This is a genomic window from Komagataeibacter oboediens, from assembly GCF_018491655.1.
GTDB classification, from domain to species: Bacteria; Pseudomonadota; Alphaproteobacteria; order Acetobacterales; family Acetobacteraceae; genus Komagataeibacter; species Komagataeibacter oboediens.
The window spans coordinates 1-113,604 of the sequence record NZ_JABLUU010000005.1; the positions used below are offsets into that span (position 1 = coordinate 1).

General features: G+C 63.5%; 110 protein-coding genes and 3 tRNA genes (1 of these 113 only partly in view). 49 read left to right on the forward strand and 64 right to left on the reverse strand.

Features of this window, described 5'->3' with window-relative positions:
• Positions 1-32: 32 nt before the first annotated feature.
• From HNO79_RS05855 to HNO79_RS05865, 3 genes are all read right to left on the reverse strand, one after another.
• The gene (locus tag HNO79_RS05855) at positions 33-968 is read right to left on the reverse strand and encodes a polyprenyl synthetase family protein (protein WP_408885688.1); all 936 of its coding nucleotides are present in this window, start codon (positions 966-968) and stop codon (positions 33-35) included.
• A gap of 8 nt (positions 969-976) precedes the next feature.
• Complete coding sequence (locus tag HNO79_RS05860; protein WP_039736411.1) at positions 977-1,207, reverse strand: exodeoxyribonuclease VII small subunit; 231 nt, start codon at positions 1,205-1,207, stop codon at positions 977-979.
• Positions 1,208-1,308: 101 nt separating this feature from the next.
• The gene (locus HNO79_RS05865; RefSeq protein ID WP_010513550.1) at positions 1,309-1,575 is read right to left on the reverse strand and encodes a sulfurtransferase TusA family protein; all 267 of its coding nucleotides are present in this window, start codon (positions 1,573-1,575) and stop codon (positions 1,309-1,311) included.
• A 123-nt stretch (positions 1,576-1,698) separates the two neighbouring features.
• Between HNO79_RS05865 and HNO79_RS05870 the strand changes: the two genes are divergently transcribed.
• Complete coding sequence (locus HNO79_RS05870; RefSeq protein ID WP_010513549.1) at positions 1,699-2,607, forward strand: ROK family protein; 909 nt, start codon at positions 1,699-1,701, stop codon at positions 2,605-2,607.
• 28 nt (positions 2,608-2,635) lie between these two features.
• Here HNO79_RS05870 and HNO79_RS05875 read toward each other — a convergent pair whose 3' ends face one another.
• Positions 2,636-3,400, reverse strand: a complete 765-nt coding sequence (locus HNO79_RS05875; RefSeq protein ID WP_010513548.1) for an RlmE family RNA methyltransferase — start codon at positions 3,398-3,400, stop codon at positions 2,636-2,638.
• A 12-nt stretch (positions 3,401-3,412) separates the two neighbouring features.
• A complete protein-coding gene (locus HNO79_RS05880; RefSeq protein ID WP_214164959.1) occupies positions 3,413-4,543 on the reverse strand; it encodes a Ppx/GppA phosphatase family protein in 1,131 nt (376 codons plus the stop codon).
• A gap of 166 nt (positions 4,544-4,709) precedes the next feature.
• Between HNO79_RS05880 and HNO79_RS05885 the strand changes: the two genes are divergently transcribed.
• Together HNO79_RS05885 and HNO79_RS05890 are read left to right on the forward strand one after the other, a co-directional pair.
• Positions 4,710-4,783: transfer RNA gene (locus HNO79_RS05885), tRNA-Gln, on the forward strand.
• Between the two features lie 456 nt (positions 4,784-5,239).
• A complete protein-coding gene (locus HNO79_RS05890) occupies positions 5,240-5,407 on the forward strand; it encodes a hypothetical protein (protein WP_214164958.1) in 168 nt (55 codons plus the stop codon).
• Between the two features lie 15 nt (positions 5,408-5,422).
• On the opposite strand, the gene HNO79_RS05895 is transcribed toward HNO79_RS05890, so the two are convergent.
• Positions 5,423-6,409, reverse strand: a complete 987-nt coding sequence (locus HNO79_RS05895; RefSeq protein WP_010513545.1) for an AAA family ATPase — start codon at positions 6,407-6,409, stop codon at positions 5,423-5,425.
• 172 nt (positions 6,410-6,581) lie between these two features.
• Complete coding sequence (locus HNO79_RS05900; protein WP_214164957.1) at positions 6,582-7,310, reverse strand: SDR family NAD(P)-dependent oxidoreductase; 729 nt, start codon at positions 7,308-7,310, stop codon at positions 6,582-6,584.
• Positions 7,311-7,536: 226 nt separating this feature from the next.
• On the opposite strand from HNO79_RS05900, the gene rpmI reads away from it, so the two are divergent.
• The 6 genes from rpmI to lpxB all read left to right on the forward strand — a co-directional run bounded on the left by rpmI (position 7,537) and on the right by lpxB (position 14,294).
• Positions 7,537-7,740: a 50S ribosomal protein L35 gene (rpmI, locus tag HNO79_RS05905; protein WP_007400447.1), complete on the forward strand. Its 204-nt coding sequence runs from the start codon at positions 7,537-7,539 to the stop codon at positions 7,738-7,740.
• A 14-nt stretch (positions 7,741-7,754) separates the two neighbouring features.
• Positions 7,755-8,111 (forward strand): 50S ribosomal protein L20, encoded by a 357-nt coding sequence (gene rplT, locus HNO79_RS05910; protein ID WP_010513542.1) that lies wholly within the window; start codon positions 7,755-7,757, stop codon positions 8,109-8,111.
• Between the two features lie 188 nt (positions 8,112-8,299).
• Positions 8,300-9,370, forward strand: coding sequence for a phenylalanine--tRNA ligase subunit alpha (pheS, locus tag HNO79_RS05915; protein WP_214164956.1), 1,071 nt, complete (start codon positions 8,300-8,302; stop codon positions 9,368-9,370).
• A gap of 3 nt (positions 9,371-9,373) precedes the next feature.
• Positions 9,374-11,836 carry a phenylalanine--tRNA ligase subunit beta gene (pheT, locus tag HNO79_RS05920; RefSeq protein WP_214164955.1) on the forward strand — a complete coding sequence of 821 codons (2,463 nt, stop codon included), beginning with the start codon at positions 9,374-9,376 and terminating at the stop codon, positions 11,834-11,836.
• Entirely contained in the window at positions 11,817-12,860 is a 1,044-nt protein-coding gene (gene pstS, locus HNO79_RS05925; RefSeq protein ID WP_214164954.1) for a phosphate ABC transporter substrate-binding protein PstS, read from the forward strand. Before pheT ends, pstS begins: the two co-directional genes overlap by 20 nt.
• Before the next feature lie 204 nt (positions 12,861-13,064).
• Complete coding sequence (gene lpxB / locus HNO79_RS05930) at positions 13,065-14,294, forward strand: lipid-A-disaccharide synthase (RefSeq protein WP_214164953.1); 1,230 nt, start codon at positions 13,065-13,067, stop codon at positions 14,292-14,294.
• On the opposite strand, the gene HNO79_RS05935 is transcribed toward lpxB, so the two are convergent.
• From HNO79_RS05935 to ygfZ, 3 genes are read right to left on the reverse strand one after another with little or no spacing between them, the layout of a single operon-like run.
• Positions 14,233-14,475, reverse strand: coding sequence for a hypothetical protein (locus tag HNO79_RS05935; RefSeq protein ID WP_214164952.1), 243 nt, complete (start codon positions 14,473-14,475; stop codon positions 14,233-14,235). The two genes, lpxB and HNO79_RS05935, sit on opposite strands and share 62 nt — an antisense overlap.
• Complete coding sequence (gene hisI, locus HNO79_RS05940) at positions 14,462-14,878, reverse strand: phosphoribosyl-AMP cyclohydrolase (RefSeq protein ID WP_010513534.1); 417 nt, start codon at positions 14,876-14,878, stop codon at positions 14,462-14,464. Before hisI ends, HNO79_RS05935 begins: the two co-directional genes overlap by 14 nt.
• Before the next feature lie 49 nt (positions 14,879-14,927).
• Positions 14,928-15,758, reverse strand: a complete 831-nt coding sequence (gene ygfZ / locus HNO79_RS05945; RefSeq protein WP_029329316.1) for a CAF17-like 4Fe-4S cluster assembly/insertion protein YgfZ — start codon at positions 15,756-15,758, stop codon at positions 14,928-14,930.
• An 85-nt stretch (positions 15,759-15,843) separates the two neighbouring features.
• Between ygfZ and HNO79_RS05950 the strand changes: the two genes are divergently transcribed.
• The 5 genes from HNO79_RS05950 (at position 15,844) to HNO79_RS05970 (ending at position 21,225) form a co-directional block, all read left to right on the forward strand.
• Positions 15,844-16,758, forward strand: a complete 915-nt coding sequence (locus HNO79_RS05950; protein WP_214164951.1) for a glycosyltransferase family 9 protein — start codon at positions 15,844-15,846, stop codon at positions 16,756-16,758.
• A 213-nt stretch (positions 16,759-16,971) separates the two neighbouring features.
• Positions 16,972-17,667 carry a hypothetical protein gene (locus HNO79_RS05955; RefSeq protein ID WP_214164950.1) on the forward strand — a complete coding sequence of 232 codons (696 nt, stop codon included), beginning with the start codon at positions 16,972-16,974 and terminating at the stop codon, positions 17,665-17,667.
• Between the two features lie 40 nt (positions 17,668-17,707).
• The gene (locus tag HNO79_RS05960) at positions 17,708-19,081 is read left to right on the forward strand and encodes a PQQ-binding-like beta-propeller repeat protein (protein ID WP_048856803.1); all 1,374 of its coding nucleotides are present in this window, start codon (positions 17,708-17,710) and stop codon (positions 19,079-19,081) included.
• Positions 19,082-19,097: 16 nt separating this feature from the next.
• Positions 19,098-20,519 (forward strand): ribosome biogenesis GTPase Der, encoded by a 1,422-nt coding sequence (gene der, locus HNO79_RS05965; RefSeq protein WP_010513528.1) that lies wholly within the window; start codon positions 19,098-19,100, stop codon positions 20,517-20,519.
• A gap of 106 nt (positions 20,520-20,625) precedes the next feature.
• Positions 20,626-21,225 (forward strand): nicotinamidase, encoded by a 600-nt coding sequence (locus HNO79_RS05970; protein WP_214164949.1) that lies wholly within the window; start codon positions 20,626-20,628, stop codon positions 21,223-21,225.
• A 98-nt stretch (positions 21,226-21,323) separates the two neighbouring features.
• On the opposite strand, the gene HNO79_RS05975 is transcribed toward HNO79_RS05970, so the two are convergent.
• Positions 21,324-22,667, reverse strand: coding sequence for a GntT/GntP/DsdX family permease (locus tag HNO79_RS05975; RefSeq protein ID WP_048856809.1), 1,344 nt, complete (start codon positions 22,665-22,667; stop codon positions 21,324-21,326).
• Between the two features lie 207 nt (positions 22,668-22,874).
• On the opposite strand from HNO79_RS05975, the gene HNO79_RS05980 reads away from it, so the two are divergent.
• Positions 22,875-23,624: a dienelactone hydrolase family protein gene (locus HNO79_RS05980; protein ID WP_214164948.1), complete on the forward strand. Its 750-nt coding sequence runs from the start codon at positions 22,875-22,877 to the stop codon at positions 23,622-23,624.
• Here HNO79_RS05980 and ubiA read toward each other — a convergent pair.
• On the reverse strand, positions 23,614-24,531 hold the full coding sequence (ubiA, locus tag HNO79_RS05985; RefSeq protein WP_214164947.1) for a 4-hydroxybenzoate octaprenyltransferase: 918 nt from the start codon (positions 24,529-24,531) through the stop codon (positions 23,614-23,616). The two genes, HNO79_RS05980 and ubiA, sit on opposite strands and share 11 nt — an antisense overlap.
• Before the next feature lie 168 nt (positions 24,532-24,699).
• Between ubiA and HNO79_RS05990 the strand changes: the two genes are divergently transcribed.
• The 4 genes from HNO79_RS05990 to HNO79_RS06005 all read left to right on the forward strand — a co-directional run bounded on the left by HNO79_RS05990 (position 24,700) and on the right by HNO79_RS06005 (position 28,749).
• Complete coding sequence (locus HNO79_RS05990; protein WP_214164946.1) at positions 24,700-25,425, forward strand: 16S rRNA (uracil(1498)-N(3))-methyltransferase; 726 nt, start codon at positions 24,700-24,702, stop codon at positions 25,423-25,425.
• A gap of 93 nt (positions 25,426-25,518) precedes the next feature.
• A complete protein-coding gene (locus HNO79_RS05995) occupies positions 25,519-26,931 on the forward strand; it encodes a glutamate--cysteine ligase (protein WP_214164945.1) in 1,413 nt (470 codons plus the stop codon).
• Between the two features lie 142 nt (positions 26,932-27,073).
• On the forward strand, positions 27,074-28,030 hold the full coding sequence (mbfA, locus tag HNO79_RS06000) for an iron exporter MbfA (RefSeq protein ID WP_048856808.1): 957 nt from the start codon (positions 27,074-27,076) through the stop codon (positions 28,028-28,030).
• 74 nt (positions 28,031-28,104) lie between these two features.
• Positions 28,105-28,749: a LolA family protein gene (locus HNO79_RS06005; protein WP_029329313.1), complete on the forward strand. Its 645-nt coding sequence runs from the start codon at positions 28,105-28,107 to the stop codon at positions 28,747-28,749.
• A 9-nt stretch (positions 28,750-28,758) separates the two neighbouring features.
• Here HNO79_RS06005 and rsmI read toward each other — a convergent pair whose 3' ends face one another.
• Positions 28,759-29,754 (reverse strand): 16S rRNA (cytidine(1402)-2'-O)-methyltransferase, encoded by a 996-nt coding sequence (gene rsmI, locus HNO79_RS06010; protein ID WP_029329321.1) that lies wholly within the window; start codon positions 29,752-29,754, stop codon positions 28,759-28,761.
• A gap of 11 nt (positions 29,755-29,765) precedes the next feature.
• Here rsmI and HNO79_RS06015 point away from each other — a divergent pair, with 11 nt between their 5' ends.
• Positions 29,766-31,103 (forward strand): penicillin-binding protein activator, encoded by a 1,338-nt coding sequence (locus HNO79_RS06015; protein ID WP_214164944.1) that lies wholly within the window; start codon positions 29,766-29,768, stop codon positions 31,101-31,103.
• Positions 31,104-31,141: 38 nt separating this feature from the next.
• On the opposite strand, the gene HNO79_RS06020 is transcribed toward HNO79_RS06015, so the two are convergent.
• The 12 genes from HNO79_RS06020 to pdxH all read right to left on the reverse strand — a co-directional run bounded on the left by HNO79_RS06020 (position 31,142) and on the right by pdxH (position 42,828).
• A complete protein-coding gene (locus tag HNO79_RS06020; RefSeq protein ID WP_010513516.1) occupies positions 31,142-31,486 on the reverse strand; it encodes a hypothetical protein in 345 nt (114 codons plus the stop codon).
• Between the two features lie 160 nt (positions 31,487-31,646).
• Positions 31,647-32,579 carry an LpxL/LpxP family acyltransferase gene (locus tag HNO79_RS06025; RefSeq protein ID WP_110507137.1) on the reverse strand — a complete coding sequence of 311 codons (933 nt, stop codon included), beginning with the start codon at positions 32,577-32,579 and terminating at the stop codon, positions 31,647-31,649.
• Entirely contained in the window at positions 32,576-33,562 is a 987-nt protein-coding gene (lpxK, locus tag HNO79_RS06030) for a tetraacyldisaccharide 4'-kinase (RefSeq protein ID WP_408885690.1), read from the reverse strand. Before lpxK ends, HNO79_RS06025 begins: the two co-directional genes overlap by 4 nt.
• Complete coding sequence (locus HNO79_RS06035) at positions 33,562-34,848, reverse strand: 3-deoxy-D-manno-octulosonic acid transferase (RefSeq protein ID WP_244987440.1); 1,287 nt, start codon at positions 34,846-34,848, stop codon at positions 33,562-33,564. The genes lpxK and HNO79_RS06035 overlap by 1 nt, the downstream gene beginning before the upstream one ends.
• A 114-nt stretch (positions 34,849-34,962) precedes the next feature.
• Positions 34,963-35,454, reverse strand: a complete 492-nt coding sequence (locus HNO79_RS06040; protein WP_214164941.1) for a DUF934 domain-containing protein — start codon at positions 35,452-35,454, stop codon at positions 34,963-34,965.
• Positions 35,441-37,129, reverse strand: coding sequence for a nitrite/sulfite reductase (locus HNO79_RS06045; protein ID WP_200409406.1), 1,689 nt, complete (start codon positions 37,127-37,129; stop codon positions 35,441-35,443). Before HNO79_RS06045 ends, HNO79_RS06040 begins: the two co-directional genes overlap by 14 nt.
• On the reverse strand, positions 37,119-37,448 hold the full coding sequence (locus HNO79_RS06050) for a DUF2849 domain-containing protein (protein WP_010513507.1): 330 nt from the start codon (positions 37,446-37,448) through the stop codon (positions 37,119-37,121). The genes HNO79_RS06045 and HNO79_RS06050 overlap by 11 nt, the downstream gene beginning before the upstream one ends.
• Positions 37,449-37,595: 147 nt before the next feature.
• Positions 37,596-39,482 carry an adenylyl-sulfate kinase gene (gene cysC, locus HNO79_RS06055; protein WP_214164940.1) on the reverse strand — a complete coding sequence of 629 codons (1,887 nt, stop codon included), beginning with the start codon at positions 39,480-39,482 and terminating at the stop codon, positions 37,596-37,598.
• A 25-nt stretch (positions 39,483-39,507) separates the two neighbouring features.
• A complete protein-coding gene (gene cysD, locus HNO79_RS06060; RefSeq protein ID WP_010513505.1) occupies positions 39,508-40,302 on the reverse strand; it encodes a sulfate adenylyltransferase subunit CysD in 795 nt (264 codons plus the stop codon).
• Between the two features lie 80 nt (positions 40,303-40,382).
• Complete coding sequence (locus HNO79_RS06065) at positions 40,383-41,075, reverse strand: phosphoadenylyl-sulfate reductase (protein WP_048856377.1); 693 nt, start codon at positions 41,073-41,075, stop codon at positions 40,383-40,385.
• 167 nt (positions 41,076-41,242) lie between these two features.
• Complete coding sequence (locus tag HNO79_RS06070) at positions 41,243-42,088, reverse strand: universal stress protein (RefSeq protein WP_010513503.1); 846 nt, start codon at positions 42,086-42,088, stop codon at positions 41,243-41,245.
• 134 nt (positions 42,089-42,222) lie between these two features.
• Positions 42,223-42,828, reverse strand: a complete 606-nt coding sequence (gene pdxH / locus HNO79_RS06075) for a pyridoxamine 5'-phosphate oxidase (RefSeq protein WP_010513502.1) — start codon at positions 42,826-42,828, stop codon at positions 42,223-42,225.
• Between the two features lie 210 nt (positions 42,829-43,038).
• Here pdxH and fabI point away from each other — a divergent pair, with 210 nt between their 5' ends.
• Positions 43,039-43,878: an enoyl-ACP reductase FabI gene (gene fabI, locus HNO79_RS06080; RefSeq protein ID WP_010513501.1), complete on the forward strand. Its 840-nt coding sequence runs from the start codon at positions 43,039-43,041 to the stop codon at positions 43,876-43,878.
• A gap of 19 nt (positions 43,879-43,897) precedes the next feature.
• Complete coding sequence (gene aroC, locus HNO79_RS06085; protein WP_214164939.1) at positions 43,898-44,989, forward strand: chorismate synthase; 1,092 nt, start codon at positions 43,898-43,900, stop codon at positions 44,987-44,989.
• Positions 44,990-45,234: 245 nt separating this feature from the next.
• On the opposite strand, the gene HNO79_RS06090 is transcribed toward aroC, so the two are convergent.
• Positions 45,235-45,666 carry an OsmC family peroxiredoxin gene (locus tag HNO79_RS06090; RefSeq protein WP_214164938.1) on the reverse strand — a complete coding sequence of 144 codons (432 nt, stop codon included), beginning with the start codon at positions 45,664-45,666 and terminating at the stop codon, positions 45,235-45,237.
• Between the two features lie 278 nt (positions 45,667-45,944).
• Between HNO79_RS06090 and rpsB the strand changes: the two genes are divergently transcribed.
• From rpsB to parC, 4 genes are all read left to right on the forward strand, one after another.
• Complete coding sequence (gene rpsB / locus HNO79_RS06095) at positions 45,945-46,730, forward strand: 30S ribosomal protein S2 (protein ID WP_010513497.1); 786 nt, start codon at positions 45,945-45,947, stop codon at positions 46,728-46,730.
• 108 nt (positions 46,731-46,838) lie between these two features.
• Complete coding sequence (gene tsf / locus HNO79_RS06100; protein ID WP_010513496.1) at positions 46,839-47,744, forward strand: translation elongation factor Ts; 906 nt, start codon at positions 46,839-46,841, stop codon at positions 47,742-47,744.
• A gap of 49 nt (positions 47,745-47,793) precedes the next feature.
• Positions 47,794-48,585 carry a DNA repair protein RecO gene (gene recO, locus HNO79_RS06105; RefSeq protein ID WP_214164937.1) on the forward strand — a complete coding sequence of 264 codons (792 nt, stop codon included), beginning with the start codon at positions 47,794-47,796 and terminating at the stop codon, positions 48,583-48,585.
• A gap of 61 nt (positions 48,586-48,646) precedes the next feature.
• Entirely contained in the window at positions 48,647-50,863 is a 2,217-nt protein-coding gene (gene parC / locus HNO79_RS06110; RefSeq protein ID WP_214164936.1) for a DNA topoisomerase IV subunit A, read from the forward strand.
• An 11-nt stretch (positions 50,864-50,874) separates the two neighbouring features.
• On the opposite strand, the gene HNO79_RS06115 is transcribed toward parC, so the two are convergent.
• From HNO79_RS06115 to HNO79_RS06125, 3 genes are all read right to left on the reverse strand, one after another.
• Positions 50,875-51,657 carry an arginyltransferase gene (locus HNO79_RS06115; RefSeq protein WP_214164935.1) on the reverse strand — a complete coding sequence of 261 codons (783 nt, stop codon included), beginning with the start codon at positions 51,655-51,657 and terminating at the stop codon, positions 50,875-50,877.
• Between the two features lie 139 nt (positions 51,658-51,796).
• Positions 51,797-52,789 (reverse strand): porphobilinogen synthase, encoded by a 993-nt coding sequence (gene hemB, locus HNO79_RS06120; protein ID WP_010513491.1) that lies wholly within the window; start codon positions 52,787-52,789, stop codon positions 51,797-51,799.
• 85 nt (positions 52,790-52,874) lie between these two features.
• Positions 52,875-54,344: an amino acid permease gene (locus HNO79_RS06125; RefSeq protein ID WP_010513489.1), complete on the reverse strand. Its 1,470-nt coding sequence runs from the start codon at positions 54,342-54,344 to the stop codon at positions 52,875-52,877.
• Between the two features lie 201 nt (positions 54,345-54,545).
• Here HNO79_RS06125 and glyA point away from each other — a divergent pair, with 201 nt between their 5' ends.
• Positions 54,546-55,835 (forward strand): serine hydroxymethyltransferase, encoded by a 1,290-nt coding sequence (glyA, locus tag HNO79_RS06130; RefSeq protein ID WP_244987449.1) that lies wholly within the window; start codon positions 54,546-54,548, stop codon positions 55,833-55,835.
• Positions 55,836-55,860: 25 nt separating this feature from the next.
• On the opposite strand, the gene HNO79_RS06135 is transcribed toward glyA, so the two are convergent.
• Together HNO79_RS06135 and HNO79_RS06140 are read right to left on the reverse strand one after the other, a co-directional pair.
• Positions 55,861-56,895: a M14 family metallopeptidase gene (locus HNO79_RS06135; RefSeq protein ID WP_010513486.1), complete on the reverse strand. Its 1,035-nt coding sequence runs from the start codon at positions 56,893-56,895 to the stop codon at positions 55,861-55,863.
• 160 nt (positions 56,896-57,055) lie between these two features.
• A complete protein-coding gene (locus HNO79_RS06140; RefSeq protein ID WP_214164969.1) occupies positions 57,056-58,159 on the reverse strand; it encodes a DEAD/DEAH box helicase in 1,104 nt (367 codons plus the stop codon).
• Between the two features lie 111 nt (positions 58,160-58,270).
• Between HNO79_RS06140 and HNO79_RS06145 the strand changes: the two genes are divergently transcribed.
• The 3 genes from HNO79_RS06145 (at position 58,271) to HNO79_RS06155 (ending at position 61,681) form a co-directional block, all read left to right on the forward strand.
• Positions 58,271-59,236 carry a mitochondrial fission ELM1 family protein gene (locus HNO79_RS06145; protein ID WP_214164934.1) on the forward strand — a complete coding sequence of 322 codons (966 nt, stop codon included), beginning with the start codon at positions 58,271-58,273 and terminating at the stop codon, positions 59,234-59,236.
• Between the two features lie 38 nt (positions 59,237-59,274).
• Positions 59,275-61,164, forward strand: a complete 1,890-nt coding sequence (locus HNO79_RS06150; RefSeq protein WP_214164933.1) for a hypothetical protein — start codon at positions 59,275-59,277, stop codon at positions 61,162-61,164.
• Between the two features lie 133 nt (positions 61,165-61,297).
• Positions 61,298-61,681 (forward strand): hypothetical protein, encoded by a 384-nt coding sequence (locus HNO79_RS06155; protein WP_010513482.1) that lies wholly within the window; start codon positions 61,298-61,300, stop codon positions 61,679-61,681.
• 324 nt (positions 61,682-62,005) lie between these two features.
• On the opposite strand, the gene HNO79_RS06160 is transcribed toward HNO79_RS06155, so the two are convergent.
• From HNO79_RS06160 to HNO79_RS06175, 4 genes are all read right to left on the reverse strand, one after another.
• Positions 62,006-62,080: transfer RNA gene (locus HNO79_RS06160), tRNA-Val, on the reverse strand.
• A 69-nt stretch (positions 62,081-62,149) separates the two neighbouring features.
• Positions 62,150-63,661, reverse strand: coding sequence for a YifB family Mg chelatase-like AAA ATPase (locus HNO79_RS06165; protein WP_214164932.1), 1,512 nt, complete (start codon positions 63,659-63,661; stop codon positions 62,150-62,152).
• A gap of 359 nt (positions 63,662-64,020) precedes the next feature.
• Complete coding sequence (locus tag HNO79_RS06170; RefSeq protein WP_010513480.1) at positions 64,021-65,538, reverse strand: replicative DNA helicase; 1,518 nt, start codon at positions 65,536-65,538, stop codon at positions 64,021-64,023.
• Positions 65,539-65,594: 56 nt separating this feature from the next.
• Positions 65,595-66,695 (reverse strand): glycosyltransferase family 4 protein, encoded by a 1,101-nt coding sequence (locus tag HNO79_RS06175; RefSeq protein ID WP_214164931.1) that lies wholly within the window; start codon positions 66,693-66,695, stop codon positions 65,595-65,597.
• Between the two features lie 261 nt (positions 66,696-66,956).
• Here HNO79_RS06175 and HNO79_RS06180 point away from each other — a divergent pair, with 261 nt between their 5' ends.
• The 5 genes from HNO79_RS06180 (at position 66,957) to HNO79_RS06200 (ending at position 75,484) form a co-directional block, all read left to right on the forward strand.
• A complete protein-coding gene (locus HNO79_RS06180) occupies positions 66,957-68,438 on the forward strand; it encodes a mannitol dehydrogenase family protein (RefSeq protein WP_214164930.1) in 1,482 nt (493 codons plus the stop codon).
• Positions 68,439-68,576: 138 nt separating this feature from the next.
• Positions 68,577-70,964, forward strand: coding sequence for a glucose/quinate/shikimate family membrane-bound PQQ-dependent dehydrogenase (locus tag HNO79_RS06185; protein WP_010513476.1), 2,388 nt, complete (start codon positions 68,577-68,579; stop codon positions 70,962-70,964).
• 382 nt (positions 70,965-71,346) lie between these two features.
• A complete protein-coding gene (locus HNO79_RS06190) occupies positions 71,347-72,675 on the forward strand; it encodes a cytochrome c (protein WP_214164929.1) in 1,329 nt (442 codons plus the stop codon).
• 21 nt (positions 72,676-72,696) lie between these two features.
• A complete protein-coding gene (locus tag HNO79_RS06195) occupies positions 72,697-73,170 on the forward strand; it encodes a (2Fe-2S)-binding protein (RefSeq protein ID WP_010513474.1) in 474 nt (157 codons plus the stop codon).
• A complete protein-coding gene (locus tag HNO79_RS06200) occupies positions 73,163-75,484 on the forward strand; it encodes a xanthine dehydrogenase family protein molybdopterin-binding subunit (RefSeq protein WP_048856363.1) in 2,322 nt (773 codons plus the stop codon). The genes HNO79_RS06195 and HNO79_RS06200 overlap by 8 nt, the downstream gene beginning before the upstream one ends.
• A 158-nt stretch (positions 75,485-75,642) precedes the next feature.
• On the opposite strand, the gene HNO79_RS06205 is transcribed toward HNO79_RS06200, so the two are convergent.
• Positions 75,643-76,125 carry a DUF3429 domain-containing protein gene (locus HNO79_RS06205; protein ID WP_010513472.1) on the reverse strand — a complete coding sequence of 161 codons (483 nt, stop codon included), beginning with the start codon at positions 76,123-76,125 and terminating at the stop codon, positions 75,643-75,645.
• Between the two features lie 136 nt (positions 76,126-76,261).
• Here HNO79_RS06205 and eno point away from each other — a divergent pair, with 136 nt between their 5' ends.
• Positions 76,262-77,542 carry a phosphopyruvate hydratase gene (eno, locus tag HNO79_RS06210; RefSeq protein WP_048856387.1) on the forward strand — a complete coding sequence of 427 codons (1,281 nt, stop codon included), beginning with the start codon at positions 76,262-76,264 and terminating at the stop codon, positions 77,540-77,542.
• Between the two features lie 61 nt (positions 77,543-77,603).
• Positions 77,604-77,933, forward strand: coding sequence for an FtsB family cell division protein (locus HNO79_RS06215; RefSeq protein WP_010513470.1), 330 nt, complete (start codon positions 77,604-77,606; stop codon positions 77,931-77,933).
• 71 nt (positions 77,934-78,004) lie between these two features.
• Here HNO79_RS06215 and rpmG read toward each other — a convergent pair whose 3' ends face one another.
• On the reverse strand, positions 78,005-78,172 hold the full coding sequence (gene rpmG / locus HNO79_RS06220; protein ID WP_003620129.1) for a 50S ribosomal protein L33: 168 nt from the start codon (positions 78,170-78,172) through the stop codon (positions 78,005-78,007).
• Positions 78,173-78,330: 158 nt separating this feature from the next.
• On the opposite strand from rpmG, the gene HNO79_RS06225 reads away from it, so the two are divergent.
• Together HNO79_RS06225 and lexA are read left to right on the forward strand one after the other, a co-directional pair.
• Positions 78,331-79,539 carry a molybdopterin molybdotransferase MoeA gene (locus HNO79_RS06225; protein WP_214164928.1) on the forward strand — a complete coding sequence of 403 codons (1,209 nt, stop codon included), beginning with the start codon at positions 78,331-78,333 and terminating at the stop codon, positions 79,537-79,539.
• 118 nt (positions 79,540-79,657) lie between these two features.
• A complete protein-coding gene (gene lexA / locus HNO79_RS06230) occupies positions 79,658-80,335 on the forward strand; it encodes a transcriptional repressor LexA (protein WP_214164927.1) in 678 nt (225 codons plus the stop codon).
• On the opposite strand, the gene bioD is transcribed toward lexA, so the two are convergent.
• Genes bioD through HNO79_RS06245 form a run of 3 tightly spaced genes read right to left on the reverse strand, consistent with a single transcriptional unit; the run spans position 80,332 to position 83,596 of the window.
• Positions 80,332-81,738, reverse strand: coding sequence for a dethiobiotin synthase (gene bioD / locus HNO79_RS06235; protein ID WP_214164968.1), 1,407 nt, complete (start codon positions 81,736-81,738; stop codon positions 80,332-80,334). The two genes, lexA and bioD, sit on opposite strands and share 4 nt — an antisense overlap.
• Entirely contained in the window at positions 81,738-82,400 is a 663-nt protein-coding gene (locus HNO79_RS06240) for an alpha/beta fold hydrolase (RefSeq protein ID WP_214164967.1), read from the reverse strand. The genes bioD and HNO79_RS06240 overlap by 1 nt, the downstream gene beginning before the upstream one ends.
• Before the next feature lie 2 nt (positions 82,401-82,402).
• The gene (locus HNO79_RS06245) at positions 82,403-83,596 is read right to left on the reverse strand and encodes an aminotransferase class I/II-fold pyridoxal phosphate-dependent enzyme (protein ID WP_214164966.1); all 1,194 of its coding nucleotides are present in this window, start codon (positions 83,594-83,596) and stop codon (positions 82,403-82,405) included.
• A gap of 61 nt (positions 83,597-83,657) precedes the next feature.
• Here HNO79_RS06245 and HNO79_RS06250 point away from each other — a divergent pair, with 61 nt between their 5' ends.
• A complete protein-coding gene (locus tag HNO79_RS06250; RefSeq protein WP_214164926.1) occupies positions 83,658-84,923 on the forward strand; it encodes an adenosylmethionine--8-amino-7-oxononanoate transaminase in 1,266 nt (421 codons plus the stop codon).
• A 54-nt stretch (positions 84,924-84,977) separates the two neighbouring features.
• The gene (locus HNO79_RS06255) at positions 84,978-85,241 is read left to right on the forward strand and encodes a hypothetical protein (RefSeq protein WP_010513463.1); all 264 of its coding nucleotides are present in this window, start codon (positions 84,978-84,980) and stop codon (positions 85,239-85,241) included.
• Between the two features lie 43 nt (positions 85,242-85,284).
• Here the strand turns inward: HNO79_RS06255 and HNO79_RS06260 are convergent, their stop codons facing one another.
• Positions 85,285-85,842, reverse strand: coding sequence for a DUF4167 domain-containing protein (locus HNO79_RS06260; RefSeq protein ID WP_048856357.1), 558 nt, complete (start codon positions 85,840-85,842; stop codon positions 85,285-85,287).
• Between the two features lie 267 nt (positions 85,843-86,109).
• The gene (gene prmC, locus HNO79_RS06265; protein WP_214164925.1) at positions 86,110-86,973 is read right to left on the reverse strand and encodes a peptide chain release factor N(5)-glutamine methyltransferase; all 864 of its coding nucleotides are present in this window, start codon (positions 86,971-86,973) and stop codon (positions 86,110-86,112) included.
• Positions 86,974-87,003: 30 nt separating this feature from the next.
• Here prmC and HNO79_RS06270 point away from each other — a divergent pair, with 30 nt between their 5' ends.
• Positions 87,004-87,468, forward strand: a complete 465-nt coding sequence (locus HNO79_RS06270; RefSeq protein ID WP_214164924.1) for a hypothetical protein — start codon at positions 87,004-87,006, stop codon at positions 87,466-87,468.
• 6 nt (positions 87,469-87,474) lie between these two features.
• Here the strand turns inward: HNO79_RS06270 and prfA are convergent, their stop codons facing one another.
• The 6 genes from prfA to HNO79_RS06300 form a co-directional block, all read right to left on the reverse strand.
• Positions 87,475-88,536 (reverse strand): peptide chain release factor 1, encoded by a 1,062-nt coding sequence (gene prfA, locus HNO79_RS06275; protein ID WP_214164923.1) that lies wholly within the window; start codon positions 88,534-88,536, stop codon positions 87,475-87,477.
• Positions 88,537-88,538: 2 nt separating this feature from the next.
• On the reverse strand, positions 88,539-89,795 hold the full coding sequence (gene hisS, locus HNO79_RS06280; protein WP_048856353.1) for a histidine--tRNA ligase: 1,257 nt from the start codon (positions 89,793-89,795) through the stop codon (positions 88,539-88,541).
• An 88-nt stretch (positions 89,796-89,883) separates the two neighbouring features.
• Complete coding sequence (ispG, locus tag HNO79_RS06285; RefSeq protein WP_010513457.1) at positions 89,884-91,044, reverse strand: flavodoxin-dependent (E)-4-hydroxy-3-methylbut-2-enyl-diphosphate synthase; 1,161 nt, start codon at positions 91,042-91,044, stop codon at positions 89,884-89,886.
• 133 nt (positions 91,045-91,177) lie between these two features.
• Positions 91,178-92,332, reverse strand: coding sequence for a helix-turn-helix domain-containing protein (locus tag HNO79_RS06290; protein WP_214164922.1), 1,155 nt, complete (start codon positions 92,330-92,332; stop codon positions 91,178-91,180).
• Positions 92,329-93,408, reverse strand: a complete 1,080-nt coding sequence (locus tag HNO79_RS06295; RefSeq protein WP_010513454.1) for an NAD(P)H-dependent flavin oxidoreductase — start codon at positions 93,406-93,408, stop codon at positions 92,329-92,331. Before HNO79_RS06295 ends, HNO79_RS06290 begins: the two co-directional genes overlap by 4 nt.
• An 11-nt stretch (positions 93,409-93,419) precedes the next feature.
• On the reverse strand, positions 93,420-94,673 hold the full coding sequence (locus HNO79_RS06300; RefSeq protein WP_029329302.1) for an aspartate kinase: 1,254 nt from the start codon (positions 94,671-94,673) through the stop codon (positions 93,420-93,422).
• Positions 94,674-94,830: 157 nt separating this feature from the next.
• On the opposite strand from HNO79_RS06300, the gene ubiG reads away from it, so the two are divergent.
• Positions 94,831-95,580, forward strand: coding sequence for a bifunctional 2-polyprenyl-6-hydroxyphenol methylase/3-demethylubiquinol 3-O-methyltransferase UbiG (gene ubiG, locus HNO79_RS06305; protein WP_200409429.1), 750 nt, complete (start codon positions 94,831-94,833; stop codon positions 95,578-95,580).
• A 32-nt stretch (positions 95,581-95,612) separates the two neighbouring features.
• Here ubiG and HNO79_RS06310 read toward each other — a convergent pair whose 3' ends face one another.
• The 5 genes from HNO79_RS06310 to HNO79_RS06330 all read right to left on the reverse strand — a co-directional run bounded on the left by HNO79_RS06310 (position 95,613) and on the right by HNO79_RS06330 (position 99,056).
• Positions 95,613-96,842 carry a lactonase family protein gene (locus HNO79_RS06310; RefSeq protein ID WP_048856350.1) on the reverse strand — a complete coding sequence of 410 codons (1,230 nt, stop codon included), beginning with the start codon at positions 96,840-96,842 and terminating at the stop codon, positions 95,613-95,615.
• Positions 96,843-96,888: 46 nt separating this feature from the next.
• A complete protein-coding gene (locus HNO79_RS06315; protein ID WP_029329300.1) occupies positions 96,889-97,413 on the reverse strand; it encodes a DUF2147 domain-containing protein in 525 nt (174 codons plus the stop codon).
• A 64-nt stretch (positions 97,414-97,477) separates the two neighbouring features.
• A complete protein-coding gene (locus HNO79_RS06320; protein ID WP_010513449.1) occupies positions 97,478-97,936 on the reverse strand; it encodes a DUF1178 family protein in 459 nt (152 codons plus the stop codon).
• Between the two features lie 25 nt (positions 97,937-97,961).
• Positions 97,962-98,222, reverse strand: coding sequence for a glutaredoxin 3 (gene grxC, locus HNO79_RS06325; protein ID WP_010513448.1), 261 nt, complete (start codon positions 98,220-98,222; stop codon positions 97,962-97,964).
• A 69-nt stretch (positions 98,223-98,291) separates the two neighbouring features.
• A complete protein-coding gene (locus tag HNO79_RS06330) occupies positions 98,292-99,056 on the reverse strand; it encodes a ComF family protein (protein ID WP_214164921.1) in 765 nt (254 codons plus the stop codon).
• Between the two features lie 55 nt (positions 99,057-99,111).
• On the opposite strand from HNO79_RS06330, the gene HNO79_RS06335 reads away from it, so the two are divergent.
• Positions 99,112-99,969, forward strand: coding sequence for a methyltransferase domain-containing protein (locus HNO79_RS06335; RefSeq protein ID WP_214164920.1), 858 nt, complete (start codon positions 99,112-99,114; stop codon positions 99,967-99,969).
• Positions 99,970-99,983: 14 nt separating this feature from the next.
• Here HNO79_RS06335 and moaA read toward each other — a convergent pair whose 3' ends face one another.
• The 5 genes from moaA to HNO79_RS06360 all read right to left on the reverse strand — a co-directional run bounded on the left by moaA (position 99,984) and on the right by HNO79_RS06360 (position 104,159).
• Positions 99,984-101,015 carry a GTP 3',8-cyclase MoaA gene (gene moaA, locus HNO79_RS06340; protein WP_214164919.1) on the reverse strand — a complete coding sequence of 344 codons (1,032 nt, stop codon included), beginning with the start codon at positions 101,013-101,015 and terminating at the stop codon, positions 99,984-99,986.
• Between the two features lie 11 nt (positions 101,016-101,026).
• Positions 101,027-101,248, reverse strand: coding sequence for a DUF3553 domain-containing protein (locus HNO79_RS06345; RefSeq protein ID WP_010513444.1), 222 nt, complete (start codon positions 101,246-101,248; stop codon positions 101,027-101,029).
• 106 nt (positions 101,249-101,354) lie between these two features.
• Positions 101,355-102,764, reverse strand: a complete 1,410-nt coding sequence (gene pgmG, locus HNO79_RS06350; protein ID WP_214164918.1) for a phosphoglucomutase/phosphomannomutase PgmG — start codon at positions 102,762-102,764, stop codon at positions 101,355-101,357.
• Positions 102,761-103,630: a UTP--glucose-1-phosphate uridylyltransferase GalU gene (galU, locus tag HNO79_RS06355; RefSeq protein ID WP_048856344.1), complete on the reverse strand. Its 870-nt coding sequence runs from the start codon at positions 103,628-103,630 to the stop codon at positions 102,761-102,763. Before galU ends, pgmG begins: the two co-directional genes overlap by 4 nt.
• A 443-nt stretch (positions 103,631-104,073) precedes the next feature.
• Positions 104,074-104,159, reverse strand: a tRNA-Leu gene (locus HNO79_RS06360).
• A gap of 60 nt (positions 104,160-104,219) precedes the next feature.
• Here HNO79_RS06360 and lipB point away from each other — a divergent pair.
• A complete protein-coding gene (gene lipB / locus HNO79_RS06365; protein WP_214164917.1) occupies positions 104,220-104,930 on the forward strand; it encodes a lipoyl(octanoyl) transferase LipB in 711 nt (236 codons plus the stop codon).
• 3 nt (positions 104,931-104,933) lie between these two features.
• Here the strand turns inward: lipB and HNO79_RS06370 are convergent, their stop codons facing one another.
• Complete coding sequence (locus tag HNO79_RS06370; RefSeq protein WP_010513440.1) at positions 104,934-105,560, reverse strand: LolA family protein; 627 nt, start codon at positions 105,558-105,560, stop codon at positions 104,934-104,936.
• A complete protein-coding gene (locus HNO79_RS06375) occupies positions 105,557-105,871 on the reverse strand; it encodes a BolA family protein (protein ID WP_029329296.1) in 315 nt (104 codons plus the stop codon). Before HNO79_RS06375 ends, HNO79_RS06370 begins: the two co-directional genes overlap by 4 nt.
• Positions 105,872-105,950: 79 nt before the next feature.
• Between HNO79_RS06375 and HNO79_RS06380 the strand changes: the two genes are divergently transcribed.
• The 3 genes from HNO79_RS06380 (at position 105,951) to HNO79_RS06390 (ending at position 109,650) form a co-directional block, all read left to right on the forward strand.
• A complete protein-coding gene (locus tag HNO79_RS06380; RefSeq protein WP_214164916.1) occupies positions 105,951-106,580 on the forward strand; it encodes a J domain-containing protein in 630 nt (209 codons plus the stop codon).
• 130 nt (positions 106,581-106,710) lie between these two features.
• Positions 106,711-107,736 (forward strand): cobaltochelatase subunit CobS, encoded by a 1,026-nt coding sequence (cobS, locus tag HNO79_RS06385; RefSeq protein WP_010513437.1) that lies wholly within the window; start codon positions 106,711-106,713, stop codon positions 107,734-107,736.
• 18 nt (positions 107,737-107,754) lie between these two features.
• On the forward strand, positions 107,755-109,650 hold the full coding sequence (locus HNO79_RS06390) for a cobaltochelatase CobT-related protein (RefSeq protein ID WP_110507127.1): 1,896 nt from the start codon (positions 107,755-107,757) through the stop codon (positions 109,648-109,650).
• Between the two features lie 158 nt (positions 109,651-109,808).
• Here HNO79_RS06390 and HNO79_RS06395 read toward each other — a convergent pair whose 3' ends face one another.
• From HNO79_RS06395 to HNO79_RS17480, 3 genes are all read right to left on the reverse strand, one after another.
• Positions 109,809-111,242 (reverse strand): pyridoxal phosphate-dependent decarboxylase family protein, encoded by a 1,434-nt coding sequence (locus HNO79_RS06395; RefSeq protein WP_200409378.1) that lies wholly within the window; start codon positions 111,240-111,242, stop codon positions 109,809-109,811.
• Positions 111,243-111,342: 100 nt separating this feature from the next.
• Entirely contained in the window at positions 111,343-112,299 is a 957-nt protein-coding gene (locus tag HNO79_RS06400; RefSeq protein ID WP_214164915.1) for a bile acid:sodium symporter family protein, read from the reverse strand.
• Positions 112,300-112,397: 98 nt separating this feature from the next.
• On the reverse strand, positions 112,398-112,679 hold the full coding sequence (locus HNO79_RS17480) for a hypothetical protein (RefSeq protein ID WP_408885687.1): 282 nt from the start codon (positions 112,677-112,679) through the stop codon (positions 112,398-112,400).
• A 297-nt stretch (positions 112,680-112,976) separates the two neighbouring features.
• On the opposite strand from HNO79_RS17480, the gene HNO79_RS17485 reads away from it, so the two are divergent.
• Positions 112,977-113,321: a hypothetical protein gene (locus HNO79_RS17485; protein ID WP_373636458.1), complete on the forward strand. Its 345-nt coding sequence runs from the start codon at positions 112,977-112,979 to the stop codon at positions 113,319-113,321.
• A gap of 159 nt (positions 113,322-113,480) precedes the next feature.
• Here HNO79_RS17485 and HNO79_RS06410 read toward each other — a convergent pair whose 3' ends face one another.
• Positions 113,481-113,604, reverse strand: the 3' portion of a protein-coding gene (locus HNO79_RS06410) for an alpha/beta fold hydrolase (protein ID WP_214164914.1). Its footprint extends 770 nt past the window's final position; the window shows 124 of its 894 coding nt (coding positions 771-894); the start codon falls outside the window, past its right edge; the stop codon is at positions 113,481-113,483.

Consider the following 113,604-nt stretch of genomic DNA (forward strand, 5'->3'; position numbering starts at 1 on the left):
GTCGGCTGGCGTCTTGCTGTCGGTCATGTCTCTCAGTTCCTGCGCTCGACCACGTAGTGGACCAGATCGCGCAGGCGATCAGCCTCGGGGCCAAAGATGTCGATATGGGATAGGGCCTGTTCCGCCACGCGGCGGGCTTCCTTGGCCGCGCCATCCACGCCCAGAAGGGCGACATAGGTGGACTTGCCGGCCGCTTCGTCCTTGCCTGCGGTCTTGCCCAGCTCCTCGGCGCTGGCGGTGGCGTCCAGCACGTCATCGGCAATCTGGAAAGCTGCGCCAAGGTCACGGCCATAGGCGGAAACGCGCTTGCGCACGTCATCGCTGGCCTGCCCCAGAATCGCCCCGGCTTCAGCCGAGTAGCGGATCAGGCAACCGGTTTTGAGCGCATGCAGGCGGGCGACTTCGTCCAGGGACAGCGCACGGCCTTCGCCTTCCATGTCGATCATCTGGCCACCGACCATGCCGGCAGCGCCCGTGGCGTCGGCCAGCGCACGGACGAGGTTGATGCGCACGTCCGCGCTGGCATGCGTCAGCGGGTTGGCAAGGATGTCGAACGACATGGTCTGCAGCGCGTCACCGGCCAGGATGGCCGTCGCTTCATCGAACTTGCGGTGGGTGGAAGGCTGGCCACGGCGCAGGTCGTCGTCGTCCATGGCGGGCAGGTCGTCATGCACCAGCGAATAGGCATGCAGCATCTCGACCGATGCCGCGACACGATCCGCACCTTCCGGTGCCACGCCGAACAGGCTGGCCACTTCGGCGACCATGTAACCGCGCAGGCGCTTGCCACCACCCAGCGTGGCATAGCGCATGGCGTCGATCAGCCGGGCCTCGCCCCCTTCAACGCGGGGCAGCAGGCGGTCGATCATGCCCTCGATCGCCTTGGCGCGCGCGGACATTGATGCACGCAGACGGACCATGCGATCCGTACCGTCTGTTTGGGACGAGGTTGCTGTTGTTTGGCTCATCTGATGCATCAATCCATCGGTTTTGCATCCAGCGTACCATCGGCACGCTGGACAATCGCCTGAACGCGGGCCTCGGCCTCGTCCAGTTTTTTCTGGCAGTACTGTCGCAGGGCGGCACCACGCTCATAGGCCGTAATCGCGTCTTCCAGCCTGAGCTGGCCTACCTCGAGCTGCCGCACGATGGCTTCAAGTTCGGCCAGTGCGTCCTCGAAGGAAAGGTTGGTCAGGTCTTCGGTCATCGGCGCGTGGTGCTTCCTGAAAATAACTTGGCTGGCGCAGGCATTACATCCTTGGGGGGCATCCTGCCAAGGGGACAACTGGTTTTACGGCATTTTGACGCTTATGCCGTGTGCGGCGCGTCAGCGGGAGTCGCATCGGGATCGGGCCGGCGGCGGATGACGAAGGACAGCGTGCCGCCTTCTTCCCCGAATGCGATCAGGGCATGGCCCGTTTCACGGCAGAATGCCTGAAAATCCGCGACGGATGCCCGGTCGGTCGCGATCACGCGCAGCCGTGCGCCGGGCGGCAGGCCACGCAGCATGCGGTTGGCCTTGAGCACGGGCAGGGGACAGGTCAGGCCGCGTGCGTCTAGCAGGATCTCACTCATGGGTGGCCGTGTCTCCTTGGTGGTGGGCAGCTATGCTTGCGCATCAGGGTTTGAAGTTGCGTGCAGGTACGACCATAAAAGAAAACGCGCCACTGATAAAACATGATGAAAGAAAGACTCCGGATGGCCACCTATCGTATTGGAATTGATTTTGGCGGCACCAAGATTGAAATTGCAGCATTGGCAAAGGACGGTACGGAACGTGTGCGTCGGCGCATTTCCAACCCCGGCAACTATCCCGCCGCCATCGGGGCCATGTGTGAACTGATCCACGGGGTGGACAAGGAGCTTGGCGGCACGGGCACCGTGGGAATCGGCATTCCTGGTTCCATCAGCCCCGATACGGGCGTCATCAAGAACGCGAATGCGACGTGGCTGAACAACCAGCCACTGGTCCGTGACATGTCGGCCGCCCTGGGCCGTGATGTGCGGGTCGAGAACGATGCGAACTGTTTTGCCCTGTCCGAGGCGATCGACGGGGCGGGTGCAGGCCATCACTGCGTGTTTGGCGTCATTATCGGCACCGGCATGGGGGCCGGGATCGTGATCGACCAGAAGCTGCTGATCGGGCGCAACCATATTGCGGGGGAATGGGGGCATACGCCGCTACCGTGGCCGCGGCTGGAAGAATTTCCCATGCCCAAGTGTTTCTGCGGTAATGAGGGGTGTATGGAACGCTTCCTCAGCGGTTCCGCGCTGGCGCAGGACTGGAAAGGCCCCGGCCACCGCAGCGCGGCACATATCGAGCAGGAAGCCGAGGCTGGCGACCTGACCGCCATCGGCGCGCTGGACCGCTACATGGACCGCATGGCGCGCGCCTGCGCCATGGCGATCAATTTCATGGACCCCGACGTGATCGTGCTGGGGGGCGGGGTGTCCAATCTGGACTCGATTTACGAACGTGTGCCCCGGCTCATGCAGCGTTACGTCATCACCCCCAACTGCACCACGCCCATCGTGCGTAACCGCCATGGCGACAGTTCCGGCGTGCGCGGGGCGGCGTGGCTGTGGGACGACCATCACGTTGACTGACCCGGCGGGTCAGTGACGCGGCCTGTGATCAGTCTTCGGTGCGGTCCAGGCCGCGAAAGCCCGTGGCCACGACGTAAAGTTCGCTTGATTCCTTGCGGCTGGCCGGGGGCTTGGCGTGGCGGACCTGCGTGAACATGCGCTTGAGGTCCGCCAGCATCTGCTTTTCCGATCCGCCCTGGAACACCTTGGCCACGAACGTGCCGCCGGGGGCGAGGATGCGGACGGCAAAATCCAGCGCCAGTTCCGCCAGCCCGATAATGCGCAGGTGGTCGGTCGGGGCATGGCCGGTGGTGTTGGGGGCCATGTCCGACATCACGACATCCGCCCGGCCACCCAGCAGGCCGGTCAGGCGATCGGGCATGTCGGGGTCGTTGAAATCCCCTTCGATAATGGTGGCACCCGGCACGGGGTCAACCGGCAGCAGGTCGACGCCCACCACCTCCGCGGCTCCGCGCTTGACCGCGACCTGCGTCCAGCCACCGGGTGCCGCGCCAAGGTCAACCACCCGCGCGCCGGGTCTGATCAGCTGGAAGCGGTCATCAAGTTCAATCAGCTTGAAGGCTGCGCGTGAACGCCATCCCTGTTTCTGGGCAGCCTGCACATACGGGTCGTTCAGCTGGCGCTGCAGCCAGCGGTGCTGCGCGGTTGTGCGGCCGCGCGCCTTCTTGACCGTGACGGTCTTGGTGCGGTTGGCCTGTGCGGCGCGTCCGTCCGTGCTGCTGTCACCGGTGCCGGGTGTCAGACTGCTGGTACGGGCCTTGCCCGGTATGCGGGTAGAAGAACGCTGTTTCATGACGGGACGCGGTCAGGTAATGACCCGGTGCTCCATACGATTATGCAGGGGGAAGGAAGGCGGCGCTGCGGATAGGCCGCCATGCCGCCTGCGGTCCCCAATCATGCGTAAAAGCAGTCCGTCACGCAATCCCCGGTCCGCAACCGTGACGTCGGGCATGGGCCATGTGGTGGCGATCGCCTCGAATATGGCGCAGCCGGGCAGGATGTAGCGCGCGCGGTCCGCGCCGATCAGGGGGTGGCGTGCCAACCCCGCCATGCCCGACCGGCGGAGGGTGGCAATCAGGCCCAGCGCATGGGAAACCGACAGGGTGCTGCCATCGATCCCGGCGCGTTCGTACCTGTCCTGCCCCTGCGCCAGGCTGGCCAGTGTGGTGATCGTGCCGCTGGTGCCCAGCAGCATGACATTGCCACGTGCGATTTCGCGGGTGATGCAGTGGACGTCATCAAACCCGCGCAGCATGTCGCTGATTTCACCGACTACGGCGCGGTAGCCATGGTCGGTGAAGATGTCTGTTCCATAGCGTTCGCCCACCGTCATGATGCCGGCAGGCAGGCTGATATAGCCGGACAGGTCATGGCGCCCGGCGCCGCGGTCGATTCGCGCCCATGCGATTTCGGTGGAGCCACCGCCAATATCGAACAGCAGGCCACGCCCTGCGGCGTGGTGATGGGTCTGCAGCAGGGAATTGCAGGCCGCCAGGGCCAGTTCGGCTTCCTCCCGCGCGGAAATGACCGAGATGTTCAGGCCGGTTTCATGCAGGACGCGGGCAATGAAATCCATGCCATTGCCCGCGCGGCGGCAGGCTTCGGTTGCGATGGCGCGATGGCTGTGCAGGTCATACAGCCCCATGCGCGCGACACAGGTACGCAGCACGCCGATGGTGCGTTCCATCGCCGCTTCGGCCAGTTGCCCCGAATGATGCAGTCCTTCGCCAAGGCGTACGGCGCGGCTGAAGCTGTCAATGACACGCAGCCCCTGTTCCCCCGCGCGGGCGACCAGCAGGCGGCAGTTATGGGTGCCAAGGTCAATGGCGGCATAAAGCGGCGCACGGAAGGTACGGCGATTCGTTGCAGACGCAAGGGGAAGGATGTCCCCATGCTGGCGTATCTTTGCGCTGAGCGTCTGCTGGACCATATGCATGCAAACCCGTTGACGGCCAAGGTATTACCTATTGTGTTGAGTGTTCTGCGTGAAACGCAAGTCAAAAGAGAAAATTCGCAAAAAAGATCAGGAGAGGGGTTGCACCCCACACGCCCCCCGGCTATATGCCTGATCACCGCAGCGCACCGCGCCGCTTTCTCCTTGCTGGGGGATAGTTTAGCGGTAGAACTACCGGCTCTGACCCGGTCAGCCCTGGTTCGAATCCAGGTCCCCCAGCCAATTTTCTCCCGGAAAATAATATCAGACAGTTAAGTATCCCGGTCCTGTGGTGATTTGGGTGGTTTATCGTGTCTGACGCATGAAATGACCGATTGGTTGCCTGTATTCAGGGTAATGCGCCCGGATCAAGGAATGTGGTCATGGCCGTGACTGACGGCATGGCTGATCGCTGGCCTGTCATTATGGTTGCAAAAATATCATCTGCGAGTGTGGTGGCCCGGATGGGGTGCTGCCTAATCGATAACTGGTGCGCCTGCGTTATTTCCACCGATAATGTCTGGTGTCCGGATGCATCCGCCCCACCGGCAATCATGAGAGGGCGGCAGTGTGCGCATGGTCGCGGTGGGAAAGCGTCCGGCCTTGTGTCAGGATGAAAATGGACGAATACAGGATCGTGCCGTTTTTATTGTCTCATTGCGGAATGAACCGATTTTTTGTCACGAAGTATGCGCCTGCATGGCCACCTCCACGGTGGTCGGCCCGCAATGCCCCGGTCATACGCAGTCGGGGCTGCCCGAATTACGCCTTCGCATCGTGGAGGAAGCTGTCAGGTTTCTTGCCCGTCAGGCTGTTGCCTGGCGGGGTGTTTCGCATGACGGGGCGGGATGGGGCGGCAAGGCGTGATCTGCCGCGCGCGGTTCAGCATTTCGACCAGTTGCGGACTTGCTGGTCCACAATAATCTCCACCATGCGGCGAAGTGCCCGCATGTCGCCGGTAAAATTCTGCGCCAGTACGCGCTGCTCCACTCCGTCCAGCGTGAACCAGCCCGGGCGCAGGTTCCGGTCCTGCTCGATCTGGCGGATGATGTTCATGGACAGGGCGGGAGCATGCGTGGCGTCCGGCCTGTCCATATGAATGATGTGGCAACGTGATTTCAGCGGTTCGGACACGGTGGACAGGTCATTAGCGGTCAGGACCCATCGTACGCGGCTGACATCAACCGGCACGTTCAGGAACACATCCCGGAACTGCCTGCATTCCCCCATGTCGAGAAACTGCAGCAGGGCATTCTGCACGCTGCCGAAGCGGCCATCGGTCGGGGCCTTGTCCACTTCATCAAGGATGATGCACGGATTGGCCATGCCGGTCGCGGCCAGGAATTCCACGATGGTAGACGGCTTGGCATCGCCAAATGTCTGGTGCGTGCCGGTCAGGGACAGGGGATCCCCCATCGCGCCCACATTCATGGTCATGACTTCGTAGCCCAGCGTGCGGTAATAGACCCGCGCGACTGTCGACTTTCCGCATCCCGGCGGTCCGACCAGCAGTACCGGTCGCGCGATGCCCGATGTGCCCCATTCCAGCCGCTTCAGATCGGTTTCCGCCATGGCGCGCACGGCGGCCAGGGCATGGGGGCACGCGTTTTCCACATCCTGTACGCGGGTGCGGATGTTATCCGGCTCATGAATCTTGACCGGATGGGCAAGCCTGCGCACCGATTCATATGGATCGGGCTGGGTCGTGCGCTTGTGTTCGGGGAACTGGTAATGTTCCGGCAGCACACGGATGTAGGTGTGGGGAGCGGACTGGTAAGCCGCGGCTTCGGGAGGAGGGGTTTCATCCTCATCCAGATCATCATCGCAGCCCAGTGCGATCAAGAAATCAAAATCGTCCGGTTCCGGCATCTGCTTCCCTCATTATCCCGTTCACATTCCAGCAGGCTGGAGTGCACGGTCGGATGAGGAGCACGAATTTTTCATGGCCTGACCATATCATGGCTGGCCACGCGGTTTCCATAACAAACGGCATGGGATCGGATGCGCGCAGGGCAGGGGATGCCTGCGCGCATCCGGCGGATCAGGCGGCCAGGCCGCCATCCGTTGTTACGGCGGACCCGGTCATGAAGCTGGCGGCGGGACTGGCCAGGAACGAGACGACGGAGGCAATATCGCTCACCTGTCCGTATTCCTTGTGGCACATGAAGCTGCGCAGCATGTCGGCGGCGGGGCCGGTGGCGGGGTTCATGTCCGTGTCGATCGGGCCGGGCTGGACCACGTTGATGGTAATCCCGCGCGGACCCAGGTCGCGCGCGGCCCCGCGTGCAAACCCGTTCAGTGCCGACTTGGAGGCCGAATACAGCGAAATGCCCGGGAAGGGGGAACGGTCGGCAAAGGTCGAGCCGATCAGGATGATCCGCCCGCCCTGCGTCATGTGGCGCGCGGCTTCGATGGTTTCGATCATGACGGCACGCACATTCAGGCCCAGCACCGCATCGACCTGTTCATCCGTCATGTCGGCCACGTCGCCAAAGGGGTAGATGCCGGCATTGCACACCAGTGCGTCGATCCGCCCCATATCGGCCACCACGCGGCGGATGGCGGCACGGTTGCCATTACCTTCGCCATCGCAGCGGATGGCCATGCCCCGGCGGCCCAGTGCGCGGACCTCATCGACAGTCTTCTGTGCCGCCTGTTCATTGCGGGCGTAGGAAATGGCGATGTCATAGCCATCCTTCGCCAGTGATTTCGCAATGCCGGCGCCGATGCCACGGCTGCCGCCGGTAATGTAGGCAACGCGTTGTGTCATTGTGTTTTCTCCTGTTTCCAACCTGTCTTTTTCCCACTACAGCACCACGCGGGTCGGGGAAAGCGTGGCCACGCGTGCGAAGGGGGTTGATCGCGGGGTGCGGGTTGTCTATAGCCTGCATGTTCGCGCGTCCGGGCCTGTAGGGCATGCCCGGCCGCAATGGAGTGTCCATGTCTATCCGCAGGGATGGGCACGGGCGCGGGCACCAGACATTCAGGAGAAGAAAATGCCCAAGATGAAGACCAAGTCATCGGTCAAGAAGCGGTTCAAGATCACCGCCACCGGCAAGGTGCTGGCAGGTCCCGGCAACAAGCGCCACGGCCTGATCAACCGCTCGCAGAAGATGAAGCGCACGAACCGTGGTTCGCAGGTGCTGACGGAAATGGACGGCCGCACTGTGAAGCAGTGGGCTCCCTACGGTCTGGCATAAGGAGCACCTGAGACATGGCACGTGTGAAACGCGGCGTAACCACCCACGCCCGCCACAAGAAGGTTCTTGAACTCTCCAAGGGGTTCCGGGGCCGTTCCTCCACCAATTACCGCATTGCGCTGGAACGTCTGGAAAAGTCGCTTCAGTATGCATATCGCGATCGCCGGAACAAGAAGCGCGAATTCCGCGCCCTGTGGATCCAGCGTATCAACGCGGCAGTGCGTGAACATGGCCTGACCTACAGCCGTTTCATCAACGGTCTGGACAAGGCCGGCATCGAGATCGACCGCAAGGTCCTCGCCGCCATTGCCTATGACGATGCAGCAACCTTCGCTGAAATCGTGAAGAAGGCGCAGGCCGCTCTGGCCTGATCCCTGTTTCCACGCCCGCGTGGCGACAGGTCCACGAAACGGGTCGTCCCAACGGGCGGCCCGTTTTGTTTTTAATGCAATGCCCGTGCCGCAGTCGATGCCGGTGGCGGACACAATTCCATGCGCCGGGTCTGGCCCGCCGGTAGATCGATACCAGCCCACCCGGACGTGAGCCTGTGCGAGGTGCTATGAGTGACGATCTCGAAACCCTGAGGGAACAGACAGTTCAGGCACTCGCTGCCGCAACCGACCAGCGCGCGTGGGACGCGGTGCGCGTCGGCACGCTGGGCAAGTCGGGCACGCTGACCGCACTCCTCAAGCAACTCGGGCGCATGACACCGGATGAGCGGCGTACGCGGGGTGCTGCCCTGAACCGGCTGCGCGACGACCTGTCCCGCCTGATCGAGGCGCGTGGGCAGGAACTGGAAACCGAGGTGCTGAACGCCCGTCTGGCTGCGGAACGCGTGGACGTGACGCTGCCCTGCGCGCCGGAAGCGGACGGCGCGCTGCATCCCATCACCCGCACGATCGAGGAAATGGCCGCTATTTTCGGCGCGATGGGGTTCCAGATCGCCGAAGGGCCGGATATCGAAAGCGACTGGCACAATTTTTCGGCCCTGAACACGCCCGCGCACCATCCCGCCCGCACGGATCAGGACACGTTCTACCTGCCCGCCGAAGCCGAGGGCCAGCCCGAACGCGTACTGCGTACCCAGACATCGGGCGTGCAGATCCGCACCATGCTGGCGAAAGAGCCGCCCATCCGCATCATCGCCCCCGGCCGGACATACCGCGCCGACCATGATGCCACCCATTCGCCCATGTTCCACCAGTGCGAGGGACTGGTGATCGAGAAGGGGATCACGCTGGGGCACCTCAAGGGCTGCCTGTCGGATTTCCTGCGCGCGTTTTTCCAGATGCCCGACCTGCCGGTGCGCTTCCGCGCGTCCTATTTCCCCTTTACCGAACCGTCTATGGAAATCGACATCGGCTGGTCGCGCAGGACCGGGCAGATCGGCGCGGGCGATGACTGGCTGGAGGTGCTAGGCGCGGGCATGGTCCACCCCCGCGTGCTGGCCAATTGCGGGCTGGATGCACGGGAATGGCAGGGGTTCGCCTTTGGCATGGGGATCGAGCGCCTGACCATGCTGCGTCATGGCATTCCCGACCTGCGCTCGTTTTATGAAAGCGATGTCCGCTGGCTACGCCACTATGGCACCAGCCCCCTGTCTCCCGCCCTGCTGCACGAAGGTCTGTGATCGATGAAGTTCTCCCTGTCATGGCTGCGCGAGCATCTTGAGACCACGGCGACGGTGGAAGAAATCTGCGCCACGCTGAACACCATCGGGCTGGAAGTTGAAGGGGTGGAAGACCTTGGCGCCACGCTGGCATCCTTCCGCACCGCCCGCATCATTGAAGCGGCCCAGCACCCCAATGCCGATCGCCTGCGCGTGTGTCAGGTCGATGCGGGCGAAGGGTTCGAGCGCGTTCAGGTCGTCTGTGGTGCGCCCAATGCGCGTGCGGGGCTGCATGTGATCTTTGCCCCGCCGGGCACCTTCATCCCCGCCAGCGGCATGACCATCAAGGCCGGGAAGCTGCGTGGCGAGGCCAGTGGCGGCATGCTGTGCTCGCTGCGTGAACTGGGACTGGGCGAGGAAACGGACGGCATCGCCGAACTGCCCGAAGGCACCGCGCCGGGGCAGTCCTATGCGCTGTTCGCCAGGCTGGATGATCCGGTCATCGACATCGCGATCACGCCCAACCGGGGCGACGCGCTGGCGGTGCGCGGCGTGGCACGCGACCTTGCGGCGGCGGGCCTTGGTACACTGAAGCCATGGCTTGCGGACACGGTGGACGGGCGCTTTGACAGCCCCATCAACTGGCGCATCACGTTTCCCGAAGCCTGCCCGTGGGTTCTGGGGCGCGTCATTCGCGGCGTGAAGAACGGCCCCAGCCCGGACTGGCTGAAGCGGCGGCTGGAATCCGTTGGCCTGCGTCCGGTATCCGCACTGGTGGACATTACCAATTTCTTCGCCTTCGACCTTGGTCGTCCGCTGCACGTGTTTGACGTTGACAGGCTGATGGGTTCGGAGCTGACCATCTGCCGTGGCGCGGGTGAAACCTTCACCGCGCTGGATGGCAGCGAACACGTCATGACGCCGGATGACTGCGTGATTGCTGACGGGCGCGGCGTGCAGTCGCTGGCCGGGATCATGGGCGGGGCGGAAAGCGGGGTCAGTGATGACACCACGACCGTGTTCGTGGAATGCGCGCTGTTCGATCCCGTGACCATCGCCCTGTCGGGGCGGCGGCACAACCTGCATTCCGATGCGCGCCAGCGTTTCGAGCGCGGCGTGGACCAGGCCCTGCCGCCTGCGGCGCTGGAAGCTGCCACGCGCATGATCCTTGACCTGTGCGGGGGGGAAGCGGGCAACGTGGTCTCCGCCGGGGTCGAGCCGGCATGGCAGCGGCAGGCGCATCTGGAATTCGCCCGGCTGGAAACGCTGGGCGGACTGGTGGAAGAACCCGACCACGCGGTCCACCTGCTGGAGGGGCTGGGCTTCAGGGTGCGGGAATGTGACGCGCGGCATGTGGTGGTGGATGTGCCGTCGTGGCGCAATGACATCGCAACGCCCATGCTGCTGGACCAGCAGCCTGACCTGCCGCCCGCCCGTGCGCAGGCTGCAGCGGAAGGAGCGGCGGTCATTGACCCCGAAGTGGACCTGATCGAGGAAGTGCTGCGCCTGCGTGGACTGGACAGCGTGCCTGCCGTCTCCCTGCCGGTGGACAACGCGGTGCCGCTGCCTGCCTTTACCCCGCGGCAGGGCCGTATCGCCAGCCTGCGCCGCCGACTGGCGGCGCGTGGGCTGATGGAAACGGTGGGCTTTTCCTTCGTGGCGATGGATCAGGCTGCCGAATTCGGTGAAACGCCTGCGGACCTGCACCTGCTCAACCCCATTGCGGCCGATCTGGATCAGATGCGGCCCACGCCGCTGGTCAACCTGTTGGCTGCGGTAAAAGGCAATGCCGCACGTGGTTACCCCGACCTCGGGCTGTTCGAGGTCGGGCCCGCTTTTGGCCCGGATGGGCAGAAGCTGGTGGCTGCCGGTATCCGTAGCGGCCATTCCGCGCGTCTGCCCGGCCACCCGGCGCAGCCGGTTGACCTGTGGCAGGCGAAGGCCGATGCGCTGGCGGGTCTGGCTGCCGCCGGGGCTGCGATGGAAGGGCTTGGCATTACTACGGATGCACCGTCCTATTACCATCCGGGCCGTTCGGGTGTGATCCGGCAGGGGCCGAAGCTGGTGCTGGGGCATTTCGGGCAGTTGCATCCTGCCCTGCTGGCCGCGCGTGGCATTGACGTGCCGGTCTGCGCGTTCACGCTATATCCCGATGCGGTGCCCGAACCCAAGCGCAAGCGTAAGGCGCCCCCGGCACTGTCGGCATTCCAGCCGCTCAAGCGTGATTTTGCCTTTGTGGTAACGACTGACGTTCCGGCGGAAAAGCTGCTGAAGGCCGTCAGGGGGGCTGAGCGGAACCTGATTGTGGCCGTCAGCCTGTTTGACGTTTATGAAGGCGACAAGATCCCGGCGGGACACAGGTCGCTGGGCGTGGAGATAACCCTTCAGCCAATGGACAGGACCCTGACCGATGCGGAAATCGAAGCTGTCTGTGATCGGGTGGTCGCTGCCGCGCAGAAAAGCTGCAATGCCGTCCTGCGTGGCTGAACGCGAGCGGGTGCGCGCTGCCTGCCGGGGTATCGGGCTGGGGACGGCGGTGGTGCTGGGCCTTGCCGGTGCCGCGGCCCATGCCACCGAAATCATCGGGGCGGGGTCCAGCTTTGGCGCGCCCATTTACGGGGCATGGGGCGAAGGGGTCGCGCACGATACGGATATCCGCCTGAATTACCAGACCATCGGGTCGGGTGCCGGGCAGAATCAGGTCAAGGCCCGCACGGTGGATTTCGGCGCATCCGACGCGCCCATGACCGCGGCGCAACTGGCGCAGTTCCACCTGATCCAGTTCCCCACGGTCATGGGGGCGATCGTGCCGGTCGTGAACCTGCCCGGTGTGGATACCAGCCACCTGCACCTGACGGGGGAACTGCTGGCGCGGCTGTACGCGGGGGACATCACCATGTGGAATGACCCCCGGATTGCCGCGGAAAACCCGGATATGACCCTGCCCGCCATGCCGGTGGCCCCGGTGCGACGCGCGGACGGGTCCGGCACGACGTTCGTGTTCACGTCCTACCTTGCCCGTGTCTCACCGCAATGGGCGAAGGAACAGGGCAGCGGGACATCCATCGAATGGCCGGTGGGCGAGGGCGCGCGTGGCAATGACGGCATCGCCGCCGCCGTGCGCAATACCGAAGGCAGCATCGGTTACCTTGAATATGCCTATGCGGCGGGCAACCACATGGCGATTGCCGAGATGCGCAACCACCATGGGGATCTGGTCGCCGCCGGGCCGGACAGTTTCAGCCAGGCGGTCACGACCGCGCGCTGGGCTACTGATGACAGTCATTCCGCCGATGTGCTGGATGGCGATGGCTCGGGTGCATGGCCCATCATGGCCGCGACCTATGTGCTGATCCCGACAGACCGGGCGGATACGCCGCAGGGCAGGGCGGTACGCGCGTTCTTTGACTGGAGCATGCAGCATGGCGGTGATGCGGCCCTTGCGCTGCGCTACGTGCCGTTGCCCGATAACATCCGCATCACCATACGCGGTCTGCTTGAAACGCACTGAAACGACGCAGACAGTACCACGGCCGGACCCGGGGCCGTGGTGCCGTCAGCCTGCGGGTGCTGCGCACAGGGAATGCCGCTTGAAAACAGGTGGTACCCGGACCCTTTTACGGGCTTTTCAGATGGAACCAGCTGGTCTGCGTAACGGCGTATTTTTACAACCGGCATTTGCGCTGGCTGACCCGACACGATAAGCCGGTCAGGCATGACTGACACTTTCCCTACGCACGCGGTCCCCGCGACGGTTTCCGCTGGCCCCACCATCTGGATCATGGCGGGGGAGGCCAGTGGCGATGTTCTGGGCGGTCGCCTCATGGCGGCGCTGCGGGCGGTATGCCCTGGCGTACGGTTCGCGGGAATTGGCGGCGAGCGCATGCAGGCGCAGGGACTGCACACCCTGTTTCCCCTGCGTGACCTTGCCGTCATGGGGCTGATGGAGGTGCTGCCCAAAATCCGGCATCTTTCACGCAGGCTGGATCAGGCGGTGTCGGATATTGCCAGCCGGCGACCCGATCTGGTCATAACCATCGACAGTCCCGGCTTTACCCTGCGGCTGCTGCGACGGATTGCGCCTTTGTCCATCCCCCGGTTGCATTATGTCGCCCCCCAGGTCTGGGCATGGCGCGAACACCGGGTCCGTGAGTTCCCCGGATTGTGGGAACGCATGCTGTGCCTGCTGCCATTCGAGCCGGAATTCTTTGCCCGGCACGGGATCGAGGCACGCTTTGTCGGCCATCCCGTCGTGCAGTCTGGTGCAGATGGTGGCGATGGCGCTGCGTTCCGTGCGCGTCATGCGATTGCGTCGGACGCGCCCGTTCTGGTGCTCATGCCCGGCAGCCGCCGGTCCGAGGCACCGCGCCTGCTGCCGGTATTCGGGCGTATGCTGGCCATCCTGCAGAACCGGGTGCCCGGTATCGTGCCCGTGGTGCCCGTCGCCCCGGTGATTGCCGATATCGTGCGCAGGGGCGTGGCGAAATGGCCGGTACGTCCCCTGATCGTGACGGATGTCGATGACAAGCACGATGCGTTTGCCGCGGCTGATGCCGCACTGACCAAATCGGGCACCTCCACGCTGGAGCTGGCCATCGCCAATGTGCCCATGGCGGTAACCTACCGCGTTAATCCGCTGACCGCGGCCATGGCGCGGCGGCTGATCCGGGTGCCATATGTGGCCATGGTCAACCTGCTGTCAGGCCACAGGCTGGTGCCGGAACTGCTGCAGGAACGCTGCACCCCGGACCTGCTGGCGGCAACGGTTGAACGCCTGTTGTCCGATGAAGGCTGCCGCAGCCTGCAACGGGCGGGATTTGGTGATATCCGTACCGCCCTGCGCGGGCCCGGCGTGGACCCGGCGCAGGCGGCAGCGGCCGAAATCATGGATTTGCTGGGTTCTGTCCTTGCGCGGGGGGCGCTTCCGGCGCCGCACCCGGCGTAACAGGCGCCGAGGCGCCGGGGGGCAGGGGTTCGTTTTCCGATATCAGCGCATGCAGCTCCGTGCGCAGCATGAATACGCCCATGATCAGCGTGCCCACCACGGTAATCCCGATCCAGATCAGCTTGCTGATCTGTTCGCGCCGTTCTTCTTCATCCACCACGGGTTTATCAGGCTTTGCCATAGAGCGTCTCCACTGCAACTTCCGGTCTGGTGATTTCCACGATCCCTTCGGGGCGCAGCGCGTTGTAGAAACAGCTCCGCCGGCCGGTATGGCAGGCAACGCCCTTCTGGTCCACCAGCAGCAGGATGGCGTCACGGTCACAGTCCAGGCGGGCGTCAACCAGCATCTGCACCTGCCCCGATGTTTCCCCCTTGCGCCACAGGCCGTGGCGGCTGCGTGAATAATAGCAGACGCGACCCGTGCGCAGCGTTTCATCCAGCGCTTCGGCATTCATCCATGCCAGCATCAGTATCTCACCACTGTCATGCTGCTGTGCAATGGCGGTGATCAGGCCGTCTTCATTGAATTTGACCCGGTCGATCATGGCCGTGCGTACGGCCTGGTCCGGGGGAGTATAGGGCATGTCTTTCCAACCTTAAGAAACAGCGCGGATAGCCGGCGCGCAGGTAGTCCTATTCCGCCTTGGCGGGCAGGGTAAACCATTCGGGCACATGCACGTGCAGCGCATGGCCATCCACGTTCAGTCCCGTATCGTTGATATGTTCATTGCGGATCATGGCCATGCCCACCTTGTCGCGTGAGGACCGCATTTCCCCGACCGTCGTATCACCGGACACGATGGGCGTGCCGGGCGCGGGCAGGTCATGGTGAGATGTGACCGGCAGCAGGTGACGGCGCACCAGCCCGCGGTACCGGGTGCGCGCGGTCAGTTCCTGGCCCATGTAGCAGCCTTTGGTCCATGAAATGCCGTTCAGCTGGTCGAAATTGGCTTCCAGCAGCAGGGTCTTGCCGCTTTCGCAGTCCCGCGCGCCATCGGGCAGGCCCAGTGACAGGCGGAGGTGGTCGTACTCGACTTCATCCGCCGAAAGGGCCGCCATGGGGTGGCCCAGCAGGAACCGCCATCCCGCCTGTGGCAGGCGCGGGTCGGGGGCTGCGGGATATCCTTCGGGCGGGGTGACGTCCTCCCCCCATGCGGCATGCACGGCGTAACCCGTTTCGCTGATGTCCACATCCGCGCGCAGGCGGTAGCGCGACAGGCGCTGGCGCAGCATGTCGGCCTGTGCCGCGTCACAGTCGACCAGCAGGCGCACGCCCTCAGGGTCGGCAAAGACAAAGAAATCGGCCAGCCATTTGCCCTGTGCCGACAGGAAGGCGGTCCATACCGCATGACCGGGCGCGACCGCCGTCATGTCATTGGACACCAGCCCCTGCAGGAAGGAAACACGGTCCGCCCCGGAAATACCAAGTACGGCACGATCAGGAAGATGAGCAATTCTGGCCATACGCGCAATCTGGCCATGCCCGTGCCCGCAGGCAAGGGGTAAAGAGAGGTTGGCACGCAGGCAAAACCTGACTAGCACCACGAAAATGCATATCCTGTTCATCACATCCACCCGGCTGGGGGATGCCATCCTGTCCACCGGGCTGCTGGACACGCTGCTGCGGCGCTATCCGCTGGCGGATTTCACCATTGCCTGCGGGCCGGTGGCTGCCGGCCTGTTCGCGCACATGCCGCGCCGCGTGCGCACCATAGAAATGGTCAAGCAGCCATGGGACCGTCACTGGCTGGAACTGTGGCGGCAGTGCAGGGGGACGAAGTGGGATCTGTGCGTAGATCTGCGTGGGTCGGTCGTCAGCTATTTCCTGCGGGTGGGCAAACGCCATGTCATGCGGGGCGGCCGCAGGCCGGGGCGGCGCATTACCCATATCGGCAACCTGCTGGACCTTGACCCCGCTCCCCTGCCGGTCACGTGGACAAGCGCCGGGGAGCGCGCGCAGGCGGCATCCATGCTGCCTGATGGGCCACGCTGGATCGCCCTTGGCCCGACGGCCAACTGGGATGGCAAGATCTGGCCTGCCGAGCGGTTTGTTGCGGTGTTCAGGGCCCTGCACGCGGATGATCCATCCCTGCGTCCCGTAATCCTGTACGGCCCCGGTGCGGCCGAGCGCACCCGCGCGCAGGCGGTGCTGGACCAGTTGCCCGATGCGCTGGATACGGGGGGCGGGCTGTCGGTCACTCAGGTGGCGGCGCTGCTGGCGCGATGCACGCTGTTCATCGGCAATGATTCGGGGCTTATGCACCTTGCGGCGGCATGCGGGATTCCCACGCTGGGTCTGTTCGGGCGCAGTCGGGCGTCGGAATACGCGCCTGCGGGCCCGTGGGCGCGCGTGGCCATAGCCCCCGGACCGGTGGGCGACGCCCCGATGGAAGGGCTGGCTGTTGCACAGGTCGTGACCACCGCAAGGGCGCTGTTGCGGGACAGATGGGGGTGGAAACGGTGAAAAACCCGAACTTTTTGCATTTCCGCCCCGCTTACGGCTGGCGGTGGAAAACGGCCCGGTCTATGTGATCGGACTGGCATGATGGCCCGGGACTGCGCATGGCCCCTGAACAGGGTGGTTTGCCGTGCCGTTTCAGGCCGGATATGCTGGGGCCGACAAACACGACGCGCCGTGCGCAGGGCGCCGCGCAAGCGAGCAGGGAACGACAGGAACGTGGCTGACGACATCTTCACGGAAGTCGATGAGGAAATCCGTGCCGAACGCATCCGGGCGCTGGCGCGCCGCTATCTGGCTGTGGCGGGGGCCGTGGTTGCTGTGGTGTGCATCGGGGCCGGGGGGTGGCAGTATTCCGTCTCCCGCGCGCACAAGGCGGATGCGGCGGTCTCGGCAGCCTATTTCACTGCAATGCAGGATGCCACCCGCGCACCCGACAATGCGGGCACCGATGGTACGCTGACCGCACGGCAGAAAACCGGACTGCAGGAACTTGCGGCGCTGGACGGCAGGGCACGGCCGCCGCTGCGCATTCTCGCACGCATGGAACGCGCCGCGTTGCTGGCCGGTAGCGGCAGCCTGCCCGCGGCCCTCGCCCTGTGGGATGGCGTGGCGCAGGAACATGCCATCGATCCGGTCATTGCCTCGCTCGCCAGCCTGCTGTGGGTTCAGCACCAGATCGACAGTGGCGATCCCGCCACCCTGCGCTCGCGCCTGGCAGTGCTGGATGGCACGGGCCAGCCATGGCGCGCCCAGGCGATCGAGGCCGAGGCCATGCTTGACCTGCGCACCGGTAAGGATGCGGACGCACGCGCCCGGCTGGAACGCCTGACCATGGACATGTCCGTAACCGATGGCGTGCGTAACCGCGCGGAAGCCATGCTGCAGACCATGGGGGCTGACGCAGGTGGCTAGCCCGATCCATGACACCCCCATGCCCACAGACAGGAAGACCATGAAAACAGCCCTGAGCCGCCGCCACGCGTTACTTGGTGCCGGGGCTGCGCTGCTGCCCGCCCTGGCCGCCTGTTCCAGCGCGCAGAAAAAGAAGCCCCTGCTGATCGGCCACCGTTCCGACGTGCTGCATACCACGGCGGGCCTGACCGTTGATTCGGACGAGACGCAGGCCGTGACCGTGCCCGCGCCGGTGGCGGTGAATGCATGGCCGCAGTCCGGCGTGGCGCCCAGCCATGTCGGCATGGATATCGCGTGGCGTGGCGAGATGCGCCACCAGTGGACCCACGACATCGGGGCGGGTATCTCCGAACCCGATCCCCTGTATTACGTCGCCCTTGGCAATAGCGGGCGTGGCATCATTCAGGCCCCGCCGGTGGTGCAGAACGGGCGGCTGTTCGTCATGGACGCGCAGGGCGTGATCCGGGCCTATCACTGGCCGGCCATGCGCAAGCTGTGGGAATACAACCCCAAGCCGCGCAAGATGCAGTCGGATAATCTGGGCGGTGGCCTGAGCGTTGACGGGGATACACTGTACATCGTCGATGGTATCGGTCAGGCACTGGCGGTGGAAGCTGCCACGGGCAAGCTGAAATGGCGGGTCAATATCCAGGCCCCCGGGCGTTCCGCGCCAACCATTGACAACGGTCGCCTGTTCCTTGGCACCATTGACGAACACCTGTACTGCCTGGATGCCGAAAACGGCAATATCCTGTGGACATATGCCGCGACGGGGGCCGACACCATCATCTACGGCCAGCCGGCCCCGGCCGTGGCGGACGGAGTGGTTCTGGCCGGTTTCGGTTCGGGCGATCTGGTGGCCCTGCGTGCGGAAGGTGGCGAGGTCGTGTGGGCCGACACATTGGGCAGCACCAATGGGCAGCAGGCGCTGATCGACTTTTCATGTGTGCACGGCATGCCGGTCATTGCCGATGGCACGGCCTATGCCATAAGCACCGGCGCAGTGCTGGTGGCCATTGACATGCGTTCGGGCCGCAGGCTGTGGGAACGTGGCATTTCGGGACAGAATACACCGCTGGTGATCGGGGACTGGATCTTCATCATCTCCATGGACCAGCAGGTGGCCTGCCTTGACCGGCTTTCGGGCCATGTGCGCTGGATCACGCAGCTGCGCCAGTATGAAAACGCGGACAAGCAGAAGCGCGGTATCGTATGGAATGGCCCGCTGCTGGCGGGGGGCAAGCTGGTGTTCATTTCCAGCTTCCCCGAAAACGGGGTTGCCATCATCGATCCGGCGCAGGGGCATATCGAATCCCTGCACAAATTGCCCGGTCAGGTGACGACCGCGCCCATCGTGGTCGATAATCTGCTGTTGCTGCTGGACAATAGCGGCTACCTTATCGCCTATAGCTAAAAAGAAAGTTGCCGCAGTGAGTTCATCTTTTCCATCCGCGCCAGTGGATGCGCTGCCGGTTGTCGTGATCGCGGGCAGGCCGAATGTTGGCAAGTCGACCATTTTCAACCGGCTGGTCGGACGCAGGCAGGCGCTTGTGGCCGACACCCCCGGCGTAACCCGTGACCGCAAGGAAGGGCAGGCGACCGTGCGTGGCCGCGCCATTCGCATCATCGATACGGCGGGGCTGGAAGAAGCCGCCCCTGATACGCTGTACGGGCGCATGCGGGCATCGTCCGAATCCGCGGTGGCGGATGCGGACCTCGTGCTGTTCTGCATTGACGCGCGCAGTGGCCTGACCCCCGCGGATGAGCATTTTGCCAACTGGCTGCGCCGTCAGGGCCGCCCGGTGCTGCTGATCGCCAACAAGGCGGAGGGGCGGCAGGGGGCTGCTGCCGCCATGGAGGCATTTTCGCTGGGGCTTGGCGCGCCGCTGGCCATCTCTGCCGAGCATGGGGAAGGCGTGGCTGACCTCATGTCCGAAATAGCGGACCGTCTGCCGCCGACCGACCTGCCGCCCGTACAGAAACCCACGCGTCGCAGCCGTCGTGAACAGGCGGAAGGCGAGGAGGAGGATGTCCGTCCCCCCGGTCCGCTGCGCCTTGCCATCGTGGGGCGCCCCAACGCGGGCAAGTCCACGCTGCTCAACCGCCTGCTGGGTGAGGAGCGAATGATTACCGGCCCGGAACCGGGGCTTACGCGTGATTCCATTGCCGTCATGCTGCATGATGACCAGGGCCCGATCCAGCTGGTCGATACGGCGGGGTTGCGCCGTAAGGCGCGGATTGACGAGACGCTGGAGAAAATGTCCGTTTCCGCCTCGATCGAGGCGCTGAAGATGGCGGAGGTCGTCATCCTCGTGCTGGATGCGACGTTGGGCGTACATGAGCAGGACCTGCAGATCGCCCGCCTGATCGAACGTGAAGGCCGGTGCTGCGTGCTGGCGCTGAACAAGTGGGACGCAGTGGAAGACCGGGCCGCGACGCGGCAGGCGATCAAGGATCGTATCGAAACGTCGCTTGCACAGATGCGCGGCATTCCCGTTGTCGCGTTTTCCGCCATGACGGGGGCAGGGATCAACAAGCTGCTGCCCACCGTGCGCCGCGCCTATGACATATGGAACCGCCGCGTGCCGACCGGCGCGCTGAACCGCTGGTTCGAAATGATGGTCGAGCGTCATCCGCCGCCGCTGGTCGACGGGCGCAGGCTCAAACTGCGCTACATCACGCAGGCCAAGGCCCGTCCGCCCACGTTTATCGTGTTCGGCACCCGCACTGACCAGTTGCCTGAGGATTACCAGCGCTATCTGGTCAATGGCCTGCGTGAAACCTTTGACCTGCCCGGCACGCCGATCCGGCTGCTGCTGCGGGCATCGAGCAACCCTTACGCCAAGGGCTAGGCACGGGATCCGGACGGCCGCCCGTCCGGGTTTTGCGTTTCTGGTGCCTTGTCACGTCCCGCATGGTACATATGGCCCCGGCTGCCATGGGGAAGAAAGACAGATCATGTCCCTGCGCATATCCACCACGGATGCCCTGCTGATCATCGACATGCAGGCCGATTTCATGCCTGGCGGTCCCCTTGGGGTGCCGGGCGCGGATATGCTGCCCTCCCTGATCAACCCGTTATGCGACCTGCCGTTCGGTGCGATTGTCGCAACACAGGACTGGCACCCGCCGGGGCATGTGTCCTTCGCGGGGCAGGGGGGGGCATGGCCGGTGCATTGTGTGGCCGGAACGCGGGGGGCCGACCTGTCGCCCGCGCTGGCGCAGGTGCATGTCGGCGTGGTGCTGCGCAAGGGGCTGCATCCCGAAATCGACAGCTATTCCGCCTTTGAAGACAACGACCATGTCAGCCGTACCGGACTGGATGGGCTGCTGAAGGGCAGGGGGATCACCCGTGTCTTCGTGGTGGGCGTTGCGCTGGATTACTGCGTGGCCGCGACCGCACGCGATGCGGTGCGGGCGGGATTTGCCACCTTTGTCCTGCCCGACGCCTGTCGTGCCGTGCAGCAGGCTCCGGCTGCGGCGCTGGCCGCGCTGGGCATTGAAGGCGTCGACCATGCGCAGGCGGCGGACGTGCTGGCCCATAACCGCAGGAATTAAACAAAGTCCCTGCTGGAGCCTTTTTTAAACGTTGTCAGGTGCCGCCTTTGCCGGAAATGGCGGTTCCTTCTGTCATCTATCTGGGCATGACGTCCGGACTATCCGATCACCAGTGACAGCAGCAGTGCGAAGACCAGTCCGAGTACGGCAATCAGCGTCTCGATCACTGACCATGTCTTTATGGTCTGGCCAACCGACAGGCCAAGATATTCCTTGATCTGCCAGAAACCCGCGTCATTCAACGGCCCCAGCGCCACGGACCCGGCCCCGGTCACGATCACCATCAGTTCGGGCGACGCAGCATGGGTCCGCAGCAGGATCGGGCCGACAATGCCGGCCGCCGTGCTCATGGCCACGGTGGCGGACCCGGTGGCCACGCGCACCACCACCGCCAGCAGCCACGCCAGTACCAGCAGCGGCACATGCGCCCCCACCGCAAGGTCGGTAATGGCCGATGACACGCCACTATCGACCAGTTCCTGACCGAAGCCGCCGCCCGCGCCGACCAGCAGCATGATCAGGGCGGTGGGGGCCAGGCAGTCATTGGTGAACTTCAGGATGGTTTCCCGGCTGAACCCGCGTGCCGCGCCAAAAACCTGGAATGACAGCAGCGTCGCCAGCGCCAGTGCGATGTCGGTATTGCCGATAAAGTGCAGCGCGTTGTTCAGGGGCGTATGGGCCGCGGCCAGCATGTCCGCCATCGATCCCACCAGCATCAGGATGACGGGAGACAGGATGGTCATGACCGTCAGCCCGAAACCGGGCATGTTTTCGGGCAGGTCATGGTTGACGAACTGCGCCTCCAGCGCGGATGGCTGGACCGGCCCGATCCGCCCGGCGATGAAGCGGGCGTAAATCGGTCCCGCAAGGGCCGCCACCGGCGTGCCGATCACGATTCCCCACAGGATCGTGCGCCCGATATCCGCATGGTAGGCGGACAGCGCCAGCAGCGTCGCGGGATGGGGCGGGATCATGGCGTGCGTAACCGACAGCGCGGCCCCCATGGGCAGCGCCAGCAGCAGCAGGGGCGTATTGGTGCGTCGCGCCAGCGTAAAGGCCAGCGGGATCAGCAGGACGAACCCGACCTCGAAAAACACCGGCAGGCCCACCAGCAGCCCGATCACCATCATGGCCCAGCTGACGCGCTTCGTGCCGGCAAGGCTGGTGATCGTGACCGCAATCCGGTCTGCGCCCCCCGATTCCGCCAGCATCTTGCCCAGCATGGTGCCCAGCGCGATGACCGTCGCGACATGCCCCAGCACGTGCCCCGCGCCGGTTTCGAATGACGTGATGGCCTTCTGCGGTGGCATGCCCGCACCCAGCGCCAGCGCCAGCGAAACGGCGAACAGCACGATGAACGGGTTGATCTTGAAACGGGCAATCAGAACCACGACGGCTACGATCGCCAGCGATGCGAGGGAGAGGGCGAACAGGGATGACATCATGGTTTCTGTAACGAATTCATGCCCTATACAGGCCGGTGATCCCCCATGCTGTCAACGCTGGAAGCTTTTTCTGCGCAATATTTGAACAAAAATACCCTATTTTTCGGACCTGATATTACACAATCGTCATGGACATGCCCCCTCGGTGGCATGTCCGGATGCTGTTATCATGCCCCTTTAGGCCCTATGGACAGGAGCACAGCGATGATCATTCTTTCGGACGAGACGGCCGACATCCCGACACCATCAGGCATGATGCGGATGCATGTTTTCCGTCCCGCCATCGCGGGGCGTTTCCCCGGGATCGTGCTGTTTTCGGAAATCTATCAGGTGACGGCCCCCATCCGCAGGCTTGCGGCGATGATGGCAGGGCTGGGGCATGTAGTATGCGTGCCAGAAGTCTATCATGAATACGAACCCGCGGGCACCGTGCTGGCTTATGATAAGCCAGGCACGGACCGGGGCAATTTCCTGAAGCATGAAAAACCGCTTTCTGCCTATGACCATGATGCCCATGCGGCACTGGACTGGCTGGCGGCGTATCCGCACTGCACCGGCGCGCTGGCCACGATGGGCGTCTGCCTCGGCGGGCATCTGGCGTTTCGTGCCGCCCTTGATCCGCGCGTACGTGCGACGGTGTGTTTCTATGCGACCGACATCCATGCCCACAGCCTTGGTCACGGGAAATGCGATGATACGCTGGCCCGGGTCGGGGAGATGAAGGGGGAGGCGTTCCTGGTCTGGGGGCGACAGGACCCGCATGTGCCCTTCGCGGGAAGGCAGATGATCCGCGAAGCGCTGGAACAGGCGCAGGTGTGTTACGAATGGCATGAATTCAATGCCCAGCATGCGTTCCTGCGCGATGAAGGGCACCGTTACGATTCCGCCCTGTTCCTGCAGTGCATGGACATGGCCCGGACCTTCCTGGGCCGTATCATGCATCTCAGCGCGTAAGCATGCCCGCCAGGACGGCCAGCGCGATGACAAGGCCGGTTTCGCGGTTGAAGCGGAACAGGCGCAGGCACCCGGCGGGATCGCGTTCGTCCAGCCGGCTGACCTGCGATGCCAGCAGCATGGCGGGCAGGGGCAGCGCCAGCCAGAACCCGTAACCGGTATGGGCCAGCCACCCTGCCGCCGCCAGTCCCGCAACCGTCAGGGCGTAGCACGTGCCCACGAACAGCCGCGCATGCCCGGCCATGAGGCGCGATGTGGACCGCACCCCGATACGGGCATCGTCCTCCATGTCCTGAAAACCGTAGATCGTATCGAAGCCAAGCTGCCAGACGATGGTGGCGGCATACAGGGCGCACAGCGCGGGATCGATCCGGTCCGCCGCCGCCGCATAGCCCAGCGGCGCGCCAAAGCCGAACGTGAACCCCATGACCAGCTGCGGCCACCACGTTACCCGCTTGGCCAGCGGATACAGCCCCACAAGGATAAGCGAGGACGCGCCCAGCACCTGTGACAGGGTATTGAGGTTCATGAGGATGTTGAACCCGATCAGCAGCAGGGCAGCCAGGAACAGCGCTGCCTCCCGCATCGACAGCGCGCCTGATGCCAGCGGGCGGCCCGCCGTGCGTGCAACCTGCCGGTCAATGTCGCGGTCCCACATGTCATTGACCACGCAGCCCGCGCCGCGCATCACGACACTGCCGATACCGAACAGCACGATCAGGAAAATGCGTTGCGACACCGGCACGCCCGCGGGCAGCAGGATGCCCCATATGCCGGGCAGGAACAGCAGCCACGTGCCAATGGGCCGATCCAGCCGCGCCAGCAGCGCATACGGGCGTAGGCGCGCGGGCAGGCGGCCGATCCAGCCATCCACCCGGATGTCCGTATGGGGTACTGGCTGGTCCACGGGTGCAACTCCTTCGGGCTTGATCGCGCCAGCGGGACAGGGTTTGCCGATGACGGATCGCCCCGTGGCTGCTAATGGCGAAACAGATGGGCCGGAAGACCCCGTCGGGTCAAGACCGGCCCCGGCGTTATGTTCAAGTGCAATAAGTGCGAAAGGTTACCGTCAGGCATGAGGGATTGCCCGCGACTGTTCATTTCCCCCGAAACGACCGCCCCGATGGCATCCGGTGGCATGCTGGATCTGGAACCGGGGCAGGCCCATTACCTTGGCACTGTCATGCGCCAGCAGGTGGGGGCGGCGGTCACGGTCTTTAACGCGCGCGACGGGGAATGGCGCGGCGTGATCGACCACCTGCGCCGGGATCGCTGCCGTATCCGGCTGACGGAACGCACCCGCGCGCCCCGGCCTACGCCGGGGCTGGGCCTGCTGTTCGCGCCGCTCAAGCGTGATGCGACCGAAACGGTCATCCGCATGGGAACCGAACTGGGGGTCACGCATTTCCGCCCCGTGGTCAGCGAACGCACCAATACCCACCGCATCAATGCCGCCCGGCTGGAAAGCATCGCGATTGAGGCGGCCGAACAGTGCGAACGCCTCGACGTGCCCGTGATCGACCCGCTGGCGGACCTGCCGCTGGTGCTGTCCCGATGGCCCGACGGTGTCAGCCTGTTCGCCGCCCTTGAACGCAGCGAGGCTCCGGCCACCCCCGTCGCGGCCCGCCCGGGGGATTGTGTGCTGATTGGCCCCGAAGGCGGTTTTTCCCCGCGTGAGCATGACATCCTGCGTGGTCATGCGTCTGTCAGGCCGCTGTCGCTTGGCGAGCTTGTGCTGCGGGCGGATACCGCGGCGGCGGCGGCGCTGGCTCTTGTCGGGGCTGGCCTCAAGGCCGTATGAGGGATGGGTCAATAAATTCCTGCCCCCTCCGGCATGCGCGTTCAGCCTGTCGCCGGCGTTAATCTGACTGTCATTGAGGATATTGCCCCCGCCATGTCGAATCCCGGCGCGCATAATTCAAACGTAATCGAATCATTTGACCAGATGGTCGCAGTTCTGGCGGCCGGTGCCCGGCCGCGCCCGGAATGGCGGATCGGCACGGAACATGAAAAATTCGGTTTTGTCCGCCCCGACGCCGCAATGCCGGACCGCAGGCCCTGGTCCTCGCCACCCTATGCCCCGCAGGGGATCGAAGCCCTGCTGCGTGGTCTGGCCGCGGAAGAAGGGGGGACGCGGTGGGAAGAAATCATCGACCGTGACGCGCTGATCGGGCTGAAGGGGCGGAGGGACGCGAAAGGCAGTTCGATTTCGCTGGAACCGGGCGGGCAGTTCGAACTGTCCGGTGCGCCGCTGGCGTCCCTGCACGAAACCGGGTCCGAAATGACGCGCCACTTCACGGCCATCCGCCCGATCTGTGAGGATCTGGGCATCGGGTTCGCGCCGCTGGGGTTTCACCCCACGGCGCGGCGGTCGGATATTCCGTGGATGCCCAAGAGCCGTTATGCCATCATGCGCAACTACATGCCCAGGGTGGGAACGCTGGGGCTGGACATGATGCTGCGCACCTGCACGGTACAGGTCAATCTTGATTTCGGGTCTGAGGCGGACATGGCGCGCAAGATGCGGGTCTCGCTGGCGTTGCAGCCTGTGGCGACGGCGCTGTTCGCCAGTTCGCCTTTCTATGAAGGACGCCCCAACGGTTTCCTGTCCAACCGTGCGCGGGTCTGGACCGATACCGATAACGCGCGCGCGGGCATGCCGCGCCGTTTTCTGGAAGATGGCTTCAGCTTTGCATCCTATGTGGACTGGCTGCTGGATGTGCCGATGTATTTCGTCACCCGCGATGACCGGCTGATTGATGTCGCGGGCAGTTCGTTCCGGGGCTGGCTGGAAGGACGCTGCCCGCCGGGACTGGAGGGCGAGCGCCCGACGATCGGGGATTTCGAGGATCATCTGACCACAGCGTTTCCCGATGTGCGGCTCAAGCAGTTTCTGGAAATGCGGGGCGCAGATGCCGGGACGCCGGCCATGATGCTGGCGCAGTCCGCGTTGTGGACCGGGCTTCTGTATGATGATGCCACCCTGCACGCCGCGGAACGGCTGGTGCTGGAACACGGGTGGGATGAATATATCGCCATTCGTGGCGCGGTGCCGCGCAGCGGGCTGGACACGCCATGGGGGCAGGGCACGCTGCGCGCACTGGCCGCGCGTATGATCGAACTGGCGACTGACGGGCTGCGGGCACGCAATGTCAGGGATGCGCAGGGACGCGACGAAACCTGTCATCTGGCCCCCCTGCACGCAATTGCGGCGGGTGGCCCCACGCAGGCGGAGGCATGGCTTGCGGCCTATCATGGCCGGTGGCAGGGGGATGTCACCCGTGTCTTTGCCGAGGCCGCGGTCTGACGCGGGAGATCAGTGCATCTACAGTAAATGTAATCGAGAAGCATAATCAGTTTCGGTTATTACTTTGTAAATACAACTGATAATTATTTTTAACTTTACAATATTCTTGAGGTGACGCAGGAATTTATGCATAGAGTGGATAATGCGTAAATTCTCGTCCCTGACTGATCAGGAAATCCTCGCGCTGGCCATCTCCAATGAGGAGGAAGACGGGCGCATCTATTCCGATTTTGCTTACGCAATCCGGGAAAAATATCCCGATACGTCCAAGATATTCACCGACATGTCGGCGGAGGAAGACAGCCACCGCCGGGATCTGATCGACCTGTACGCCCGGCGGTTTGGCCCCCATATCCCGCTGATCCGCCGTCAGGACATTGCGGATTTCATCGTGCGCAAGCCCGCATGGCAGGTCCAGACGCAGGGGATCGAGGCCGTGCGCCAGCATGCCCGGCAGATGGAAATGGATGCCGCGCGCTTCTACCGTCAGGCCGCGCTGCGCACTACTGACGCCGTCACGCGCAAGCTGCTGGGCGACCTGGCCCATGCCGAGGACCAGCACGAACAGGCCGCCAACGCGATTGAACTGGACCGCCTGCCCCTGAACAAGCGCGAAAGCGAGGATGAGGACGCCCGCCGCCGCTTCGTGCTGCAGGTCATCCAGCCCGGCCTTGTCGGGCTGATGGACGGGTCGGTGTCCACGCTGGCCCCCGTCTTTGCCGCGGCGTTCGCCACGCATCAGCCATGGAATGCCTTTCTGGTCGGCATGGCGGCGTCGGTCGGGGCGGGGATTTCCATGGGCTTTGCCGAAGCCCTGTCCGATGATGGCAAGCTGTCAGGTCGTGGCGCGCCGCTGCTGCGCGGGCTGATATGCGGGCTCATGACCACGGCGGGGGGGATCGGCCATACGCTGCCGTTCCTGATCAATGATTTTTCGGCGGCAATGATCGCGGCCGTGATCGTGGTGGTGATCGAACTGTTCGTGATTTCATGGATACGCTGGCGGTATCAGGAAACACCGTTCGGGTCGGCCGTCGTGCAGATCGTGCTTGGCGGCCTGCTGGTGTTTGCCGCCGGTGTGCTGATTGGCAGTTCCTGATCCGCCTGCCTTGATATTAACCCCATGATGGGGCACCAGTGGGCGGCTACTTCGTGCATGGATCGTCCCGTATCATGAAATTCCATCCTACCCTTGCCATCTGTGGTCTGGCCTGCCTGCTGGCTGCCGGCAGCCCGTTGTCCATTGCCCATGCGCAGGAACAGATGGCCGTTGGCGCGTCGGATCAGGACCATGCCCTGCTGGAGCGCGTTGAACGGCATCTGGATGCGATCAGCCTGCTGAAAGCCCGTTTCCGCCAGACTGCACCTGATGGCAAGCAGAGCACCGGGACCGCGTGGATCGACCGGACGAATCGGCGCATGCGGTTTCAGTATGATCCGCCCAGCCCGCTGCTGCTGGTCGCCAATCATGATCAGGTCGTCTTCAACGACAGCCAGCTGGACCAGACCACCACCATGCCCATGGAAAAGACGCCGCTGGGCCTGCTGCTGCGTCCGCACCTCCAGCTATCGGGGGATGTGACGGTCACCGGCCTGTCGCATGATGGTAATGTGCTGGAGATCACGCTGGTGCGCACCGATTCCCCCGGTGACGGCAGCATGACGCTGATTTTCCATGACAGTCCGCTGCTGCTGCGTGGCTGGATCATTCAGGACGCCCAGCAGGAAACCACCCGTGTCGACCTGCTTGATGCATCAACCGGTGGCCCTATGCCGCCAGATTCGCTGTTCAGTACCGACCTGCCCGAACAGCACTGACCCCGGTCATTATCCCTGCGGCCCGCGTGCAAGTTCCAGCGCGCGAGCATAGACCGTGCGGCGCGGCAGGCTGGTAATGCCGGCCACAAGGGCGGCCGCGTCCTTGACCGACAGGGTGCGCAGGGCTTCACGTAACTGCGTGTCCAGGTCCGTGGCCGTGCTGTCATCATGCAATGGCGGGCCAAGCACCACCGTAATCTCGCCCCGTGCCGGGTTTTCTGCGTAGTGGGCGGCCAGTTCGGCTACCGTGCCCCGGCGCACTTCCTCAAACCGCTTGGTCAGTTCGCGCGCGACGGCGGCATGGCGGTCGCCCCCCATGACATCGGCCAGCGTCGCCAGCATTTCGGCCAGCCGGTGCGGTGCTTCGTGCCAGATCAGGGTGGCGGACAGCCCGGCGCATTCCGCTGCGTGCAGTTGTGCCAGTACCTCGCGCCGTGCGGCTTCACGCGGGGGCAGGAAGCCCGAAAACATGAATGGATGTGGCGGTAGCCCCGACAGCGTCAGCGCCATGACCGCCGCGTTGGGGCCGGGTACCGCGGTCACTTGGCCACCCGCCGCCACAACCGCGCGCACCAGCCTGTAGCCGGGATCGGACATGAGCGGCGTGCCCGCATCCGAAATCACCGCGATGCGCTGGCCCGTGCCCAATGCGTCAAGCAGGGCGGGGATCTGCCGGTCCTCATTATGGTCGTGCAGGGGACGGGTGCGGGTATGGATGCCGTATTCCCGCAACAGCCGTGCGCTGGTACGCGTGTCCTCGCACAGGATCAGGTCGACGGCCTGCAATGTTTCCACTGCCCGGCGGCTCATGTCACCCAGATTGCCAATGGGGGTGGAAACAAGGATAAGTTCTCCATCCCGGTGCAGAACCGCAATGGTTTCATCCACGTTCCCTGCATGACGGAGGGGCGTTTCTCCGCTATGAAGCGTTCTGGGGGGAATGTCCGTCGGATGTTCCGCGGCATGTTGAGATTTTGAAGGCGAGGAAGATGAGGCGTCAGACATTCGGAACCCAGATGCAAGGACAGGATGTTGATTCTGCCTCTTCGCGCTTTGCATGCAAGCGCTTATTGTTTGCCGGGCTGGCCCTGTCGGCGCTGACGGCATGCGCCAGCGGGGGCGGGCACCATCGTGGCCCGCAGGCCGGCCGTGGCGTGGGTGTCCTGCTGCCACTGACCGGCACCAACGCCCATCTGGGTCAGGAAATGCTGACCGCCACCCGCATGGCCATGAATTCCCCCACATCACCCTCGCTGGACGTGCATGATACCGCGGCCCCGGGTGCAACCGCCGCGACTGCCGCGCAGGCCGCCGTCACGGCAGGGGACGGACTGATCCTGGGGCCGTTGACGACGGATGACACGGCCCGCGCGGCCACGATCGTCACGGCGGCGCATATTCCCATGCTGGCGTTCACCAGTGACATGTCCGTAGCCCAGCCGGGCGTGTGGACGCTGGGCATTGCCCCGGAACAGCAGGTGCGGCGCATGGTGCTGGCCGCCCGGCAGCAGGGGCGTCAGCATTTTGTCGCCTTCCTGCCTGACAACCGGCTGGGGCGCGCGCTGGGGCAGGCGCTGCAGCAGGTGTGCGAGGAAAATGGCCTGCAGTCCCCGCAGATCATGTTCCATGACAGCACGCAGGCTTCCATTCTCACTGGCCTGAAAACCCTGTCCGCCTTTGAAACGCGTGCCAGCGCCGTGGTGCAGCCCGACGCCACGACGCAGCCCGCGCCCGATGCGCAGGCTGCCCCCAAGGTGGATGCGACTGTTGATCCCGCCAATCCCGATGGCGCACCCGCGCCGTCGGCATCCGATCAGCCTGCGCCGTCACCCGCGCCGGCTGCTGCACCAGAATTCCCGGCGCCCCCGTTCGATGCGCTGCTGCTGGGGGATACGGGGCTGCAACTGGGCATGGTCATCAACGCGCTGGGCGAGACACATGTGGACAGCACGCATGTGCAGATCATGGGACCGGGGCTGTGGGGCGCTTTCGCCAACAAGCTGTCAGCATTGCAGGGGGCATGGTACGCAGCCCCCGATCCGGCCACGCGCCAGACTTTCGTGCAGCAGTTCATGGCGCGGTACCACCACATGCCCACGCCGCTGGCTGACCTGACCTATGATTCGGCAGCACTGGTCAAGGCGCTGGATCAGGCCCGTCCGGCGGGCAGCCCGAATGGCTATTCCGTGCAGGCGCTGACCCGGCCAGAAGGGTTTGGCGGGGTGGATGGCGCGTTCGGTTTTCTTGAAAATGGCAAGACGCGGCGTGATCTTGCAGTGTTCCAGATCCTGCCGTCCGGTGGTAGCAGGATCGTCATTCCCCCCGCAGGCAAGCTGCGCCGCAGCGCCAATTAGGCGCGAAAGGGGAAGGGCATAATACGCGTCGCGGCCGGTCAGGCCGCGACAGTGGCCCCGCAGGACAGTACCGGGCGGATGGCATGCAGCGCGGCTTCAAAACTGCGGTAGGTGGCAAGCGGACGCTCACGGATCTGGTCGATCAGCACCCAGCCCATGCCTTCGGGGCGAACCATGTAGGCAGGGTTTGCGTTCTCACGTACCCAGACCAGGACATGATCCATGTCGACTTCATCGTTTTCGTCACGGTTGGTGATGTCCGCATCACACAGGCCCATGCAGGCACCTGCCTGCAGCCAGCGCATCAGGTATTCGCGGTGACGGGGCAGGAAACCCTGCCGCAGGGAAACAACATTGGTGGCGGAAGCCTGCTGATCCATCATGTGCATTCCGTTGGCCCTCTGACTGTCGTGGAGTGACAATGTAGGAACAACGCTATTCCTGCATGGCTGCTTTGCCAAACTGAATTTGGGAATGAAAGCCGCAGAAACAGGCAGAAACCTCACCCTGTGATAAAAAAGCAATAATATGTTGCATAACTGCCTATTTATTAATCTTATTTTTAGGCAAATGCCTATTCCATCGGCGGTGAAGCCATAGCCAACTGCCCGGATGCTGTCGAATGGTGCCTTCAATCCGGTCATTGACCATCTGGGTCAGTTCCATCTGGTCCTGAGTCCGGTCCCCGCTATCGGGCAGGTCCAGTGGCGGGTGAACGTGAATGCGCAGCCGCGCCGGGCCCAGCCGTTCGACATACCCTGGTATGACAGGACAACGCAGTTTGATCGCCATGGCTGCCATGGCGCCTGCGGTCATGGCGGGCAGGCCGAAAAAACGCGCCGCCACGCCGTCATTCATCTTCTGGTCCACCAGCATGCCCAGATGCCCGCCCTTCAGGATATGCGCCAGTGCGCTGCGTGCGCCGCGTGCGCCCTTGGCGAACAGGGGCACGGGCTGTCCCATCGCCGCGTCGCGCAGGTCACACAGGATCCGGTCGACCAGCGGATTGTTCGGGGCACGGTAGAACGATGAAAATGGCAGGCCGTACCGCGCGACGGCAGGCGGCAGCATTTCCCAGTTGCCGATATGACCGGATACGAAAATGGTCGGCCCGCCCCGCGCTGCCTGCGCCTGGAGGTGTTCCTCGCCCACCACGTCCCAACCGGGACCACTGGCGGGATTGCGGGGCAGGGTGGAAAGATGGGGGAATTCTCCGGCATTGCGACCGATATTATCCCACATGTCCCGTATCACGCGGCGGCGCATGGTTGCGTCCAGTTCCGGCATGGCCATGCGCAGGTTGGCATCGGCAATGCGCGACACCGGCAGGCGTGGTCCCACCACCCGGCACAGGAAACCGCCAAGGTTGGATGCCCGCACCGGCCCGATGCGGCGGAATATGGCCAGCAATCCGCGCACGAACGCGGCTTCAAGGCGCATCTGCCGGGTGGGGCGTGAGGGGATGGGTGCTGTCATGCGTCTGTTCTGCCCAGCCATAGGTCAAGTATGTGGTCCGGCATGGCGGACGTGCCCCATGCCAGTTGCAGTCCTGCGGTCACGACCTGCATCCGCACGTCCGGGGGCAGGCGTACGGCATCTTTTTCCGTTGTGACAAGGCAGGCGTCCAGCTGCGCCGCAAGTGCAAGCAGGCGCCTGCAGTCCGTCAGGGTATAGGGATGGTGGTCGGCAAATGCCACGCAGCGCAAGGGGATGATGCCAATGCTGGCAAGGCCGTCAAAAAACTTGTCAGGCCGTCCGATTCCGGCAAAGGCGATAACGGGCCTGTTGCGCGGCACGGCATCCGCCTTCTGTTGCAACGTGGCGGTATAGCAGGGCAGACCCTTTTTTATGGAGGTCGTCATGCCCCGCTGGTCCGTACCCATCACGACCACGCCACCTGCGCGCGCCAGACCGGCAGCCACGGGTTCGCGCAGCGGCCCGGCGGGCAGGACACGCCCGTTGCCGAATCCGACCGCGCCATCCACCACGACAAGGGAGAGGTCCTGATGCAACGTGGGATTCTGGAAACCGTCATCCATCACCAGACAGTCTACCCCATCGCTTATGGCCCGGCGGGCTGAAATGGCCCGATCAGCCCCGACATAACATGGGGCGACACGGGCCAGCAGCAGCGGTTCGTCGCCCGCCTCGCGCGCGGTATGCCGCTGCGGGTCCACTTTCGTGCCCGCAGGCAGCTTTCCGCCGTAACCGCGCGACAGAAAGGCCGGACGCCGCCCCCGCGCAATGGCGCGCTGTGCCAGATCAAGGCCAAGCGGGGTCTTGCCCGTGCCGCCCACCCCGATATTCCCGCAGCACAGCACGGGCACCGGCGCACGCCATCCCGTCGCCCGTACCCGGCGCGCCGTGGCGGCGGCATATATCCATGACAGCGGGGAAAGCAGGTGCGCCGCCCACCCCGGATGGGCCGGCGAAGTCCACCAGAAGGCCGGGGGGCGTATCATCGTCCTGCCATCGCCACGATCGCGGCTGCAACCTGCCGCGCAATGTCCGGATCGGACGGGGAGGCAACAGTGGGTACGGTGTTGTCCGAACCGCGTTGCCCCATATGCGCGATGACCCATTGCGCGATATCCTGCGCTGTCCGCACATAATGGACGCGTGTGCCCATCCGGGCATAGGCCTGACGGAAATTGCCTGTCTGTGGACCGCTGGCTATCGTGCACCCGGCATGTGCCGGTTCCGCCGGATTATGGCCGCCCCCGGCACAGCCCGGCAGGCTGTTTCCCATGAGGACGGGCGCGCCAAGGGCGTAGAACAGTCCCGTCTCCCCCAATGTGTCGCATATCCATACGGCGTCATGGTCCCTAGGAAACTGTCCCTCCGCCCGGCGGGGTAGCGGGTGACCCGCAAGGGTTTCGATTTCTGTCCCGCGTTCGGGATGGCGGGGAATGATGATGGTCAGCGCGTCGGGCACGGTATGGCGGACCAGATGGCTGGCGGCCAGAATTCCGGCTTCTTCCCCCCGATGGGTCGAGGCGGCGACCCAGACCGGACGCCCCGCAAGGTGGTGGTGGATTTCGTCCAGCGCCGACGGATCATATGGCAGGGCGGGGGCGGCTTCCTTCAGGTCCGCTACAAGGTCGATCCGCGCGGCGCCCCCAAGGCGCAGGCGCTGCGCATCTTCAGGGCTGCGCGCCATGATCCATGAAAAGGCGGACAGCATGCGCGCCAGCAGGCATCGCGCCATGCCCCATCGGGCCAATGACCGGTCGGACAGGCGTCCGTTCAGCAATGCCAGCGGAATATGCCGCCTGCGGCATGAAGCGATCAGGTTGGGCCAGAGTTCGCTTTCCACCAGTGCTGCCACATCAGGTCGCCAGAAATCGACGAACCGCGCGACCCAGCGCGGAACATCCAGCGGCGCGAATTGCTGGATGACCCGTTCATGGCCGTGCAGGCCCGGCAGGCGGGCCTGCATGATTCCGGCACCTGTCACGGTACCGGTTGTAACCAGAATGGTATGGGTGGGGCTGATGGCAAGAAGCTGGCTGATAACCGGCAGCAGCGCCACGCTTTCCCCCACGCTTGCCGCGTGCAGCCATATCAGGGGGCCGGGGGGGCGACTGGCACGGCTGGCAATGCCACGGCGTTGCGGCACGCTGTCGGAGGTTTCCCTGCCGCGCGTCAGACGGCGGCGCAGGTTCAGGCGAAGGAAGGGGGGCAGCAGGCTGGCAACACCCCACCATGCCGCCGCAAGGACGGCACCGCACGGGCCTGTACCCATCCTGTCCCGGTGCGTCATGGCTGTATCAGTCCGAAAACACGCTTGCGCATGCCCTTGCGGTAACACGCCCCGCCGGGTGGGGAAAGGACACAGGCCCTTTTCCCCGGTGTGTGGTCATGACACGAAGCGGCGGAATCCCAGTCCCTGCACGCGTTCATGCAGGATGGACGGCTGGTAGGCGACGGAAATGATTTCGTGCGCCTGCTGCCATACGCTGACGGCCTCCGGCCGTTCGGTCTGCACGGTGGTAATGCCACAGCGCAGCATGAATTCGTACTGGTCGGGCAACGGCGTGCCCGTGGCCCGGATTTCCCCCGTAAACGACAGGTGTTCGCGCAGGGCACGTGCCTGCGTGAAGGCGCGTCCGTCGCGGAAGGTGGTGAACGTGACCGCCACCAGCCCGAGGCGCGGCAGGGCAGGGCGGAGCAGGGCTACATCCACATCCGGCCCGATGGCGACACCCAGCGGTGCATCGCCCGCGCGCGCCAGAGCTTCCTCCAGCCGTGCGAAAGGTACGATCACGGCGCCCGTCGCGGGAATGGGATCGTCCCCGGCAACCGTGACCCAGGCGTCATCCACGATGTGGCCATTCTCAAGCAGGGGCATAGACGGCATCCTTGAAGCTGGCGGCGCCAAGACGCCGGTACGTATCGATAAACTGCTCGTCACCCTGACGCAGCACCAGATAGGTATCGATCAGCCGGGCGATGGCGTCGACCGTTTCATCTTCCGGTAGCGCCGGACCGATGATCTGGCCAATGGCCACGTCATTGCCAGCCGAACCGCCAAGGGTAAGCTGGAAGAATTCCTCGCCGCGCTTGTCCACGCCAAGGATGCCGATATGGCCCGCATGGTGGTGCCCGCAGGCGTTGATGCAGCCAGATATGTTGATGTTCAGCCGGCCGATGCGTTCCTGCAGTTCGGGGTCGGCAAAGCGGGCGCTGAGCTTCTGCGCAATGGGGATGGAACGCGCGTTGGCCAGCGCGCAGTAATCCAGACCGGGGCAGGCAATGATATCGCCCACCAGCCCGATATTGGGCGTGCCCAGACCGGCCGCGACCAGTTTGTGCCACAGGTCACGCAGCCGGTCCTTGCGCACATGGCCCAGCACCACGTTCTGCATGTGGGTGACGCGGATTTCACCAAATGACCAGCCATCGGCCAGATCGGCGATCAGGTCCATCTGGTCCGCCGTGACATCACCGGGAATGCCGCCATCAGGCTTTACGGAAACCACGGCGCAGATGAACCCGTCATTGCGGTGGGGATGGGTGTTGGTGCGCACCCAGCGGTCAAAGGCCGGGTCCGCCCTGCGGTCGGCGGCCAGCTTCTGCGCCGCGTCAGCGGGGGCCACCAGGTCGGGAATGCCGAAGCGCGCGCGGATGCCATCCACGATGGCGGGGTCAAGCCGGTAGTCCGCGCGGTTCATCAGCGCAAATTCCGCATCGACCTTTTCGCGGAACTGCTCGACGCCCAGTGCCTGCACAAGGATCTTGATCCGGGCCTTGTACATGTTGTCGCGTCGGCCATAGGCGTTGTACACGCGCACGATGGCCTCGAGATACGCCAGCAGATCCTCTTCGGGCAGGTTGTCGCGCAACTGCACGCCAATGATCGGCGTGCGCCCAAGGCCGCCGCCCACGAACACGTCAAACACCGGCCGACCCTGCGGGCCGGGACGGGCGACCAGCCCGATATCATGGAAACGGGCGGCGACACGATCATGCGGGCTGCCGCTTATGGCGATCTTGAACTTGCGCGGCAGGAACGAGAATTCCGGGTGCAGCGTGGACCACTGGCGCAGGATTTCCGCATGAATGCGCGGGTCCAGCAGTTCATCGGCGGCCGCCCCCGCGAATTCGTCGCATGTGACATTACGGATGCAGTTGCCGCTGGTCTGGATCGCATGCATGTTCACGCGGGCCAGGTGTTCGAGGATATCGGGCGTATCCTCCAGCCGGATCCAGTTGAACTGCACGTTCTGCCGTGTGGTGAAGTGCCCGTAATCGCGGTCATACGTGCGCGCGATATGGGCAAGCGCGCGCATCTGGTCGGACCCCATCATGCCGTAGGGCACCGCAACCCGCAGCATGTAGGCATGCAACTGCAGGTACAGGCCATTCATCAGACGCAGTGGCTTGAATTCGTCCTCGCTCAGGTCGCCAGCAATGCGGCGGTTCACCTGTTCGCGGAACTGCGCCACGCGCTGGGACAGGAAGGTGCGGTCCACCTGGTCATAGGCATACCGGCCAACCGGCAGGGTCGCGGTGTCAGTGGACATGGGATATCTCCACAGGGGCAAAATCGGGGTGGACGCTGGGGCCGAACGCACGAATGCGCTCACGCATGGTCAGCGGGGATATGCCAGCTGCCGACGGATCCAGCTGCACGCCATAGATACCCACCAGTTTGCGAGCATCCGGCGTAGCCTTGGTCTGCTTTATCGCATCTTCCACATCCGCATTGTCGAAAATACGGGCATGGGCGATATGTTCCGACCATCCCTGCTGCGTCAGCCAGACAGTACGGCCATCAAGCAGACGGTTGGCGGTAATGACGCTGGCGCCGGTCGTATCCCGGCGGTTGTTCCTGACATCCACTTGTGAACCGATCCTTTCCAGGCAACAGGCGTAATATGCCGTGACTGGTACAAAAAGGCGCCAGACATGTAAACTGGCGCCCATGATCCTAAACCCGGTCCTGCATGGGGTCAGGTCGCCGCTGCGGGCGGCCTGACCCTGCCGGCATCAGGATTGCTGGCGCTGGGCCGCCTCATCAGGGCGGATTTCATCGCCAATGAAGGTGGCAAGGCGTGCAGCCGTCTCGTCGCTTGACACATTGGCCGTTTCCAGCCGCAGGTCGGGGCTGACGGGGGCTTCATACGGCGCATCGATGCCAGTGAACCCTTCGATCTTGCCCGCGCGGGCGGCGGCATACAGGCCCTTGGGGTCGCGCTGTTCACACGTGGCCTGCGGCGTGTCGATGAAGATTTCATGAAAACCCTCACCCACGATCTGGCGGGCAAGTTCACGGTCCGCAATGGTGGGCGAGATCAGGGCAACGATCACGACCTGCCCGCTTTCCGCAAGGATGCGGGCCACGGCGGCGGCGCGACGTACGTTTTCACGACGGTCCGCTTCCGAAAAGCCAAGGTCCGAACACAGTCCCGCACGCAGAGTATCCCCATCCAGAACCGATACATCGATCCCGCGGGAGAACAGGCGCGTCTCCGCCCCGCGCGCCAGCGTGCTCTTGCCCGCACCCGGCAGGCCGGTCATCCAGAACACGCCGCCACGGTGGCCTTTCGCCCGTGCACGGTCCCACAGCGACACGGCGCTGCCGGTCGGGTGGATGGCGTTGCGGCCCGCGACACTTTCGGCAACGCCGATCAGCGGCGCGCCACCGACGATCTGCTGGTTGCGGTCCACCAGCACGCCGCGTCCGTCCGACGTGCCGGGCACGAACGGGTCGAACAGCATGGTTTCGGACACCGCCAGCGTGATTTCGGCAAAGCCTTCGGGCGGAACTTCCTCGGCGGGGTGTTCGGTCAGATCCTCAAGGCGCACCACGGAATCGATGGCCGCCACCGTGACCTGATGTTCCGCCGTGGCAAGGCGTAGCCTGAAGCTTTCGCCCACGCGCAGCGGTTCCTGACGCAGCCAGAACAGGCGGGTGCGGATGCGTGCTGAGCGCAGCGGTGCGGCGGATGCGGGATACAGGAAATCGCCACGGTCGGGAATGACATCGGGTTCCAGCGTCACGGCCACGGACTGCCCCGCGATGGCCGCAACCTGCGGTGCCGTGTGCCAGCTTTCGATGGTGGCGATGCGCGCGCGCGCGCCCTGCGTGCCAATTACGATCTCATCACCCACGCGGATGCGGCCACGTTCGATACGGCCCACGACAATACGCTTGGTGTCGAAGCGGTAGACGTCCTGCACCGGCAGGCGCAGCGGCAGGTCGGCGCGCGAGGACGGGGCAGGGACCGCGGCCAGTGCCTCGGTCAGGGTCGGGCCCTTGTACCACGGCATCCGGTCCGAACGCGACGCCATGTTGTCGCCCTCACGTGCGGAGGCGGGGACGAACACCGTCGGCTCGATTTCAAGCTGGTGCAGCAGGGCGGTGACATCCCGCTCGGCCGCTTCGATCTTCTTCTGGTCGTAGTCGAGGATATCGACCTTGTTCATCAGCACGATGACATGGCGGATGCCGATCAGGCGCAGCAGCATCGCATGGCGGCGGGTCTGCTCCTGCGCGCCTTCATTCGCGTCCACCACCAGTACGGCGGCTTCGGCATCGGCGGCACCCGTAATCATGTTGCGCAGGAACTGGCGGTGGCCAGGCGCGTCCACGATCACGAACTGGCGCGTGCCCAGCCGGAAGGGAATGCGCGTGGAATCAACGGTAACACCCTGATCGCGTTCGATCTGCAGGCTATCGAGCAGGAAGCTCCATTCAACCGCCAGGCCGCGCTTCTTGCTGGATTCAATGATCTGCGCGACACGTCCGTCGGGCAGGCTGTCGGTATCATACAGCAGGCGACCGATCAGGGTGGACTTGCCATGGTCGACATGGCCCACGATCACGATGGGGGTGGCGGCTTCCTGCGGGGCAGGGGTCGGGATTGTACTCATTGTAATATAACTCCGTCCTGTCCGATCAGAGGTAGCCGGCCACGCGCAGGCGTTCGAACGCGTCCTCGGATTCATGGTCCATGGCGCGTCCCGCGCGTTCGGATGTGCGTGAGGTTTCCAGTTCGGCGATCACTTCGGCCACGGTTGTCGCGTTGCTTTCCACCGGGCTGGTGATGTCCTGGTCCCCCAGCGAGCGGTAGCGCTTGCCGTCCTTTGCGAAATACAGGTCAACCAGCGGGATGCCTTCGCGTTCGACATAGCGCCAGATGTCGATTTCACGCCATGACAGCAGCGGGTGCACGCGCACGTGCATGCCGGGTTCGTGCGGGGTGGCGTACTGGTCCCAGAATTCGGGCGGCTGGTTGCGCACGTCCCATTTGTGGCCGGCGCCACGGGGGCTGAACACGCGTTCCTTCGCACGGGTGGCCTGTTCATCGCGGCGGATGCCCGCGATCACGCCCGCCAGCTTGTACTTGTCGATCATCGCGGCAAGGCCCGCGGTCTTGCGCGCCGCCGAACGCGCGGCAGGCGGCAGGGTGGGGTCGATGTCCTCCACCGGCGGACAGTCGCCCAGCAGCAGTTCAAGGTTCCACTTCTTGGTGTATTCATCGCGGAACTGGTACATTTCGGGGAATTTCTTGCCCGTATCCACATGCATGACCGGGAACGGCACGCGGCCAAGGAACGCCTTGCGCGCCAGCCACAGCATGACGTTGGAATCCTTGCCCAGCGACCACAGCATCGCCAGTGGCTTCAGCTTCCGGTAGGCTTCACGCAGGATGAAGATGCTCTGCGCCTCTAGTTGGTCGAGATCGTCCATGGAATTACAGACCTTCCGTAACAGGAAAGAAAACAGGGAAACTGGCGGCCTCGGCATGGCCGGCAAAGGGGTGTTCCGGTTCAGGACGCCTTGCGGACATGGATACCACATTCCGTCTTGGCCTGCCCGGCCCAACGGCCCTGGCGGGGGTCCTCGCCTTCGGCCACGGGCCGCGTGCACGGCGCGCACCCGATGGAGGGATAGCCGCGCAGCGTCAGCGGGTGTCGCGGCAGGTTGCGGCGTGTCATTTCGGCGTCAAGTTCACGCGGCGTCCAGCTGATCAGCGGATTGATCTTGATCTTGCCCCCTGGCGCGTCCTCCACCACCGGCAGGCCCTGCCGGGTCGCGGCCTGCGTGCGCTTGCGGCCCGTAATCCACGCGTCAAAGGGGATCATGGCTTCATCCAGCGGCTCGACCTTGCGCAATGCGCAGCAGGCATCAGGGTCAAAGGCCCATAGCTGGCCTTCGGGGTCGCGGCGTTCGATCTGGCCGGGGGCGGGGTGCAGGTCGCGCACATCACGCAGGCCCAGCACGCGGGCCAGTTCCTGCCGGTAGGCCAGCGTTTCGGGGAAATGCTGTCCCGTTTCAAGGAACAGAACAGGAACGGCGGGATCGATTTCCGCCGCCAGAGCCAGCATCACGGCGGATTCAGCGCCAAAGGATGAAACAAGCGCAATGCGACCGCGCAGCCGCGTCAGGGCGACACGAAGCACCTCGGAAGCGTTTTCCCCCGCCTGCTTCAGTTCTGCCATAATGTCCGCGTTGATGCGCATAATCTCCCCCAGGCCAGATTTTACACTAGGCTTTGGCGTTCTTTTCACGTCACACCTAATCCCCGCACGGCGTAAAATCAAGGCGGGGTCAGGCATTTATACACAAAAATATGCGTATTGTGGGACGGGGGACCAAAATGGCGCGGAATATGGGTGTATCGTACGTCTCAGCGGCTCATGATAACGATAATATCGCTGTTTTCCAGCATATGCCGCGTGACGCCGCCCAGAATCATCTGACGCAGGCGGGAGTGGGAATATGCCCCCATGACCATCATGTCCGCCCCCAGGTCATGGGCAGTGGCCAGCATGTCTTCGCCTACGGGGCGTGTATCACTACCGAATTCGTGAATATTGGTCATGATGCCATGCAGCGCCAGAAATGACCGGACATGCCGGGCTTCCGGGCCGGGGCGCTGGTAGGCCGGGCTGTGCAGGATATGCACCGCTTCCGCCCGGCGCAGCAGGGGCAGCGCGTGGTGGATGGCGGATGCGGCTTCCGACGTGCCGTTCCAGCCGATGCAGATCCGCTTCCCGATCGTGGGTGGGGCGACAGGCGGCACGATGACGACCCCGCGCCCGCTTTCGAACAGGATGGCATGCAGCGTGTCCGAGGACGAGACATCTCCATCCGGGTCAGGCTGGCGCAGGACCACGATATCGGACAGCCGCGCCTGGAACGACACCACGCTGCGGGTATGGCCGCTATGGGCGATGAAGCTGGCGGACAGGCCATGCGCACCGACCGGTGACAGGGGGGAATCCACCGCGACGACGGGAATCCCCTCATCATGAACGAATTTGTCAAACAGTCCCCGCACCCCATGCAGGCGTGTGGCGCTTTCCTTCAGGGCGGATGCGATCATTTCCTGCACCATCGCACCTGACAGGCCTTCACCCACCAGCGGCCCGACTTCCTGCATGTCCGTACCCACGTGCAGCACGGCCAGGTGGGCGTCGAACATGCGGGCGATCACGCCGCCAGCATGCAGCGCACTTTCCGCATGGCTCATTCCGCCCAGGGGCAGCAATATCCTGCGTATGCACATTCAACACCTCCTGATCCGTTCATGGGGAATGCGCATGGCCTGCAAGGCAGGTACGGCACGCCCCGTATGCACGGAAAACGGATCAGGCGGCGTTAAGTTCAGGGGTAAAGGCGTTCGGTCGCCCAGCCATTGACCGTCCGGTCCCATACGGCACGATCATGCAGGCGGTAGGGGCGGTCCTGCCAGAATTCGAAATGCTGTGGCACGACGCGGAAGCCGCTCCAGTTGGCGGGGCGGGGAATGGGGGCGTCGGCATCCGGATAGCGGGCTTCAAGGTCCGCCACGGCCGCTTCGAACACGGCGCGGTCGGGCAGGGGATGGGACTGGTTCGACGCAATGGCGCCCAGGCGTGACACCCGGCTGCGGCTGGCGAAATAGGCATCGGCCTCCGCCGCGGTGACGGGTTCCACCGCGCCTTCGATACGGATCTGGCGGCGGATGCTTTTCCAGTGGAACAGCAGGGCGGCGTACGGGTTGGCCTTCAGCTCGGCCGCCTTGCGGCTGTTGAGGTTGGTATAGAACACGAAGCCGCGCCGGTCCGCACCCTTGAGCAGGATCATCCGTACCGATGGCCGCCCGTCAGCTGTGGCGGTCGCCAGCGCCATGGCGTTCGGGTCATTGGGTTCGTGCGCGGTCGCGTCACGCATCCACGCGTCAAACAGGTCGAACGGATCGGCGTCGAGATCGATCAGGGGAAGGGTCATGGGATCGGGGTTCCGTCACGCTGCATGCCTTGTACCGGCCTGCGCCCGGACCGGTCTGCGCAGGGATACGAAACATATGGAAACATAAGGTAAGTTACTATGTGACAATTATTGGCTAGAATTACCGCAATCGGCATCTTGTCCAAAACGGCAGCTTGTGCAACCACGAGGCCGAAATTTCATCCGTCATTTACCATTAAGGATACCAGCATGTCAGACGGCGCGCCCAAAATTTCCATCAAGGGTTCATTGATGAAGGGCAAACGGGGCCTTGTCATGGGGGTGGCGAATGACCGCTCCATCGCCTGGGGCATTGCACGCGCCGTGGCGGAACAGGGGGGTGAACTGGCCTTCACCTATCAGGGGGAAGCGCTGGGCAAGCGCGTGCGCCCGCTGGCCGAAACCGTGGGGTCGACCCTGGTCCTGCCGTGCGATGTGACCGACGACGCCGCCATGGATGCGACGTTCGCCGCGATCGAGAAGGAATGGGGCAAGATCGACTTCCTCGTTCACGCCATCGGCTGGGCGGACAAGCAGTTCCTGCGCGGGCGGTATGTCGATACCCCGCGTGATGCCTTCCTCAAGGCGATGGACATTTCGTGTTATTCCTTTACCGCCGTCGCCCGGCGCGCGGCCGCCATCATGAACCCCGGCGGGTCGCTGCTGACCCTGACCTATCTGGGGGCCGAGCGTGTCATGCCGCATTACAATGTCATGGGTGTCGCCAAGGCGGCGCTGGAGGCATCGGTGCGGTACATGGCGGTCGACCTGGGTGGTGACGGCATCCGCGTCAACGGTATCTCTGCCGGGCCGGTCATGACGCTGGCGGCCAATGGCATTGGCGATTTCCGCTATATCCTGAAATGGAACCAGTACAACTCTCCGCTGGAACGCAATGTCTCGCTGGAAGAAGTGGGCGGCGCGGGCCTGTACATGCTGTCCGACCTGTCGGGGGGCGTGACGGGGGAAATCCACCACGTTGATTCCGGCTACCATATTGTCGGCATGAAAAACCCCACCGCGCCGGATATCACGGTCGCGGGTAACTGATCGCGGGAAGCCTGTCCCCATGTCGTACAATACCTTTGGCCACCTGTTCCGCGTCACCACATGGGGCGAAAGCCATGGCCCGGCCATTGGCTGCGTGATTGATGGCTGTCCGCCCCGTGTTGCCCTGGAAGAGGCGGATATCCAGCCATGGCTGGACCGCCGCAGGCCGGGACAGTCCAAATTCACCACGCAGCGGCAGGAGGCAGATCAGGTCGAGATCCTGTCCGGCGTGTTCGAGGGGCATACGACCGGCACCCCCATTTCACTGGTGATCCGCAATACTGACCAGCGTTCGCGTGATTATGGCGATATCGCCACCCGGTACCGTCCCGGCCATGCCGATGTCGCCTATGACATGAAATACGGCATCCGTGACTATCGTGGTGGCGGGCGTTCATCCGCGCGGGAGACGGCCATGCGGGTCGCGGCGGGGGCCGTGGCGCGCAAGGTGCTGGGTGACAGGATCAGCATCCGTGGCGCGCTGGTGCAGGTCGGGCCGCATGCGGTTGACCGCACACGGATGGACTGGGAAATGGTGAATGCCAATCCGCTGTTCTGTCCGGACATGGCGATGCTGCCGGTATGGGAAGACTACCTTGCCGATATCCGCAAGAAGGGATCGTCCATTGGCGCCGTGATCGAGGTCATGGCCGAAGGCGTGCCGCCGGGGCTGGGTGCGCCGATTTATGGCAAGCTGGATTCCGACCTTGCCATGGCGTTGATGAGCATCAATGCCGTCAAGGGCGTCGAAATCGGGGACGGTTTTGCGTCCGCCTGCCTGACGGGGGAAGAAAACGCGGACCCGATGCGCATGGAAAACGGCATGCTGCAGTTTGCTTCCAACCATGCCGGCGGCGTGCTGGGTGGTATTTCCACCGGGCAGCCGATCGTTGCCCGTTTCGCGGTCAAGCCGACCAGTTCGATCCTGACGCCCGTCCCTTCCGTCACGCGGGACGGGGAGAACGTGGATGTCATGACCAGGGGGCGGCATGACCCCTGTGTCGGTATCCGTGCCGTGCCGGTGGGGGAGGCGATGATGGCCTGCATCCTGGCGGATCACCTGCTGCGCCACCGTGGACAGGTGGGTAATCAGGAGCCCGTGGTTCTGTAAAACCCGGGACCGCGGCATGTCGCTCCGGTGGGAGCGGGTTATACCCGCCCCGCCTGCTGCGGCAGTCTGTTCCTTATCCCAAGGTCTTACCGTTCCCGAAAACTGTCTGGACAGACCAGCCGCAGGACATTCTGACTGTCGGAAAGTTTCTGGTGAAGCTTTTCAAAAAGCTTTAGACAGGGTGGAATGCAGCAGGCATGAAAGCCGATGCGGAACATCTGTCCGCCCCGCATCAGCCCTGTGGATCAGCCTTTCAGCCTTGCATCAAGTGTAATGGTTGCGTTGAACAGCTTCGAGACGGGGCAACCGGCTTTTGCCTTTTCCGCCAGTTCCTTGAACTGCGCTTCGGTAGTACCCGGAATTTCAGTTTCCAGCGTCAGTTTTGCATGGGTGATGGCAAAGCCTTCGCCCTGTTTGTCCAGCACGATTTCAGACTTCGCATCCAGTGATCGGGCGGTCAGCCCCGCGCCACCCAGAATGCCCGACAGCGCCATGGCGAAGCACGCGGCATGGGCTGCGCCCAGCAGTTCCTCGGGGTTCGTGCCGGGTTTATCTTCAAAACGGGTATTGAAACCATAAGGCTGGTTCGTAAGTGAACCGCTCTGGGTCGAGATTTCGCCCTTGCCGTCCTTCAGTCCGCCGGACCACTGTGCGGTCGCAAATTTCGTGATCGCCATTATGTCGCGTTTCCTCAGATATCCAGGTTACGATCTGGGCGCGATATGCGCCCCGGATGATTGCCATTCCTCGCACGGGGCAACCGGCTGACCGATGAAAAGTTGCATCACGATGCACTTCGCGCCAACACCACCCTTGCAATATGCACCAAAAACGGCCATATCCCGCCACGGTCCCACGTTGGGGCCAATTCGCACGTGAAGCCAATACCTCTGGTGTCCTTGAAAAACAGGGCGTGCTTCACGGAGGATAAACCAGACACAAGGATTTAGCCGACATGGCGATGCCTGAATTCACAATGCGCCAGCTGCTGGAAGCCGGCGTGCACTTCGGTCACCACACCCGCCGCTGGAACCCGCGCATGGCGCCGTACCTGTTCGGTGTGCGCAACCAGGTTCACATCATCGACCTGCAGCAGACCGTTCCCATGCTGGACCGCGCGCTCAAGGCGATCCGTGACACCGTGGCCGGTGGTGGCCGCGTGCTGTTCGTCGGCACCAAGCGCGCTGCGGCCGATCAGGTGGCGGAAGCTGCCAAGCGTTGCGGCCAGTACTACGTCAACCACCGCTGGCTGGGTGGCATGCTGACGAACTGGAAGACCATCACCGGTTCGATCAAGCGTCTGCGCGGCATTGACGACATGCTGGAAAACGGCACCCAGGGCCTGACCAAGAAGGAAGTCCTGGACATTACCCGTGACCGTGAGAAGCTGGAGCGTTCGCTCGGCGGTATCAAGGAAATGGGCGGCCTGCCGGACATCCTGTTCGTGATCGACACGAACAAGGAAAAGCTGGCGGTTGAAGAAGCCAACAAGCTGGGTATCCCGGTTGTGGCCGTGCTGGACAGCAACTCAGACCCGCGTGGCGTGACCTATCCGATCCCGGGCAACGATGACGCCATCCGCGCCATTGCCCTGTATTGCGAACTGGTGTCGTCCGCTGTCCTCGACGGTATCTCCGCCGAGCTGGGTGCGTCGGGCGAAGACTTCGGTGCGTCCGAAGAACTGCCGATCGACCCCGCCGTGGAAACGGCCGTGACGGAAGCCGCCGCAAGCGCGGAATGAAATTGCACGCCGGGTGGGGCTGAACAGGCCCCCCGGCGTAACTGACACAGCAAGGACACGCCCTGCAGCGATGCGGGGCGTGCGCCTGTCGTGAGGAGTATCAGGATAATGGCGCAAATTACCGCAGCCCTCGTCAAGGAACTTCGTGAGAAGACCGGCGCGGGCATGATGGATTGCAAAAAGGCCCTTAACGAGGCCGAAGGCGACATTGAAGGCGCGATCGACTGGCTGCGCAAGAAGGGCCTGTCGGCTGCCGCCAAGAAGTCCGGCCGCGTTACGGCGGAAGGTCTGGTTGGCGTGGCTCAGGCGGACAAGAAGGCCGCCATGGTCGAAGTCAATGCCGAAACCGACTTCGTTGCCCGCAACGAGCATTTCCAGAACTTCGTCTCCGAAGTGGCGCATGCGGCACTGGACGTTGGCGACGATCTGGAAAAGCTGAAGACCGCCGTGCTGAAAAGCGGCCGCAGCGTTGCCGATGAACTGACGCACCTGATCGCCACCATTGGCGAAAACATGTCCATCCGCCGCGCGCGCGTGCTGAGCGTGCCGTCGGGCGTGGTCGCGACCTATGTTCATTCCGCCGTAAGCCCGGGTCTGGGCAAGATTGGCGTGCTGGCTGCCGTTGAGGCGCCGACCGCCAGCGAAGCGATGGAAGACCTTGGTCGCCGCATCGGCATGCATGTTGCCGCAACCCGTCCGGCCGCGCTGGATGTGGACAGTGTCGACCCGCAGGCGCTTGAGCGCGAGCGTGCCGTGCTGGTGGAACAGGCCAAGGCGTCGGGTAAGCCCGATGCGATCATTGAAAAGATGGTCGATGGCCGTATCCGCAAGTTCTATGAAGAAGTTGTGCTGCTGGAACAGGTCTGGGTTCATGATGGCGAAAGCCGCGTGCGCAAGATCGTGGAAAAGGCAGGCGCCAAGCTGACCGGTTTCGACCGCTTCCAGCTGGGTGAAGGCATCGAGAAGGAAGAAAACGACTTTGCCGCCGAAGTGGCAAAGGCTGCCGGCAACTGATCACGTTGCCGGTTTCCGGTTTTCTTTTCGCAAGGGCGGGTGTTTCCTGATGGAATGGGAAGCACCCGCCCTTGTGCTTTCCGCCACCCCGTATGGGGAAGGCAGCGCGATCGTGCATGTCCTGACGGGTGAGCACGGGCTGTATCACGGTCTGGCCCGTGGGGGATCATCCAGACGGGGTCGCGCGGTCTGGCAGACGGGGAACCTCGTGCGTGCGCGCTGGACCGCCCGCCTGCCCGAACAGCTGGGCAACATTACGGCGGAGACGGTCCACGCATCTGCCGCCCGCATACTGGACGATCCGCTACCGCTGGCCATGCTGGCATCGCTGTGCGCGCTGGCCGATGGCTGCCTGCCCGAACGCGAACCCCACCCCGCCATATTTCAGGGACTGGCCAGCCTGCTTGCGCGGATCAGCCTTGACCCGCAATGGGCGGTGGCCGAAGGCATGCCCGAAATCGTGCGCTGGGAACTGCTGCTGCTGTCCGAACTCGGCTTCGGGCTGGATCTGGGCCACTGCGCCCTTGGTGGCAGGTGTGACGACCTGCGCTGGGTATCGCCGCGCACCGGACGGGCGGTATCGGATGAACGGGCGGGAGAATGGCGTAGCCGCCTGCTGCCGCTGCCCGGTTTCGTGTTGCATCCCGATCAGGTCGGCACGCCGGTGGACTGGTATGACGGGTTGCGCCTGACGGGTCACTTCCTGCAACGTGACGCCTTTGGGCAGCGTCATCGTCCCGTGCCCGAAGCCCGGAGCAGGCTGCTGGACATGATTGCGCGTGAGGCGGACATTTCCCCGCCAGATGCGTCGCCTGACGCCACCACGACCGCTACAGACTGAGTACGAGCATTGGACAAAGCGTAAAGTTTCGCTATCTGTTCACCTGCGGGAGGGAGATTGCATGCCTGTGGACACAACAGCCGGTCATATTGAAGATACCAAGCTGGCCGATGCGCTGAGCGAACGTTACCTGGCCTATGCCATGTCAACGATCATGTCGCGTTCGCTGCCCGATGTGCGCGACGGGCTGAAGCCGGTGCATCGTCGCATGATCTATGCGATGCAGCAGCTCAAGCTGGACCCGTCCGCCGGGTTCAAGAAATGCGCCCGTGTGGTGGGTGACGTGATCGGTAAATACCATCCGCATGGCGATGCCTCGGTCTATGAGGCGCTGGTGCGACTGGCGCAGGATTTTGCCGTCCGCTATCCGCTGGTGGAAGGGCAGGGCAATTTCGGCTCGATCGACGGTGATAACGCCGCCGCCATGCGGTACACCGAATCCCGTCTGACCGAGGTGGCCAAGGCCCTGCTTGAAGGAATCGGTGAGGACTGCGTTGACTTCCGTCCCACTTATGATGGTGAGGAACAGGAACCCGTTGTCCTGCCCGCGGCCTTTCCCAACCTTCTGGCCAACGGGGCGGCAGGCATTGCGGTGGGCATGGCGACCTCGATCCCGCCCCATAACGTGGGCGAGATCTGCGCCGCCGCCCTTGCCCTGATCCGCAGGCCCGCCATGACTACGGCCGACCTGCTGAAACATATGCCCGGTCCGGACTTCCCCACGGGGGGCAGCATTGTGGAAGACAGCGACGCCATTGCGCGTGCCTACGAGACGGGACGCGGTTCCTTCCGCATCCGGTCGAAATGGGAGGTGGAGCAGGGGCGTTTCGGCACATGGCAGATCGTGGTGACCGAAATTCCGTATCAGGTGCAGAAATCACGCCTGATCGAACAGGTCGCGGACCTTATGGAACAGAAGAAGCTGCCCCTTCTGGCCGATATCCGCGATGAAAGCACGACCGACATCCGGCTGGTGCTGGAACCAAAGTCGCGTGGGATAGAACCTGCGGTACTGATGGAAACCCTGTTTCGCGCAACGCAGCTGGAAAGCCGCTTCGGCCTGAACATGAACGTGCTGGGCGCGGACCAGGTGCCGGGTGTGCGTAGCCTGAAGGACGTGCTGCAGGCCTGGCTGGACCACCGCCATGACGTGCTGCAGCGCCGTAGCGCCAACCGGCTGGCGGCGGTCAACCGGCGTCTGGAAATCCTTGACGGGTTCCTTGCGGTCTATCTCAACCTTGATGAGGTGATCCGCATTGTCCGCGAGGAGGATGATGCGAAGGCGGCTTTGATCGCGACGTTCAGCCTGACGGAACTGCAGGCGGAGTCAGTCCTGAACATGCGCCTGCGCAGCCTGCGGCGGCTGGAGGAAATGGAAATCCGCGATGAGCATGCGAAGCTGAGCGCGGAAAAACAGTCCCTGCATGATCTGCTGGAGCAGGAGGGGCTGCGGTGGAAGCGGATCGCGTCCGAGATCAGGGACATCCAGAAAACCTTTGGCAGCGGTGCGCTGGGCAGGCGACGCAGCCTGCTGGCGGATGCGCCGGTTGAAATCGATGTCGAGGCCGCCCTGCCGGTCGAACGTGATCCGCTGACGGTCATCCTGTCACAGAAGGGATGGATCCGGACCGTACGTGGACATGGACAGGACCCGGAGGCGCTGAAATTCAAGGAGGGCGATGGGCCGGGCATGTCGGTTGAATGCCATAGCAATGACCGGCTGTGCGTGTTCGCAACCGATGGGCGCGCCTTTACGCTGCGCGTGGGGGATCTGCCGCGCGGGCGTGGTGATGGCCAGCCCCTGCGGCTGCTGATCGACCTGTCCAATGATGAGGACATCATTACGATGTTCCCGGTCGAGGATACGCGCAGGCGCCTGCTAGTTTCCAGCGCGGGCCGCGGCATGGTGGTGGCGGAATCGGCCATGACGGCGGAAAAGCGTACCGGCAAGCAGGTGCTGAACCTGAAGGACGGGGAAAGCGCGCAGGTCTGCGCCCCCGCCACAGGCGACCATGTGCTGGTGATCGGCCAGAACCGGCGCATGCTGGTTTTCCCGCTGGATCAGTTGCCTGAAATGACGCGCGGCCTTGGTGTGATCGTGCAGAAATACAAGGAAGGCGGCCTGCGCGATGCAGTCGTGTTTACGGCGGCCGAAGGGCTTGCATGGCCAGATCCGGCCCGCACCCGTTCCTTTGCGGATCTGAAGGATTATGTAGGAAAGCGGGCCGATATGGGCAGGACGGCGCCCGCATGGGCAACCCGCAAACCGCGCGCCTGATCCGGCCGAGGTCATTCCACCGGGCGGAACAGTCCGTCCGGCAGGAAGGCGCTTTCACGTGCTTCGTAATGGGCCGGGTCCAGATCGTGCCAGACGCCACGCGTCATGATCTGGGCCGGACGGAAGCGGGCCTTGTAGGCCATTTTCCGGCTCTCGCTGATCCAGTAGCCCAGATACAGGTAAGGCAGGCCAAGCGTGCGGGTATAGTCGATCAGGTGCATCACCGCGAACGTGCCCAGTGAACGCTTCTGGAGTGCGGGATCATAGAAATCATAGACGGCCGACAGCCCGTCATCGAGCTGGTCCACCAGCGCGACACAGGCCAGTTTGCCTTCAGTATCGCGGAATTCGATCATGAAGGTCTCGATCGGGGTATCCTCGATCATGGCGCGATAGTCGGGAAACGTCATGGACGCCATGTCGCCGCCTTCATGCCGGGTCTGCTGATAGGCGCTGAACAGGGTGAACTGTTCAGGCGTGGCCGTGGGTGGAACGCGGGCGGCGTGTAACATGGCATTGCGGCGCAGGGCGCGTTGCTGCGTGCGGCTGGGGGTAAACCGCGCCACGGGCACGCGTATGGGCGTGCATGCGGTGCAGCTTGCGCAGACCGGGGCATAGGCAATGGTGTGGCTGCGACGGAAACCGGCACGCGACAGGCGGTTGTGGAACGGCACGGCGTCCGGTCCACCAATTTCGGTCACAACCTTGCGTTCCATCCGTCCCGCAAGATAGGGGCAGGGCATGGGCGCCGTCGTATAGAACAGCTGTGGATGCCGTGGCGATGTATAGGTCATGCGCTCTCACCAGCCGGGAAACAGGAAGCAGCAGCCCCGCAAACAGGAAAAACAGACTGCCCGTATGCCTATACGGTTATCATATTCTTCCTGTTGCAGGCATCAACTATCCGGCTGCGCGCGTGTGCTTTTGTCCTGTTCAGGCGCGCAGCAGGCGGGCGGCGTCCAGCGCGAAATAGGTCAGGACGCCATTGGCGCCCGCGCGGCGGAACGCCATCAGGCTTTCCATGATCACGCGGTCACGGTCCAGCCAGCCATTCTGGATCGCAGCCATCAGCATCGCGTATTCGCCCGATACCTGATAGGCGAAGGTCGGCACCGCGAATTCCGCCCGAACGCGCTGGATGACATCCAGATAGGGCATGCCCGGCTTGACCATGACCATATCCGCGCCTTCACGCAGGTCCAGCGCGACTTCGCGCAGGGCTTCATCCGTGTTGGCGGGGTCCATCTGGTATGTTTTCTTGTCACCCGTCAGCAGTCCGCCGGACCCCAGCGCATCACGGAACGGGCCGTAGAAGGCACTGGCGTATTTGGCGGCGTAGGACATGATGCGGGTATTGACCAGACCGCTCGTATCCAGCGCGGTACGGATCGACCCGATGCGGCCATCCATCATGTCGGACGGGGCGATGATGTCGATCCCGGCGGCGGCCTGGTTGACGGCCTGTGTCACCAGGATATCAACGGATGGGTCATTGACCACGTATCCGTCTTCAATCAGCCCGTCATGGCCGTGACTGGTGTAGGGGTCCAGCGCCACATCGCCGATCAGGCCGATTTCCGGAAATTCCTTTTTCAGCAGGCGCGCCGCCCGACACATCAGGTTATCGGGGTTGGTGGCTTCGGTGCCCGCTTCATCACGCAGGCTGGTGGGCGTGATGGGGAACAGGGCAAGGGCGGGGATATCCAGCTTTGCCGCAGGTTCCACATGTGCCGCCAGACGGTCAAGGCTGACACGCTGCACGCCGGGCATGGAGGAGACATCGGTGACCGATCCCGTACCTTCGGTCACGAAAATCGGCCAGATCAGGTTATCGGTCGATAGCGTGTTTTCAGACACCAGACGCCGCGTAAACCGGTCGTGCCGGTTACGGCGCAGCCTTGTTTGAGGAAACTGACCGATATTCATCCAATCCAACTCCATCAGGGGAAGGGGCGACTATGATCCTGCAGCGCCCCCGTGCCAAATTATGATCCGGTAACCTGCCCGGTGTTCAGCGTTTCGGGCGCATGGCAGGCATGACGGTGCCCAACCGGCTGTGGCGGATGCCGTACAGTGCGTAGACCATCAGCCCGATCGCAAGCCAGACAACCAGCCGCAGCCATGTCAGCCCGTCCAGCGAGAGCATCATGACCCCGCAGCTTATGATTCCCGCAACCGGGATCACAGCACCCCCGGGCACCCGAAAGACGCGCGGGCGGTCGGGTTCACGCACGCGCAGTACGATAACGCCAACACAGACGATCACAAAGGCCAGCAGCGTGCCGATGGATGTCATGTGCGCAAGCTGTTCGATCGGCAGGAAGGCGGCCAGTACCCCTGTCACCCCCATGAAGAACAGGTGACACGCGACCGGCGTGCCCAGGCGCGCATGCGTGCGGCCGAACATTGGCGGCAGCAGCCCGTCCCGCGCCATGGCGAAGAAGACCCGGCTCTGTCCCAGCAGCAGGACGAGGATGACCGACAGGAACCCGCATATGATCCCCAGCTTGACCGCCGCCTTCAGCCAGCCAAACGGTGTCTGGTCAATGGCGGTGGCCACGGGGGCGGCATCCCCGATCATGTCACGGTAATTGACCAGCCCCGTCAGCACGAAAGAAAAGGCGATATAGATAAACGTGCAGATCGCAAGGCTGCCCATCAGGCCAATGGGCATGTCGCGCCCGGGATTGCGTGTTTCCTGCGCCACGGTGGAAACGGCGTCAAACCCCAGATAGGCGAAGAAGATCGTGCCCGCCGCGCGCAGGATGCCAGACACGCCGTAATGCCCGAATTCGCCGGTGTTGGGGGGAATGAACGGGGTGTAATTGGCGGCCTTGATATAAGGCAGCCCGAACCCGATCACGGCGGCGATGATCACCAGCTTGATGATCACCACGATGGCGTTGAGCCGCGCTGATTCGGAAATGCCGCGTATGAGCAGCAGCGACAGCACCCCGATGATGAACACGGCCGGCAGGTTCGCGATACCGTGGATGGGCTGTCCATCCACCATTCCCACGACCTCGAACGGGGATGCCATCAGGCGGGGCGAAAGGTGGATGCCCCATTCATCCAGCAAAGAGCGCATGTACCGCGCCCAGCTGACCGATACGGCTGATGCACCCACCGTATATTCCAAAACGAGGTCCCACCCGATGATCCAGCCTGCCAGTTCGCCAAGGGATGCATAGGCATAGACGTACGCGCTGCCCGCCGCGGGGATCATGCCCGCCAGTTCCCCATAACACAGCCCGGCAAACGCGCATGCCATGGCCGCCAGTACGAAGGAAATGAGTACGGCAGGCCCTGCATTGCTGCCTGCCGCGATGCCGGTCAGCGAAAACAGGCCCGCCCCGATCGTGACCCCGACGCCAAGGGCGACAAGGCTGCCCGCGCCCAGAACGCGTTTCAGCCCCGCATCATTCGCCGGTGCGCCAACCGGCAGCCGGCGCAGCAACGCGCGCGTAATGCCGGTGTTCATATTGCCACGCACGGGACGGCGGGGACGGAAGAAAGGAATATAACAACGGTCAAATCAGCCGGTCTCCATCATTTTGGCGTTGTCTTGACGCCACGATATGGCGCACATAGCAGGCCTGTTCCCATACGTGTCATGTCCGTTTGCCTACCCGGAAATGACAGATCATCCAATGAATGGAGAAACATAACGGTGTCGGACCCCATCAGCCAGACTGACCTCAAGCAGTTTTTCCGCGCCCCACTGACCCAAGCCGACCCCGATGTCGCCGCGATTATCGACGCGGAACTGGTGCGTCAGCGCGACGGGATTGAACTGATTGCCAGTGAGAACATGGTCTCCGCCGCCGTCATGGCAGCACAGGGCAGCGTTCTGACCAACAAGTACGCCGAAGGGTATCCCGGTCGCCGTTATTATGGCGGCTGCGTGGAAGTGGATAAGGTCGAGACCCTTGCCATTGAACGCGTCAAGACGATGTTCGGCGCCGAATTCGCCAACGTGCAGCCCCATTCGGGCGCCAACGCCAACCAGGCCGCCTTCATGGCGATGGTCAAGCCCGGCGATACCGTCATGGGCATGAGCCTGGCCGCCGGTGGCCACCTGACCCACGGCGCCGCCCCCAACTATTCCGGCAAGTGGTTCAATGCGGTCCAGTATGGCGTACGCAAGGAAGACGGCCTGCTGGATTACGAGGAAATGGAACGCCTGGCCCGCGCCGAGAAGCCGAAGCTGATCGTGGCCGGTGGTTCCGCCTATCCCCGTATCATCGATTTTGCCCGCTTCCGCGCCATCGCGGACGAGGTCGGGGCGTACCTGATGGTGGACATGGCCCATTTCGCGGGGCTGGTTGCAGCGGGCCTGTATCCGTCGCCCGTGCCGCATGCGCATGTCGTCACCTCCACCACGCACAAGACCCTGCGCGGGCCGCGTGGCGGGCTGATCCTGACCAATGACGCGGATCTTGCGAAAAAGATCAATTCCGCCGTGTTCCCCGGCCTGCAGGGCGGTCCGCTCATGCATGTGATCGCGGCCAAGGCCGTGGCGTTTGGCGAGGCGCTGCGCCCCGATTTCAAGACCTATCAGGAAGCGGTTGCGAACAATGCCCGCGTGCTGGCGGAAACGCTGGTGCAGGCCGGGTTCGACATCGTGACCGGGGGCACGGACTGCCACCTGCTGCTGGTGGACCTGCGGCCCAAGGGGGTTACGGGACGGGCGGCGGAACGCGCGCTGGAACGCGCCGGCATTACCGCCAACAAGAACGCCATTCCGTTCGACCCTGAAAAGCCGGCCATCACCTCGGGCATCCGCCTGGGCAGCCCGGCTGCGACGGCGCGTGGCTTTGGTGCGGAAGAGTTCCGTGAAGTGGGCCGCATGATTGACGAGGTGCTGACCGCGCTGGCCAAGACCCCGGGCGAGGAAGGCTGCACCAAAACCGAGCAGGCCGTGCACGAACGGGTCAAGGCGCTGTGCGCGCGCTTCCCCATCTACGCCTGAACATGATGATGGTCGCCCGTTCCGGTTACTGATCCGGGGCGGGCGGCCCTGCATCTGCACGGGCGAACCTTACGGCCGTATGGCCACGGGCGGGGCGCAGGTTGGGCATGACCAGCATGCACCGGTCATAGGGCGTGCGGATTTCATCACTGCCGTCATGCGCCACCACCGTGCCCGCGCTGTCCACGACATGCCCGCTGTGAAAAGGCATGACGAACCGGAACAGTCCCGTCCGGGCCGTCACCACATCGGTCACCACCATGTCGTATCGGGGAATCGTGCCCTCCGTTCCCGCCGAAATGCCGCAGCATGGCCCGATCAGGGACAGGACGGCATGCATGGCCCGTGTAACGGTGTCTTCCCGCCAGTGCTGGCCGGCTTCCAGCAGGCAGGCAGCGGCATTTCCCCCGCTGAAACGCGGGTGATCGATCAGCCTGCACCCGCTGCGGTGCCCACGATCGGCCACGCATACATCCACGCCACGAATACGCCGCGCCATGGCACGGCCCGTGGGCGACAGCCCCGACAGCACCAGCGGCTCACCCGGCCATAACATGGAATGCAGGTCCAGCAGCCTGTCCGCCGTCACGATGACCGGCAGCAGCATGCGCGCCCGGTCGAGTTCATGCGATGTCTGGCGGCTGTCCAGCATGGCTGGCAGCCAGACGCGGTTCATGTCTTCATCCACGCAGCGCGCGCGCACCGGGTCGCACGGGTCGAATAACTGCATGGCCTCGGGGTTGGCGAATACCAGCGACAGTCGCCCCGCGCGCGGACGGATACGGCGTCGCAGCAGGCGGTCCAGCACGATGGCGCCCGCAAATTCATTTCCATGGATCAGGCTGACACAGACGACATGCGGACCCGGCCTGCGTCCTTCGTAATGCATGACGCCCGGAATGCCGCAGTTTCCTGCAAGCCATGGTGACAGGTCGGGTGGGGTAATGCTGACCTTCCAGCGTGGCAGGCTGGACGGAGGGGGGGGCAGGCGCTCCAGAAAGGTGGTGGGCCGCGCCACGCGAACCGGCAGCCGGGGCGCGTTATCCCGCCCATATGTCATGTCAGGGCGACCCGGTCGATGGCCGCGTCTGTCCCGTCATGCGCCGGAATATGGGACTGCATGGCATGGCTGTTCATCATGACAGGCAGTTTATCTACCCTTTACCCTACGGCAAGACCGTGGGGGCGGGGGATGCATGACAAATGTATGACCGTGTCCGTTACTGCGGCAGGCTGGCAATGCGGATGCGCTGCCCCGTCAGGCGTTCTATGTCCTTCAGCGCCTGACGTTCCTCCGGTGCGCACAGGGCGACGGCAACCCCGCGCCGTCCGGCACGTGCGGTGCGGCCGATGCGGTGGACATAGGCTTCAGGCTGGGCGGGAATGTCGTGGTTGATGACAAGGGCAATGTCATCAATGTCGATTCCCCGCGCCATGACATCGGTCGCCACCAGCACGCCCACGCGGCCCTGCCGGAAATCACGCAGCATCCGCTCGCGCCGCGCCTGTGAATGATCGCCATGAATCGCTACGGCGGGTGCAAGCGGGCTTATGGCCCGTGCAAGGGTATCGGCTTCGCTCCGGGTGCGGACGAACACCATCACGCGCTGCATCCCGTATTGCCGCAGGCAGGCCAGTGTTGCCTCCGTCTTGTGGCGCATGGGAACGAAAATGGCGTATTGCGCGATGCGCGGCGCGGGGGCGTTTTCCACCTCCATGCTGATACGCACCGGACGGTGCAGCAGGCGGGCGGCCAGTTCGGCCATGGCCGGGGGAATAGTGGCGGAAAACAGCAATGTCTGGTGTCGCGCGGGCAGGGCTGCGGCAAGGGCGAGCATTTCTTCCGCGAAACCGGGGTCCAGCATGCGGTCGGCTTCATCCAGCACGAACTGCCCGACGGTGGACAGGTCCAGTTCCCCCCCATGCACCAGGTCAGTCACCCGGCCCGGCGTGCCGACCACGATCGCGACCCCTTCGGTCAGCGTTCTGGCCTGCACCGCCCGCGCCGTGCCGCCGGTGGCCTGCAGGATGCGCAGGCCGCTGCCACGCACAAGGCCGCGCAGCACGTCCGCCGTCTGGCCCGCCAGTTCGCGCGTGGGCGACAGGATCAGGCAGCGTACGCAGGTATTGCCCACATCATCAGGCTGCATGAGGGCGGACAGGATGGGGGCGGCAAAGGCCACCGTCTTGCCGCTGCCGGTGCCTGCGCGTGCCTCCACATCCCGTCCGGCCATGACGGGGGGAATGACCTCGCGCTGGATCAGGGACGGCTGGTGCAGCCCCATGCGTGTCAGGGCGGCCACCACGCGGCCATCCAGCCCCATGCCGGAGAATGTCGGTTCTGTCTCGCTCATTCCTGCCACTTAGCGCGGCTGGGCGATGGACAAAAGGGGCAGGGCATTGACGCCCCGGTTCATGTCCCGCCACATGGGGGTATGGCAGCTTCCTTACCTACCGCCAGCGTCATCGCGGCGGACCTTGCCGGCATGCGGTCCCAGACCTTCGGGCTGGCGCGGCGCGCGGGACTGGACCCCCATCTGCATGCGCTGACCGTGCGTGGCATATGGCAGCATGTACCCGCCGCGTGGTGGCCTGCGCCCCTGCGTGCGGTCATGCCGCTTCATCTGGATGCCGATTATCGCGATCACCCGATCATCAGCATCGGTGGTAGTGGCGGGGCGGTGGGGGCGGCGCTGCGTCGGCAGGGTGCGCGCGTGATACAGGTGCAGAACCCGCGTCTGTCGCCCGCCCGTTTCGATCTGGTCATTGCCAACCGGCATGACCGGATATCCGGTCCCAATGTCGTCCTGACGCGCACGGCGCTGCATGGCGTGACACCGGCGCTGCTGGATCAGGCGCGGCGGGAGTGGGCGCCATTTTTCGCCCGTCTGCCGCGCCCGCTGGTTGCCGTACTGGTTGGCGGGGGGAATGGCCGTTTTCGGCTGGGACGGGCCGAAGGGGCGAGCCTTGCCACGCAGTTGGTCGCCATGATGCGGCGTGACCGGGTGGGCATTGCGCTGACACCGTCGCGCCGGACGGATCCGGAGGTGTGCGGGGAACTGCAACGCGCCCTGGCCGTGCCGGATGCGTGGGTGTGGGACCAGACGGGGGCCAATCCGTATCTGGGTCTGCTGGCCTGTGCGGACGCCATTGTCGTGACGGTGGACAGCGTGTCCATGATTTCGGAAGCCGTGGCGACCTCGGCACCCGTCATGGTCGCCAGCCTGCCGGGGCGGTCTCGGCGGATCGGGCATTTCCTGCAGGACCTGATGCAGGCGGGGCGCATCCGCCCCTTTGCCGGGCGGCTGGAAACATGGTCTGTAGCACCACTTGATGATACCGTCATGGCAGCGGAAGCGGTGCGGCATCATCTGGGGCTTGCGTCAGTGGAGCAACAATAATTCTCCCGCTTGCGCCAGAAGTGGAATAAAACAGGCACATGCTAGGCATTCGTACCTTTGACCCGCGTTCAGGCGGTAATATGGCCTACAAGGCCCTGACCCATCCTCTGGCAGCGGAAAAGCTGGCCCTTCTGGTCGACAGCCTGAAGGATGCGGGGCCGGTTGCGATCTATGATCCGCATGACATGGTGGACACCGTCATGGCGCTGCTGCCCGTGCCGGTCACGGTGGCGGCGGTCCATACCCATGATTCGCTGAAGGTCGGGCAGCTGCGCGCGGGCCAGCCCCTGCGGCCCGTAGTAGACATGGGGCAGGGTGTCGCACGGACCATATGGGCGCTGGATTTCAACCATGCTGCTATGGAAAGCCGCCTGTCCGGCCTGCTGCCCGCAGGGGGTGTGCTGCATACGCTGGGGTCCGTGTGTCTGCCGGGGCACATGCTGTCGGTTGGGCATAACTATCTGGACCGGCTGAATTTTGCCACCAACCTTGCCTTTTTCCGGGATACGGCTGCGCTATCCACCCGCCTGGTCACCGCCAATTACTGGGCGCGGTATGGCGCGCGGGCCGTCCGGCTGTGGCTGCGGCTGTTCGATCAGGACGGGCAGGTGCTGCGGACATGGGATTATGACGTGCCGGGCGATGGTCAGGCCATCATCATCGACAGTGCGGACATCCGCCGCAGGTTCAACCTGCCGGAGTTCACGGGCCAGCTGTTCATCCACGCGCAGGGCATAGCAGGCCACGACGTGGTCAAATACGCGCTGGAGACGCGCGGGAAGGGTACGAACGCCAGCCTGTCAGTCACGCATGATGCCAATGCCTGGCCCGCCAACCGTTACGCCAACCTGCCCGCCCCGGCGGAGGGGGAGGACGTGGTGCTATGGGTCCAGAACAGTCATGCCCTGCCCATTCCGTCAGGCAGCATGACGCTCAACCGCATGGGACAGGACGTGCATATGCCCATCCTGCCCGAACTGGCCCCGTACCAGACCATGGCCGTGCACATGCGCGATATCCTGCCCGGGCTGTCATGGCCGGAACAGATCGAATTCCGCGCCGGTGGTCACGTCGTGCGCTCGCGCTACGAAATCACGCAGCATAACCGCACGCGCATCGCCCATCTGAACGTGCAGCGCGCTGACCTGCAGCCCGATGCGGGGATCACCCGGCTGGACCCGCGTTTTTTCGGGCGTGGCTACCTCCTGCCGTTCCCTGTACCTGATCCGGCGCGCTATCGGACGCTGCTTCTGCCATCGCCCATGGCGGAAAGCCTGGCCACCCTACCGGTAAGGGTGGACTGCTTCGACGTGGAAGGGGCGGCCGGGCCGTCGCGCTTCATGGGCTGCCTGCCGCGTGACCATGGGACGGTGCTGGATGTCAGCGCGCTGGCAACCGGACCGGGGCATGGAGAACTGCTGTATGATTTCCGTGACGGAGGGCAGGCGGATGGCTGGCTGCATGCCCTGATCCGGTATGAGGACAGGCAGACCGGCCACGCATCAGAAACCAGCTTCGGCTCGCACATCTTCAATACGATCATGACCTATCGTGGGGAGCCACAATCCTATGTCGGTGCGCCCCCGGGGCTGAGCACGCGGCTGTTCCTGACGGCGGCGGGAAGCGAACCGTTCAGTTTCTGCAGGCTGATCTATCCGGTTTCAGCTACGTGGCATGCGCGGTCGGATACGTCGCTGTACCTGCACGCGGCGGATGGCACGCAGATTGGTCATGAGAAAATAGCCATTCCCATGTCCGGGTCGCGTGAAATCTGGCCCCACCGGATATTTGGCCTGTCCACGCTGGCGCGCGCGGGTGCAGGGGCCTATGTCATCATCCGGGATACGACCTGTCGCCTGTTCGGGTATCATGGCCGCATGGCGGAGGGGGAAGGGCGGTTTTCAGTCGATCATATGTTTGGCTTCTGACCCTGACATACGCACAGTCTGCCCCCATATGACGACAGACAGCCCGGCATGGCCGTGATGTAACGTTCCCCGGCGGGAAACAGCGCACCCATCCTGTCATGCCGAACCGAGAGGAAGGGAACCCGACTGGACCATGATCGTACAGGATACCAATTTTTTCTGTGACATGCCTGCCGACATGAAATACCTGCGCGATCGTAACCCGCCGCAGAATTTCCTTGAACAGAACATGATATTCGTCCTGCCGCAGCGGCTGCGCAAGTTCCGGAAGAACCTGTTCCACGTCCGGCGGACGGATGCGGACGCCACCGTCTATGCCCCTCTGTTCCAGGTGCGCTGCATAACCGAACATGATCCGGTGCCAGAGGGGTATGACGGGCCGTTTGACGTTTTTCCATTCTATACCAACCCCACCCGCAGGCGGCGGCGCACGCTGGATTATTATGTGCTGTTCCTGTTTCAGGACAAACTGTCCTATGTCAGGTGCCGCGACGCGCTGGACGAACTACCGTCATAAGGGCCGGATGGCTCTTGCGCCGACTGCCGACATTACTTTGATACCCTGCAGATTATGATTTTTGGTGAAGCTTTTTTCATAAAGCGTCAGTGCGGGCCGTTATTTTGGGGGATGGGAAGTATGCCGGGATTTTCGCCATTTTCATCAGAAAGGAACGGGGAAACGCCGTTCTGGGCGGTTCGACCGGAATACGGTAATGGTGCCCATGAATAACAGCGAGGAACAGGATGCTGGCAGGTGTACATGACACATGACCGGACGCAGCCGTAGGCAGGCCGATCCAGCTGATTAATCGCTATTTATCAAATTAAGGGAAAGACCGGATGGTGGGTGCGACAGGGATTGAACCTGTGACCCCCGCCGTGTGAAGGCGATGCTCTACCGCTGAGCTACGCACCCATCCGCTTCGGTGGGGCCTTATTAATCCAGCCGCGCAGGGTGCGCAAGGGGGAAAAAACGCAGGGAGTGCTATTTTCGACCCGGCCGGCGGATGCGATAGGCCAGGGCTTCGGCAATGTGGGGGCGTTCCACATCCTCGGCTGCCGCCAGGTCGGCAACCGTCCGGGCAACCCGCAGCAGGCGGGTAAAGCCACGGGCGGAAAGATGCATCTTTTCAGATGCCTGTACTGCAAAATCACGCGCCGTGGCCGTGATGCGGAAATCATCTATGGGGGCTTCGGCATTCCGGGCTTCACCCTGTCGGCCATGCTGGCGCGCGACAGCTTCCCGGACGCGTGCAGCCACGGTGGCGCTGGGTTCGCCGCCGGTGGTTTCGGCAATGCGGGTCAGGGGCATCGGTTCGACATGGACGGCCATGTCCACACGGTCCAGCAACGGACCGGACAGGCGTGCCTGATAATCCTCGCCACAGCGTGGGGCCTTGCGACAGTCCTGCGCCGCATCGCCCAGATAGCCGCATTTGCACGGGTTCATGGCCGCGATCAGCTGGAAGCGGGCAGGGTAGGTGACATGGGCCGCGGCGCGGGCAATGGATATGGACCCCGTTTCCATGGGCTGGCGCAGGATTTCCAGCGCCGAGCGGGAGAATTCTGGCAATTCATCCAGAAACAGGACGCCACGATGCGCCAGGCTGACCTCACCGGGGCGGGCACGTGCGCCGCCACCGCTCAGGGCCGTGGGGCTGCTGGAATGGTGTGGATCGCGGAATGGCGGTCGGGACACCGGCTGCCCATCCTTCAGCAGGCCGCCAATGCTGTGGATGCGGCTGATTTCCAGCATCTCGACGGGGGTAAGGTCGGGCATGATACCGGGCAGGCGCGCGGCCAGCATGGATTTTCCCGCGCCCGGTGGCCCGACCATAAGCAGCGAATGACGACCGGCTGCGGCAATTTCCAGCGCGCGACGTGCGGTTTCCATGCCCCGGATATCAGCCAGATCGGGCAGGGCGGTCAGGCCGTCATCCATGCGGGCAGGCAGTTCAACGGGGTCAATGACCTGCTGCCCACGGAAATGGTTCAGCAGTTCGGGCAGGGAACGGACGGCAAGGATGTCCATGTCCTCGCTGGCCCAGCGAGCTTCCACGCCCTGGCTGGCGGGACAGATCAGCCCAAGCGACAGTCCGGCCGCCGTCATGGCGGCAGGCAGCACGCCGCAGACCGGGTTTACGCCGCCATCGAGCGACAGTTCGCCCAGCGCGGCATAACGCTGCGCAATATCGCCCGACAGCAGGCCCATGACCACCAGCAGCGCCAGCGCGATGGGCAGGTCGAAATGCGATCCTTCCTTCATCAGGCTGGCGGGCACCAGATTGACCACGATCCGCTTGGCCGGCAGGGCCAGCCCCATGGCGGACAGCGCCGCGCGCACGCGTTCGCGGGATTCATTGACAGCCTTGTCCGGCAGGCCCACGACCAGAAAGGACGGCAGACCGATGGAAAGCTGGACTTCAACTTTGACAGGAACGGCTTCGATGCCGGAAAAGGCAAAGCCACAGATGGATGCAAGCGCCGTATCAGTCATGGCATGATGATGCCGGATTGCGGACGGCTTGGCCATGATGGAACATGGATGAGCGGACCGGATTCCGGTGCAGACCAACCCGGACATCTCAATTTGTTGGCATAATATTTATTATAAAACTTTTAGATGTGGACGGGAGGGGACGTGTCCGGCTGTCTCACATCCTGTCTGTCCCAATCCCCTGTGCGCTTTCCTGCACATCATGATCCCAACTGGATCAATCCGGGATTGCATTCATGTGTTCCGGATCATTGTGGCGGATATGATACAGTGACGCGCGACAGCCACATCGCGCGTCACTTACGTACGGTCTTTAACGGATGCTCCGGAACGCCTGCCGTTGCGATATCCTGCTGATCCTACGCGTCGTGGACCATGTCCAGATCGGCAAAGCGCGTGAACTCCCCTTCGAAGAACAGGTGCACCGTCCCTGTCGGCCCATGACGCTGCTTTTCCAGGATCAGTTCCGCACGGTTGTGGGCAAGGTCCATCTTGCGCTGCCATTCCTCCATCGCGGTCTGGTACTTGTCCTGTGAGTCATAGGACGTTTCCTTGGGCTGGCGCTGCTGCAGGTAGTACTGGTCACGGTAGACGAACATCACCGCATCGGCGTCCTGCTCGATCGATCCCGATTCACGCAGGTCCGACAGCATGGGGCGCTTGTCTTCCCTGCTCTCCACCTGACGCGACAGCTGTGACAGGGCTATGACCGGCACCGACAGTTCCTTGGCCAGCGCCTTGAGGCCCTGCGTGATCATGGAGATTTCCAGCACGCGGTTTTCTGCCTTGGACCCGACCGATGGCCGCATGAGCTGCAGGTAATCGACCACCACCAGGCTCAGCCCCTTGGTGCGGGCCAGTCGGCGGCAGCGCGTGCGCATGGCCGAAAGCGTGATGGCGGGCGTATCATCAATATGCAGCGGCAGTTGTGCCAGCTCGCGGCTGACCTGTACGAAGCGGTCGAATTCCTTCTGCCCCAGGTCGCCCCGGCGGATCTTTTCACCCGATACGCTGGCCTGTTCGGACAGGATACGGGTCGCCAGCTGTTCGGACGACATTTCCAGCGAGAAGATGGCCACCGACCCCTTGGGCTTGGCATCGGCCGGGGCCTCCCGCGCTTCCTCCATGATCGCGCGCGCGGCGGAAAAGGCGATCTTGGTTGCCAGCGCCGTCTTGCCCATGGCCGGACGGCCGGCAAGGATCAGCAGGTCGGACGGATGCAGGCCACCGGTTTTCTTGTCCAGGTCACGCAGCCCGGTGGTCAGGCCGACCACGTCGCCGCTGCGGTTGAAGGCCTGCTGCGCAATTTCCAGCGCATCGGCCAGCGCGCGGTCAAAGGACTGGAACCCGCCATCCTGCCCCTTTTCCGTCGCCAGCTTGAACAGGGCTTCCTCGCTGGCGGCAATCTGGTTGGGGCCATCAAGGTCAGGCCGCGCGCCGAAGGCGTTGTTGACCACGTCCTGACCGATGTCGATCAACTGGCGGCGTATCCACGCATCATGGATCACGCGGCCATAGTCGGCCGCGTTGATGATGCCTACCATGGAGGTCAGCAGCTTGGCCAGGTAAGCCGTGCCGCCCACGGAATCCAGCACGCCGGTATTTTCGAACTCGGCCCGCAGCGTGACCGGGTCGGCCAGCTGCCCGCCTTCGATACGGCGGGAAATGGCGTCATAGATGCGGCCATTGACCTCATCGGCGAAATGCGCGCCGGTCAGGAAGTCGGATACGCGGTCATAGGCGCGGTTATTGGTCAGCAATGCACCCAGCAGCGCCTGTTCCGCCTGCAGGTTGGCAGGTGGCAGGCGTTGCGAGACACCAAGAAGTGAGTCCTTTTGCCCGGACTCTGCGGAGGGAGGATTCTGGATCGTATTCACCTCCCCATCCTACCTGATCCCCCCACGTGACAGGAAGGGGCATGATGGCCGGGGCGTCAGCCCCGCCGCGCCTGCACCAGCGATTCCGCGCGTCGGATGACGGCATGCGCCATGGCGTGGACCGTATCCGTCCCGTAGCGTTGCAGGATATCGCTGCGGGCCACCTGGCCGATCCGCGCGCACAGGTCGGGACGTGTGTAAAGGTGCAGGATCTGTGCCGCGAGCGCGTCCGGTGTCGATGCCGGCAGCAGGAAACCGTTCTGCCCATCACGGATGATATCGGGAATGGCGCCCACTGGCGTTGCAATGACCGGCAGTCCCGCCTGCATGGCTTCATGCACGGCAATGCACAGCCCTTCGAAATGGGACGGCTGGACATACACGTGCAACCCGCGGCAGAATTCCAGCGGATCCGGCAGGAACCCCTCGAAGCTTATGGCGTCCGCGGCCGTCCGGGCCGCCAGCGCCTGCAGGGCCACCATCTGCGATCCGCTGCCACACAGCGACAGGTGAATGCGCGCATCGGGGCGCGTGGCGCGGATGATGCCCATGGCCTGCACAAGCAGCTGCATGTTCTTTTCGGGTTCCAGCCGGCCCAGTGACCCGACATGGAAGGTCGCGCCCGGCTGCCCGTTCCATGGGGTGGCGGGCGGGACGCTGGCGCTGGCCATGAACAGCGGCCAGGTACAGATCCGCTCTGGCGGCAGGCCTAGCTGGGTACGGGTGGTGCGCGCCACATATTCGGAATCCGCCACCCAGAATGCGCTCATGTCACGCGACCGGCGCAGCAGGAAGCGGTTGGCGGGCTTGAGAAACGCACTGTGCTGCCAGCTGACGACGGGAATGCGCAGCAGCCTGCCGATAACCTGACCGAACAGGGTCGCGCGCGTCAGCGATGTCCATAACAGGTCGGGCCGGTTGGCACGGACATAACGAAACACCTCAGGCAGGGATGCGAACCGGTCGGGATCACGGTCATTGACGATATGGTAATCGATACCCGCGGCCTCCAGCCAGGCAATGGCGTTGCCTGCCTTGCGCGCCAGCGCCACGACGCGGACCTCATGCCCGCAGGCGCGCATCATCCCGATCACAGCCGGCAGTGGTCGTTCGGCGCCGCCGCCATTCAGGCTGTTAATAAGATAGAGGATACGCATTCATTACCAACAACTGATCCGGTCAGGGTCGTTCCTGCCGTCATTTTTCGGAACCGGAACACCGGATATGCAACGGCAAGAAGGCTTAATAGGGCAGTTTTACCCATTAGAAAACAGCATGACCGGCAATATCGGTGGTAAATCGTGCGGGCATGGCCCCTGCCCTGATCAGGACCGGTCACAGATACGTTGCATTGACGGGTTGTGTGCGCTGGCGTTTCTGATTACGCGTCGTGGATACTTTCCCGTGGAAAATGGTTCATGACCGTACTCAATAATACGTCTCTGCCCCACCTGCCGGCCAATATCGTGGTACCTGCCTATGACCGTAGCAAGGTCACACCCGGCATCGCGCATATCAGCGTGGGTAATTTCCATCGCGCCCATCAGGCGGTTTACATGGATCGCGTCCTGGCCCGCCCCGGTCAGGCCGGCTGGGGCCTGCTGGGCATCGGGTTGATGGAAAACCCGCATGAAGCCCGGAAGGCAGAGGACATGGAAGCGCAGGACTGCCTGTATTCCCTGACCGAATGCGCCCCCGACGTGCCCAACGTGGTGCGTGTGATCGGGTCCATTACGGAATATATGTATGCCCCCGCCGACCGCGCGGCCACCATTGCGCGCCTGGCTGATCCCGCGATCCGCATTGTCAGCATGACCGTGACCGAAGGCGGGTATTACGTGGATGAAAACGGTGTTTTCCCCATCGATCATCCCGTGATCGCCGAGGACCTGAAGCGCGAGGTGCCGCATACCGTGTTCGGCCTGCTGACCGAGGCACTGCGCAGGCGTCGGGAAAGCGGTGCCGGCCCCTTCACCATCCTGTCGTGTGACAACCTGCCCCAGAACGGCCATGTCGCCCGCACGGCCTTTCTTGGCTGGGCGCGCGCGCGTGACCCGGACCTTGCGCGGTGGATGGAGGAAAACGTCACCTTCCCCTGCACCATGGTCGATCGCATCACCCCGGCCGTCCACCCCGATGATGTCCGCCGCCTGGATGCGGAAAGCGGGCTGGATGACCGTATTCCCGTTTTCTGCGAGGATTTCATCCAGTGGGTGGTCGAGGATAAATTCTGTGCCGGCCGTCCTGAACTTGACGCCGTGGGCGTACAGTTCACCGATAATGTCCAGCCATATGAGGAGGTGAAGCTGCACATGCTCAACGCCTCCCATTCGCTGCTGGGCCTGTCCGGCGTGCTGTCGGGCTATCGGGTGGTCAGTGAGATCATGGAAGACCTGAACGAGGTCACGCTGGTCGAGCAGTATCTCGCCTTTGATGCCGAGCCGCTGCTGCACGCTCCGCCGGGCATGGCGCTGACCGAATACGGCAGGCGCCTGCTGCACCGCTTCCGCAACCGGGCGATCAGCGACCAGCTCCTGCGCATTGCATCTGACAGCACGTCCAAGCTGCCCATGTTCGTCAAGAGCACAGCCATGGGTGTGATCGCGCACGGGCGCCCCGTGGAGCGCATCGCCTTTGTCGTGGCCTGTTATGCTGAATACCTGCGCGGGCATGATGACAGGGGACAGGCCTATGACATTGTCGAGCCGCACCTGACCGATGATGACCGGGTGAAGGCGGCCTCGCCCCGCCTGGAGGACGCGCTGGACATGAGTGCCTTTGCCGGGTGGGAACTGGCGGAGAATTCCGGATTCGTCCAGACCTACCTTGCCTTGCGCCAGTCCATTCGTGCCAACGGCACGCGGGCGACGCTGGCAACGGTTATATCTGGTGGGAAATAGACGTTTCAGGGGGCGTTCATGCCCGCTGAAATGTTGAGACACACGATTTATTCATCAAGTTAGGCTTGACCCGGCGGTAAGTCCTACGTTTTCTCATGGGAGAATGTTCGGACTGTATCACGGTAATCAGGAAAACTTATGAATAGCCTTATACGCTCGGCTCCCCTTCTGGTGGCTGCCATAGCCGTCTGTGCGCTGACAGGTCTGTACCTGCTGGGCGGCGGCCTGTGGCTGTGCCTTATCGGGGGTTCATTTTACTACGTTGTCGCGGGGCTTCTGCTGCTGGTCACGGCATTCCTGCTGTTCCGGCGGCAGGCATCCGCACTGACGGTCTATGCGGTGCTACTGCTTGGCACCATGGCATGGGCCGTCAACGAAGCCGGGTTTGACTTCTGGGCCCTTGCGCCGCGTGGGGATATTCTTGTTCCCATCGGTATCGTGCTGGCCCTGCCGTGGGTGACACGGCACCTTCAGCCTGCGGGCATGGCTGCGCGCGCGCCGCTGCTGGGCGCGATTGTTGCGGCTGTTGTCGTGGTGGGCATCGCCCTGACCGGCGACCCGCAGGATATTGCGGGCAACCTGCCACCGGTGGCCAGTGACGCCCCCGAACCAGGTGATGCCCACCAGATGCCCGATGGCGACTGGCAGGCATATGGCCGCACGCAGTTCGGGGACCGTTTCTCCCCGCTCCGGCAGATCAATGCGGACAACGTCAGCAGGCTGAAGGTGGCATGGACGTTCCGCACCGGCGACCTGCGTGGCCCCAATGACCCCGGTGAGATCACCGATGAGGTCACCCCCATCAAGATCCGTGATACGCTTTATCTGTGTACCCCCCACCAGATCCTGTTCGCCCTGGATGCGAAAACGGGTAAGCAGCGGTGGAAGTTCGATCCCAAGCTGGCCTACAACCCCACGTTCCAGCACCTGACCTGCCGTGGCGTGTCCTATCATGAGGACAAGGCCGACACGCAGGCTGCGGATGGCGCGACCGCGCCGGTGGAATGCGCGCGCCGCATCTTCCTGCCTACCAATGATGGCCAGCTGTTTGCGCTGGATGCCGAAACCGGTGCGCGCTGTGCCGCCTTCGGCAACAATGGCGTGGTGGACCTGCGCGATGGCATGCCGGTCAAGACGCTGGGCTTTTATGAACCGACGTCTCCCCCGGTCGTGACCGACACCACCGTGATCGTGTCCGGCGCCGTGACCGACAACTATTCCACGCATGAACCCTCTGGCGTGACGCGCGGCTTCGATGTGCACACCGGCGCGCTGAAATGGGCGTTCGACCCCGGTAATCCCGACCCGAACGAAATGCCGTCCGAACATCACACCTTCGTGCCCAACTCCCCCAATTCGTGGATTACGTCGTCCTATGATGCCAACCTGGACCTGATCTACATCCCGATGGGCGTGCAGACGCCCGATATCTGGGGCGGTAACCGCGGCGCGGATGCCGAACGCTATGCCAGCTCGATCGTGGCGCTGAATGCGTCTACCGGCAAGCTGGTATGGAGCTACCAGACCGTTCACCATGACCTGTGGGACATGGACATTCCGGCCCAGCCCAGCCTGGTCGATATCCGCAACGAACAGGGCGAGGTCATTCCCACGCTGTATGCCCCGGCCAAGACCGGCAACATCTTCGTGCTGGACCGTCGTAACGGCCATCTGGTCGTGCCGGCACCCGAACGCCCCGTGCCGCAGGGGGCTGCCCCCGGTGATCACCTGTCGCCCACGCAGCCCTTCTCCCAGCTGACGTTCCGTCCCAGCAAGCTGCTGACGGATGCCGATATGTGGGGTGGGACGATGTATGACCAGCTGATCTGCCGGATCATGTTTCATCGCCTGCGTTACGAAGGTACGTTCACGCCGCCTTCGCTGCAGGGCACGCTGGTGTTCCCGGGTAACCTTGGCATGTTTGAATGGGGTGGCCTTGCGGTTGATCCCGTGCGGCAGATCGCGATCGCCAATCCCATCGCCATCCCGTTCGTGTCCAAGCTGATCCCCCGCGGCCCGAACAACCCCGCAACGCCTGACAAGTCCCTGCCCTCGGGTAGCGAAAGTGGCGTGCAGCCGCAGTTCGGCGTACCGTATGGCGTGGACCTGCATCCGTTCCTGTCGCCGCTGGGCCTGCCGTGCAAGCAGCCGGCCTGGGGCTACATGTCCGGCATTGATCTGCGCACCAACAAGATCGTGTGGAAGCACCGCAACGGCACGATCCGTGACAGTGCGCCGCTGCCGCTGCCGATCAAGATGGGCGTGCCCAGCCTGGGCGGCCCCCTGACCACGGCGGGGGGCGTGGCCTTCCTGACCTCGACGCTGGATTATTACATCCGTGCGTATGACGTCACCAATGGCCGCGTCCTGTGGCAGGACCGCCTGCCCGCTGGTGGTCAGTCCACCCCCATGACCTACGCGGTGGATGGCAAGCAGTACATCGTGACCGCGGATGGCGGCCACGGGTCGTTCGGCACGAAGCTGGGTGACTATATCGTCGCCTACAGCCTGCCGGACCAGAACTGAGCATTGGAAGCCGGGGAAGGATTTTTTCCTTTCCCGGCTTGACATGACCGGTTCTATCTATATTCATCGGTATATAGATATTGCTGCAACAGGACACTGCAGACCCATTTATTCAAGGGTTTGCGGTGGTTCTGTCGTATTTAGATCATAAATAAATAAGTCTTATTACAGCTTTGATCTTACGCGCCCCCAAACGGCTTGATTAGGAAACGGTAATACAAAAGTTTCCGCCGTGGCGCCGATGTTCCCGCACATCCGGCAGTTCCGGTGCCTTCTGAATGGCGCAACAATGCGCTGTTTCGTGTGTTTCGCGCCATATCGGCACTGGAACCGGGCGGATGATACGGGGTGATATGATGACTTTCACAACCGCGAGAACATCGTGATTAAACGTATTGCAGCAGCGATTGTGGGAATCGGTGTCGCCGGCGGCGTCGGGTTCCTTGCCTATGCGTGGTATCCGGCCATTGCGCCGGTTGCTCCGCCTCCTCCTTCCTCTTTTTCCGCAGCGCAGATCGAGCGCGGGCGCGTGCTGGCCGCTGGCGGCTACTGCGCCGAATGCCACACCCGCACGGATGGCAAGCGCGGTGTCGAGCTGGCGGGCGATTACAAGATGGACACGCCCTTTGGCGCCATCTTCTCCTCCAACATCACGCCGGATCCCGAAACGGGTATCGGCCACTGGTCGGAAGCCGCCTTCAAGCGCGCCATGCGCAAGGGCATTTCGCGTGACGGCACGCAGCTTTTCCCGGCCTTCCCGTTTGACCACTTCACGCACATGACGGATCAGGACATCGATGATGTCTATGCTTTCCTCATGACGCGCGAACCGGTGCATTCGGTCAAGCGCGACAACACGGTGGGCTTCCCCTTCAACATCCGTCTGGAACAGGCGGGCTGGAAGCTTCTGTTCCTGCATGAAGGGCCGCTGAAGAACGATCCGTCGCATGATGCCGAATGGAACCGTGGCGCCTATCTGGCCGAAGGCCTGAGCCACTGTTCCGCCTGTCACACCCCGCGTAACCTCATGGGTGCGGAGAAGGCCAGCGCGCCGTATGATGGCGCCCCGGTGGACAACTGGATCGCACCGCCGCTTAACGAGCACAATCCCACTCCGGTCGTGTGGACCGAGGACGAGTATTTCAAATACTTGCGCTTTGGCTCCGCCCCGCTGCATGGCAGTGCTGCCGGTCCCATGTCGCCCGTGGTTCACGGTGGCCTGAGCGAAATGCCGGAATCCGATGTGCACGCGATCGCGCATTATCTGGCTGATATCGACCACGCCTCCTCCCGCGTAAGCCAGGACCCCAAGGCCATCGCATGGGCCATGCAGGCTTCCATGAAGGATCTGCTCGGGCCGCAGGTGAACCCGAATGCGAAGCTGTATGCCGGCGCCTGCGCCGCATGCCACGCCAACGCCGGCCCGCAGCCGGTTGAAGGCCGCCCCGACCTGGCGCTGAACAACGCGCTGTGGCTGGATGAGCCGACCAACCTGTTCCAGGTCATCCTGCGCGGGATCGGGACGACAGAAGGTATTTCCACCGTTTCCATGCCCAGTTTCTACCATTCCTTCTCGGATGCGGATCTGGCCCGCCTGGCAGCCTACCTGCGTGCGACCCGCACGACCCTGCCACCGTGGACCGATCTGGAGAAGAAGGCGGCCGAGGTTCGCAAGACCCTGCCCGCCCCCCCAGTCGCGTCGTCCCATTGAGCTGAAAGACGGAGCTAGAACATGACGACCTTTCGCCTCAATGGACGGGAAGTAACCGTTGACGTACCGGGTGATACCCCCCTGCTGTGGGTCATCCGTGACGAAGTTGGCCTGACCGGAACGAAATTCGGTTGCGGCATTGGCATGTGTGGTGCGTGCACCATCCATATCGGTGGCCGGGCCACCCGTTCCTGCGTGACCCCTATCAGTGCTGCCGAAGGCGCTGACATCACCACGATCGAAGGCATCGATCCCGAGGGTAACCACCCCGTGCAGCAGGTCTGGCGTGAAATCCAGGTGCCGCAGTGCGGCTACTGCCAGTCCGGGCAGATCATGCAGGCCATAAGCCTGCTGAAGGATTACCCCTCTCCCACGGATGAGGAAATCGATGCCGTCATGGCTGGCAGCCTGTGCCGGTGCATGACCTACATTCGCATTCGTGAGGCCATCAAGAAGGCCGCGGCCACCGCACGCGGAGATGCATCAAATGGGTAGATTAAACCGCTTCCGCCTTGGCAAGGACGGACGCCGTGAGCAGGCTTCCCTGTCACGTCGCGGCTTCCTTGTCACTTCTCTGGGCGCCGGCGTCATGTTTGGCTTCGCGCGTCCGTCATCCGCCAACCAGATTTTCCCGCTCGACCGGTCGCTGCCGGGTGACGGGGCGTTCGAGCCCACCATCTGGTGTTCGATCGCACCCGATGGGGAAATCACGGTCAACATCATCCGCGCGGAAATGGGCCAGCATATCGGCACCGCCCTCGCCCGCATCATCGCGGATGAAATGGAAGCCGACTGGAGCAAGGTCCGCATCAACTATGTGGACACCGACCCCAAGTGGGGCCTGATGGTCACCGGTGGCAGCTGGTCGGTGTGGATGACATGGGATGTCTTCCGCCAGGCCGGTGCCGCAACGCGCACGGCCATGGTGGAGGAAGGTGCCCGCCTGCTGGGCACCACGCCGGACAAGTGCACCGTCGCCAACAGCATTGTCAGTGCCGGTGGCAAGCAGATCAGCTTTGGCGACATCGTGGCCAAGGGACATCCGTCCCATTCCTTCACGCCGGAGGAAATGGCCAAGCTGCCGCTCAAGCCCGCCAGCGAGCGCAGGCTGATCGGCAATGCCGAGCTCAAGGCGCTGGACATTCCCGCCAAGACCAACGGCACGGCCATCTACGGGATCGACGCCAAGGTGGAGGGCATGCTGTATGCCCGCCCCAAGATGCCGCCCACGCGCTATGGCTCCAAGGTGCGGTCGGTTGACGATACCGACGCCAAGAAGATCAAGGGCTATGTCCGTTACCTGCTGATCGAGGATCCGTCCGAGGTCGTTCAGGGCTGGGTTGTGGTGCTGGCCGAAAGCTACAGCGCCGCCATCCGCGCGACGGACGCGCTGAAGGTTGACTGGACGCCGGGCGAGACGATCCACACGTCCGAACGCGACATTCAGGACCGCGGGCGCGAGCTGATCAGCAACAAGGAAGGCGGCGTCTACATCTTCAATGATGATGGCGTGGACCAGGCCTTCAGCAGTGCGCATACGGTCATGGAGCAGGAATATACCTGCGCATCCGTGCTGCATTACCAGCTGGAGCCGACCAATGCGCTGGCCTTTGAAAAGGACGGCGTGTACGAAATCCATGCGGGCAACCAGTGGCAGAGCCTGATCCTGCCCACGCTGGCCAAGTCGCTGCAGGTGCCGGAATCCAAGGTCATCCTGCGCAGCTACCTGCTGGGTGGCGGGTTTGGCCGCCGTCTCAACGGGGATTACATGATCCCGGCCGCCCTTGCGTCCAAGGCGCTGGGTGGCAAGCCGGTCAAGCTGATCCTGACCCGGTCGGACGACATGCAGTTCGATTCCTTCCGTTCGCCTTCGGTCCAGCGTGTGCGCATGGCCTTTGACAGCAGCGATAAGATCACCTCCATGGATTACCAGGCCGCCGCGGGCTGGCCCACGGGTGTGATGGCCGAAGCGTTCATGGAAAAGGGCGTGGATGGCAAGCCGTATGACCAGTTCGCCATCGCTGGTGGTGATCACTGGTATGAAGTCGGCGCCTTCCGGGTGCGTGCGCTGCGCAACGACCTGGCGGAAAAGACCTTCCGTCCCGGCTGGCTGCGTTCGGTCAGCCCCGGCTGGACCAGCTGGGGGGTCGAGTGCTTCCTTGATGAGGTCGCGCATCGCCAGAAAAAGGATCCTGCCCAGTTCCGCCTTGAACTGCTGACCGCGCAGGGCCGGAACAAGGGTCAGGCGCCCGATTCCGTTGGTGGCGCGCTGCGTCAGGCCGCTGTCGTGCGCAGGCTTATGGAAAAGGTGAACTGGGGCAAGACCACCCTGCCCAAGGACACCGCGATGGGCCTCGCCACCACGGCGGGACAGGAACGTGGCATGCCGACGTGGATCGGCTGCGTGGCGCAGGTGCATGTGGACCGCAGCACCGGCGTGGTGACCTGCCAGAAGCTGACCATCGTCGTCGATGCCGGTACCGTCGTCGATCCCGATGGCGCGAAGGCCCAGACCGAAGGTGCTGCACTGTGGGGTCTGAGCATGGCCCTGTTCGAAAATACGGAAATCGTGAACGGCATGCCGGTTGACCGTAACCTGAACACCTACACGCCACTGCGTATTGCCGACACGCCGGAAATGGACATTGAGTTCCTGCCCAGCACCGAAAAGCCGATGGGTCTGGGTGAACCTGGCACGACGGTGGTCGGGCCTGCCATTGGCAATGCCATCTTCAACGCCGTGGGCGTACGCCTGCGTCACATGCCGGTCCGCCCGGCGGATGTTCTGCGGGGCCTGCAGAACAGCTAGGCTGTCATGGCCTGAATACGAAAAACCCCGGCATGCCTCGCATGCCGGGTTTTTTTGTTATCTGGACAGATGCGACAGTGGGGGCGTATCGCGCATCCCTGCCCTATCCCCAAGGGGCTATGTCCGTTCCTGGGTGCGCGCTGTCCCTCCCCAGGCGGTCAATGGGGCCGCATGCCCATGCAGGCGGCCAGTATGGTCAGGAAACACAGTTCCGCCAGACAGATGATAAACCACTGCAGCGTCATGTACCCTCGCGGCATGGCCCCGCGCTGCCAGGCCATGCGTTCCACCACGGCGGTGGCGGCGAATCCTGCGATCAGGATCAGCAGTCCGATCAGTTCGTGCACCGTGGCAAAGCACAGCCCCACCCAGCCAGTGACGGCAGGTGCGCCCCCCATGGCAAGGCGCAGGTTGGTCAGGCGCTGCGTGCCGCCGGCGGGAATGATGTCCGGCCGTTCCAGCGCCAGCCCCCAGTGGACCGCGCCAAGGAAGGACAGCATGACCGCGCCATATCCTACTGCCGCCGTCAGCAGGCGGGGCGTATGGTCGGGTGTGAGGAACAGGATCGCGCATGTGCAGCCAACCAGTGGCAGCAGGCTTGCCAGCGCGGTGACGATGGCAAGCAGTGGCAGGCGTTTCACGGCGGGTCTCTCCTATCTTGTCATGTTGTGCATAGCCTGCTCTGGCATGATGCGTCGCATCTGTTATCGTGGGGCAGGATATGCATGCGGTCGTATGCCGTATCCCCATAATGTCAAATCTGAGGAAACAGATACCATGAGCGCCATTATCGATATCATCGCCCGTGAAATACTCGACAGCCGCGGCAACCCCACCATCGAGGTGGATGTCGAACTGGCGTCTGGCGCAAAAGGCCGGGCGGCCGTCCCTTCGGGCGCGTCCACCGGCGCGCATGAAGCTGTTGAACTGCGTGATGGCGACCCCAAGCGCTATGGCGGCAAGGGCGTGCTCAAGGCGGCAAGCCATGTCGAGCATGAGATCCTTGAAGCCCTGCAGGGTGTGGAGTCGACCGATCAGGTCGCCATTGACGAGGCGATGATCGACCTTGATGGCACCCCCAACAAGTCCCGTCTGGGTGCGAACGCGATTCTGGGCGTATCCCTGGCCGTGGCCAAGGCATCGGCCGAGGAACTGCAGACCCCGCTGTACCGCTATGTCGGCGGCGTGTATGCCCGCACCCTGCCTGTGCCGATGATGAACATCATCAACGGTGGCCAGCATGCCGACAACCCCATCGACATCCAGGAATTCATGATCCAGCCGGTGGGCGCGCCCACGGTGACCGATGCGATCCGCATGGGATCGGAAATCTTTGCCCAGCTCAAGAAAAGCCTGTCAGGTGCGGGGTACAACACCAATGTTGGTGATGAAGGCGGGTTTGCGCCCGCGCTGAAATCCGCCGATGAGGCACTGGGCTTCATGATGCGCGCGGTCGAGGCCGCAGGCTACAGGCCCGGCGATGACGTGACCTTCGCACTCGATTGCGCCGCGACCGAGTTTTACAAGAATGGCCGTTATGAACTGAAGGGCGAGGACAGGAGCCTCGACGCCGCTGGCATGATCGCCTATCTGGCCGACCTGTCTGCACGCTATCCCATCATCTCGATCGAGGATGGTCTGGCGGAAGATGACTGGGAAGGCTGGGCCGAACTGACTGCCAATCTGGGGCATAAGCTGCAGCTTGTGGGTGACGACCTGTTCGTGACCAATCCCGACCGCCTGCGTCGGGGAATCAAGGCGGGTGTTGCCAATTCGCTTCTGGTCAAGGTCAACCAGATCGGCACGCTGAGCGAGACGCTGGAGGCCGTGCAGATGGCTCAGCATGCCGGTTACACGGCGGTGATGAGCCACCGCTCCGGTGAGACGGAAGACAGCACCATTGCCGATCTGGCGGTGGCGACCAATTGCGGGCAGATCAAGACCGGTTCCCTGTCGCGTTCGGACCGGACCGCGAAATACAACCAGCTGATCCGTATCGAGAACGAACTGGCCACGGCGGCCCGCTATGCCGGGCGTACGATCCTGAAGAACGGGTGACACGCCATGCCGGACGGGGTAATTCCGTCCGGCAACAGGGCACGGCAGGGAAAGGAATACGATGCAGCTGGGTAAGATCATACGGCGCGTGATGGGCGCCACCATTCCCCCTGCCCTGTTTATCGGGCTTACGGCCTATTTCGGCTGGAATGTCATGCGGGGTGAACATGGGCTGCACAGCTATGCTGCACAGCTGCACCTGCTGGATGAAGCGCGTTCCGCGCAGAAGGATGCGGCTGCGGAACAGGAAGTATGGTTGCGCCGCGTGCGCGGGCTGAAGGAGGGTGCGCTGGATACCGACCTGCTGGATGAACGCGCGCGCTCCATGCAGAACCTTGCCCGGCAGGATGAAATTGTCGTCCCCTATGGTGAGCACGACCATTTGTACTGACCCCCCGCGTGGCAGGCATAAAAAAACCCCGGGAACGTCCCGGGGTTTTTTGTATCCGTCTGCGCGGAAGATTATTTGATCTTCGCTTCGCGGAAGGCCACGTGTTTGCGGGCGACGGGGTCGTATTTGCGCATTTCCATCTTGCCGGTCTGGGCGCGGGCATTCTTCTTGGTCACATAGAAGTAGCCGGTGTCCGCCGTGGAGACGAGTTTGATCTGGATGGTGTTGGTCTTGGCCATGATATCCTCAGCACTGCTTTGCCGCTGCTGGAACATTCAGGTACAGCAGTGGTTCAAGTGGGCGGAAAATGCGCATACACAAGGCGCAGGTCAAGCACCCCAACCGATATTTCTGATTAAATTCGCCCATAATGGGTAAAAAAGGAGTGCAGAGCACGATGTTGAGCGTCCCGGAAGCGCGCGAACGGATTCTGGACGGGGTGTTTCCCCTCCCTGCCGAGGTCGTGGCCCTGACCGATGCCTGCGGGCGTGTCAGCGCGGCCCCCGTCATCTCACGGCTGTCCAATCCCCCGGCCGATGTCTCGTCCATGGACGGGTATGCCGTGCGCGCGGCAGACCTGTCGGCACAGGGCACGCGCCTCACCTGCATCGGGTCGGCGCCTGCGGGTCATCCTTTTGCAGGGCAGGTCGGACCAGGGGAATGCGTGCGCATATTCACCGGCGCGGTCGTGCCGACTGGTGCGGATGCGATCCTGATACAGGAAAACGCACAGGCCGAAGGGAAGTCCGTGACCACCACCACCACCCTTGCGTCCGGCACCTATATCCGGCGGAAGGGGCAGGACTTTGCCGAAGGTCAGGACATCATTCCCGCAGGTCGCAGGCTGTCCGCGCGTGACATCGGCCTTGCTGCTGCTGCAAACCATCCCTGGCTGCAGGTAACCCGCCGCCCGCGCGTGGCCATTGCCGCGACAGGGGACGAACTGCTGCTGCCCGGTAGCGGGCTCGGAACGGGACAGATCGCCAACTCCAATACCCCCATGCTGGCCGCCCTGTTGCGTGCGGCGGGCGCCGAACCGGTCATGCTGCCGGTCCTGCGCGATGACATGGCCGACCTTGCCACGCTGGAACGCATGGTTGAAGGGGTGGACATGCTGCTGACCGCGGGCGGCGCCAGTGTGGGCAGCCATGATCTTGTACGGCGTGGGCTGGAACAGGTCGGGCTGAAAACAGATTTTTGGAAAATCGCCATGCGGCCGGGCCGTCCGCTTATGTATGGCCATCTGGGGCGCCTGCCTTTTATCGGCCTGCCGGGCAATCCCGTGGCGGCGTTTGTCTGTTCGGTCGTGTTTGTCCTGCCTGCCCTGCGTCGCATGGCAGGGCTTGCCATGCCGGTCATGCCGCCGGAGCACGCAGTCCTGGGGGCGGATGTGCCGGAAAACGACCGGCGCATGGACCATCTGCGTGCGCGTCTGGACCATGACGGGAACGGGCGGCTGGTGGCCACGCCCTTCCCTGTGCAGGATTCGGCCATGTTGCATGTGCTGGCCGAAAGTGCGGCGCTTGTCCTGCGTGCACCCAATGCGCCACCGGCGAAGGCTGGCGATCCGTGCGAGATCATCCGTATCGACCGCGTTCTGGAATAGGTGTTGGATGCCGGTTGACGGAGCGTGTGGAACCAATATAGAACACGAGACAGGTTTTTGATTTGTTCCATCTCGTTTCGGACCCGGCGACAGCGCCGGCGGCAAAAGGACATGTGGCATGCTCACAAAGAAACAACATGAGCTTTTGCTGTTTATTGACGGCCATCTGCGCAGGACGGGTTTTTCCCCATCGTTTGATGAGATGAAGGATGCGCTGGGCCTGCGCTCCAAATCCGGGATTCACCGCCTGATCTCGGCGCTGGAGGAACGGGGCTTCCTGCACCGCAGGCATCATCGCGCCCGTGCGCTGGAAATCCTGCGCCTGCCTGATATCGATGTGCCGCCCCCGCCTGCCCCGTCCGATTCGCCCACGCCGGTACCGGACAACGTGCCTGCCCCTGCGATACTGGCGGGCGTGGTGGACGTGCCCTTTGTGGGGCGCATCGCCGCCGGCAACCCCATTGAGGCGATTACGCCGGAAACCACCCGCATTACCGTCCCGGCCGACATGCTGGGCAAGGCCAGCCATTATGCACTGGAGGTCACGGGCGATTCCATGCAGGAAGCGGGTATTCTGGATGGTGACATGGTCATCATCCGTGAAGGCGCGCAGGCCAGTGACGGGCAGATCGTCGTCGCCCTGATTGATGGGGAGGAAGTCACGCTCAAGCGCCTGCGGCGTGAAGGCGGCGATATTGCGCTGGTCCCCGCCAACAGCCTGTATGAAACCCGGGTACTGCCGGCCGGCCGGGTCAGTGTACAGGGTACGCTTGCGGGTCTGATCCGCCGTTACTAGGGCACGTCCCGCACCATCTGATCCCATGTGGGCAGTCGGGCGGCCAGTTGCGCTATTGCTTCCGGCCCCATGGGGGCAACTGGTGGGAATTCGGCCAGTATGCGCACCCGACCATGGCGTTCAATGGCGCTGCGCCCGTGAGGTTCGGGTGGACCGTTCAGGATCACACCCGCCACATGCAGCCCCCGCGCGCGCAGTGCCGCAAGGCTGAGCAGCGTATGGTTGATGGTTCCAAGCTGGCTGCGGGCCACCAGCACCACCGGCAGGGCCAGCCGGACCATGAGGTCGATCATCAGGTAATTTTCGGCAATCGGCACAAACACGCCGCCCGCCCCTTCCACAACCAGCGGCCTGTCACCGGCCGTATGGCGTGGCAATGTGATCATGGCGGGGTCAATGCGGGTATGGGCTACGGATGCTGCGTCCTCGGGCGAAAGGGAGGCTCCGAATGTGGCAGCGGGTGGATGGATCCGCGCGGGTTCCAGGCCTGCCAGATGCTGCACGCCCGTGCTGTCGGACGGGGCGTCGTCCGTACCGCTCTGCAAGGGTTTCCAGTATGAGGCGTTCCAGGCACGTACCAGTGCTGCGGATGTCACCGTCTTGCCTACATCCGTATCCGTGCCGGTGACGAACACGCCCGGCCATGCCGCACGGCGGAACAGCCCGTAGCCAACATGGTATGAAACGGCGAACGGACCACCTGTTTCCGCCGCCTCCAACACATGGCGCAACTGTGTGCCCGTCGCGGGGGGATGCTCCACATGCGTGGCTCCGATGGCACGCAGTTCCCGCACGAACGTCAGTGGGGAGGTCGGGGTATCCACAATTTCGGCATCCTGCCACAGCCCTGCGCCACATGCGGGCCATTCGGCCTGTAGCTGGTCTGCACTCGGATACTCCGGCATGGGGCACGTGACCCCTGCCCGTGCATATGCTTCCCGCCATTGCCTGAAGCTGCCCACGCATAGCGTGGTCATCGCCATCAGTCCTCCCGGCGCCAGCAGGTCCGCCAGACCGCGCAGTGTGCGCGTGCGATCCGGGAACCACTGCATGGCCATGCTGGAACAGATCAGGTCAAACGGTCCCTTTACATCCGGGGCTTCGGCATCCATGTGGTGCAGCACCAGCCGCGCGTCATCGGGCATATGCCCGGCCACACGGTCCAGCATGGCGGGCGCTATATCGGTGGCGGTGATATGGGCGGCAGGGAACACCCTGCGGAGCTCCCCGGTCAGGAATCCTGTTCCGCAGCCGACTTCCAGAATGCGCGCGGGCGGCGTATCGGCATGCCGGGAGGCAATGCGGCGTGCCAGTCCGGTTGCGGCAATGCGCTGGATGCGGGCGGCCTGATCATATCCCCGTGCCGCGCCAAAGCGGGTGGCGATGCGGTCCTTGCTGGTCATCATGCGGTTATCCGTCGGGTCATGCCCGTAATGGCCCGGGCGCAGGTGGTGGCATGGGTCAGGGGCAGCAGGTGCCCCCCATCCAGCCATTGGGGAGTGTCCACACCGCTTCCCGGCGTAAAGCAGGCACGGGTCAGGGTCGGGGGCGCAATGGCGTCTTCTGTCCCGGCAATGGCTTGAACCGGGCACGTGGCCTGTTTCAGGTCATTCCTGCAATCCATGTCCATCAGGGCCTGTAGTCCCTGCTCCAGCCGATCGCGTTCAATGTGGGGTGGCAGTGGGGTGTCAATGCCGGCCCGCAGGCGGAAGCTGTGCAGCAGGCCTTCGGGCTCCCGCAGCAGTCCGGCACGCATGCGTTCGATGACGCGCCGTGGAATACCATGGGTGAAGTCCGTTGCCGACCCGAACCGGCTGAAACCGTTTATCAGCACCAGCCCACGACACAGGGGGCCATGATGGCGCAGCAGCCAGAGCGCGCCAAGGGAATGCCCCACGGCAACATAGGGAACCTGTGGCAGGTCCATGGCGGGACGTGGGCCGAAGAAGCCGAAATCCAGACACCGGCTTTGTATCGGGCCAAGGGCGGCACGGATCGTATCCCAGAATGACGGATCGAAGGCCCAGCCGTGCACGAGTACGACGGGCAGCGATGGGGCCTGCATGCTCACGCACTCTCCCGCGCGGCATGGGTGATGGCAGTAGCCAGCTGGTCAATCATGCTGTCGGAATGGGCCGCACTCAGCGCCAGTCGTATGCGACTGCCATTGGGGGGTACTGTGGGGGGACGGATGGCGGTAGCCAGAATGCCACAGGATTCAAGCCGGGCCGCGAACGCCAGCGCGCGTGTCGCCTCCCCCATCATGATCGGTATGATCTGCGTGGTGGACGGGCCGGACGTCAGGCCACACCTTTGAATGACATCGCGGATATGGGTGGCATTGCGCGCAAGCCGTGCCCGCGCGTCGTCCAGTGTGGGCACAAGTTCCAGCGCCGCGTCCATTGCCCCCAGAACCGCGGGTGGCGGGGCAGTCGTGAACACGAACCCCGAACATGCATTGACCAGCCAGTCACATAATGCCCGCGATCCGGCCACATATGCCCCGAAGCTGCCCAGCGCCTTACTGAACGTCCCCATCACCAGATCAATTTCGTGTTCCGCGCACAGCCCGCGTCCCTGCGGGCCAAGTACGCCGGTGGCATGGGCTTCATCAACATAGGTAAACGCGCCATGCCGCCGGGCAATCGCCGCCAGCCGTGCAATGTCGGTGCGGTCGCCATCCATGCTGAACACACTTTCGGTCACGATCACCCGCATGGCGCGATCGTCGCCGGCATGGCGGTCCAGCAGGCTGTCCAGATGGTCCAGGTCGTTATGGCGGAAACGGATCTGCCGCACCCCGGCGGCCATGCAGCCCTGATGCAGGCTGGCATGGTTCAGCCGGTCAGTGAAAACCTGCGGCGGCGCGCCCTGCCCTGCTGCCAGCCGCAGCAGCGCCGACAGGACCGACGCGTTGGTCTGCCATCCGCTGGCTAGGATGACCGCAGCTTCGCACCCCTTGAACGCCGCCAGCCGTGTCTCGACGTGCATATGGCGCGGGATGGTTCCGGTGACCAGACGCGATGCGCCAGACCCGGTGCCATCAAGTCGCAGCCATTCGGAAGCCCGCGCCACCAGTGCAGGATGATGGGACAGGCCCAGATAGTCATTGGATGAGAAATTGACCAGTTCCCGCCCATCGCGGATGACGGTGGCTGCCCCCACATGCTGGACGGGACGCAGCACGCGACGGGTATGCGTATCCGCCATATGGTCGAGCGCGGTCTGGAAAATTGGATCAAAACGGGCCATGAAGCGCATTCTCCTGCCGGAGCATGCTGCCCCGGTCAATCCCGCCCACGCAATATCACGGAGTGGTCGCATGCATGGACCCCAATGGCTGGAACGCGGCATGAAGCATGTCTGGCTGCCTTATGCCCAGATGCAGACAGCCCTTCCCCCCCTGCCTGCCGTCAGCACGCAGGGGCGCACCATTACGCTGGCGGACGGGTCGGAACTGATTGATGGCATCGCATCATGGTGGACGGCCTGCCATGGTTACAACCATCCCCATATCCGCGCCGCCATCAGTGACCAGCTTGGACGTATGCCGCATGTCATGTTCGGTGGTCTGGCCAATGCGCCCGCACTGACACTGGCCAGCCGTCTGGCCGCCATGCTGCCGGGGGATCTGGAGCGGGTTTTCTTTACCGATTCCGGTTCCGTTGCGGTCGAGGTCGCGATGAAAATGGCCATCCAGTACTGGCTGAACCGTGGTCGGACGGGACGGACGAAGCTGGTGGCTTTCCGTGGCGGCTACCATGGCGACACAATGGCCACCATGGCCGTGTGCGATCCGGAGGAAGGCATGCATTCCCTGTATCAGGGTGCGTTACCGGAGCACTTCATCGCCGACCTGCCTGTCGATGCATCCAGCACCCGGGCGCTGGATGCATTACTGGCACAATCGGGCGACAGTATTGCCGCGATTATTGTCGAGCCACTGGTACAGGGCGCAGGCGGCATGCTGTTTCATTCCCCTGATGTGCTGCGCACCCTGCGCATGTTGGCCGACAGGCATGGCGTGTTGCTGATACTGGATGAAATCTTTACCGGCTTTGGTCGCACCGGCAGCATGTTCGCATGTGAACAGGCCGGGATCGTGCCGGATATCATTACCCTGTCGAAGGCACTGACGGCGGGGACGATGGCGCTGGCGGCGACTGTTGCGCGCACGCATGTGTTCGACGCGTTCCTGTCGGATAATCCGATGCATGCGCTCATGCATGGGCCGACCTTCATGGCCAACGCCATGGCCTGCGCCTGCGCCAATGCCTCGCTGGACCTGTTTGAACGAGAGGACTGGCAGGAGCGGGTGGCACGGATCGCACGGCAGATGCGTACGGAGCTGGAACCGTGTCGTAGCCTGCCCCATGTGGTGGACGTGCGCGTGATGGGCGCGATCGGCGTGGTGGAACTGGACCGCATACGTGACATGAATGCCCTGAAGACCGCCCTGATCGGACAGGGGGTCTGGGTGCGGCCATTCCGCCATGTCGTCTATCTGACGCCAGCTTTTAACATAACCGCGTCCGAACTGGGGAAACTGACGGCCGCCATCCGGACCGTGCTGGCGCATCCGGTGTAAGCGGGCCCCGTATCCGCGCTAGGCCATTGGGGACGGATCTGGTATAGAAAAGACATGACTTTTTTTCAGCATCGATCCTGGCGCATGACAAATCATGACAGCAAACGGCAGATCGTGCTGAAGATCCTGTCGGACGGGAAAGCCCGTTCAGTGCGGGAAATTGGTGATCTGTTCCCTGAACTGGGCACCTATCACGCCCGGCTGGCATTGCAGGCGCTGCGTAATCAGGGACTGGTCACGGTGGAAGATGCCCCGGACGCCAGCGATGGGCGCAAGCGCAAGGTCTGGCGTCTGGTTGACACACGTAACCGCGACTGATCCATAATGCCCCGCCCGACCGGGCGGACGGGGCTGTTCCCGTTCAGGACGGGGTGGATTCCAGTTCTTCTTTCTTTTCAACCGGGGGTTTGGCACGGCTGTTCCGGCGTGGCGCGCGGGGCGCACGCGGTGCTGGTGCGGGTGCCGGTTCGCTGGCCACGGTCGGCTGCGGGGCGGTTTCTGCCGGTTCGGCTGCCTGCTGTGGCTGGGGGGCGGCCTGTTCGGCACTGTCGTCGCTGGTGGCGTCAGTGGGCTGGCGATTGTCAGCGGGTCGCTGCTGGCGGGCGGCCATGCGTTCCTGACGTTCCTGCTGGCTCTGCTGTGCCGCCTGCGTCATCGCGTTGAGAATGCGGAAGTAATGTTCGGCATGCTGGAAATAGGCTTCCGCCATCACGCGGTCGCCCGTGCTGCTGGCATCACGACCCAGCTGCAGATATTTCTCAAACAGTTGCTGCGCCGTGCCGCGCACACGCAGGTCAGGCCCGTTGCTGTCGAATACATGGTTGCGGTTTAACGGGATCTGGCCATTGTTATGGCGCACGCTTCCGCCATTGCTGCCGCCCGAACGATTGTGACGACCTCGCATGCGTTTCATGTTCATAAGCTGTCGCAGCACTTTCCTGTTGCCGGTCGCCGGCGCTGCCCTGGACCGTGGGACGATCTGGCCGTCCCGTCTGTTGCCATAGTGGTTGTCCGGTATGATACCGGACACGGATCCCTGCGCATGGCGGAACCATTCCGGTTCATGACGCCAGCTTTTCTGTTTTGCAATCGGGATCGCCCGCGCGGAAACGGAACAGCAAAATGGGTATGGTGTTCGTGTTCCCTGCGCCTTGGCAATATAGCCCGCCTGTTTCTGTCTGCCAAATTATTTTTTCACGACCAGCGCCCGCCCTATTCCCCCCAGATCAGGGCGGATTTCCAGCACATGCAGCCCGCACAGGCGCATGATGGCGGGCACGCTACTATCCTGGCCAATGCCCAGTTCCAGCACCGCAATTCCGCCGGGCGCCAGCAGGTCAGGCAGTATCGCGGCCAGCGCACGATAGGCAACCAGTCCGTCGGCCCCGCCATCCAGTGCGCGCGCCGGTTCGTGGCGCACGACTTCAGGCATGAGCCCGTTCAGATCGGCATGTGGAATATAGGGTGGATTGCTCAGGATCAGGTCGAACGGCCCGGCAATGCCATCGGCCCAGTTGCCGCACAGCATGGCCGCGCGCGCTGCAAGTCTGTTGCGCGCGGCGTTACGTGCTGCAAGGCGCGCGGCATCGGGGTTGATATCGGTGCCCGTTCCCACGGCCTGCGGATATTCCGCCAGTACTGCCAGCAGCAGGCAGCCTGTGCCTGTCCCGATATCCAGCACGCGCAACGGGGCGTTACGGTCCGGAAGATGGTCCAGAACTGCCTCCACCAGTGTTTCCGTATCCGCGCGCGGGATCAGCGTCGCGGGTGAAACCGCGATATCCAGCGACCAGAACCCCGTATGCCCGGTAATATAGGCCATCGGTTCATGGTTCAGGCGGCGGTGCAGGGTCTGCATGAAGGTCGCATGGGCTGCGGGTGGCAGCGTATCGATGCGCAGCAGGCCCGCAAGGTCGGTGTCCGCCGCATGGGCCGCCAGAAGCCGGGCCTCGCGCTGGGGGGCGTCAACTCCGGCGGTGCGCAGGCAGGCGGTGGCTTCAGACAGAAGATGGCGTAAATTTGCGGGCGCCTGCGTCATGGCATCTTTCATCGTGGCTGATTTCCGTCATACTGGGGCATCATGCAACTGCCTGCCTTTCCATTGCGCCTGACACACATCCTCATGGCCACCTTGGTGTGCGCCAGCTTTGCCACGCCCGCCCTCGCGGGGTCGTTCGATGTCGAGGACGGGTACGGTGATGGAGAAGTCTCCGAGATTTCGCGTCTGTACGTCGATGAACAGCTCGTCGCGACTTTCCGTCTTGATCATGACCATACCAGCCAGACCGCCCATGTGGAGACAGCAGTCAGCCGTGTAAACCACAGCTACGCCCTGTGTGGCGAGATTACGATCCGCCGTCCCGGGGGCAGGATCGAAATCCATCAGGTCAGTGGCGAAGGTGTGCTGCATGAACCCGATGGCCACCATCTTGTTGCCCTTGGCGCGCGGAATTTTACAGAATTCTATCTGGCTGATCCGGATGACCCGAATGTGGTCGAACGCCATCCCGGCCGCAGCAGCCTATGTGCCGCGCCAACATCGTAAGGGCGTTCAGTTGTCATCCGCCGCAAGAAGTGCAGCCTGCTCTTCCTGCGTCAGCGCATCGACGAATTCATCCAGTTCCCCTGCCATGACCCGGTCAATCTTGTACAGCGTCAGCCCGATGCGGTGATCGGTGACGCGCCCTTGCGGGAAATTGTAGGTACGGATGCGTTCCGAGCGGTCGCCCGTGCCAACCTGCGCGCGGCGATCGGCGGCGCGGGTTTCGTGGGCTGCGGCGCGATTGCGTTCATACAGGCGCGCGCGCAGGATCTTCATCGCCTTGGCTCGGTTCTTGTGCTGGCTTTTTTCTTCCTGCATCGCCACGACGATGTTGGTGGGCAGATGGGTGATGCGCACCGCGCTTTCGGTTTTATTGACGTGCTGCCCCCCTGCCCCGGATGCCCGGTAGACATCGATGCGCAGGTCTGTTTCATTCACCTCCACATCCACTTCTTCCGCCTCGGGCAGGACGGCGACTGTCACGGTGGAGGTGTGGATGCGGCCCTGGCTTTCGGTCGCGGGGACGCGCTGGACACGATGCACGCCGGATTCGTATTTCAGCCGCGCGAACACGCCGCGTCCGGTAATGCTTGCGATCCCTTCGCGCAGGCCACCAAGTTCGGACTGGTCATATTCCAGCACCTCGAACCGCCAGCCGCGCTGGTCGGCATATCGCTGGTACGCGCCAAACAGTTCCGCCGCGAACAGTCCGGCTTCATCCCCGCCCGCTGCGGGACGAATTTCCAGAATGGCGCTGCGTTCGTCCGCCTCGTCACGGGGCAGCATGGCAAGGCGGATGTCATGACGCAGTTCGGGTATCTGCCTGCGCAGTGTCTCCAGTTCGGCTTCTGCCAGTTCCTTCAGTTCGGGATCGGCCAGCATCTGGGTTGCGTCATGTTCAGCCTGTTCCGCCGTGCGCAGCGCGCTGACGCGGGCGACGATCGGCTCCAGTTCCGCGTATTCGCGTGAGGCCTGGCTGAAATCAGCCCCCGACATCCCTTCCGCCAGAAGGGCCTGCAGTTCCTCGCAGCGGGCGACAATACGGTCCAGACGGTCGTCAAACTTTGCCACGATCAGGCCTTTTTGGGTGTTCCGGACAGAAGGAAGCCCGCCACGCCATCCATCGGCACTTCGGTCTGCTGCCCGCTGTCCAGATCCTTGACCTGCACCACGCCGCGCGCAATCTCCTCGCTGCCAATCACGATGGCATGGGTGGCGTTCATGCGGTTGGCGCGCTCCATCCGGCGCTTCATGTTGCCGCGATAGGATGTTTCGGCCCGCACGCCGGCCCCACGCACCGCCTGCAGGACGGTTATGGCCGCTGCCTGCGCATCCGCTCCCATGGGAATGATGGCAACCGGGCGCGGGTCGGCGGGAATGTCTTCAAGCAGCATGGACAGGCGTTCGATCCCGCCAGCCCAGCCGATCGCGGGGGTTTTCGGGCCACCCATTTCGGCCACCAGCCCGTCATACCGGCCACCAGCCAGTACGGTACCCTGCGCCCCAAGGCGCTCGGTCACGAATTCAAAGGCGGTATGCCCGTAATAATCCAGCCCGCGGACGATGCGCGGGTTTTCACGGAAGCGCACGCCCATCACATCCAGCGTCCGGCGCAGGTCATCCCAGAATGCCAGCGCGTCCGGCGTCAGGAAATCGGCGATCATCGGGGCATCGGCCAGCAATGCGCGGTCCTGCGCCGCCTTGCTGTCCAGGATACGCAGCGGATTGCGGTCCAGCCGGGTCTGGCTGTCGGGTGACAGGTCGGCGCGATGGTCGCTGAAATAGGCGATCAGGGCGGTGCGCCACGCATCGCGGCTGGCCATGTCGCCCAGTGTATTGAGTTCAAGCACCACGTCATGCGCAATGCCAAGTCCCTGCAGCACGTCACGCCCCATGGCGATGACTTCGGCATCGGCCAGTGGTTCGGCGGCGCCAAGCAGTTCCGCCCCGATCTGGTGGAACTGGCGGTACCGTCCCTTCTGCGGGCGTTCATAGCGGAACATCGGCCCGGCATAGAACACCTTCTGCGGCAGGGACTGCGTCAGCCCGTTGGTGACCAGCGCACGACAGATGGCGGCCGTGCCCTCGGGGCGCAGGGTCAGGGATTCACCGCCCCGGTCCTCGAAGGTGTACATTTCCTTGGAGACGACATCAGATGTATCGCCCAGCGAGCGTGAAAAGACCCGTGTATCTTCAAAAACCGGGGTCGCCCATTCGTCAAACCCGTACAGGCTGACAATTCGGCGCGCGGTTTCCACAACATGGTTGAAACGCCTGCGGTCCTCCCCAATCAGGTCATGGGTGCCACGAACGGGTTGTAAGCTGCTCACTACGCGATATTCCTGCATTCAATCCGGCCCTGTCCGCATATGGGCCGCCGGTCAGGCCGCGCGCCATTTACGGCGCGCGGCGTATCATTCAGTCCGTGGTGGACATGCTGGCCTCACGGGCCATTTCTTCAGCCGGAGTGTTGTTGGCGTCGGCTGCTTCCAGCGTGGCCACCTTCTTTTCGACCAGATCGACAATGTGCTCGATCATGTCGCCAGCCGGCATGGTGTGGTCCTGCTTGCCTGCGGAATAGACCATGTGACGGCCCGAACCGCCGCCGGTCACGCCGATATCGGTCATCAGCGCCTCACCAGGGCCGTTGACCACGCAGCCGATGATCGACAGCGTCATGGGCGTCTTGATGTGCGCCAGCCGGTCTTCCAGCGTCTGCACGGTCTGGATCACGTTGAAGCCCTGACGCGCGCAGGATGGACAGGAAATGATCTTCACGCCACGGTGGCGCAGGCCAAGCGACTTCAGGATATCCCAGCCGACCAGCACTTCCTCTTCCGGCTCTGCCGACAGGGAAACGCGCATGGTGTCACCCACGCCTGCCCACAGCAGGTTGCCCAGCCCGATGGAGGATTTGACCGTGCCGGCGCGCTTGCTGCCCGCTTCGGTAATGCCGATATGCAGCGGGTGGTCGCATACATCGGCCAGCTGCTGGTAGGCCGCGACCGCCATGAATACGTCCGATGCCTTCACGCTGATCTTGAATTCATGGAAATCATGATCTTCAAGGATCTTGGCGTGTTCCAGCGCACTTTCCACCAGCGCGTCGGGGTTCGGCTCGCCATATTTTTCCAGCAGGTGCTTTTCCAGCGAGCCGGCATTGACGCCGATGCGGATGGAACAGTTGTGGTCCTTCGCCGCGTTCACGACCTCGCGCACGCGCTCGGCGCTGCCGATGTTGCCAGGGTTGATGCGCAGGCAGGCCGCACCGGCCTTTGCGGCCTCGATGGCACGTTTGTAGTGGAAGTGGATGTCCGCCACGATGGGGACGTTCACTTCGCGCACGATTTCGGCCAGCGCCTTCGTGCTTTCCTCATCGGGGCAGGAAACGCGCACGATATCCACGCCCGCCAGTTCGGCACGGCGGATCTGTGCAATCGTGGCCTCGGCGTCCGTGGTCAGGGTGTTGGTCATGGTCTGGACCGAAACCGGGGCGTCACCACCGACCGGCACGTTGCCGACATGGATCTGCCGCGACTTGCGGCGCTCGATGTGCTGATAAGGACGATAGCTGCTCATTATGTGCCCTCCAGATAAGGCGGCGGTTTGTGCTCCGGCCCGCCGTGGCGGGGCGTGGCACAGCCCGTGGATCTGTTACATGCCGGTTTCCGGCATGGTGACCCTCAGGGGACCATGCCGTATGGAGACCATTCTACTCCGGATCGATGTGCTGCGGGAGGGGCGGCGAAAGATTATTGCCACTTCCCGTTATGGATGATGCGCCGGGGACCTGCGTGCTGGCCGTGGGTGACGGCGCGGACGGATGGATGACGGGTGCCGGGCTGGCATGCATGACCGACCCGTCCGCCACCGCTGCGGGGCTGAGCGGAATGTTACGCCGCACCTCCCCATTCCGGCCCAGCGGCTGCGTCGTGACGCCGCCCGCAACCAGTGTCAGGCCGCCCGCATTGCCAACCGTCAGTACAAGGCCGGACTGGTCCTGTGGCGTCTGCCATGTCTCCCCGGGCTGCATGACGTGATCATATAGCACGGACCCACCGGGTTTGCGGACCTGCACCCATGTTGCGGCGGTGGCGTTCAGGGTTACGCCATCGGTGGATGCGGTGGGCTGTGCCGCCGCGGCGGCCTGCTGCGCCAGCACATTACGGTCCTCGCCCATTTTCTCCAGCGGCTGCGTGGGGGCAGCCGGGGTGGGTTCGGGCATTGGTGGTGCTGCCTGCTGCACGGGTGCGGGCGTGCCGGTCAGGGCTTCGCGCTCCTGCTGGGGAAGCGGCTGCGGCGGCGGTTCGGGCCGTTCATCAGCCGGGGGCAGGACGGACGCCACCTGCGGCGATGCCGTAGTGGCAGATGAGGAAATTCCCGGCAGGGTCAGCTTGCCCGGAAGGTCATGGCCCAGCCCGTCCGTGCCGGTCAGTCTGTACCAGCCGATATAGGCCCCCACCAGAATGACGATACCGCATAACAGGAGTACCCCCATGGGCAGTCCACGGTCGGGCAGCGGTACGGGAAAGGACAGTTCGGACCGGCGGGTGAACGCGCCACGGCTTTCAACCTTGAAGCGTTCGACCAGTTGTTCGGCTTCCAGTCCCAGCGCCTTGGCATAGGTGCGCAGGAAACCTACGGCATAGGCGCTGCCGGGCAGTTCGCCGGGGCGGCCGGCTTCCAGCGCCTCCAGATATGGCAGGCGGATGCGCAGCCATGCCGCGACATCGGGCAGTTTCCACCCCAATTCCTCGCGCCGCGCACGCAACATGTCCCCTACCGATGCGATGGGTGTCGTACCGGGTGCCGGGGCTGTCGTGCCTGACGCGGTTTTTGGGCGGAAAATGCGTTTGCCGTCGCTCATCCGTAGCGGGCCCTCTCCTCCTGACGGATCAGGGCATCAATGGCCTGATCGACCAGTTCCTTGATGATCTCACCGACAGACTGTTCGCCCGTGATCATGCCGACCGACTGTCCCGCCATGACGGAGCCGTTTTCCACGTCGCCATCCACCACGGCACGGCGCAGCGCACCAGCCCAGAAGTGTTCGATATCCAGCTGGGCCGCTTCCTTGGTCAGTTCACCGGCCTGGAAACGACGCAGCGTTTCCGCCTGGTGCTGCACGAAACGCCGTGTGCCCGCGTTGTTCAGCCCGCGGACAGGTATGACGGGGAAGCGTTCATCAAGCTGCACGGACGTGACCGCATCGCGCGCATTGGCGCGGATGAAGGCTTTCTTGAAGTTTTCATGTGCGATGCTCTCACGCGATGCGGCAAAGCGCGTGCCAAGCTGCGCGCCCGAAGCCCCCTGTTCCAGGTAGGACAGGATCGCGTCGCCCCGGCCCAGACCACCGGCGACGAATACCGGCACGTCATGGATATGGGGCAGGATTTCCTGTGCCAGCACGGTCAGCGAAACCGGACCGACATGGCCGCCTGCTTCAGATCCTTCGATCACCAGCGCATCGACGCCAAGACGTACCAGCCGCTTGGCCAGGACCAGCGCGGGCGCGAAGGCGATGACCCTGGCGCCCCCTTCCTTGATGGCGCGGATGACCGGGCCGGAGGGAATGCCGCCAGCCAGCACCACATGCGTGATGCCCGCGTCGATGCAGACGCGCACAAGTTCATCAAGCTGCGGGTGCATGGTGATCAGGTTGACGCCGAACGGGCGCGTGGTCAGCGCCTGCGTCGCCGCGATTTCCTCGGCCAGGCGCGCGGGTTCCATCGCGCCACAGGCCAGCACGCCAAAGCCACCGGCATTGGAAATGGCGGATACAAGGTTGCGCTCGCTGACCCATGACATGGCCCCCGCCAGCAGCGCGTATTCGCTGCCAAGGAAGCGCGTGCCACGCCCCCACAGCCGGTCAAGCCGGGCGCGGGCTTCCGCCCGGCGCGTGGGGTCCGTCAGGGCGGAGGCGGTGTCGGTGGCGTCTGACATCTGGTTTCCGCTCACGCCGCGTCCAGACCGTAGGCGGTGTGCAGGGCGCGCACTGCCAGTTCGGTATATTCGGACGCGATCAGCACCGAGACCTTGATCTCGCTGGTGGAAATGACCTGCACGTTGATGTTGCGCTCCGCCAGCGTGCGGAACATCGTGCTGGCCACGCCTGCATGCGAACGCATGCCGACACCCACGACGCTGATCTTCACCACGTCATCATCGGTCTGCAGTTCGGTGTACCGGGTGGCGCCATGGTTGGCTTCCAGAACCGAAATCGCACGCGTAAGGTCGGTCTTGCCGACCGTGAACGTCATGTTGGTCGTCCCGTCGTCGCCCGTGCTCTGGACGATCATGTCCACGTTCACGTTGGCATCGGCCAGCGGGCCGAACACCGCCGCCGCAATACCCGGGCGGTCAGGGAGCTGGCGGACGGAAATCTTTGCCTCGTCCCGGGAGTAGGCAATTCCGGCGACCTGTTCCTGTTCCACGATTTCGTCCTCATCCACGACTAATGAACCGGGCAGATGCCCCTCTGACGGTGCGGGACCGTCGGTGAAACTGGACAGCACCTGCACCCGCACGCGCTCCTTCATTGCCAGTTCCACGCTACGGGTCTGCAGCACCTTGGCCCCTACGGACGCCAGCTCAAGCATTTCCTCATAGGTAATCTTGTCCAGCTTCCGTGCCTTGGTAACAATACGGGGGTCGGTTGTATAGATTCCGTCCACATCCGTGTAGATATCGCACCGGTCCGCCTTCAGCGCCGCCGCCAGCGCCACGGCCGAGGTATCGGACCCCCCGCGCCCCAGCGTCGTGATCCGCCCGTCCGGGCCGATCCCCTGGAATCCCGCCACGACCGGCACCTGCCCCGCCTGCATGCTGCTGATCAGATTCGCGCCATCAATCGAGGCGATGCGGGCCTTGCCATGCGCATCATCCGTACGCAGCGGGATCTGCCAGCCCAGCCATGACCGGGCGTTGACGCCAAGGTTCTGCAGCGCGATGGCCAGCAGGCCACTGGTGACCTGTTCCCCCGTTGCAACGACGGTGTCGTATTCGCGTTCATCGTGCTGGGGCGAGAGATCGCGGCAGTAGCCGACAAGGCGGTTGGTCACGCCGGACATGGCGGAGACGACAACGGCAACCTCGCACCCGGCCTCGACCTGTTTCCGGACTTTTTCCGCGACGGCACGAATCCGGTCAAGATCGGCGACGGACGTGCCGCCGAATTTCATCACGATCCGCGGTACGGTAGGGGACATCGGAATAGTGGCTCCATTATGGCTCGGGCTTCAGCATATCCGGAGTGTGGGCCTGTTGGCCAATCCGGGGCATTGCGGTTATGCGCAAGCCGCGTCACATACATCTCCCCAGCTTCCGCGTCCAGCGGGAGAAAGCCAAATGAAAGGCGGTGCACCCATGCAGCATCACGATTCGCCCGTTCTGTCGGCAGATTCCGTCGCCCCGGAGGAGATCGCCCATTTCAGCGATCTGGCTGCCCGGTGGTGGGATCCCGCCGGCCCGATGCGCCCCCTGCACGCCATGAATGACCTGCGCACGGGCTGGAGCCTGCGTCACCTGCCCGCCCCGGTGGCGGGTGATGACGTGCGCCGCACGCTGCTGGACATTGGCTGTGGCGCGGGACTGGCCAGCGAAGCATTTGCCCGCGCCGGATTCGACGTGACCGGCCTGGATGCGTCGCAGGCGGCGATTACGGCAGGTCGGTTGCACATGCGCCAGCACCCCCTGCCCGCATCTGCCGGTCCGCTGTCCTACCGTTGTGGCAGCGCCGAGGAACTGGTGACCGAAGGCGCGCGCTTTGACGCGATTTCCGCGCTGGAGGTGATCGAGCACGTAACCGATCCCGCGGCCTTCCTGCGCATGCTTGGCGGCATGCTGCGGCCGGGCGGCGCCATGGTGGTTTCGACCATGAACCGCACGTGGCGGTCCATGGCCATGGCCAAGATCGGGGCGGAATACGTCCTGCGCCTGCTGCCGGTTGGCACGCATGACTGGCGCAAGTTCATTACCCCGGCCGAAATGGGGCAGTACGCAGCCCGCGCGGGCCTGCGCATAACCGACATCGCGGGTATGGTACCCGCTCCCGGTGGCTGGCGTGAAAGCCGCGATATGGCGGTGAACTACATTGCGGCGATGGTGCGCGACTGAGCAATGGCGCCCCGGAAGGGCGCCATCCGGCGTCAGATCGTGTTCATGAACGCGAATGTCGTCGGGCTGCCCACCGGGGTGAAGTTCCATGTGAAGTCCAGCACGCCGGTCTGGGCATTGACCTTGAATGACGTGACGGAATCGCTGCGCTGGTTGGCGCAGAACAGGTAGGTGCCGCTAGGGTCGAACATCATCGCGCGGCCATAATCGGCATGCATCCAGATTTCTTCGACCAGGTTGAGCGTGCCGTCGTCATTTACATGGAAGCTGGCCAGCGAATCACCCAGCCGGTTCGATACGTACAGGTATTTGCCATTAGGTGAGAGCAGGATACCCGCCGCCAGCGTGCTGCCCCGGAAATGCGGGGTTACGGTGCTGACGGTCTGCTGGGGCACGATTTCGCCGGTCTGGGGATTGAAAGTGGCGGCAACCACCTTCGAATCCTGTTCGCCCAGGATGTAGATCATCGTCCCCTTCTCGTTGAAGGAGAAGTGGCGCGGCGCGGAGCCCGGCGTCATGGTGATGAATGGCGTCTTGGCAGGGACCAGCCTGCCGGTATGCAGATCCAGCGTCCAGACATATACCCGGTCCAGCCCCGCATCGCACGCCAGCACGTACCGGCCTGACGGATCGGATGCCACCATGTGGACATGCGCGCTGGAATGATCGCTTATGGCGAAGTTGCCCGGTGGATTGTCCGCGGCACGGTCGGGCATGCGCGGGCCGGTATTGTGCACCACGTCCGTCGGATCGCCCAAGCTGCCATCGGGGTGAATGGGCAGAACGCCCACCGTGCCACCCATGTAATTCGCCACCAGGACGTATTTGCCCGATGCATGCACGCTGAGATGCGCGGGCACCGCGCCGCCTGACCGTACGACGTTGAGCTTGGTCAGTTCCCCGCTGGAACGGTTGACGGAAAACGCGGTGACGCAGCCTTCGCCATTGGCGTTGAAGTCATTGATTTCGCTGAGGGCATAGAGGTGCTTGAAATCAGCGGACATGGCCATGAACGAGGGGCTGGCGATATCCACATAGGTCATGAGCGGCGACAGGCTGCTGGTGTCGGGGTTCATCTCGAACACGGAAATGCCCTGCCCGTTGCCTGCCCCGCCGGGCGGTCCATGCTGGGTATAGCCACCGATATAGCAGATGGTGCGCGGCTTGGTCGCGACCTGTGCCACGGCGCGGCGCGACAGGGCGGGCACGCCGGCGGCGGCCAGTGCGGTGGCAAAGGCACGGCGGGAAATATTGCAGCTCATGGAATAAGGATCATCCCCATTGGTTGAGAATTGTTTTCTGGGGCCTTCAGGGCAGTTTGCACGCCGGGCCGATCGTACCAGTATAGCGGCTCCACGTTTCGGTTTCACCAAATAAAGGCACGGCGACGAAACCACGCAGCTTGAGATCCCCCGACTGGGACACCCATAGCTTGGCATGATAGACATGCCCCGTGTCGGGATCGGTCACGTGACCGTTCCAGTGTCCTGCTTCCTTCGGGTCAGGCGTAAACCCGTTCAGCATGGGCAGGTTGCATTCCGGCTCACCACGCTTGTCGCGCGGCATTTCGGTCGTGTAGCGCACGCCAGCCAGCCGTCCGCAGATTTCATTCCCGCAATGGGAAATCTCAAACACGCCATCGTGGTCCTTCGTCATCCACCGGCCGATAATGTTCGGCTCGCTCCCCTCGGCATGGGCCGTGGGCAGGTCGGTGGCCCCGACCGCCACCGCGCATAAGGCGGCAATGGCGCCCCTGGCCAGCCAGCGCGCAAGGCCGCCCCCCATGCGGTGTCCGGTCTGGCGCGTACCTGTGTGGCTTTTGCTGTCGTGCATTTCCAATCGTTCCCCCACATGGCGCGTGGCACGGCGGTGCATGCCGCGCGCTTGCGTGTTCCCTCTAGCTGTCGGCCCGGCGGACCCATGGGATGGCATGGACGTCCACCCCCTCCTCATCAAGTTCGGCCTGTTCCTGTGGCGTCATGCTGCCATAGATGCCACGGGCCTCGCTCTTGCCCCGGTGCATGTCCAGGGCCTCGCTGGCAAAGCGGTCCCCCACATCGTCACAATGTTCCTCTACCGTGTGGCGTATTTTCTGTAACAGAGCGATCACGGCATCGGGCACTCCCGCTGACGCATGGCCGGGTGGCGTGACAGCGGGGGGCTGTGGCGCTTCCGTCTCCTGCCGGGGGGCTGCGGTATGGACCGCTGGCGCCATGAGCGCGCGACTGATATCCGCTGTTCCACACTGCGGGCACGACAGAAGGCCGTGCGCCGCCTGGTGTTCGAATGCGCTGCTGCCGGGAAACCATCCTTCAAATTCATGGCCTGCACGACATCGTAGCTGGTACCGGATCATGCCCTCTCCGTCCGTGTGCCCTGTATCAGCCCTTGCCCAGAAGGGTATCGAGTTTGCCCGACCGGTCCAGCGCCATCAGGTCATCACAGCCACCAAGGGGCGTATTGTCGATGAATATCTGCGGCACGGTGGTACGCCCACCCGAACGGCGGATCGAATCCGCGCGTTCCGGCGTGCCGTGCGGGGCATTGATTTCGTTGAAGGGCACGCCCTTGTGCGCCAGCAGACGGACCGCGCGGATGCAGTATGGGCAGCCGGGCTGGGTATAGATGTCAATAGACGGCATTGAACCTTCGCTTGGTCTGGTGTGTGTCCGCCACCATTGTGGCGGGTGGGTCTGGGTGGGCAGTTTACCCTATTGTTGTTCATGCTGGCCACAGGCACGGGCGGCGGCCAGCACATCAACCCGTGCCGCACCTGCGTCACGCAGGCTGCGGGCGCATGCCGCAAGGGTTGCGCCCGTGGTCATGACATCATCCACCACGATGACATGCCGTCCCGCAATGTTACGACGCCTGTGGGCGCGCACGCCAATCGCGCCCTGCATGATGTCCTGCCGCCGCGCCCTGCCCTTCTCCTTCAGCGTGGGCGTGGCCCGCAGGCGTTCCAGCCCGTCGGGCAGGACCATGGCCCCTGTCCGTCGCGCCAGCGCGCATGCCAGTAGCGCCGCCTGGTTGTACCGCCGGGCAAACAGGCGCAGCCGGTGCAGGGGCACGGGTATGAAAATGCTATCCTTGTGCACCAGACCGGTGGCTGCTGCCGCCATGTAACGCGCCAGCAGCGCTGCGTTTTCCGTCCGGTCTGCATATTTCAGCGGCAGGATCAGGCGACGTGGCACGTCGTCATAGACCATTGCGGCGCGCCCTTCGTGCCATGGCGGCGGGGTTTCGGCGCATGTGGTGCAGGTCAGCGTCGGTCCGCCTGCGGCGCGGGAGGGAAACGGCAGCGCGCAGCGGTGGCAATACGGGGATGTGATCAGGTGCAGCTGGCTGACGCATGTCCCACATAACAGCCCTGCCTGCATGACATCGGCCCCACAGCCAAGGCAACGGGGCGGAAACAGCATGTCCAGCATGCGCGTGCCGGGCCGTCGCCACCAGGGGGATGCGCGGTGGTTCATGCCTTCACACGATCGTGGGCTTGGCAGCGGCAGGGCATGAGGGCACATCGGAACGATGGATGTGCCGCAGATATTTGACCGTCATGCCGTGCGCCTGCACCGCGACCGCGCGGCCGCCAATGTCGGCCATGTCCGGCCTGTGCTGGCGGAAGCGGCGGACCGGCTGCTGGACCGTCTGGATGATGTCACACGTCATTTTGGCGCGGCACTGGACATTGGCGGGCGGGGCGTTGTCGCACCCGCCCTGCGGGCACGTCACATCCCCACCGTCACCACCGACCTGTCGTGGTCCATGTGCGCGGAAGACAGTGGGCCCGCGGTATGCATGGATGCGGAATGGCTGCCTTTCGCTCCTGACAGCTTCGACCTTGTGGTGGCCTGCCTGTCGCTGCACTGGGTCAATGACCTGCCGGGCCTGCTGGCGCAGGTGCGCAGCATACTGGCCCCGGACGGACTGTTTCTGGCCTGCATGCCGGTACTGCCTACGCTGGCTGGCCTGCGGCGTGCGCTGATGGACGCCGAAATGGCACAGCGTGGCGGGGTTTCGCCGCGCGTTTCCCCCTTTCCGGGGGTACGTGACTGCGCGGGCCTGCTGCAGCGCGCGGGGTTTGCCCTGCCCGTGGTGGACGCTGATGTGATCCATCTGTCCTATCGCACGCCCATGGGTCTGCTGCGCGACCTGCGCCACGGTGGGGAGACGAACGCCCTGCGCGAACGCACGCGCGGGCTGACGCATCCGGCCCTGCTGGCCAGGGTGCTGGAGCACCTGCCTGTGGATGAGGACGGGAACCTGGAGCAGGACCTGCATATGGCGGTCATGACGGGCTGGTCCCCTGCCCCGACGCAGCCACAGCCCCTGCGCCCGGGGCAGTTTAGCGTGAGCCTGGAGGATGCGCTGCGCGGGACGCCGTGACATGGCGTGTGCCCTTATCCGCCCGTGACACTCATGTGCCGTGTGACCCGGGCGGGATCATCGGCATTGCGGCCGATCAGGAAATCATGCCCGCGCGGCTTGCGCAGGATGGCGGCGCGGACGTGATGCATCATGTCCACGTCATCCGCCCCGGCGCGGAGCGGCGCGCGCAGGTCGGTCGAGCCCTCATGCCCGAGGCAGGTATACAGCCGCCCCGTGCAGGACAGGCGGACACGGTTGCAGCTTTCGCAGAAATTGTGGGTCATGGGCGTGATGAAGCCGATCCTGCGCCCCGTTTCGGCAATGCGGGCATACCGTGCGGGGCCGCCGGTGCGGTAGGACAGCGGTTCCAGCGTCCAGCGCTGCTGCAGGTCGCGACGCACATCTGACAAAGGCAGGTAATGGTCGGTCCGGTCCTCGCCCGTCTCGCCCATGGGCATGGTTTCGATCAGGCACAGATCCGCGCCGATTTCGCCACACCATGCCATCAGGGTGTCAAATTCATCCGCGTTTATCCCCGCCATGGCCACGGTATTGATGCGGATATCCAGTCCCGCCTCCCGTGCGGCGCGAATACCGTCCAGCGTACGGGCAAGGTTGCCGCGTCGGGTAATGCGCGCGAACCGGTCGGGATCAAGAGAATCCAGGCTGACATTGACCCGCCGCACGCCGCATGCGCGCAGCCCGTCGGCAAATTCGGCCAGGCGGCTGGCATTGGTGGTCAGGGTCAGTTCATCCAGCCCCGCCTGCCCGTCCGGGCGGCCCAGCCATCCACCCATTTCACGGAAAAAGCCCATGACATCGCGCCGCACCAGCGGCTCGCCCCCCGTCACGCGCAGCCTGCGCACGCCGTGCCGGATGAAGGATGCGCACAGCCGGGCCAGTTCATCCAGCGACAGGATCTCGGCCTTTGGCAGGAATGTCATGTCTTCGGACATGCAGTAGATGCAGCGCATGTCGCACCGGTCCGTGACCGATACGCGCAGGTAGGTCAGCAGGCGACCGTAGGAATCAGGTAACGGGGCAGCCAGCAATGCGGGATTCATGCAGCCCTCCCTTACGATAGTACGGTCAGTTGCACGACCGTGGCATCAACCAAAATCTTGCCGGCATGGGGAAACATGACCGTTACCCGGTGCCCGATGGCGGACTGCACCTGCCCTTCGCCCCATTCCGGGTGATCGGGGTGGCTTACGAGTTGCCCCGGCACAAGAAATGAACGGAAGGAAGGGGTGGCCATTATATCGCGCGGTTCCTGCATGGGGGTCATGACCGGCATATCGGACCGGTGCGGGTCTTATTAAACCCCATGGCCCGGCATTCAACAAAAAAACCGCCTGCGTCGGGCATATCCACTAAGACGGACGTTTCTGGTCAGGTCAGTTTCAATGGGGAGTGGCGTGGCAGGAAAAATCGGGCAGCGTCACGCCAGATCGCGCCAGTTGCGCCGAAAGTGCTGCCGTCAGCCGGTCCAGCGCGGCCTGTGTCGTTCCTTCCGCCCGTGCGACAAGGGATGCCTGCGTATTGGACGCGCGTAGCAGCCACCAGCCATCCGGCGTGCTGACACGCACGCCATCAATATCGCAGACAGTGGCGCCAGCCTGTTCCAGCCGGGTGGCGACTTCCGCAATCACGTCGAATTTGCGCATATCGGGACAGGGAAAACGCAGTTCGGGGGTGGAAACAGTATGGGGTAATGCACGCCGTACTGCCGATAGCGGACCGTCCAGCCGGGAGACGACATCCAGCAGCCGGAGCGCGGCATATAGTGCGTCGTCAAATCCGTACCACCTGTCGGCAAAGAAAATATGCCCCGACATCTCGCCCGCCAGCAATGCGCCGGTTTCGGCCATCCTTGTCTTCATCTGCGAATGGCCGGACTTCCACATGCAGGGCTGGCCGCCGCTACGCGTGATTTCATCAAACACCACCTGACTGGTCTTGATGTCGGCAATGATGGTTGCACCGGGGTGGTCACGCAGCATGTCGCGTGCGAGGATCATCAGAAGCTGGTCCGCCAACAGGATTTCGCCCGTATCGTCCACCACGCCCAGACGGTCCGCATCCCCGTCAAAGGCAATGCCAAGGTCGGCCCTGTCCTGACGGACGGCCGCGATCATCTGCTGCAGGTTTGCGGGGATGGTCGGGTCAGGATGATGGGCAGGGAAATGGCCGTCAATCGCGGCATTCAGCACGCGATGGCGTCCCGGCAGGCGCCTTACCAGAAGCGACAGCACATTGCCCGCGGCCCCGTTGCCACAGTCCCATATGACATTCAGCGGGCGGGTATCGCCCCTATGGTCGCGCAGCAGCCGGTCGATATACGCGCCTTTTACTTCCAGCGCGCGGGTCGTGCCGGGCTTATGTGCCCCGACATTGCCCGTGGCGGCCATCTGCCCCAGCATCTGGATCTGCGGGCCGAAGAATGGTCTGTTGGCCAGGACGAGCTTGAAACCGTTATGATCAGGCGGGTTATGGCTGCCTGTAACCATGATCGCCCCGTCCGCATTCAGCTGGGCAGAGGCAAAATACAGCATGGGTGTGGGACCGCAGCCAATGCGGACCACGTCCATGCCGGACGCCATGGCCCCCTCCACCAGGGCACGTTCGAGGGAGGGGGACGAGAGGCGTCCGTCATATCCGATGACGACAGTGCTGCCGCCATCACCGGCCACGACGTTACCGAACGTGCGGCCGATGGCATAGGCGTCTTCCGTGCCGATCGTCCTGCCGACCGTCCCGCGGATGTCATATTCCCGCAGGCTGGTCGGATCAAAACGGTGCCGGAAGATCACTTGTATTTCGTAAGGAATTCACGCACGCCCGGCGCCAGTTCTTCACGCTCCAGCGCGAATGCGATCTGCGCTTCCAGGAAGCCGATCTTGCTGCCGCAGTCGAAACGCTTGCCTTCGTAGCGATAGCCGTGGAACGGCACGTGGCCGATTGTCTTGGCCATGGCATCAGTCAGCTGCACTTCGCCACCGGCACCCTTTTCCAGCTTGGCAAGGTGCTTCAGCACGTCGGCGGTCAGCACGTAACGGCCAATGACGGACAGGGTGGACGGTGCGTCCTTCGGGTCGGGCTTTTCAACCAGGCCCTTGACCTCGACGGTCTTGCCATCATCCTTGCCAACGTCAAGGATGCCGTAGCTGCCGGTCTGCTCACGCGGGACTTCGGTCACGGCCAGAACGTTGCCGCCGGTCTTGTTGTATACTTCAACCAGCTGGCCGATGCACGACTTCTTGCTCTGCACCACGTCATCAGGCAGCAGGATGGCGAACGGGTCGTTGCCAATGAATTCGCGCGCGCACCAGATGGCATGGCCCAGACCCAGCGGTTCCTGCTGGCGCACGGACAGCATGGAGCCCGGGGTGACGCGGGTGGCTTCCAGCGCCTTCAGCGCGGAGGTCTTCTTGCGGGCCTTCAGCGTGTCTTCCAGCTCGTAGGAGATATCGAAATAGTCGATCAGGGAATCCTTGCCCCGGCTGGAAACGAGGCAGAATTCCTCGATCCCTGCTTCGCGTGCTTCATCGATTGCATACTGGATCAGCGGACGGTCGACGACGGTCAGCATTTCCTTGGGCACGCACTTGGTTGCGGGCAGAAAGCGCGTTCCAAGACCGGCAACCGGCAATACGGCTTTTTTAAGGGGCTTAATCACTAATATTTACCTCAAGATGCATGACAGAAACAGGCAATACCGACTGATGCCCCGTTTCCATAATGAAAACAGGTAACAGGGTGTTACCAGATGGCAATGATGTAGCGTGCTTTATCAGGACCAAACATGATTTAAATCACGATTCCTCCAGCACGCCAGCACCCGCTGCCGATATGACACCTTTTGTAACCATTCGCGCGGCGCGTCAGGTTGCCTGTGGATGTTCATACCATCTGAGGTAGATACCTGCCGTTTGTGCGGAAATATTGTGACTTTTTTATGACATGAAGCATCCCAGTCCATGCCGCTCCTGCATGCCACATGTGTGAAACCGCCCAATTTCGGCCGCGGGATACCTGCCGTCCACGGACGCAGGCGCGCGCAGATACCCTGCCCCGATGGGGAGATGAGACCCGTTTTGTCAGTTTTCAGGAAAATCAGGTTGGTGCGGCCAAGAAGACTCGAACTTCCACGGGGTTTCCCCCACAAGCACCTCAAGCTTGCGCGTCTACCATTCCGCCATGGCCGCAACGTGACAACGATGATCGACTGGGCGATACCGTCATGACGATGAAGGGGCGTATAACCGATGGAGGGCGCGTGGGCAATGACTGAAAACGAGTTTTTATGGCATAGGGCGGCAAATCTGGTGCCCTACCCCACCGCGCTTGCGGAAATGGAGGCCCAGGCCCGTGGCATACGCGCCGGCAGCGCACCTGAACGCGTCTGGCTGCTGGAACATCCCCCCACCTATACCGCCGGGACATCAGCAAAGGATTCGGACCTGTTCAATCCGCGCGGCTATCCTACCTACCCTGCCGGGCGCGGCGGGCAGTGGACGTATCACGGGCCGGGGCAGCGGGTGGCCTATGCCATGCTGGACCTGACCCGGGCGCACGGCATGGCGCCAGCGCGCGACCTGCGGGCCTATGTCCATACGCTGGAGGAATGGATCATCCGCACATTGCGCCATTTTGACGTGGTGGGCGAACGCCGCGCGGACCGCATCGGGGTCTGGGTGGTCGATCCCGCCACGGGGCGCGAGGAAAAGATCGCGGCCATTGGCGTACGTGTCTCGCGCTGGGTCAGCTGGCATGGAATCGCGATCAACGTCGCCCCGGACCTCAGCGATTTTGGTGGAATCGTGCCCTGCGGCATTAGCGAATACGGCGTCACCAGTCTGGCGAAGCTGGGCAAGGCTGTCAGTATGGACGAAGTGGACGCGGCCCTTGCGGCCACGTGGCCCGAATGCTTCGGCCCGATTCCCGGCACGCAGGAGGACGCCCCACGCGCCGGGTAACGTCTAGTTGCTGGCCGACAGGGTAAACATTGCGTCAGGCCATGGCTGGCCGCTGACGGTGGTGTCCGTCAGGTCGAGGCGGATGTGCTGCCGTTCCACATCCGTCATCTCAATCACCAGCAGCGACAGCCTGCCGCCGATATCGGAAAAGCCAAGCGTCAGAATCCCTTGTGATTCGCTGTCGCGTCGCGCCAGCGAAACCTGCAGGCTGTTCTGCCCATGCTGCACCGCTGTTACCGCGATCTGTCCCGACAGGTGCACGGGCTGTTCCAGAAGCAGGCCAAGCGGCTGGTGGCCCAGCGACATGCGGGTGACCGATTCGCGGCGGTGGTCCACGAACAGAAGGTGCCCACTGGCCGCAACCAGCTTCATTGATCCTGGTGTTTCGTAATCCAGCCGCAGGCGGCCCGGATCGTAATGCATGACCCCCTGCCCCTTTCCGCCATCGGGCCAGGTCTGCACGAAATTGGCCTGCAGCCCGTTTGATGTATTGAGATAGGCCTCGACCCGCGCGATGTCCGCCTGCTGGTCGGGTGCCTGTTGCACGGGCGTTCCGGCGCATGCGGCCAGCAGGGTCAGCAGGCCGCCCATCATCAACCGCCGCGTGGCGAAGGGAAAGGCGGGCTTCATGCCGCGTCCATCCGCGCCTGTTCCTGTGGCGTGCGCAGCACGAGCGACAGGGCATGCATGCCGCCCGCGAACTCGTCCGCCAGCAGGTCATGCACCACGCGCGATCGCTGCACCCGGCCCATCTGGTCGAATGCAGGGCTGACAATCAGCACGTTGTAGTGGCTTTCCCCTGCCTGTACGCCATTATCGCGCACGTGGACGTGATGGGCGTGGCGGGCGCTGTCGTCATGTATGCGCAGTTCCACGGGGGCGAGATGTTCGCGTATGATGCGTTCGATCCGTCCGGCCCGGCCGGTTGCTTGCTGTTCCATTGGCGGCTCCATGATAGCGGGATCATTCATTGCACAGCTTCGCTCTTGCACGAAGCATGAACAGGCGCACATAACGACAATGATGAAGAGAAGGAACACCCGGCACCGCGCCTTTGACCCCGAACCCGACGCGCCTGATCGCTGCTGTGACATGCATGGCTGCGACCAGCCGGCGGGTTACCGCGCCCCGCGTTCGCGCGATGCGTTGAACAAGTATTTCTGGTTCTGCCTTCAGCATGTCCGGGAATACAACGCAAACTGGGACTTCTACCGCGGCATGACCCCCGGCCAGATCGAGGCGCATATCCGTGCTGATGCGTCCTGGAACCGGCCGTCATGGAAACTGGGACAGGGCAACGCCGCCCATGCCTTCAGCGAGGAGGAGGTGCTTGACCCGCTCGACCTGCTGAAGGGGGCTGCAAAGGCGCGTGCACGAAGCCGCGCGCGCCAGCGGCGCGAAGAAGACAGCCGGGCGGAGGCACCACAGGCGCTGAAATGCCCGCTGGGCGTGCTGGACCTTGGCTGGCCGGTGTCCATGGATGAACTCAAGTCCCGGTACAAGGACCTTGCGCGCCGACATCACCCCGACACCAATGGGGGGGACCGCAAGGCGGAAGAACGGTTCAAGGGCATCAATATCGCCTATGCCACGGTGCGCGCCCACCTTGTCGCCACTGCCGGGCGCGATGGCATGGCCCGCAGCGCCTGACGGGCTGCCCACGGAAACCGTGCACTGGCTGATCGTTACATGTCAGCCTATAACTCCATGACCCGATATGCCGCGCCCTGCGCTGTCATGGCGGGCCAGAACAGATGAAGCGACGGACGAGAAAAAGCAGATGAACGAACCCGCAGACCTGATAACCGCCGCAGCGGACGCCAATGGCACGCCGCTTCCCGATATTTCGGCCGTGTCCGCACCCGACCTGCAGGTTTCGGCGCGGGACGTGTTCGGTATCGACAGCGACATGAAGGTGCCCGCTTTCTCGGTCCGGACCGATCATGTGCCCGATATCGACCCGTCCTACAAATTCGACCATGACACCACGCTGGCCATCCTCGCAGGGTTTGCCTTTAACCGCCGCGTCATGGTTCAGGGTTATCACGGCACGGGCAAGTCGTCCCATATCGAGCAGGTTGCGGCCCGGCTGAACTGGCCCAGCGTGCGCATCAACCTCGACAGCCACATCTCGCGTATCGACCTGATCGGCAAGGACGCGATCGTGCTGAAGGATGGCCAGCAGATCACCGAATTCCGCGAAGGCCTGCTGCCGTGGGGCCTGCAGCACCCCTGCGCGCTGGTGTTTGACGAATACGATGCCGGCCGTCCCGACGTGATGTTCGTGATCCAGCGCGTTCTGGAAATCGAGGGGCACCTGACCCTTCTGGACCAGAACCGCGTGATCCGTCCCCATCCGTTCTTCCGCCTGTTCGCGACTGCCAATACGGTCGGTCTGGGCGATACCACGGGGCTGTACCATGGCACGCAGCAGATCAACCAGGGCCAGATGGACCGCTGGAACATCGTCACCACGCTGAATTACCTGCCCCATGCGCAGGAAACGGCCATCGTGATGGGCAAGATGGGCATTGATCCCAAAAAGGACGAAGCCGGGCGCAGGCGGGTGGAAAGCATGGTCGCACTGGCGGATCTGACGCGTTCGGGCTTTATCGCGGGGGATATTTCCACCGTCATGTCACCGCGCACGGTCATAAGCTGGGCCGAGAACTATCGTATCTTCAACGATCTTGCCTTCGCGTTCCGCGTTACTTTCCTCAACAAATGTGACGAGGCGGAACGCCCGACGGTGGCGGAATATTACCAGCGCTGCTTCAACGCCAGTCCGCTGGCGCCCAGGGGCTGATGACAGGGCAGGCACGGCATGCGTGAAAACCGGAAAAAACCTCCCACCCCTCAGGACGGGCAGGATGCCCGTCGGGCCGAAGGCTTCAAGCGTGCGACGGTAGGCGCCGTACGCGCGCTGGGCGGTCAGGCGCAGGCCGAGGTCTCGTTCCTCAACGGGCCGGTGCCGTCCGGGGCGTCGGTTACCGGCACGCATGTCCGCCTGCCCCAGCCCTCGCGGCAGATGACGGATGCGGACATGACCCGCATGCGCGGCGCGGCCGATTCCGCCGCCCTGCGCCTGCGTCACCATGACGTGGCGCTGCATGCCAGCGCCATGCCCCCCGCAGGCGAAGCGCGCGAGGTATATGACGCGCTGGAACAGGCGCGTGTCGAAAGCCTTGGGGCGCGGCACATGGCGGGTGTTGCCGCCAACCTTGATGCCCGTCTGGCGCAGGAATGCGCGGATATGGGGCTGGATCGCCTGTCCAGCCATACAAAGCTGCCAACGCCGCTTGCCCTTGGCCTGCTGGCGCGTGAGCGGATGTCCGGCCGTCCCCTGCCCGCATCCATGCGTACCCTTATGAAGGCGTGGTCCGATGATCTGCCACCAGCCGCCCTGCGCGCGCTGGATGAAATGGTGGAGCGGCAGGACAGCCAGCATGATTTCGCGCAGGCCGCGCGCAGGCTGCTTATGGCGTGCGACCTGATGCAGCAGGAAACCACGCCCGATGAGGCGGCCGACGATGGCACGGCCGAAGCCGAGGCCGCCAGCAGCGATGACGAGGAGCAGACGGACGACGCAACGCCCGAGCCCCAGGACGAAGGGCCGGAGGAAGATGACAATTCCCTGCCCATGCAGATGTCCCAGGGCACGGGTGCGGGTGATGAGGACCCCGATGACGGGGAACAGGGCGGATCGGCCAGCGGGTCGGAAGAAGCAGGCGGTCCGGGTGAGGATGCGGCGGAAGAGGAAGATGTTCTCCCGTCCTATCATGCATTCACCACTGTGTATGACGAGGAAATCGCCGCCGAAGACCTGTGCGATGCGGAAGAACTGTTCCGCCTGCGCCAGACGCTGGACCAGCAGCTTGTCAGCATGCAGGGTGTGGTGTCCAAGCTGGCCAACCGGTTGCAGCGCAAGCTCATGGCGCAGCAGACACGGGCGTGGGAATTCGACCTTGAGGAAGGGATGCTCGACGCGGGCCGCCTGTCGCGCATCGTGGTCAATCCCATGCTGTCCCTGTCGTACAAGCGCGAACGCGATACCGATTTCCGCGATACGGTCGTCACCCTGCTGATCGACAATTCGGGGTCCATGCGCGGGCGGCCGATTTCAGTGGCCGCCATGTGTGGTGACATCCTTGCCCGTACGCTGGAACGCTGCGCGGTGAAAGTGGAAGTGCTGGGCTTTACCACCCGTGCATGGAAAGGGGGCCGCAGTCGCGAACTGTGGACGCAGGAAGGCAAGCCCGAAAATCCCGGGCGGCTGAATGACCTGCGCCATATCATCTACAAGGCCGCCGACATGCCGTGGCGGCGCGCGCGGCGCAATCTTGGCCTGATGCTGCGCGAGGGGCTGCTGAAGGAAAACATTGATGGGGAGGCCCTGCTGTGGGCGCAGCGGCGTCTTGCCACACGTGCGGAAGGCAGGCGTATCCTCATGGTGATTTCCGATGGCGCGCCCGTGGATGACAGTACGCTGTCGGCCAATCCGGGATCATATCTGGAAAATCACCTGCGCGAGGTCATTGCCCATATCGAAAACCGCACCAGTACCGAACTGCTGGCCATTGGCATCGGTCATGACGTGACGCGGTATTACCGCCGCGCCGTGACCATTACCGACCCCGAGGAACTGGGCGGCACGATGATGAAGAAGCTGTCTGAACTGTTTGAGGAAGAAGCCACGCGTGGTCGCAGACGCGGCGGTTAGGCCCCTGCCCCGCTCCGGCGTATGGAGCGGGGCTTTTTTAGCCTACCTGCGGCATAAGAAGTTTTTGGTGAAGCTTTTTTGCAAAAAGCTTCAGAAAACACCGCCTTCCTGAAAAAAAGCGGCCCCAGAAACTTCTTTAATTTTTTATCAACAGCGTTTTAGCCCGCCGTCAGCCTGCGGTCCGCAAGGTCCAGCAGCGCATCCAGCATATGGTCCACATCAGCATTGGTGGTGCGGTGGTTGACGATGGCCGCACGGATGGCCTTGCGCCCGTTGATGATGGTGGTCGAAGGGGCCGCGATCCCGCTTTCATGCAGGTCCTTCACCACCTCCCCGTTGAAATGGTCAAGGTCCTCCACGGGGGCGATGATGCGGAAGCACACGATATTCAGCGTAACCGGGGCCAGCAGTTCCAGGCGCGGATTGGCCTCGACACGTGCGGCAAGGTGCCGGGCGATGGCGCAGCAGTTGGCGATCATCCGGCCCATGCCATCTGCACCATAGGTGCCCAGCGTCATCCACACCTTCAGCGCGCGGAACCCGCGTGACAGGTCGGGGCCAAGGTCGCAGTACCATGGCGCATTGGTGGCAAGTCCGCGGTCCTCACGCGCAAGGTAGGCGCGCGACTGCGCGAAGGCTGCGGCCTGCGCACCGGGGCGACGGACAAGGATGCAGCCCGCGTCGTACTGCACCTGCGCCCATTTATGGAAATCGAAGGCCACGCTGTCCGCGCGTTCCAGTCCCCGCAGGCCGGGCCGCAGCGTATCGGACAGCATGGCCAGCGCGCCGAATGCGCCATCGACATGGAACCAGATGTTTTCACGTGCCGCGATATCGGCCAGAGTGTTCAGGTCGTCGATCGCCCCGGTATCCACGGTGCCTGCCGTGCCGATCACCATGAACGGTTCCAGCCCCGCCGCGCGGTCGCGGGCAATGGCGCGCTCCAGTTCGGGCAGGATCATGCGGTTGTCCGCATCCACCGGAATGACGCGCAGGGCATCGGTGCCAAGGCCGGTCAGGTCGAACGCCCGTGAAATACAGCCATGTGCGGTCGCGGCGGCATATCCCACCAGCCTGCGCGTGCCCACGCCCTTGGCGCGCATGTCCAGCCCGTCGGGCACGGCACGGCTGGCGGTAATGACGGCAATCATGTTCGCCATGGATGACCCGGTCACCAGCAGTCCCGTGGTGGTGTCGGGAAAGCCGCACATTTCCGCAGCCCAGCGGATGACTTCGCGCTCGACCTCGATCGGGGCGTGGTCGCGGCCACCGCAATTCGCGTTCAGCCCGCCAACCAGCAGTTCCGACAGCATGCCGACCGCAGTGCCGCCGCCATGCACCCAGCCCATGAAACCGGGATGCACATTGCCGGTGGAATAGGGTTCGACCAGTTCGCGAAAACGGGCGTACAGCTCTTCCGGCGGGGTGGGATCATGCGGCAGACCGGTGCGAAGCCGCGCACGCAGGGTGTCGGGCATAGGCTGCCAGACCGGGCGGTCGCGCAGGGTGGACAGGCGGTCGATCATATCATCCACCATCTGATGGCCCAGGGCGCGCAGCCCATCCCAGTTGTCCGGATCCAGTCCTGTCATCTCTCTCCACCATATCCTGCGGTTGCAAGGCCCATCTGGCCTGTCTGGCGTGCCCTACATACCGGGCCGCGCGTGTGGGCGCGAGGGGGAAAGGATGCAATCAGTCTCCATCCCCTTCCGCACTCATGCGTCGCGCCAGGGTGGCGCATACGAAAAGCTGGACCTGATGGTAGATCATGAGCGGCATGACAATCAGCCCGACATCGCGGGGTGAAAACAGCACGCTGGCAATCGGCACGCCCGATGCCAGCGATTTCTTGGACCCGCAGAATATGATGGCAATCCGGTCGGCGCGGGGAAAACGGCACAGTCGCCCCGCCAGCATGGTCAGCCCCAGCACGATTGCCAGCAGTCCGGCATCCACCACTCCCACCCGACCAAGCTGCAGCGGCGGCAGGCGGTGCCACAGGCCCTGCGTCACGGCTTCGCTGAAGGCGGTATAGACCACCACGAGGATCGATCCCCGGTCGGAAAAGGACAGCAGCTTTTTGTGCCTGTGCGCCCATGCCCCGATCCATGGCTGGGCCACCTGCCCCGCGATGAAGGGGACCAGAAGCTGCAGCACGATGGGCATGATCCCGCCGCCACTACCCGTGCCATGCCGGCCAAACACGATCCCTACCAGAAGTGGCGTCAGGAAAATGCCCAGTATGTTGGACAGGGTGGCCGAACAGATGGCGGCGGCCACATTGCCCCGTGCAATTGAGGTAAAGGCGATGGAGGACTGAACTGTTGATGGCAGGCAGCACAGGAACAGCACGCCCGTCCACATGGGCGCATCCAGCATGCCCGGCAGTGCCGCATGCAGCGCCATGCCCAGCAGGGGAAACATGACGAACGTGCATGACAGGATGGCAAGATGGAGTCGCCACCCCAGCATTCCCTCCATGACCGCGCGACGGGACAGGCGCGCGCCCTGCAGGAAAAACATGTTCGCGATCATGATGATGGCAAGGATATTGAAGACCCTGACCCCATCCCCGCGACAGGGCAGCACGCTTGCCAGCGCTACGGTGGTCAGCAGGCAGGCAAGGAAGGAATCAATCCGGCGCAGCATGGCGGCGTGGGCATGGCTGTTTCATCATGGCGGTGGGCATATCATACCCGATTGCATCCGGCGCGTAATCACGCCAACTTGTGCCGCAAATGAAGACATTATTCATCACTACCGCCCTCGCCGTCCTGTCCTGCATCGGGCCGGCCGGGGCCACGGCCCTGCCGGGCACATGCGGCCATGTGCAGGTGGGCAGCAGTCAGCCCCATGGCAATGGTGCCCTTGCGGGGCATGGCTACGACCTGTCGCTGGCTGGGGATGCGGACCAGACATTCCATGCCACCGACATTGCGGCCAGTGGCACCGGGCTGCCCCCGCAGGCGCTGCGGGATATGGAGGATGTGGCCTCTCTCGTCATGCTGGCGACGCTGACGGGTCATCATTCACAGGGATGTTCGCAGGATTATTTCGTATCCGCCGCCACCCCGATCATGGAAGGGCTGCGTGCGGGCCACAGTTATGACCTGACATGGCAGGGCGGCCTGTTGACCAGTGGTCAGACAAAACTGTCCTTCCGTCGCGCGCACCTGCATCTGGCGGGTGCCGCAAGCGGTAGCGCCCCGGCCACGCTGACGCTGGATACGCAGGGCATTGGCATTACCGGCACGCATAACACGCTGCTGGCCAGTGCCCTGCCGCAGCAGGCCGCGGCCAATGCATCCGTGCCCGGGGAGTCACTGGTGCCCCTGGCTGCCGCCATTACCGGCCATCCGCCCGAAAACGTGCGCGTGCCCCTGCATGTGGCGTCCCTGACCGCGCAGCGCGGCGCCATGCAGATTACCGGCAATGGCGATGCCAACCTGACAGGCAATACCGACGCGTCATCCGCCACCGGACACATACAGGTGCAGAACCTTGATGCCGTGATCGAGACCCTGCGCAATGCGGGTCAGACGCGGGCCAGCGCCGCGCTGATCCTGGCCAAGCTGTTCGGGCATAAAGCGCCATCGGGCGGCACGTCGTGGGATGTCAGCTGGGAGGGCGGGGTCATGACCGTCAACCATATTCCCCTGCCCATCCGCTAGATCCCTGTCCGCACAGCGTGTCGCTCCCGTTCTGTGGCCGGGACGCGGCAGGCTGACGCGCGACTGAGGGATCTTTTTGGTAAAGCTTTTTTCAAAAAGCTTCTGGACGCGCCGTCTCTTTGAAAAAACGCCTTCCGGGACTCCTGCATACAGACTGTTTCACCCATGTGGCGCCGCAAGGAAGGGTCCGACCGCCTGCAGGTACTGCTGGGGCTGTTCAATCGCTGGTCCATGCCCGCATGCAGGGATTACAGCCAGCTTTGCGCCCGGTATGCGTGCTGCG

Bases quoted from the DNA above. Each gene is read 5' to 3' on its own strand.
- HNO79_RS05855 (WP_408885688.1), bottom strand. From the start codon at position 968: ATGAGCCAAACAACAGCAACCTCGTCCCAAACAGACGGTACGGATCGC.
- HNO79_RS05860 (WP_039736411.1), bottom strand. From the start codon at position 1,207: ATGACCGAAGACCTGACCAACCTTTCCTTCGAGGACGCACTGGCCGAA.
- HNO79_RS05865 (WP_010513550.1), bottom strand. From the start codon at position 1,575: ATGAGTGAGATCCTGCTAGACGCACGCGGCCTGACCTGTCCCCTGCCC.
- HNO79_RS05870 (WP_010513549.1), top strand. From the start codon at position 1,699: ATGGCCACCTATCGTATTGGAATTGATTTTGGCGGCACCAAGATTGAA.
- HNO79_RS05875 (WP_010513548.1), bottom strand. From the start codon at position 3,400: ATGAAACAGCGTTCTTCTACCCGCATACCGGGCAAGGCCCGTACCAGC.
- HNO79_RS05880 (WP_214164959.1), bottom strand. From the start codon at position 4,543: ATGCATATGGTCCAGCAGACGCTCAGCGCAAAGATACGCCAGCATGGG.
- HNO79_RS05890 (WP_214164958.1), top strand. From the start codon at position 5,240: ATGGCCACCTCCACGGTGGTCGGCCCGCAATGCCCCGGTCATACGCAG.
- HNO79_RS05895 (WP_010513545.1), bottom strand. From the start codon at position 6,409: ATGCCGGAACCGGACGATTTTGATTTCTTGATCGCACTGGGCTGCGAT.
- HNO79_RS05900 (WP_214164957.1), bottom strand. From the start codon at position 7,310: ATGACACAACGCGTTGCCTACATTACCGGCGGCAGCCGTGGCATCGGC.
- rpmI (WP_007400447.1), top strand. From the start codon at position 7,537: ATGCCCAAGATGAAGACCAAGTCATCGGTCAAGAAGCGGTTCAAGATC.
- rplT (WP_010513542.1), top strand. From the start codon at position 7,755: ATGGCACGTGTGAAACGCGGCGTAACCACCCACGCCCGCCACAAGAAG.
- pheS (WP_214164956.1), top strand. From the start codon at position 8,300: ATGAGTGACGATCTCGAAACCCTGAGGGAACAGACAGTTCAGGCACTC.
- pheT (WP_214164955.1), top strand. From the start codon at position 9,374: ATGAAGTTCTCCCTGTCATGGCTGCGCGAGCATCTTGAGACCACGGCG.
- pstS (WP_214164954.1), top strand. From the start codon at position 11,817: ATGCCGTCCTGCGTGGCTGAACGCGAGCGGGTGCGCGCTGCCTGCCGG.
- lpxB (WP_214164953.1), top strand. From the start codon at position 13,065: ATGACTGACACTTTCCCTACGCACGCGGTCCCCGCGACGGTTTCCGCT.
- HNO79_RS05935 (WP_214164952.1), bottom strand. From the start codon at position 14,475: ATGGCAAAGCCTGATAAACCCGTGGTGGATGAAGAAGAACGGCGCGAA.
- hisI (WP_010513534.1), bottom strand. From the start codon at position 14,878: ATGCCCTATACTCCCCCGGACCAGGCCGTACGCACGGCCATGATCGAC.
- ygfZ (WP_029329316.1), bottom strand. From the start codon at position 15,758: ATGGCCAGAATTGCTCATCTTCCTGATCGTGCCGTACTTGGTATTTCC.
- HNO79_RS05950 (WP_214164951.1), top strand. From the start codon at position 15,844: ATGCATATCCTGTTCATCACATCCACCCGGCTGGGGGATGCCATCCTG.
- HNO79_RS05960 (WP_048856803.1), top strand. From the start codon at position 17,708: ATGAAAACAGCCCTGAGCCGCCGCCACGCGTTACTTGGTGCCGGGGCT.
- HNO79_RS05970 (WP_214164949.1), top strand. From the start codon at position 20,626: ATGTCCCTGCGCATATCCACCACGGATGCCCTGCTGATCATCGACATG.
- HNO79_RS05975 (WP_048856809.1), bottom strand. From the start codon at position 22,667: ATGTCATCCCTGTTCGCCCTCTCCCTCGCATCGCTGGCGATCGTAGCC.
- HNO79_RS05980 (WP_214164948.1), top strand. From the start codon at position 22,875: ATGATCATTCTTTCGGACGAGACGGCCGACATCCCGACACCATCAGGC.
- HNO79_RS05990 (WP_214164946.1), top strand. From the start codon at position 24,700: ATGAGGGATTGCCCGCGACTGTTCATTTCCCCCGAAACGACCGCCCCG.
- HNO79_RS05995 (WP_214164945.1), top strand. From the start codon at position 25,519: ATGTCGAATCCCGGCGCGCATAATTCAAACGTAATCGAATCATTTGAC.
- mbfA (WP_048856808.1), top strand. From the start codon at position 27,074: ATGCGTAAATTCTCGTCCCTGACTGATCAGGAAATCCTCGCGCTGGCC.
- HNO79_RS06005 (WP_029329313.1), top strand. From the start codon at position 28,105: ATGAAATTCCATCCTACCCTTGCCATCTGTGGTCTGGCCTGCCTGCTG.
- rsmI (WP_029329321.1), bottom strand. From the start codon at position 29,754: ATGTCTGACGCCTCATCTTCCTCGCCTTCAAAATCTCAACATGCCGCG.
- HNO79_RS06015 (WP_214164944.1), top strand. From the start codon at position 29,766: ATGCAAGGACAGGATGTTGATTCTGCCTCTTCGCGCTTTGCATGCAAG.
- HNO79_RS06020 (WP_010513516.1), bottom strand. From the start codon at position 31,486: ATGATGGATCAGCAGGCTTCCGCCACCAATGTTGTTTCCCTGCGGCAG.
- HNO79_RS06025 (WP_110507137.1), bottom strand. From the start codon at position 32,579: ATGACAGCACCCATCCCCTCACGCCCCACCCGGCAGATGCGCCTTGAA.
- HNO79_RS06035 (WP_244987440.1), bottom strand. From the start codon at position 34,848: ATGGGTACAGGCCCGTGCGGTGCCGTCCTTGCGGCGGCATGGTGGGGT.
- HNO79_RS06040 (WP_214164941.1), bottom strand. From the start codon at position 35,454: ATGCCCCTGCTTGAGAATGGCCACATCGTGGATGACGCCTGGGTCACG.
- HNO79_RS06045 (WP_200409406.1), bottom strand. From the start codon at position 37,129: ATGTCCACTGACACCGCGACCCTGCCGGTTGGCCGGTATGCCTATGAC.
- cysC (WP_214164940.1), bottom strand. From the start codon at position 39,482: ATGAGTACAATCCCGACCCCTGCCCCGCAGGAAGCCGCCACCCCCATC.
- cysD (WP_010513505.1), bottom strand. From the start codon at position 40,302: ATGGACGATCTCGACCAACTAGAGGCGCAGAGCATCTTCATCCTGCGT.
- HNO79_RS06065 (WP_048856377.1), bottom strand. From the start codon at position 41,075: ATGCGCATCAACGCGGACATTATGGCAGAACTGAAGCAGGCGGGGGAA.
- HNO79_RS06070 (WP_010513503.1), bottom strand. From the start codon at position 42,088: ATGAGCCATGCGGAAAGTGCGCTGCATGCTGGCGGCGTGATCGCCCGC.
- pdxH (WP_010513502.1), bottom strand. From the start codon at position 42,828: ATGACCCTTCCCCTGATCGATCTCGACGCCGATCCGTTCGACCTGTTT.
- fabI (WP_010513501.1), top strand. From the start codon at position 43,039: ATGTCAGACGGCGCGCCCAAAATTTCCATCAAGGGTTCATTGATGAAG.
- aroC (WP_214164939.1), top strand. From the start codon at position 43,898: ATGTCGTACAATACCTTTGGCCACCTGTTCCGCGTCACCACATGGGGC.
- HNO79_RS06090 (WP_214164938.1), bottom strand. From the start codon at position 45,666: ATGGCGATCACGAAATTTGCGACCGCACAGTGGTCCGGCGGACTGAAG.
- rpsB (WP_010513497.1), top strand. From the start codon at position 45,945: ATGGCGATGCCTGAATTCACAATGCGCCAGCTGCTGGAAGCCGGCGTG.
- tsf (WP_010513496.1), top strand. From the start codon at position 46,839: ATGGCGCAAATTACCGCAGCCCTCGTCAAGGAACTTCGTGAGAAGACC.
- recO (WP_214164937.1), top strand. From the start codon at position 47,794: ATGGAATGGGAAGCACCCGCCCTTGTGCTTTCCGCCACCCCGTATGGG.
- parC (WP_214164936.1), top strand. From the start codon at position 48,647: ATGCCTGTGGACACAACAGCCGGTCATATTGAAGATACCAAGCTGGCC.
- HNO79_RS06115 (WP_214164935.1), bottom strand. From the start codon at position 51,657: ATGACCTATACATCGCCACGGCATCCACAGCTGTTCTATACGACGGCG.
- hemB (WP_010513491.1), bottom strand. From the start codon at position 52,789: ATGAATATCGGTCAGTTTCCTCAAACAAGGCTGCGCCGTAACCGGCAC.
- HNO79_RS06125 (WP_010513489.1), bottom strand. From the start codon at position 54,344: ATGAACACCGGCATTACGCGCGCGTTGCTGCGCCGGCTGCCGGTTGGC.
- HNO79_RS06135 (WP_010513486.1), bottom strand. From the start codon at position 56,895: ATGACATATGGGCGGGATAACGCGCCCCGGCTGCCGGTTCGCGTGGCG.
- HNO79_RS06140 (WP_214164969.1), bottom strand. From the start codon at position 58,159: ATGGGGCTGGATGGCCGCGTGGTGGCCGCCCTGACACGCATGGGGCTG.
- HNO79_RS06145 (WP_214164934.1), top strand. From the start codon at position 58,271: ATGGCAGCTTCCTTACCTACCGCCAGCGTCATCGCGGCGGACCTTGCC.
- HNO79_RS06150 (WP_214164933.1), top strand. From the start codon at position 59,275: ATGCTAGGCATTCGTACCTTTGACCCGCGTTCAGGCGGTAATATGGCC.
- HNO79_RS06155 (WP_010513482.1), top strand. From the start codon at position 61,298: ATGATCGTACAGGATACCAATTTTTTCTGTGACATGCCTGCCGACATG.
- HNO79_RS06165 (WP_214164932.1), bottom strand. From the start codon at position 63,661: ATGACTGATACGGCGCTTGCATCCATCTGTGGCTTTGCCTTTTCCGGC.
- HNO79_RS06175 (WP_214164931.1), bottom strand. From the start codon at position 66,695: ATGCGTATCCTCTATCTTATTAACAGCCTGAATGGCGGCGGCGCCGAA.
- HNO79_RS06180 (WP_214164930.1), top strand. From the start codon at position 66,957: ATGACCGTACTCAATAATACGTCTCTGCCCCACCTGCCGGCCAATATC.
- HNO79_RS06185 (WP_010513476.1), top strand. From the start codon at position 68,577: ATGAATAGCCTTATACGCTCGGCTCCCCTTCTGGTGGCTGCCATAGCC.
- HNO79_RS06195 (WP_010513474.1), top strand. From the start codon at position 72,697: ATGACGACCTTTCGCCTCAATGGACGGGAAGTAACCGTTGACGTACCG.
- HNO79_RS06200 (WP_048856363.1), top strand. From the start codon at position 73,163: ATGGGTAGATTAAACCGCTTCCGCCTTGGCAAGGACGGACGCCGTGAG.
- eno (WP_048856387.1), top strand. From the start codon at position 76,262: ATGAGCGCCATTATCGATATCATCGCCCGTGAAATACTCGACAGCCGC.
- HNO79_RS06215 (WP_010513470.1), top strand. From the start codon at position 77,604: ATGCAGCTGGGTAAGATCATACGGCGCGTGATGGGCGCCACCATTCCC.
- rpmG (WP_003620129.1), bottom strand. From the start codon at position 78,172: ATGGCCAAGACCAACACCATCCAGATCAAACTCGTCTCCACGGCGGAC.
- HNO79_RS06225 (WP_214164928.1), top strand. From the start codon at position 78,331: ATGTTGAGCGTCCCGGAAGCGCGCGAACGGATTCTGGACGGGGTGTTT.
- lexA (WP_214164927.1), top strand. From the start codon at position 79,658: ATGCTCACAAAGAAACAACATGAGCTTTTGCTGTTTATTGACGGCCAT.
- bioD (WP_214164968.1), bottom strand. From the start codon at position 81,738: ATGACCAGCAAGGACCGCATCGCCACCCGCTTTGGCGCGGCACGGGGA.
- HNO79_RS06240 (WP_214164967.1), bottom strand. From the start codon at position 82,400: ATGCAGGCCCCATCGCTGCCCGTCGTACTCGTGCACGGCTGGGCCTTC.
- HNO79_RS06245 (WP_214164966.1), bottom strand. From the start codon at position 83,596: ATGCGCTTCATGGCCCGTTTTGATCCAATTTTCCAGACCGCGCTCGAC.
- HNO79_RS06250 (WP_214164926.1), top strand. From the start codon at position 83,658: ATGCATGGACCCCAATGGCTGGAACGCGGCATGAAGCATGTCTGGCTG.
- HNO79_RS06255 (WP_010513463.1), top strand. From the start codon at position 84,978: ATGACTTTTTTTCAGCATCGATCCTGGCGCATGACAAATCATGACAGC.
- HNO79_RS06260 (WP_048856357.1), bottom strand. From the start codon at position 85,842: ATGAACATGAAACGCATGCGAGGTCGTCACAATCGTTCGGGCGGCAGC.
- prmC (WP_214164925.1), bottom strand. From the start codon at position 86,973: ATGAAAGATGCCATGACGCAGGCGCCCGCAAATTTACGCCATCTTCTG.
- HNO79_RS06270 (WP_214164924.1), top strand. From the start codon at position 87,004: ATGCAACTGCCTGCCTTTCCATTGCGCCTGACACACATCCTCATGGCC.
- ispG (WP_010513457.1), bottom strand. From the start codon at position 91,044: ATGAGCAGCTATCGTCCTTATCAGCACATCGAGCGCCGCAAGTCGCGG.
- HNO79_RS06290 (WP_214164922.1), bottom strand. From the start codon at position 92,332: ATGAGCGACGGCAAACGCATTTTCCGCCCAAAAACCGCGTCAGGCACG.
- HNO79_RS06295 (WP_010513454.1), bottom strand. From the start codon at position 93,408: ATGTCAGACGCCACCGACACCGCCTCCGCCCTGACGGACCCCACGCGC.
- HNO79_RS06300 (WP_029329302.1), bottom strand. From the start codon at position 94,673: ATGTCCCCTACCGTACCGCGGATCGTGATGAAATTCGGCGGCACGTCC.
- ubiG (WP_200409429.1), top strand. From the start codon at position 94,831: ATGCAGCATCACGATTCGCCCGTTCTGTCGGCAGATTCCGTCGCCCCG.
- HNO79_RS06310 (WP_048856350.1), bottom strand. From the start codon at position 96,842: ATGAGCTGCAATATTTCCCGCCGTGCCTTTGCCACCGCACTGGCCGCC.
- HNO79_RS06315 (WP_029329300.1), bottom strand. From the start codon at position 97,413: ATGCACGACAGCAAAAGCCACACAGGTACGCGCCAGACCGGACACCGC.
- HNO79_RS06320 (WP_010513449.1), bottom strand. From the start codon at position 97,936: ATGATCCGGTACCAGCTACGATGTCGTGCAGGCCATGAATTTGAAGGA.
- grxC (WP_010513448.1), bottom strand. From the start codon at position 98,222: ATGCCGTCTATTGACATCTATACCCAGCCCGGCTGCCCATACTGCATC.
- HNO79_RS06330 (WP_214164921.1), bottom strand. From the start codon at position 99,056: ATGAACCACCGCGCATCCCCCTGGTGGCGACGGCCCGGCACGCGCATG.
- HNO79_RS06335 (WP_214164920.1), top strand. From the start codon at position 99,112: ATGGATGTGCCGCAGATATTTGACCGTCATGCCGTGCGCCTGCACCGC.
- moaA (WP_214164919.1), bottom strand. From the start codon at position 101,015: ATGAATCCCGCATTGCTGGCTGCCCCGTTACCTGATTCCTACGGTCGC.
- HNO79_RS06345 (WP_010513444.1), bottom strand. From the start codon at position 101,248: ATGCCGGTCATGACCCCCATGCAGGAACCGCGCGATATAATGGCCACC.
- lipB (WP_214164917.1), top strand. From the start codon at position 104,220: ATGGAGGGCGCGTGGGCAATGACTGAAAACGAGTTTTTATGGCATAGG.
- HNO79_RS06370 (WP_010513440.1), bottom strand. From the start codon at position 105,560: ATGAAGCCCGCCTTTCCCTTCGCCACGCGGCGGTTGATGATGGGCGGC.
- HNO79_RS06375 (WP_029329296.1), bottom strand. From the start codon at position 105,871: ATGGAACAGCAAGCAACCGGCCGGGCCGGACGGATCGAACGCATCATA.
- HNO79_RS06380 (WP_214164916.1), top strand. From the start codon at position 105,951: ATGATGAAGAGAAGGAACACCCGGCACCGCGCCTTTGACCCCGAACCC.
- cobS (WP_010513437.1), top strand. From the start codon at position 106,711: ATGAACGAACCCGCAGACCTGATAACCGCCGCAGCGGACGCCAATGGC.
- HNO79_RS06390 (WP_110507127.1), top strand. From the start codon at position 107,755: ATGCGTGAAAACCGGAAAAAACCTCCCACCCCTCAGGACGGGCAGGAT.
- HNO79_RS06395 (WP_200409378.1), bottom strand. From the start codon at position 111,242: ATGACAGGACTGGATCCGGACAACTGGGATGGGCTGCGCGCCCTGGGC.
- HNO79_RS06400 (WP_214164915.1), bottom strand. From the start codon at position 112,299: ATGCTGCGCCGGATTGATTCCTTCCTTGCCTGCCTGCTGACCACCGTA.
- HNO79_RS17480 (WP_408885687.1), bottom strand. From the start codon at position 112,679: ATGATGACCCGTCAGCGTCGCCAGCATGACGAGAGAGGCCACATCCTC.